Raw genomic sequence first — 115343 nt, forward strand, 5'->3', positions numbered from 1 at the left:
GGTGCGGGAGGGGGGATTCGAACCCCCACGTCCTTTCGGACACAGGTTCCTAAGACCTGCGCGGCTGCCCTTACGCCACTCCCGCGAGCCTAGGAGAGTCTAGAACGTCGCGCTGCGGCAGTGTTAAGCCCGGCGGCACGAAGTATGGCCGAGACCTTGCCGTAGTCGAGGTCAACCTTTGTGTCCGTCGCCGCGCGCACCGAGGCGGCTAGCCGCCGTGCTCCCATCTCCGGATTCGCCAAGGCGTGTCGGATGACCAGGTCCGCCTCTGGGCGAGGGGACGTGCGCCGAGAGCCAGGTACGGCTGTACCGAATTCCTTGAGGCGGCGGACCAGACGGTAGAGGCTGTTTCGGTGACAACCGATCCGGCTGGCTGCTTGCGCCGGGCTCAGCGCGCCGGTGACGAAGAGACGGACCACCTCGTTTGTCTCTCGCTCGGTCAGCTCGTGTGGCCGGACCGGGGCAGCATTCGGGGGATCATTCGTGGTGTCTGACTCGACGCTGGCGATGCGGCGGTTGCGCCCAGCGAAGGTCGCCGTTTGGCTGTGACAGTTTGGGCAGAGAAGACGCAGGTTGGGCGGGCGGTTGTCGAGGATGTCACCGCTGATGTGATCAACGTGCAGGATCAGAGGCCGACCTTGCCAGGTCGGCCCTACGCCACACTCCTCACATTCTTCGGGCACTCCGATCGTGCCTAGGGCCCACTTGAGCCGCGTTCCAGGAGTGCGGCATGATCCTTCAGGCAAGCGGACCAGGAGTTGTGCCGAGGTGACGCGTCGGGCGCCTCTCCGTCCGCGTGAATGTGCGCTGCCGGTGAAGTGTGAGGTGTCGATGCCGAAGCGCTTGAGCTGCCGGCTGATGTGGGCGTGTGAACCGCCGGCCACCCGCACTCCGAGCAGACGCATCACATCTGTGACGCTGAGCGCGACAGATGCCGCCTGCGCGAGCGCGTCGGGCGTGTACCGGTAGCGAACCATACGGCGACGCTACGAGCGGGGTATGACAGCGTCAGTCCAGGCCGAGATCGCGGCGGAGCTTGGCGACGTGGCCGGTGGCCTTCACGTTGTAGAGCGCCCGCTCGATCTTGCCGTTCTCGTCGATCACGAACGTCGAGCGGATCACCCCGGTCACCGTGCGCCCGTAGGACTGCTTCTCGCCGTACGCGCCGTACGCGGTCAGCACCGACTTGTCGGTGTCGGCGACCAGCGGGAAGGTGATCGCGTCGCGCTCACGGAACGTGGCCAGCTTCTCCGGCTTGTCCGGCGAGATGCCGATCACCTCGTAGCCGGCGGCCTGGAGGGACGCGAGCGAGTCGCGGAAGTCGCAGGCCTGCTTGGTGCAGCCGGGGGTCATCGCGGCCGGGTAGGCGTACAGGATGACCTTGCGGCCGCGCAGGTCGGCCAGGGTGAGCTGCCCTCCGGCGTCGGTGGGGAGGGTGAACTCGGGCGCCGGGTCACCGGCGGCGAGACGAGCGGGTGCGGTCATGGCACGACCCTACCGCCGCCCCGGGCCGTCCCGGTCGGCACGCCGCACCCGTGATCGCACTCCTGCCAGGTATTGGCAACAGCCTATGACGAGAAATACGCTCACTCCTGCCGGCGAGCGCGGGCCCGCCGTCACGTGGGAGGTCACGTGGAAACCCTGGCCATGCACATCTCCAACGGAATCATCAACGGTCCGGTCGCGGCGCTCTTCGGGGTGGTGGCGCTGGCGGCGATGGCGTTCTGCGTCCGGCGTGGACGACAGGACCTGGACGACCGGCTCGCACCGATGGCCGGTCTGGTCGCGGCGTTCATCTTCGCCGTGCAGATGCTCAACTTCCCGATCTTCGTCGGGGGAGTCAGCGGTCACCTGCTCGGCGGCGCGCTCGCCGCCATGCTGGTCGGCCCCTGGGTCGGCGCGCTCTGCGTGGCGGTGGTGCTGGCGGTGCAGGCGCTGGTCTTCGGCGACGGCGGGGTGGCGATGCTCGGGCTCAACGTCACCAACATGGCGGTCATCGGCATCGCGGTGGCGTACCTGACGATCGCGCTGCTGCTGCGGGTGCTGCCGCGTACGCCGACCGGGCTGGCGGTGGCGGCCTTCGTCGCCTCGGTGGTCAGTGTGGTGGTCGCGGCGATGGGCTTCGTGCTGCAGTACCAGCTCGGCGGCACCACCGACCTCGGCGGCAACCTGGCCGGCCTGGCCGGCACGATGGCCGTGTCCCACCTGCTCATCGGCGTCGGCGAGGGCCTGATCACGGCGACCACGGTGGTCACCGTGGCGAAGGTCCGACCCGACCTGGTGTACGCGCTGCGGGCCCTGTCGCCGGCCGCGTCGACGTCCGTCCCGGCCGCCGGAGGTGTCCGTTGAGCACGAGATCCCGGAGTTTCGTCGTCGTCGGCCTGCTCGTCGCACTGCTGCTGGCCGGGCTGGTGAGCAACGTCGCCTCGGCCCACCCGGACGGGTTGGACTCGTCGCTGCGGGAGGGCTGCGTCTTCGACGCCGACGACGAGATCGTCGGCGGGGACTGCCCGGCGCGGCAGGAGAAGGAGCACGAGATCGGTGGGCCGCTGGCCGACTACGGCATCGCCGGGCTGGACAACGACCTCGTCTCCACCGGCCTGGCCGGTGTGCTCGGCGTACTGCTCACCTTCGCCGTGGCCGGTGGCGCGTTCTGGCTGGTCCGCCGTCGTGGCCCCGGCCCGGACGGCGAGGCGGACCGGACCGGCGCCACCGCGTCGGGTCGCGGGTAGCGACGGGGATGGCCGCCGCGCACGTGCTGTACCGGGAGTCCGCCTCACCGGTGCACCGGCTGCCGCCGGAGGCCAAGATCGCGGCGATGGTGGCGTTCACCGTCGCCGTCGTCTCCACGCCGCGCGTGGCGCTCTGGGCCTTCGGCGTGTACGCCCTGCTGGTCGCCGCCGTCGCCGCGCTCGCCCGGGTGCCGGCCGGGTGGCTGCTCCTGCGCTCGACGATCGAGCTGCCGTTCGTGCTGTTCGCGGTCGCGCTGCCGTTCCTCGGCACCGGGGACCGGGTCGACGTGCTGGGGCTGGCCCTGTCGGTCGACGGGCTGTACGGCGCGGGGAACATCCTCGCCAAGGGGACCCTGGGCGTGTGGGCGTCGCTGCTGCTGGCCGCGACCACCACCACCCGCGACCTGATCGTCGGGTTGGACCGGTTGCGCTGCCCGCAGATCCTCACCCAGATCGCCACCTTCATGCTGCGGTACCTGGAGGTGCTGGTGGGTGAGGCCCGACGGATGCGGATCGCCCGGATCTCCCGGGGTGACGACCCGCGTTTCCTCTGGCAGGTACGCGGGTTCGCGGTCGGGATCGGTGCGTTGTTCCTGCGCGCTTTCGAGCGGGGGGAGCGGGTGTACCTGGCGATGCGCTCGCGCGGGTACACCGGTCGGATGCCGGTGCTGTGGTCGGGTACGGGTGCGGCGACGACCGGTCAGTGGCTGCTCGCGGCCACCGTCCCGGTGCTGGCGGGCACCGTTGCGGCCACCGCCACCGTGCTCACGTGAACGCCGGTGGGCCGCCGCCCAGCCTGCACGTGCACGGCGTCCGGTACGCCTACCCGGACGGGCACGTCGCGCTGCGCGGTGTCGACCTGACCGTGGCCCGGGGCGAACGGGTGGCCCTGCTCGGCCCGAACGGCGCCGGCAAGACCACGCTCGTGCTGCACCTCAACGGGATCCTGGTGCCCACCGAGGGCAGTGTCACCGTGGGCGGCCTGGCGGTCGGCCCGGACCGGGCCACGCTGGCGGAGATCCGCCGCCGGGTCGGCATCGTCTTCCAGGACCCGGACGACCAGCTCTTCCTGCCCACCGTCGCCGAGGACGTGGCCTTCGGGCCGGCGAACCTCGGGCTGCGCGGCGCGGAACTCTCCGCCCGGGTGGACGAGGCGCTGACCGCCGTCGGCATGTCCGCGCACCGGGAGCGCGCCCCGCACCATCTCTCGTTCGGGCAGCGCCGTCGGGTGGCGGTGGCCACCGTGCTGGCCATGCACCCGGAGATCCTGGTGCTCGACGAACCCTCGTCCAACCTGGATCCGGCGGCTCGGCGGGAACTGGCCGGGATCCTGCGATCCTTGCCGGTGACGGTGCTGATGGTCACCCACGACCTGCCGTACGCCTACGAACTCTGCGACCGGTCGATGATCCTGGACGACGGCCGGATCGTCGCCGACGGCCCGACCTCGGCGCTCCTGGCCGACCCGGACCTGCTGGCCCGGCACCGGCTCGAACTGCCCTACCCGTTCCGCCCCGTCCCGCACCCGGTCACCGAGTGACCGGCTCGGTCGACTCGGCTGGCTTGGTCGGCTCGGCGGGCTCGGTCGACCCAGTCGGCCCGGCTGGCTCGGTCGGTGCGGCGGCTCGGCCGGTGGCGTGCAGGCGCAACACGGCGGCGGCGAGTGCCCCGGCACCGGCGACGAGGACCACCACGACCAGGATCCGGGTGGCGGTGGCCGACCAGGGCACCGGTGGGACGGCACGGGACAGCACGGCGGCGTTGGACACCCCGGCGAACAGCGCCAGGCACGCCCCGGCGAGCGCCATCACGAAGTCCACGCCGTCGCGCCGGGTCACCGCCCAGCCACCGGCGACGATCGCGCCGAGCCCGGTCACCAGGGCCCAGACCGGGCCGGTCAGCAGCCCGGTCAGCACCGCGCCGACTCCCTCGGCCCCGGCGTCGAGCACCCGTCCGACGGCGAGCACGACCGCCGCCACCCCGCCGACCGTCAGCAGCGCACCGAGACCGGTCCGGGCCCGCCCGCCGGGCGACGAGGCGGCCGGCAGCAGCCCGGCCGCGCCCACCGCGAGCGCGCCGAGCGTGATCGCCACCCACCACGGGTACGCGTCCGGCGGCGGCACCCAGTCCAGGGTGCCCCGGATCTCGGTGCGCCCGTCCGCGTCGCGCAGCGGTACGGCCCAGTCGCGTACCCGGTGCTCGCGGTCGGGTGCGGCGCGGACCTGGGCGGGCGGACCCGCCTCGCGCCACAGCGCCCGCTGGTCGTGCCAGCGGGCGGTGGTGCCGGTGTCGATCCGTCGCCACTGCGGGGCGGCGGCCGGATCGACCTCGTCCGGCAGCGGCGTGTCGGCGAGGATGGTGCGGTTCAGGTAGGTCGCCGGTGAGCGGGTGTTCTCGAACACCCCGTCCGGCCCCACCCGCAGGTAGGGCTCGCCCGAGTAGCCGATCACCTCGACCGGCCGGTCACCGGTGTTGGTCAGTTCCAGGCGCGCGCCCGCCTCGACCACGCGGACCCGCAGGTCCGGGCGGGACGCGACCGCGCCGACCGCCACCCGGTAGTCGGTGCCGTCGGGCGCGTCCGCGCCGTGCGCGGCGGCGGGGGCGGCGGTCGCCAGCAGCGCGACGACCACGCCGGTGAGCAACAGCCCGGTGCGGGCAGCCAGGGTCAGCAGCCCGTTTCGGGCCGACAAGGGCAGCAGCCCGTTTCGGGCCCATAAGGCACGGATCACTTTCCGGCCGCCTCCACGGCGGCGGTGATGTTCTCCGGCGTCCACTGTTGCACCGGTTCGCCGTCGACCAGGACGGTCGGGGTGCCGGTGACGTTCGCGCGGTTGGCCTGCTCGGTGACGTGCGCGGTCCACGACGTGTACCTGCCGTCCCGGACGCAGGTGCCGAAGGCGTCCCGGTCCAGCCCGACCTCGGCGCCGATGTCGACGAGCTGGTCGTTGCTGAGGCCGGCGCCACCCTCGGGCGGCTGGCGCTCGAACAACGCCGCGCCGAACTCGGTGAACTTGCCGCCCTCGGCGGCGCACCCGGAGGCGGCGGACGCCCGCGTCGAGTACTGGGTGCTGGAGAAGCGGTTCAGGTAGGCCACCGGGTGGTACACCACCCGTACCTTGCCCTCGTCGACGAGCTGTTTGAGGGTGGCGCCGCTGGTCTGCTCGAACTGCTTGCAGGCCGGGCAGATGTAGTCCTCGTACACGTCGACGGTGACCGGCCCGGAGCCGACCACCACGCCGGTGCCGGCGTCGTTGGCGCCCGGCGGCGGGGTGAAGTCGCCGGACCGCTGGCTCGACCAGACGCTCCATCCGACCAGGCCGGCGATCACCAGCACCACCACCGCGCCGAGCGAGATCCACAGGGTCTGTTTGCGGCGCCGCTCCCGGGCGATCTGTTCCCGGACGACCCGGGCCGCGTCCTTGCGTCCCTTGCGACTACTCATCCTCGTCCTCCACCGGTACGCCCGTCAGGACGCCGTCCAGTGAGACGGCGGTCCGGGGCCAGATCAGCAGCAACCCGGCCATCGCCAGGAAGGCCACGTCCCGGAGGATCTCCGGGAGGTAGCTGGGGCGCTGCCCGGCCGGCAGTTCGCCGCCGGTCCCGAAGCAGCCGCAGTCGATCGCCAGGCCACGGGCCCACGCCGAGGCGATGCCCGCGACGAAGAGCAGCAGCAGGACCACCGAGACCCCGGCGGTCAGCCGGGTGGCCAACCCGAGCAGCAGGAGTACGCCCAACGCCAGCTCGACGAAGGGCAGCACCGCGCCGATCACCACCGCCAGGTCGTATGGCATCGCCTGGTACGCGTGCACACTGCGGCCGGAGGCGGCCAGGTCGCCGACCTTGGAGGCGCCGGCGTAGAGCCAGACGGCGGCCAGCCCGAGCCGGACGGCGAGCCCGAGCCAGGGCCGCCACCGCGTCCACCTCGACGTCGCGCCCCGCCCGTTCACCCGGCCAGCGCCTCACCGACCGCGTCCACGAGTTCGGCGCGGGCCCGGGCGACCCGGGACCGGATGGTGCCCACCGGCACGCCCTCCACGGTCGCCGCCTCGGCGTACGACAGGCCGAGCAACTGGGTCAGCACGAACGCGCCGCGCCGCTCGGCGGACAGGCGGCTGACCAGGTCGGCCGTGCCGAGTTGCCCGGCCGGGTCGGGGTGCGCCAGGTCGGTGTGCGCGTGGGCGGTGAGTCGCTGGTCGAGGCGTCGCCGCCGGACCACCGTGCGGAGGTGGTCGGCGCAGGCCCGCCGGGCGATGCCGAGCAGCCAGGTGCGGGCGCTGGACCGGCCCTCGAAGGCGGGCAGCGCCCGGAACGCGCGCAGGTAGGTCTCCTGAGTGAGATCGTCCGCGCTGTCCGGGTCCAGCAGCGCCGCCGTGAACCGCCACACCTCGGCCTGAGTGGCCCGGACGAAGGCGGCCTGGGCGACCGGGTCGCCGTCGCGGGCGGCGAGCGCCCAGCCGGTGGCCGGGTCCGGCCCGGCGTACGCGTCGACACCGCCGGTGTCGGCGGCGGCGCGGGTGTCGCGCGGGGCGGGGATCACGACAACCCAGGTTACGCGGCCCCACCGGTAGCAGCAGGGTCCTTCGGCCCTTCATGGGCTGCGCCACGCCGGGAACTTTCTGCGGGTCCCGGCCGACTACCCGCTCATGACCTCCGCCCGGCGCCCGCGCGTCCGCGTGCGATCGCGGATGACAGCCGTCAATCGACGGTCGCGACTCGCCGGAAAGGGGTCCGGTCAGAGACGATGTGGGTCATGACTGCCGTCCCTCGCCGCCGATCCGTCCGATGGGCCGCCGCCGCCGGCCTGCTGGTCACCGTCGTCGCCCTGCTGCTGGTCCCCGCCGGACCGGCCGCCGCCCACGCCGTGCTGTCCAGCAGCAGCCCGGCCGCGTCGGCCGTGGTGCCCGCGGCGCCGGCCGAGGTGGTGCTCACCTTCAGCGAGCCGGTCCGTCGGGTGCCGGACCGGATCCGGGTCATCGCACCGGACGGGTCCCGCGTCGACCGGGGCGACCCGACCTTCACCGACAGCGTGGTCAACATCGCGGTCGACACCTCCGGCGGCAACGGCACCTACCTGGTGACCTACCGGGTGATCTCGGCGGACAGCCACCCGGTCTCCGGTGCGTTCACCTACTCCGTCGGCGCGCCCTCGGAGCCGCCGGTGGACAGCGGCGACGACGGGCGGGCCGATCCGCTGGTCACCAACGCGATCAAGGCCGCGAAGTTCGTCGGGTACGTCGGTCTGCTGCTGCTCGTCGGTCCTGCACTGGTGCTCGCGCTGCTCTGGCCACGCAGACTGTCCCGGCAGGGACCGGCCCGCCTGGCCTGGACCGGCCTGGGGCTGGTGGCGGTGGCCACCGTCGCGGTCGCGTTGTTGCAGGTGCCGTACACCAGCGGAGGCGGGCCGTTCGACATCAGCGGCGAGGGGCTGAGCCTGGTGCTCGGCAGCACGTTCGGCGCCGCTCACCTGATCCGGCTGGGACTGCTCGCGGCGGCGGCGTTCCTGCTGCGGCCACTGCTGGCCGGGCCGGTCGGCCGGGCCGACCTGATCATCCTCGGCCTGCTCGCCGGTGCGGCGCTGCTCACCTGGCCGCTGTCCGGGCACCCGGCGGCCTCGCCCGCCCCGGCCGTGTCGGTGATCGTCGACGCGGTCCACCTGGGCAGCATGGCGGTCTGGCTGGGCGGCCTGGTGATGCTCGCCGCCTTCCTGCTGCCCCGCGCGGACGAACGGGAGCTGGGCGCGATCCTGCCGATCTGGTCGCGCTGGGCCGCCCTGTCGGTCTCCGCGCTGCTGCTCGCCGGCATCGTCCAGGCGCTGATCGAGGTGGCCACCCCGGCAGCGCTGGTCAACACCACGTACGGCCGTCTGGTGCTCGCCAAGGTCGGGCTGTTCGCCGTGGTGATCGTGCTGGCCGCGTACTCGCGGAACCTGATCCGCAAACGGGTCGCCGCCAGCCGCCCCGCACCGGTACGCCGGGCGGTCTGGGCGGAGTTGGCGGTCACCGCGGTCGTGCTCGGTGTCACCGCCGTCCTGGTGCAGACCACCCCGGCGCGGACCGCCTCTTCGGACGTCACCGCCGTCGACGCCGGTTACTTCACCACCCGGGTGGAGAGCACGCTCTACTCGCTGCAGATCGAGATGTCCCCCGCCCGACGGGGCAACAACTCGGTGCACTTCTACGCGTACACGCCGGACAACCGGCCGCAGCCGGTCGTGGAGTGGAAGGCCACCATCGCGCTGCCGTCGGCCGGGATCGAGGCGATCGACATCCCGCTGCTGCCGCTGACCGACAACCACGCGACCGGCGAGATCACGCTGCCGACTCCGGGTGAGTGGGAGCTGCGGGTCACCGCCCGGACCACCGAGATCGACCAGGCCACGGTGACCGCCACCGTGCCCGTTGCCTAGAGAGGTTCCATACCGATGATCCGTCACCGGCGTACCGTGGGTGCCGCCGCGGCCCTGGCGCTCGGCGCCGTCGCCACCGCCGTCTTCGGCTTCGCGGCGCCCGCGTCGGCCCACGTCTCGATCAGCCCGAGCGAGGCCGAGCAGGGCGACTACGGCCGGTTCGCGTTCCGGGTGCCGAACGAGAGCGACACGGCGTCGACCACCAAGCTGGAGATCTTCCTGCCGGAGAACGCCGCGATCGGCTCGGTGTCCACCGCGCCGGTGCCGGGTTGGACGGTGGAGGTGGAGAACCGCCGGGTCGACCCGCCGATCCTGGTGCACGGTGCGGAGATCTCGGACGTGGTCGCCAAGGTCACCTGGACGGCGAGCGGCGACGCCGGGATCGCCCCGGGCACGTTCCAGGAGTTCCCGGTCATGCTGGGCCCGCTGCCCGAGGTGGACCAAATGGTCTTCAAGGCGCTGCAGACCTACTCCGACGGCGGGGTGGTGCGCTGGATCGACGAGCCGCAGCCGGGCGGTGAGGAGCCGGCCGCCCCCGCGCCGGTGTTGACCCTCACCGCCGCCGGAACTCCGACCGAGGGACCGGCCGGGGCGCCCGCGCCCGAGGCGGTGGCCGACGACGGCGGGGACGGCACCGGGCTGGCCGTCGGGCTGGGCGTCGCCGGGCTGGTCGCCGGGGTCGGTGGCCTGGTGCTGGGCGGACTCGCGTTCTCGCGTACCCGCCGGGACGCCGACCCGACCGACGGCGGCGAGGCGACCACGACCTCCTGACCGCTCCCGCGTCACGGGCCCGCCGGGTGTTCCCGGCGGGCCCGTCCGCTTTCGAACCCGGTGCCGTGGATATCCGCAGATCAGCCGTTCGGCGTAGGTAAGGTCTGCCGGGTATCTCGCTACGGAGGGGGACAAGGCGGATGCGTTTCGTGTGGGCGTTGGCCGGCATGGTGCTGCTGATCACCGGCACCACCGCGCTGCTCGGTGCCGCCGGGCTCGGCCTGTTGACCAGTCACGCGGACCCGGGCGGGGGGTTCACCGCCCGGGTCGAGACCGTGCGGACACCCGGGCACGCGGTGGTGGTGACCGACCTGGACGCGCTGCTGCGACAGGAGGTGCCGTTCAGTCGGTTCGGGCAGGCGCGGCTGCGGCTGGACGCCCGTACCCCGGACGGTCCGGCGTTCGTCGGCCTGGCCCCGGCCGACGAGGCACGTCGCTGGCTGGCCGGTGCGCCGCACGCCGTGGTGCAGCGCACGGCACTGGCCCGGGGACCGCTGCCGGTCCGGCTGGAGCACCGCACCCCGGAGGTCGGTACGCCGCCGACCGTGCCGGCCGCCCCGGCCGCACAGACCTTCTGGGTACGCGCGGGTGCCGGTGCCCTCGAATGGAGTCCCGGGGAACTGGCCGGCCAACGACTGAGTCTGGTGCTGATGCATCCCGACGGTCGGGCCGACCTGGCCCTGGACCTGCGCGCCGAACTGCGGGCCGGATGGGTCGCCCCGGCCACCTGGGGCTCGCTGACCGGGGGCATCCTGCTGGTGGTCCTCGCGGCGCTGGTGCTGCTGCGTCCGGTCCGCCCGCGCGAGGTGGTCTTCGTGGTCGAACCCGACCAGGTGCCGGTGCTCGCCGGCCGGCTGGGCGTGAGTTCGCTCAGCGGCCTGGGCACGCCGCCGTCGCCGCGCCCGACGCCCGAGCGGCAGTTGGTGTCGGTGGCCGCCGCGCCCCGGGCCGCGATCGCCCCGGTGCCGCGCCCGGAGACCCTGGCCGACCTGCCCGCCCCGCACCACCCGCTGCGCCCGCCCGCCCCGCCGTCCTGACCGCCCGCAGGCGGGCGCCGCAGCGGTGGTCCGTCGGGCGAGCACCGGAGCCGGAACGGGTGGGGCGGCCCTCCGCGCTGCCGACGCGGAGGGCCGCCCATCACCGGGGGATATCGGTGCCCATCGGAGGATGATGCCTCTAAGGGCAGATTACCGGTGAATGGTCGTCTCGGGAAGAGTGTCCGCTTCGCACGACTCGGTCAGCGGTCGGTCCGCCCGTGGGCGCACCGGCAGCACGACCAGCAGCAGCAGACAGAGCAGCACGTACGCGTTGCGGAGCACGAACTCCCAGGGCGTCTGGGTAGGCGTCGGAGTGACGCCCCAGTCGTAGAACGACACCACGCCGTACACGATGATCATCGAGGTGCCGAGCGCGAGTCCGGCCAACCGGCGTCGCCGCCGCGCTCCCTCGGGCGTCCGGGGATCGGTGCGCAAGGTCGCGTCGACCAGGATGATCACCGCCGGGACGAACCAGTAGATGTGGTGCGTCCAGGTGATCGGGCTGATCAGGGCGGCGACCAGGCCGGTCAGGGTCAGGGCGGTGAGTACGTCGCCGGCCTGGGTGGCGCGTACCGCCCGCCAGAGGCCGTACGCGACGACGGCCGCGACCAAGGGCAGCCAGATCAGCCGGCTCGGCTCCTCCGGCGCGGTCAGCCGACTCAGCAGCCCGAACAGCGACTGGTTGCCGGTGTAGTCGGTGCGCCCGACCCGGTCGGTGGCCCACAGCTCGTGCGTCCAGAAGCGCCACGAGTCGCCGGGTGCCACCGCCGCGGCGAGCAGGGTGGCTCCGGCGGCGGCGGCGCTCGCCACCACGGCCGCCCGCCAGCGCCGGGTGACCAGCAGATAGACGATGAAGATGCCCGGGAAGAGCTTGAGCGCGGTGGCCAGTCCGATGCCCACCCCGGCCCACCGGCTGCCCCGGGGTACGGCGAACAGCAGGTCGGCGAGGATCAACACCACCAGCAGCATGTTGATCTGTCCGAAGGTGATCGTCTCCCGGGTGCTCTCCACGCCGAGGACCAGCAGCGCGCCCACGGCCAGGGTGAACGCGTACGGCAGACGGTGCCGGCGGATCACCGGGTCGAGCAGCCACTTCGTGGTGACCACCACGCCGAGCACGGTCAGCCCGGTGAAGATCGCCACCGTGGCGCCCAGCTTCAGCAGGGAGAACGGCAGCAGCAGCAACGCGGCGAACGGGGGATAGGTGAAGAACAGCTCACCCTGCACCCGATCCGGCTGGGCGTAGTCGTAGAGCGGATTGCCGGCGGCCCACCAGTCCATCGCCGCCATATAGATCTTGAGATCGAAGAAGTCGTGCACGGTGCCCGGCAGGTAGAGCACCGGCAACACCGAGGCGAGCGCCAGCGCCCCGACGATCCGCCGTGCACTGCGGCCACCAGGGTCTTCGAGGTCGACGCTGGACGGTGTGGCGGGTTCGGCGGGCACGGGAAAGACCCTAGCGGTCGGTCGGGTCGGCGGCGCGCAGCCACGGTGCGTGGGCTGCGCGTAGGCTGTGCCGATGGCTGATCTTCTCGTCTGGATCGACTGTGAGATGACCGGGCTCGACCTCGGCGGCGACAAGCTGATCGAGGTGGCGGCGCTGGTCACCGACCCGGATCTGCGCGTGCTCGGCGACGGCGTGGACGTGGTGATCCACGCCGACGACGCGGCGCTCGACGCCATGCCGGAGATCGTCCGCACGATGCACGGCAAGTCGGGGCTGACCGAGGAGGTCCGCCGCTCCACGGTCAGCCTTGCCGAGGCTGAGGACCGGGTGCTCGACTACATCACCAGCCACGTCAAGGACCCACGGACGGCGCCGCTCTGCGGCAACTCGATCGCCACCGACCGGGGCTTCATCGCCCGGGACATGCCCCGCCTCGACGCGCACCTGCACTACCGCATGATCGACGTCTCCTCGATCAAGGAACTGTGCCGCCGGTGGTACCCCCGGGTGTACTTCGGCCAGCCGCAGAAGGGCCTCGCCCACCGGGCGCTGGCGGACATCCGGGAGAGCATCCGCGAACTGGAGTACTACCGCCGCACCGTCTTCGTACCCCTGCCCGGGCCGGACGTGGAGAGCGCGAAGGCCATCGCCGCCGACCTCTGAGGCACCCCGGCAACCCGCTGGACGCGGTCGGCCGTGGTGGGGGTATGATTTCCCCGCACCCGCACGGGCGATGAGTTCGGGCGCGGCGGCATGGTGGCTGTAGCTCAGTTGGCAGAGCACCGGGTTGTGGTCCCGGTTGTCGTGGGTTCAATTCCCATCAGTCACCCCACACCAGCGAGGCCCGAACCCTTCGGTTCGGGCCTCGTTCTCGTTCCGGCGGTACCTCCTCTCGGCCCACCATGCGACCTGACCTTCCCCTGCCTTGCCCTCTACAGATATTTGAACGATAGTTCTACTTGTACTGTCGTTCAAATATCTGGGAGTCGTCGTGTCGGAGGTCGCCATCCGCCGGGCGGGCGGGCGCGAGTGGGCGGGCCTGGGGCTGTTGGCGTTGCCGACGCTGCTGCTGGGCCTGGACGTCACCGTGCTGTACCTCGTGCTGCCGAGCATGGCCGAGGCGCTCGACCCGTCGGCCACGCAGACCCTCTGGATCATGGACGCCTACGGGTTCCTCATCGCCGGATTCCTCATCACCATGGGCACCCTGGGCGATCGCATCGGTCGGCGACGTCTGCTCCGGATCGGGATGACCGCGTTCGCGCTCGTGTCGGTGCTCGCGGCCTTCGCACCCAGCGCGGAACTGCTGATCGCCGCCCGTGCGCTGCTCGGGATCGCGGGCGCGACGTTGATGCCCTCGACGCTGTCGCTGATCTCCAACATGTTCGTCGACGTCCGGCAGCGCGCGATGGCGATCGGGGCCTGGGCGACCATGTTCGCCCTGGGCATGGCGGCCGGTCCCGTCGTCGGCGGCGCCCTGGTCGACACCTTCTGGTGGGGTGCGGCCTTCCTGCTCGCCGTTCCCGTCGCGATCGCCGTCCTGGCCGGCGCGAGGTCACTGCTGCCCGAGTACGCCGACCCGCAGGCCGGACGGTTGGACATGATCAGCGTCGCGCTGTCTCTGGCCGCGATCCTGCCGGTCGTCTACGCCGTCAAGCACGCCGCCTCACACGGTGCCGGTGCGCGCACACCGGTCCTCCTCGTCGTCGGCGCGATCGCCGGGATGGCGTTCGTCCGCCGGCAACGGCACCTGGCCGCGCCGCTGCTGGACGTCACCCTCTTCGCCGACCGGGCCTTCTCCGCGGCACTGGCCGTCCTGCTGATCGGGCTCGTCGGTGTCGGCGGCACCATGTACATGGTCACGCAGTACCTCCAGTTCGTGGAGGGACTCACCCCGTTCACCGCGGGACTGTGGATGGGGCCACCGGCGCTGGCCATGTTCGCCGCCGCCGTCGGTGCGCCCCTGGTCGCCCGGCGGGTCCGACCGGGCCTGGTCATGGCCGCCACGCTCGGGTCGTCGGTGCTCGGCTACGCGCTGCTGGCCACCGCCGGTCCCGGCGACACGGTGATGGTGGTGGCCGGGTTCGCCGCCGTCTACCTCGGTCTCGGGGCGATCGCCGCGCTCGGCACCGACATGGTCGTCGGCGCCGCACCGGCCACCAAGTCCGGATCGGCCGCCGCCATGTCCGAGACCGTCCAGGAGCTCGGCATCGCCGTCGGCGTCGCGCTGCTCGGAAGCCTCAGCACCGCCCTCTACACCGCGCGGATGGTCGCACCGGCCGGCACCGCACCGGAGGTCGCCGACCGGCTCACCGGCAGCCTCGCGGGCGCGCTCGCCGTCGCCGACCAGGTGCCGACCGAGGCCGTACGGGCAGCGCGGGACGCCTTCACCACCGGGGTGAACGTCGCCTCCGCCGTGGCCGGCGTCGCCATCGTCGTGGCGAGCCTGCTGTGCCTGGTGGCCCTGCGGCACGTCCCTCCCCTCGGTGGGGATCAGGACGCCGACGGTCACTGAGCCGGCTCGACTACCCTGGGCGCCAGGGGAGGGAGCATGAGCGAGGAACCCGTCGACGGTCGACGCGCCAGGGGAGCGAAGCGCCGAGCCGAGATCATCGAGGCGACCCTCGCCGTCGTCCTCCGTGAGGGCGCAGCCGGCGTCACCCACCGCGCGGTCGCCACGCAGGCCGGCGTCGCCACCAGCCTGAGCATCTACTACTTCGCCACCCTCGACGACCTCCTCGTGGCCGCCCTGTCCAGCGTCGCCGACAGCTACACGGCCCGGATCCGCCAGATCATCGACGGCCCGGGGGACAAGCTACGCGGCCTCGCCGAGCTGATCGTCGAGTCCGCCGGACCGGGACGCGACAAGGCGCTTGCCGAACGCGAACTGTCCACGCTCGCCGCCCGCAGACCCGCCCTCGCCCCGATCGCCCGGCACTGGCGCGAGAACGTCGCCGCGCTCGCCGCCACCCTCACCGACGACCCCCGGGCCGTGGACGCGCTGGTCGCCGCCTCCGACGGCCTCTGCACCGCCATCCTCATCGAGAACGTCCCCGCCGACACCGAGCGCGTGCACCGGGTCCTGGCACACGCGCTCGGCACCGACCGCTAGCGGACCGGCCGCCGACTCACTCGGTGGTGTCGGCGTCCGGTGCGGACTCCTCGCCCGCCGGCTCGTACGGCAGGGCGCTGCCCTTCACGTACTCGTCCCAGCTCAGGTTCCAGTCCGTCCAGCCGTTGCCGTTCTGGAGCTTGCGCTCGGTGCCCTTGACCACGATCGGGTCGCCGACCTTCGTGTTCTCGAACAGCCAGGCGCCGTTGACCATCGACACGTTCACGCAGCCGTGCGAGACGTTGGTGGTGCCCTGCTGCCCCTCGGACCAGGGTGCGGCGTGGATGAACTCGCCACCCCAGGTCAGCCGCTGGGCGTAGTCGATCTTCGTCCGGTATCCCTCGTCGGGGCCCAACTCCTCGAACGTGTCGAAGACCGTCTTGCGCAGCTTCTCCATCACCACCATCGTGCCGCTGGAGGAGGGCGTGGTCTTCTTACCGAGGCTCACCGGGATCGTCTTGATCGTCTCGCCGTCCCGGGTGACGACCATGCGCTTGGTCCGGTTGTCCACCGTCATGACCAGCTTCGGGCCCACCGTGATGTCCACGGTCAGGTCGGCCCGGCCGTACCAGCCGTCGCCCAGCGGCAGCCCGCCCGCCTGCACCCGGTAGGAGACCTTGCTGCCGGTCTTCCAGAACTCCTTCGGCCGGTAACGGACCTCGGTCGGGCTGACCCAGTGCCAGACGCCCTCCTGGGCGGGCGTGGACGTGACCGTCATCCGTCGCTGGAGGTCGGCGCGGTACTTCTCCGGGATCTCCCGGCCGAACTTCACGATCAGCGGCATGGCGACCCCGACGGTCTGGTCGTCGCCGAGGAAACTGGTGATCCGGACCTGGTTGCTCGGCTGCTTCATCACGGTGAACGCGCTGGTCGCGGTCACCGGGACACCGTCGTCGCCGGTCGCGGTGACGGTCGCGGTGTACGACTCGCCGTACCCCAACGCCTTCGCCGGCAGCCAGCTCCTACCGTCCGCGGCCAGCGTGCCCTTGACCGGCTCCCCGCCGGCGTCGGCCAGCTCGACGGTGGTCTCCTCGGACTGCTCGGCGGCGAACGTGATCGCCGTCGAGGCGGGAACGTCCTTCGCGTCGGCGGCCGGCTCGCTGATGCTCACCGACGCCTTCGGTGCCGGCTGGTCGGCACCGTCCTGCCAGCCCGGCCCGTTGTCGCCGCCCTTGCCGCCGGTGCAGGCAGAGGTCAGCACCATCGCCACGGCGAGCATCCCCGCAGCGAGCACCCCCCGCCGGCGGTTGCGCTGGTCCCGAACTCGCATGGTGTCCTCACAGTCGTGGTCCGCTGCCCGTCCACATCACAGACGCACCGGAACACGTACCCGTTGCGGAAGGTGAACCGAAACACGTGGAGCGGGATGTCCGGATGGTGACATATCTGGCACGGTCACAAGGCCGCGCCCGCACCACCGTCCGGAACCGGCAGCGCGCTGCCCTTGACGAACTCCGACCAGCTCAGATCCCACGCCGTCCAACCGTTGCCGGCGGCCAGCTTCCGCTCGGTGCCCTTGATGGTGATCGGATCACCGACCTTGGTCCGTTCGAAGAGCCAGCGGGCGTTCGCCAGGGACACGTTCACGCAACCGTGTGACACATTCTGCCGTCCCTGGACGTGTTCCGACCAGGGTGCCGCGTGGATGTACTCGCCACCCCAGGTGAGCCGCTGGGCGAACTGGATGTCGGTGACGTAGCGGTTCTCCGGATCAGGATCGTCCATCGTGTCGAAGACCGTCGCCTCCTTCTTCTCCATCACCACCAGCGTGCCGCTGGACGACGGGGTCTTCTTCTTGCCCAGACTCACCGGCAGGGTCTTGATCAGGTTGCCGTCCTCGTACACCCGCATCTGCTTGTCGGCGTTGTCCACCTTCATCTCGAAGGCCGAACCGATCTTCGCGGTGGCGTTCCGGTCGACGTTGCCGAACCGGCCGTTGCTCAGCGGAATGCCGGCCAACGCGATCCGTACGGACAGCTTCGTGCCGGCCTTCCAGTACTCCGGTGCCCGGTAGAACGCCTGAGTGCCGTTGCTCACCCAGTGCCAGGCACCCGGCTGCGGCGGGTCGGTCTGCACGAACATTCGCTTCTGCACGGCGGCCCGGTCCTTCTTCGGGATGCCCGGGTGGAACTCCGCCACCACCGGCATGGCCACCCCGTACGTCCGGTCGTCGAACAGGTAGAGCCCCGAGGTGATCATCGAGCCGGGCTTGGCCATCGTGGTGAACGTGCTGGTCCCCTCGCTGACCGAGCCGTCCGGCCGGTTCGCGGTGACCGTGGCCGTGTACTCGGTGGACCACTTCAACGGTGCCGACGGCACCCAGGACGAGCCATCCGTACGCAGCTTGCCCTTGACCTCCTTGCCGTTGGCCGTGGTCAGGCTGACCTTCGACACCGTCGCGCCGTCCGGCAGCTCGGCGCCGATCTCCACGCTCACCGGCCGCTTCTTCGCCCCGTCGGCCGGGCTCACCGCCAACGGCGGCCCACTCGACGGCGGTGTGTCCGGTGTCACCGCTTCACTGGTCGACGGCCCGGGAACGAACTCGGCCGCCGAGCCCTCCTCGCGACAACCCGACAATGCCAGCGACGCCACCAGACCCAGGGTGCCCACCAACGCCCCGGCCCGCGCGAACCTGCCCATCCCCACCCCTGTCCTAGCGCACCTGGCGCACATCGTGCCCCATCCCACCCGCCCAACATGAACCCGTCCCACGCCTTGTGCGTGCTTGTTGCCAAATGTCCGGAAAGCTCGACCGAAGGGAGGACCCGGGTATCGGATTGGAACCCGCCTCAGGGTGCGTGCTAGGGTTTCCCCCGTTGCCACCGAGCGCCGCTAGCTCAACTGGCAGAGCAGCGGACTCTTAATCCGCGGGTTCGGGGTTCGAGTCCCTGGCGGCGCACCACCGAGTAAGGCCCTGACCTGGTAGAACTCTGCCAGTCGGGGCCTTCTTCGCGTACGCCGTGGTGGCTGGTCGCTCGCCGGGTGCTCGGGAGCCGTTGGACCGGGGCGGCGGTGCGGGGACCGGCTGTTTCCGGTGGGACGCGGCGTGGAGGGGAGGCGATCACCGTTGGGCGATCATGGCAAGGTCGATCTCGTCATCTTCGACTGTGACGGGGTGCTGGTGGACAGCGAACCGATCGTGAGCCGGGTGCTCGCCGACCGGATGCGGCACCTGGGTATCCAGATCACCGACCAGGAGTGCGCCAGGGCGTTCGCCGGTGTCGATCAAGCAGCGGCGGCCCGGCTGATCGCCGATCGCCTTGGCGGTGCCGTGCCCACCGGTTGGTTCGACGCACTGACGGTCGCGGTGGATACCGCGCTGCGTGCCGAGGTGGCCCCGGTGCCCGGCGTCGTGTCAGTGCTGCAGCAGCTTCGTGTGCCTTTCTGCGTGGCGTCGAACGGGCGCCCCGAGAAGGTCGCGTTGACCCTGGGCGTCTGTGGCCTGGCGCCGTACTTCGAGGGCCGGATCTTCACGGCTGCCGAGGTCGCGCATGGCAAACCTGCTCCTGATCTCTTCCTGCTGGCGGCGTCCAGGATGGGCGTACCGCCTGCCCGCTGCGTCGTCGTCGAGGACAGCGAGTCGGGAGTGGTGGCTGCACTCAGCGCAGGAATGCGCGTCCTGCGGTACGCGCCCGATGGCTCCACGTCGGGGTCGGTCCGAACCTTCGGGGACATGGCGGAGTTGCCGTCGCTGCTCGGCCTTGCCGATACCAACAACAGCGTTTCGGTACGCGTCGACAGCCGATGAGGACGGAAGATCGAAGGCGGCTCACGGTAATGTCGTGCCCATGGGTTCGACGGCGCGAAGGGTATCGCTGACCGGCATCAAGCCGACCGGTGAGCCGCATCTGGGTAACTACATCGGCGCGATCCTGCCGGCTCTGCGTTTGGCCGACAGTTACGAGTCGCTGTATTTCATCGCTGACTATCACGCGCTGACGACTATCCGCGACCGTGAGCTGATGCAGCACTACACCCGCTCCGTGGCAGCCACCTGGCTGACGGCCGGACTCGACCCGGATCGCACCACGTTCTACCGCCAGTCGGACGTCCCGGAGATCTTCGAGCTGAACTGGATCCTGGCGTGTATGGCTGGCAAGGGCCTGATGAACCGGGCACACGCCTACAAGGCTGCGCGTGACCGCAACCGGGAAGCCGGCAAGGAGGATCTTGACGCCGGTGTGAACATGGGCCTGTTCAACTACCCGGTGCTGATGGCGGTCGACATCCTCATCATGGACGCCGACGTGGTGCCCGTCGGTCGCGACCAGGTCCAGCACGTCGAGTACGCCGCAGACATCGCTGGCAGTTTCAACGCCGTCTACGGAGACCGGTTCAAGTTCAAGATCCCCACTGCTGTCATCCCGGACGAGGGGTCGGCGCACACCCTGCCCGGCACCGATGGTCGCAAGATGAGCAAGTCGTACGGCAACACGATCCCCCTGTTCGCGCCAGAGCCCGGCCTGCGAAAACTGGTGCGGCGTATCCCGACTGACAGCGTGCCGGTGGAGGAACCGAAGGACCCGGATTCGGCTGCGGTGTTCAAGTTGCTTGAGCGGTTCGGTGCGGTGGATGTGGTCGCCGACACGCGGGCGCGGCTGTCGGCCGGCGGGATGGGCTGGGGAGAGGTGAAGGCGCAGCTTGCTGACGCGCTCGTCGCCGAGTTCGCGCCGCTTCGGGAGCGTTACGAGGCGCTGATGGCGCAGGGGAGCGAGCTGGACGACCTTCTCGCCCACGGTGCGGACAAGGCCCGGAAGCAGACCAGGCCGTTGCTGGAGCGGGTGAGAGACGCCATCGGCATCGGATAGCTCGCGCCCCGTCTGTCAGGCGAGTGCGTCGACCACCTGGTCGGCGCAGTGCCAGGCGGTGGTCCATTTGCCGGGCAGCGCGACGAGCAGGTTCCCAGTTGGAGTCCACCCATCCGGAGGTCGCCGGAGGTCCACGACAAGGCTGGATGGGTCAGCCAGCAAACTGGTTGGCTCGCACACGGTCCCCCAGATCAGGCTGAGGTCCGAGCGGGACTGGTGGAGACGGTGTCGATCGAGCGCTTCCAGTAGTCGGGCACGCTCTTCCGCCGTTGTGCCGTATCCACCCTTCACGCTGGGCAAGCCCACGCGGATGCCGCTACGATCCGGACTGATGGCGAGCAGATCGCCGTCCAGCCAGTAGGTCACACCCTCTGCCGCAAGCCCGGGCTGTCGGCCCCAGGCAATTCGACGGTTGTGCAGGGTGTGCTGGATTCCGGCGTTGGACAGCAAGGTCGGTGTGCCGCCGCCGGCGGCCAGCACCACCATCCGCGACGGCGGCGCTGGAGGCGCGATCGAGACGAGGCCGCTCTCCGGATCGCGACGCAGGACGGCGGTATACCGCTGCACATCCGGTACGCCGCTGGTCCGTGCCAGATCGACGAGGCCGGCGTTGAGGACCGACATGTCGACGCTGTAGTCCGGGATGCGAAAGGCGGCTGCCGGCGACGGGAACCTTCCCGCGCCGCGCGGGTCCACCTCCAAGGCGTCGATACCGATCCGCCTCCAGGCGTCCAGGTAGCGCTGCGCGGCATCTGCGGAGTGAAACAGCGCCAGTCCGTGAGCCTTCCCGAAGCGTGCGGGCCTGGCCAGGTCGTGCCAGCGGTCCCGCTGCTCCCAACAGGCTGTGCTGAGTGCGGGGAGCACCGGGGCGTAGACGGCGCCGGAGTGCAACTGGCCGAAGTTGGCCAGCGAGGCCCCGGGGCGTCCGTCGCTGAGGCAGCGAACGCGCAGCCCGTGCCGCGCGGCGGTGACGGCGATGGTGAGGCCACACAGCCCCGACCCGATGACAAGGACATCGACGCTGTCGTCAATCATGACTCCCCCAGGGGATAGGACCGCAGCCGGACCGCTCATCGACGACGGCAAGGTGGTATCGCTTGGCGAATCGGCGTACCAGTTCCGCCGGTGCGTGGTGATGATCGAAGCGGAGCCGCAGTCGCTCGGGAGTCCAGCCCAGCCGGCCCCGGGCTGCTGCTCGATGGGCGAGCATGGAGTCGCGGTCGAGAACAAGACTGTGGAGATGGGCCAGGAGTGTGCTGTCGTTGATAGCCACGTGGCTGCTCCTGACGTCGGCGGCGAGGGCGGGCACACGCACTGTGAAGCCGTGGTGCGGTGCGGCCGACACGGCGCTGACCAATGCTTGAGCGGCCTGCTCGAAGGACCAGGTCGGTTGAGGTTTCGATGCGGTGCCCGTTTCCGGGCCGAGTTGGGGGAGCAGTAGCGCCGCGCCCGCGACGCCGGAGCGGGCATAGGTGACGACCTGCCTGCGCTTCGCGAGCCCGTACGGCGTCTGATACAGCCCGGGAGCGAGCACAGCGGTCGTACTCGCGGCGATGAGCGTCGTTTCCCGGCCAGCGGCGCGAAACTCGGTTCGTAGCTGCAGCACGCCTTCGGTCGCGCCTCGGATGCTGCGGCGCATGGCGTCTACCCCGCTACGGTCGAGAACGACGTCCACGACGTAGATAGGACCGGATGAGGCGGTCCGGTTTGTAACGGCGGCGGCAACTCGGGCGCGGTCCCGGACGACCGTCAAGTCTGCGCCAACCCACTGAGTGCTGCCCGATCTCGGGGCAGCCGGCGGCGTCCGTGCGACCGCAACGACGTGGAATCCGGCGGCGACGGCCAGCGGCTGGACGGCACGGCCCAGGCGCCCCGACGCACCGAGGAGGACGAGGACCGGGCTCACCGAGCGCATCGCTGCCACAACACCGCGAATTGGGCGAATGAGCGGCAGAACTCTCGTCGAGCCTGGCGCCAACTGTCCGGACGCAGGACGCGGTCTGCGAACGCCTCGCGGGCGCGGGCGACATCCACGGCGTCCCAGCCGCTGCTGAGTTCGATCGCCGACAGCAATGCGGCCTGCGACGACTCCTCGTCGTCCATCACCCGGTCGGTGATCTCGGCCTGGGTCATGTTGAGGTGAATGCTCGACGCGGGGATGCTCTTGGACATCTTGGGGTAGCCGGCAAGCCCTTCGAGGACCCGGAAGTACAGGCCGCCGATCCGACCGCTCCAGCCGAGGCTCAGCTCACCGGCGTCCGCTTGTCGTTGTAGCACCAGGCGGGCAAGGTCCGTGAAGTACGCCTCCTCCATACCCGACACCATGAGGACGTTGCTGGCGCCGTTGTCGAAGGGGCCGAGCACGTCAGCGACCGTGTACAGCGAGTCGACCACCACGCCGGTCTCGCTGCCGAGCAAGCCGTGCTCGGCGTAAAGCTCCAGAAGGCTCTCACGGTGCTCCTGGAAGTCAGCCCGGGACAGATAACGGGCGATCCGACCGGCACGCACGAGGTTGTCGTGCTCAAGGTGGGACCGCAGCTCGGCTTTGTGCGGACCCAGGCCGAGCTCGACAAGGAACGCCAGCATCTGGTCGCGAACCCGCACCAGAGCCGACCATGAAACGTTGCGGGAGTTCCACGCCCCGAGGTCGGAGATGACGACCGTCATCGGCACACCGAGGTGTCGCTGCAACTCGACCGCGCCGAGCATGACCGACAAGGTGCCGGCGGTCGGTGCATTCGTCGGGCCGAAGCCCGTCACGATCGCCAACGACTCGCGTCGGTCGGGGTGCAAGACCCACAGTGCGTCGTCGGTGTGGGTGAACCGGACAGCGGTCGGTCCAAGCCGTTCGGTCAGGATTGCTGCTGATTCGGCGTCGATAGACATGGCGGGCATGGCGGCTCCTTCGATCAGGTGAGCGTGCTCAGCAGGCGGATGGCGTGCCCAGCTTGGCGAGCATGGCGGACCAGGTCGACCGCCTCGTCGATGTCTGTCCCGCTCGCTGCGACGACGAGGGCGGCGTTCAGCTCGACCAGTGCGGTGACGGGCGTGTCGTCTCCGGGCTTTAGCGCGGAGACCACGAGTGCGGCGTTACCACGGTGAGTGGGCCGGTGGGCAACCGCGTGACGCCAGGATTGGGCCGGATCTTGTCCCTGGCGGATTCCGCAGGTGATGAGTCCGTCGGCGAGACGCGCCAGCCTTCTGGTACCGACGTCACCGTCCTCGTCAATCATTTCGCCGGGGGACAGCTCCGTGGACGCGACGACGCCTGTGGTGAGATCCGGCCTGATCCTCAGGAGAGCTGCTGCGGCGAGGGTGACGTCTCGGTGCGCCAGGCCCAACACGTACCCCCTGGCGTGCACGCAGATGGTGGCGATCGGCATGAAGAAGCTCGCCGGATTCAAGGCACCGAAGACGCCGTCGTATCGAGCCGCGTAGCGCGGGCAGAACAGGGGGTACGAGACGAAGGCGATCCCGAATCGAGCCAGCATCTCGGGAATGGCTTCCGGCCGGTCGACGGCACGGATGTCCAGCACATCCAGGATGTCGGCGGCTCCAGAAACCGCTGACACCGATCGCGAGATCCCTTTGACCACAGACGTGCCGCTGGCGGCGGCGAGGACCGCGGCGGCGGTGCTGACGTTGAAGGTCTTGAACTGCTCCTTGCCGCTGCCCGCCACGACGACGGAGCCTTCGGGCACGTCCAGCGGCTGCTCGGCGTAGCCACCCAGCACCTCGTCGAACTCGGTGATCACCTTCCACCACTCGGACAGCTCCGCCGGACCGAGGCGATCCGCGAGGAGCAGGTCAGCGCACCAGCGTCGCCATCGCTCATCTGCCGACGGTGAGGCGTCCCGTAGGAGCGTGTGCAGAACGTCCGGGGACCATGGGCCGGTCGGGGCGGCGACCTGTCGGGCTCTCACGCCGACCACCACGAGGCCGACATACCGTTCCGGCGAGCACCGCACAGCTCGGGCCGGGACTCGCCGCGGGTGCGGCGTGGCAGCCGTACGCCCGGCCGGGCGGCGAGGTGCAAGCCGATGAATCCGGCGGCACCGGTGACAAGGGCCCGAGACATCATCGTTGCTCTTCCTTTCGCATGGTCTGCTCGAAAAGTCGCTGCCAGACGTGGTTGAACAGGGGCGGGTCGATGCGAGGGAGGTCGAGTCGCTCGGCCGTGAGCACGGGTTCAGAACGGACCGGTCGGGTGGAGTTGTTGGCAGTCGTTGCCGTGGCATGGCGGGAGATGTAAAGAGTCATCGCCGCTGTGCCCCCACGTGCGCCGTACCGTGCTCGGGCTGGTGTGGCCGGCGGTCGGGCGTGCGACGTCGGCTGCCGGTGTGGCGGGCCCGCCGGGAGCCTGGCGGGCCCGCAACCGGGAGGCGGCGAGTGGGAAAATCTCGCCGGTCACTCGCCTGCGCAGCCTCGTTGGCAGTACGCGGGCGCGGAGTCAACCTCACGGCACCGAAGCCGACCGCCGTCGTGGCAATCGGGTCCGGTCGGGGCGACGCGTTGTCGGGTCGGTGCGACATGTCCACCATGAACCTCATGCCTTTGACGGGACTGGTCGGCGACCACCGAGGCCAGCCCGGAGCAGGCGGCTTCGATGTTCGGCAATAGCGAACCGTCCACGGCAGCAGACCGGTACCGTCCACTACCCGTCCAATCGCAACCACGTGGTGACGACGGGTAGCCGGACTGGCTAGCGTGATCGATGTCGACAGGCGATGCCCGGAGGTGCGCGATGGCGGGACGGCGCTACCCCTCGAACCGACGGCTAGCGTGGGAAAGACTCCAACGCGGCTGGTCCTACGAGGAGGTGACCGAACGCATTCGCACCGAGATGAGCCGCGCTGGAGAGACCGACACCGGACTCAACGCCAACACCGTCCGGCGGTGGGAGATCGGCGAGCGGTGGCCAGACCCCCGGTACCGCAAACACCTGGTCGCGATCTTCGGGAAGCCGGCCAGCGACCTCGGCCTACTCACTTCCGACGAGCTGGCCGTACGCCCGGACACCGAAAATCTGCACGAGTTCAGGAGGTTATGGGACATGCTCACTGCAGACGACAACGGTAACGGTTGGGACCGTGCGTCGGTGCTCCGCGCACTCGTCGGTGCCAGCATGCTGCCCCTGGTCGCACCCCTGCTGTCCCTCGACCCGAAAGCCGCACACGCCGACGGCAAGACCATCGACCCCGACTCGTACCAGCAGATCGTGCGGTGCCAGCGGGAGCTGTACTGGACCAGTCCGGCCCGGCCGCTCTACGAGGCTGCCTACGCCCACACCCAGCTCGGCGTCGGGCTTCTGCGCGCTGCGACCGGTAGCAGCCGAACCAGCCTCGCCTCCGCCCTCGCGGAGTCCGCGCTGCTCACCGCTCGGCTCGCCTTCTTCGATCTCAGCCAACCCGCCGTCGCCGAACGTTGCTTTGACGTCGCCCTCGCTGCGACCCGCGAGGCCGGTGACCACGCCCTGGCCGCTGCTGTTCTCGGCCACATGGCCTTCGTTCCCGCCTTCGGCCACCGGCCGGCCAACGCCCGGCCGCTGATCGACGCTGCCCTCCAGCACACCTGGCACGGCGTCAGCCCCATGGTCCGGTCATGGCTGCATTGCGTCGCCTCGGAGGTCGAGGCGCGTGCCGGAGGCGCCGCCGCGAGCCGCCGCCACATCGACCTCGCCGCAGGCGCGGTCGACGGTGACGACACCCCGCCCGAATGGCTCGACTTCTACGACAACGGCCGTCTGCACTCGTTCGCGGGATACGCAGCCCTCGCTGGCGGCGACCACAGCGAAGCCGCCGGCCAGCTCAACCAGGCACTTGCCGCGCTCACGGCCACTGGCGCCAAGCAGCGCAGTGTCGTACTCGCCGACCTCGCCACCGCCCAAGGCCAAGACGGCGACAAGGCCGCCGACTACCTCAACCAGGCCGTCGACGCCCTGCACAACGACTGGTACGGCGTCGGTCTCGACCGGGTCCGAGCCGTCCGTCCCCTGCTTGGTGACAGCCAACACGGCACCCTGCTGGACGAACGCGTCGCCGCCCTCACCGCCGGCCGCGCCGCGCTGCCGGGCAGTTAGCGCGCCGAGTCGTTGTGCTTGCGGACGAGGTCAGGCAGCTCGGCCAGCGAGTCGAGCTGGAACAGGCACCGATCGCTGACCGCCTTGTCACCAAGGATCCAACCCCACGGTCCGCGACTGATCAGGGCGGTCGCGATACCCGCCTCCTGCGCCGGCCGGATGTCGTTGTCCAGCCGGTCCCCGACGTAGAGCACCTGATCAGCCGGGCATCCCGCCTCGGCGACCACGCGGTCGAAGAACGCGGCGGAGGGCTTCTCCACACCCCAGCCGTCCGAGGTGCCGATCACGTCGACCGGTAGGTCCAGGGCCCGCAGGATCGTCTCCGCCCGCGCCGTCTGGTTGCCGGCCAGCCCGACCTGTAGCCCCGACTCGCGTAGCGCGGCCAGGCACGGCCGAGCATCCGGATAGAGGTCCTCCTCGGTGAACGACTCCGGCTGTCCCGCCGCCGTCCGACGCTTCCGCTCCTCAGTCAGGTCGAAGCCGGGCCGGAAGACCTGGAACGTCTCCCGGTAGTCCAGGCCGCGAGCGATGATCGCCCCGAAGACGGCCGAGAAGGTGTGGCGCGGCACCCCGAGCCAGTCCGCCCAGGTGCCGTACTCCCGGGACTCGTCGACGATGGTCTCGCCTACATCGAAGAACACGCTCGCGATCACCCGGCGATTGTGCCTGGTGCTCCCATCAGGATCAACGTGTACCGCGAGCCGAGCCGCCCGGCGGGCCAGTGCCGAGCTGTCGGCCACACCGAGTACAGCCCGATGCATGGAAGCCATGCGGGTCCACTTCGCCGCTGGTGCCCTCGGCGACCTTTACCCTGGCCCGCTCGGTTAGCGGGAGTGCTGTCTCACAAAGTGAGACATATTTGCAGGTGGGCCAAGATTTTTCTGCCATTTTTGCCGGGGAGTCCGTCCAGTTGGAGATTAGTACGGCTTGGCGGGTGCCAGCGCGTCCGGCTGGGTCCGGAAACGTCGTGATCGATTGCCGGGGATGCTGGTTGACAGGGTGCTGCCGGCGGAGGCGTACTGGTATGAACGCGACCGCGTGGCGGTTTGCCCGCCGGGTTCGATCGGCCGTTTTGGTGGCGCTCCTTCCGGGTGCGTCGCCGGTCGTTCGAGGCTCGGGAGTGGCGGGCCGTCGATGGGTTCGAGTGGCAGGGGGTTCGCGATGAAGGATTTTTCTCCGGCGGGTTGAGTCGACGCCCCCGCCGGGCCGTCGTGATGTCGACGGCTCGCGGAGCACCTTTCGCAGGCTGAGGCGAGCCCGCTGCCGGCGCGGCACTGTGCCGCCCTGCCCTCCGTAACTGCTACCGCTGTTCCCTGCCGCGACCGCCTCACTGGTGGTCGTGTCGGTCGTTGCTGCCCTGATCCGTCTTCGGGTCGGCCGGTGCGCCGGTCGGCGTGTTCATTGACAACTCCACAGTGCGCCTTGCCGCAGTCTCCCGCGCCCGCCGGTGGCTGCGGTGCACACCTACGGCGTCGCGACGTCGACGCCACCATTCTTTTTCGATCAAGGAGCTTTTGTGTTCTCTGTACATCCCATCTCACCGTGTTCCGGTTTTCTGCCGGTGGCGGTGACAGATCCCGTGTTGATGCCCGTTCCGGGGTCCGGGTTGACGTCCCCGTTGGGGTCAGTCTTCAACCGGACGCCCGAACGGACCCCCTTTTCCCGCTCACACCGCAGGTCCGCCCGTCTGTCAGGACTGGCTGGTTGTGCTGCGACAGACCCGTCCTGGTCTCGGGTCTCCCCCTGGGGAGGCCATACGTATCGGAGAGGAGGTGATGGTGGATGGATGATCCGGTTCTGCGTGTCCAGTCGCAGCTGACCGACCGAGACCGGGTCCTGCTGGGCTGGCTGTACGACCACGGGGTGCTGACGTCGCTCCAGATCGCCGAGGCGTTGTTCCCGTCGCTGGACTTCTGCCAGCGCCGGTTGCGGACTCTGTACCGGTTGCGGTTGGTGGCCCGGTTCCGGCCGCAGCGCGCTGACGGCGGCTCGTATCCGTACCACTACGTCATCGACCAGCTGGGTGCCGAGGTCGTCGCGGCGAGCCGGGACGAGCGCCCACCGCGGCGTGACCACGCCCGCGTGGAACGGCGACGCTGGACATCGAGTCGGAGCCTGGCGCATCGGCTCGGGGTGAACGGCTTCTTCACCGACCTTGCCCGCTACACCCGCACACACCCCGGCGCCGAGCTGGTCCAGTGGCTGCCGGAAGCGGCTTGCCAGCGCGTTGGCACGTTCACCCGTCGTGGGGATCCGGTCCTGGTGCAGGCTTACCAGCTGCGGGTGCGTCCGGACGGCTACGGCCTGTGGGTCGAGGACAGCGTCGCGGTTCCGTTCTTCGTTGAGTACGACACCGGGACGGAGCCGTTGTCGGTTCTGGTCGGCAAGCTCGCCGGCTATGGGGAATTGTTCGCCACGCTCGATCGGGTGTGGCCGGTGCTGTTCTGGCTGCATTCCGCCGCCCGAGTGGCCAATCTGCGCCGCCTGCTCGCCGACACGCCGCTGCGGGCGCTGGCCGCGACCGGCGCCCGCGACCATGCCGCCATGGCGGGCCTGTGTCCCGCTGAGGCGGTCTGGGCCGTCCCGGGCGGGGGAGGGCAGCGGCAGCGGTTGGTCGACCTCGCCTCCTACGTCGTCGACGCTGGACGGGCGGGTGAGGCGGCGTGATGCCTGGCAGCGCCAAGACGGCCGCGGACAGTACCTCGCGTCTGCGGGAGACAGCAAGACCTGGTCACTGTCACCGGTCTGTCAGCGCCCGCTCCGCTGGACCTGACAGACCGGGAAGAGCGGCGATCCCTTCCGACAGCGACAGGCCAGAGGTATGGTCGCGCGCTCACCACGGACGGTCCGGCGGCTTCCTCTCCGGGATCACGGTCCCGGACGACGCCGCCTGGACCGTCCGCGTAAGTGTCCAGTTCTACCTGGCTGGCGGACGAGCCTTCGCCTCAGTCCGGTCCGGGGAGGTGGTCCGTCACGAACGCACCGACGTCTGACCCGGACGGTGGTCCGCGCAGCAGCCGCGTCGAGGGCGCCGTCCAGATCGTGATCATGCTGGCGATCGGCGGGGCCGCTGGTGCGGCCAGCTTCACCCACGTCCACAACGTCGCCGCCGCCCACGGCCAACCCGGATGGCTGGCCTGGGCCGACGCGATCGTCCTGGAGCTGATGTCCATCGCCTCCGGCCTGGAGCTACGCCGCCGCAAACGCGCCCACACCTCGACAGTGTTCCCCGCGAGTGTGCTGGCCTGCGCGGTCACCCTTTCGCTGGCCGCGCAGGTCGTGGAGGCCGAACCGTCACCGATCGGCTGGACCGCCGCAGCCGTGCCCGCGCTCGGCTTCCTCGTCATGGTCAAGATCGCCCTCGGCTACGCCGGCACCACGACCCCAACCAACGCCGCCCGGACCGCGGACCACCTGCCGGACCAGCCCACGCACACCACGCCCCCGAGCGGACCGGCCGAGCCGACGCGGTCCGGCGGGACGGCAGGGCGGCGGTCCGCCACGCGGACGAGCGGCCTGGCAGAGGTCGCTCATCAACCTCACGGACGGAACCGCCGTCACCGCAACGCCGGCAGGGGACGGTCCGCGCAGCCTGGTGACGTGGCCAAGTTGCTGCCGGCGGCGCGCCGCGTCCGCGACCACCTCGCCGCGGACGGGCAGGCCCTGACCCGGGCGGCGCTCGCCGAAGCCCTCCGTGGAATAGGCCACACCGTGTCCAACACCCGGGTATCCGAACTCCTCAAGACCCTCAAAGCTGAGGCAACCTCGCCGCCCGCGCCGCAGGACTCAACTCCACCGGTGAGCCTGTCACCACGACCGCCATCAAGTCGGCAGCAAGCGACTCACGCGATCGCGTACGGCGGCACGAGGCTGCCCCCACCAGCAAGCCATCTCGAACCCACGCATCCCAGACATCCATTGAACGGGCAGGAGAACCCCGAATCATGAGCACCAACGTGAACCCCACCGAGCACGACACCACGACAGACATCACGCCCACCGCAGCCACGCCCGCCAGCGAAGTATGGACCGTCGACCGCGTCCGCACCCTCGGCGTGACCACCACCCTCGCCACCGCCGCATCGGTCCTCGGGATCAGCCGATCCCAGGCCTACCGGCTCGCCGCCACCGATACCTTCCCCGCGCCGCTGATCCGCGCTGGCAGCCGCATCATCGTCCCGGTCGCCGGACTCCTCCACCTCCTGCTACTCCACGACGACCCCGCCCCGGCGGGCGGTGGCCGGCGACTTGAACCCGACCCGAAGGTGAGCGTGGATGCGACGACCCCGCCACCAGCGGATTCCACCCATCACCGCTGGCGGCACCATACGAAGCATCCAGGAGACTACGAGTGAAGGGATCCACCTTCAAACGCTGCGGCTGCCGCGACAGCGTCACGGGCCGGCGACTGGGACGCTCCTGTCCCCAGCTTCGCCGGCCCGGCGGCGGCTGGTCCCGCACCCACGGCCACTGGCACTGGCAGATCGAAATCCCCGCCCGCGCCGACGGCACCCGCCGCCCACTCCGCCACGGCCCGTACGCCACCCAGGCCGACGCCGACGCGGTCCTGGATCGTATCCGGGCTGCGCTGGCCGTCCCCGATCCCACCGATCCGCACACCACCGTCACCACCGGCGACCTCATCGAAACCGCCGTCAAGACCGGCGCGCCCGTCCCCACCCCCGATCAGATCCGGCGGGCGCTGCACCTGGACATCACCCCGACCGAGCTGCCCACGATGGAGGCGTACCTCACCGACTGGCTTGCCGGACGCAAGAACATCAAGGCAGGCACCGTGCGCTCCTACGAAGGGCACATCCGGCTATACCTGATCCCGCACCTCGGCCACCTGCGCATCGACCGGCTCCGCCCCGGCCACATCGACGCCATGTACGACGCCATCGCCGAACGCAACACCACCATCACCACCCTGCGCGCCAGCCGCGACCCCGCGAAGCGCGACCAGGTCAAGAACCAGCGGATCGTCGGCAACCGGACCCTGCACCTGATCCACGCCACCCTCCGCAAGGCCCTCAACGACGCGATGCGCCGCCACCGCTACATCGACACCAACCAAGCCCTCATGGTCGAACTACCCACAGCCCGACCACCCAAGCCCACCGTATGGACCGACCAACGCATCCGCACCTGGCGCGACACCGGCAAGACCCCCAGCCCCGTCATGATCTGGACCCCCGAACACACCGGCAGATTCCTCGACCACACCCACGACGCAAACGACCGGCTCTACGCCCTCTACCACCTCATCACCTTCACCGGCCTCCGACGAGGCGAAGCATGCGGCCTGCACTGGGACGACCTCGACCTCGACAACCAGACCCTCACCGTCCGCTGGCAACTCGTCCAACACGGCTGGGCTACCGCCATCGACACCCCGAAGACCAGCGACAGCGAGGCCGCAGTCGCCCTCGACGCCGAAACTGTCACCGTCCTGCGCGCCCACCGCACCCGGCAACACCGCGAACGCCTCGCCGCCGGAACCGCCTGGACCAAGACCGGGCTCGTCTTCACCACGCCCACCGGTGGACGGCTCCACCCCGCCGACGTCACCGACCACTTCCACCACCTCACCGCCCAAGCCGGACTACCACCCATCCGGCTTCACGACCTCCGCCACGGCGCCGCCACCATGGGCCTCGCCGCCGGCGTCCAGATGAAAGTCATTTCCAACCGACTCCGCCACTCCAGCCCACACTTCACCGCCAAGTTCTACGGCGACGTCCTCCCGGAGTTGTCCCACGCCGCCGCCGAGGTAACAGCGGCTGTGGTACCCCGACGGCGGGGCAGCGGAGCGCAATCGGCATAGGCCGCCGGGCCCAGCGGCAGATGCTCGCGGTCGTGGCCTCCCTCGCCCAGAGAGGGCCAGGGAGGCCACGGCCCCTACTCGTCCCCGAGAACCTCTTGCGAACCGAGGTCAGTGATCTTGGTTGGCAGAAGGTACTCCTCGATCTGCTCTGCGAGATGAAGCGGCCATGGCAGAACGGTGGTGCCCCGGACGTACGGTGCTGCATCCCGCAGCTCGTGCGCCAGCGCCGCCCAGTGCTCGGGCTGGTCGCCATCCTGAAGTCCCGCCACAAGTAGCTCGATGAACTGCGGGTTCCACACCTGGGCCTTTGGCTTCGGGGCAGTGAGCTTGCCGTTGTGCTCGCCGGGGACCAGTTTCGACATGCCCTTCAACGCCCCGGAGTGCGTGCTGGGTTTGCCCGTAGTGCTGCCGTACACCCGAGGGACCAGGAAGCGCCACAGACCCTTGGGCTGGCCTGTGCCATCATCGGTCACGCCGTAGCACTCCGGCGTCTCGCCACCTTCGGCAGTGCGAACGCGCACATGGCGCAGGCCGGACAGCTTGCTGATCGGCTGAGGTTCAGCGGCGCCGAAGCCGAGGCTGTCGAGCTGGATACGGCCATTGGTGAGGGTGTTCCAGACGCCGCGCAGGTTCTGCGCATGGGTGAGCAGCAGGGTGTCGGGGAAAGCGCTGGTGGCCTCATCAATGACGTCCTTGGCGAACCGGACCACGTCGTCGGGGCCGCACTTGAGGTCCACGTTGACGTACTGCTTACCGATGTCCACGAGCCCGGTATGCAGAGGCTGCCAGGGCACCTTGGGCGCACGGACTTGCACATGCTGACCGGTGGGGTTGACGAGCACAGCGACCGGGACCTGTCGCGCGAGCCCCCAGACGCGTCCCTTGTTCTGGCGAATCATCCAGATGGCCAGGAGGGCAGGCTGCCGGAGCAGGGTATTCCGCGCCGGCCCAGGCAGCGGTTCGGGGCGTACGCCGAGCTGCCGGAACAGATCATCGACGGCGGCGGCGAACCGCTCTCGGTTCGGGTCAGAGGGCTCCCTGCCCTCATGGGCACGAGGGGGACGCTTCGGCTCGGCAACCGGGGTGACGAACTGGCTGAGCCGTCCCGTCCGCAGCAGGCCATGCCGGATGGCGAACTTGGGATCGTCGCCGCGTTGCCGGCCCTGATACGCGTCGGGGTGGGCGATCTCGACCAGGGCGATTGTCGGGTTTGCCGCCTGGCCGAGCGTGTCGGCGATGTGCGCGATGCGGGCCTCCACCGCGGCCTGGGGCCGGCGTCCGACCCGGTCAAGGTCGGCGCGGATCGTGGGTGCTGCCAGCCGCCGAATCCCGATGGTTACCGCGCCAAGGTCGACGTGAGATCCGGCCTCGTCAAGCTGCTCGGCACGGGGCATCGGGACACCGAGACGGGTGGCGAGCCGGTCGAGGGCGTATTGTGTGGCGCGGTCGGTGTCGGTGAGCAACTCGATGTCCAGGCGCGGCCCGACGATCTCATTGAGATAGGTGGCCGAAACCCGACTTCCGCTGATGCCGCCAAGCCCTTTGTACACAGTGCACTTTTCGCGGGGGAGCGCCGTGGCCGGACGGAGGTGTGGGGTGAGCTCGTTGATGACCCAGTCCATCAGCGGCTGGCGATCGGCGACCGACAGCCCGGCGCTGACCTTCTCAGCCGACAGCATGCCAGTGCTGTAGACCAGCGCAGCTGCGTCGCCGTGGCGCTGCAGGTAGTCCAGTGGCTTGTCGACCAGCTGCTGCGGGTCGGGCAGGCGATTGAGACAACCGGCTTTCTTCAGTACCCTCGCGAGGGCGTCGTCCCAGCGTGGCCCATAGCTGCTTGAGCCGTCCCTCTCAGTCACCTTGACCTGCTTGATCCGCGCCGTGCCGAAGTGACGAGAGTTCTCCAGGCCGGCCAGATACGGCACGGTCGGCGCCAGGTACACCGAGTGGCCGTGGTCGAAGGCGAGCTTGCCCCGCACGGGCATCCAGCGCCGCACCCCGTACGACAGATAGACCAGCAGCTCATCACTGGTGGGCAGGGTCTGCACGCTGACGCCGATCTTGACCGAGAACGGGGTCTGGTCCTCGATCCGCTCCGGCGGCCAGGACATGATCTCCGCGCCGTCGGCGCTCGGACAACGCAGGAACCGCAACTCGTTATGCGGGCAAGTCGCGCCCGGGCGAGACAACGTCGCCGCGATCTCCATCGGAAGCAGGCGCATGGCGCGCTGTCGATCTTCCGGCCCGGTCAGGTTGAGGTGAACCGGCGACCAGGTGAGGTGGCTTGCGTGCAGCTGGGACAGGGTCAGGGAGATCTGCTCCGGGGTGCCCTTCTGCGCGCGTACCCACGCCGCGACCAGGTTGAAGATGGCCGCCGGGTTCACCGCGCGGTATGCGAGCAGCCACTCCTGGTCGTCGTCGCCACGTCCGGCGTACGGAAGCGTGACGACGCAGTCGGGGACGAGGGCGGTGATCGCGTCGTTGAGTGAGGCGATCGGGATGCTGGCGACGTCGCCGCCGCGCTGCGCCTGGGCGAGCCGGCGCAACGGCTCCTTCCAGCGGCCTGGGAACCGCATGAGGTGGTAGGTGCGCTGGATCGGGGCTTCGGGATCGAGACGCAGGACGGTGACAGCGAGGTCGTCGTAGCGGGGTGCCATTCAGTGGTCTCCCATGTTGGTGAGTGCGCGGTACAGAGGTTGGTAGAGCGCCTGGACCAGGTGCCGATCGGTGTTGGCGCCGGTGGGTTCGAAGTACGGGGTGAGCACCTCGCGCATGCCGTGCAGCAGGCTGGTGCTGGCGTCGTCGAGGTCGGTGTCGGTGTCGCTTCTGCGTGCGGTGACCGGTGCGAAGGCGGCGTCGCAGAAGTAGACCTTCGCGGCTTGGCCGCCGCGTAGAAGCCTGCCGACGACCTGCCAGATGGTTACGAGTTGGGTCCAGGCCACGCGTTGGCGTTCGTCCGTGCCGAGCTGGCTGTAGGCGACCAGGGCGTGCAGCAGCCGCCGCCACTGGCGCTGCGCGGCTCGGCGTCGCTGGCTGCCGGCACCTGCGAGGCGTTCGTGTGCCGGGCAGTCGTCGTCGAGCGGGTGCGGGCGTAGTTGTTCGAGGGCGTATTGGTTGATCCGCTGGGTGACGTAGCTGAGATCCTTCGGCCGTGGGTGGGGACGTACCAGGAAGAACGCGGCGCCGATGGCGGCCACGCCGTCGTTGTTGAGGATGTTGTGCCCGCGCTCGACGGCCAGGATGGGGGCGACCAGCAGCCACGCGTTGTCGGTGCCGAAGTCCGCGACGTCACCGCGGCGCAGCAAGTGGCCGTCGTCCCAGCCAGTTTCCAACTCGTCGTCGCCGATGAGGCAGCGCACCTGCCCCTCCCAGGAGGCCTTGCGCCGAAGTAGCTCGTTGGTGACGGTGCGGGCCTCGGCGTAACTGCCGACCAGCAGCATGACCTTCTGCCGGCCGGGCGGCAGGGCGGCTCGTTCCCGCTCCAGGCGGTTCGGTCGCCCGGGACCCGCGCCGGGCTGGGTTAGGGCTGCGACCATCTGCCGCAGGGCGCTCGTGCGTTCCTCCCCGTAGCGGCCGGACACCCAGATCGGTGTACTCCGTTCGCCTTGGTGCTGGATGTCCAGGGCGAATGTGGTCTCGGAGATGGCGGCGAGTTTTTGCGGTGACGGGCGCAGGATCGCTTCGACCGGCACATCAATGTGGTAGCGAGGCGAGGTTCCGGCCCAGCTGGTCCCGGACAACAGCAGTACGTTCGGGCCCGGCCCGTCGGCGGGAAATAGGTCGGGCAGGCCAACCAACAGGGCCCGCCCTACGCCCGTGTAGCGGAAAAACCGGAACTCGCCCAGCTGGCCATCACGGCGGTCGGTCTCGTCCTCGACGTACTGGAAGCCCAGTACGTTGCCCATCGGGGACTCGGGTACCGCGACGGCGAGGTCGCTGGGCGGGCGGCGTACCTCCGCCGGAAGCGTGTCGAACATGTCCAGCTCGGCCGCGACTTCCGGCCAGATAGCGAGCATGAGGTTGAGCCGGTGAGCCATCACCGCTACGGCGACCGCCAGCTCCAGCCGCCACACGTTGCGGTCGAGCTCCGCTGGTGCGATCTTCCTACCTTCGACCAGCTCTCGATCGCTCAGCTCGGTCAGCCACTGCCGGACGGCGTCTTCCCGCGTCTCCTCTTCGGTGTCGGACAGTTGCGCCTCGGCCAAGGTGGCTAGACCCCCGGCGACCTCGCCGGATGCTCTGGTCGGGTCGTCGATGAAGGCGTTGAACTGCTCGCGCAGCAGCTTGTAGAGCTCATCGTTGTCCCAGCCGGGGTCCGGCCTGCGGCCCTTTGCCGCGGCGTAGCCGGCCCAGTCCTGAGCAAGGCTATTGAACAGGGTCCATGCGGTGAAGTAGTCGGGGTCGAGCCAGTTCAATACCGGCTTGCCGGCGCGAACCCGGTCTCGTTGCAGCAGTTGGTAGATGATGTCTGCTGCGGATCGAGCCTGGTTCAGTGCCGTGGTGAACCGCCGGATCTGCCGGGAACTGACCGGTGCGCGGCCGGTTGCACGCAACTTTTCCGCCACCCGCGCCCCGATCTCGTCGATCCACGCTTCCTGGCTGGGGCCAAGCAGTACCTGGGCGCTGGCGAACATCTCATCGAGGTTTGCCTGCACCTGGTCTGCCTCGTCGACCAGGATCAGGTCGCTGCGCCGCCACGCCGCCTCCAGGTACCGCAGCTGCTCGTGGCTCAACGGTCCGGGCACAGGGGTGTGCACAAGACTCCACGGCGTCGCGATCCACACGTTCGCCGTGACCAGCCGGCGCGCGGCCTCATGCCGCTGGCATCGATGCCACAGGGGACAGGTGCGCCGTGCCCCGTCCCGCCAGCCATCCACCGGCGCGTCCGGATCCGTCTCGATCAGGTGCTGGCAGGGCGCCTCGCGTACCTCAAGTGGGGTGGCCTTGTCTCGGACCGCATCGAGCGGGCAGGCCGTGCTGACCAGGTCGAACCCGTACGGCTCGAGGGGTAGAAGCCGGCCGGGGGCCGGCGGCTGGAGCCGATGCAGCCGTTCCGCATGCCGAGTGCGGTTCTGCCCCATGACCGGCGCCGCCACCACGCCGTCGTACCAGGACAGCTCGTGCGCCATGCGTAGGGCTGCCGAGTTGTCGCCGACCACGATCGTCACCCGGAGGCCGTGCTGCGCTGCCCAGGTCGCCAGGATCGCCACGAGGGTGCTCTTGCCGACGCTGACCATGCCGACCATGTGCAGGACCCGGTCGATGCAAAGGGTCGTGGCGTCGCCGAAGGTGTCGTCGGCCAGCCGGACCTGCAGCGTGATGTCCTGCAGGCGTTCCTCCCACCGGTGAGAGGAACGTCCGGCCTGCAGATCGGCGGCGTCCATACCTCGGGCGGTCTCCACCAACTCCTGCCACGTGACCTCGATCGGTGCACGCGTCCGGACGGCCAGGTCATGCAGAGCCGGAGTCGGCGCGGGTGGGAGGTTGTCCGGCACGGTCAGGCCGTGACCACGCGCCGTGGAGCTCATGCGGTATCGGCCGGGTGCGGCGAACCGGACGCCGGTGGTGGCGAAGGGCAAGGGCTCGGTGAGTAGCTGCTCGTACCAGTCCCACCGGTTGGTCGCCACGCTGCACTGCCGGCGTACCGGTCGGCCGAGCGAGTCCAGGTGGTAACCCCGCACTGTCTCAGGGGCAGACCGGTAAGCCCGCAGCAACTCGTCCCACCCGTAGGGGCGTTGGCTGCGCCACAGCAGGGCTCGCGCGTTGGCGAGCCGGACCGCCGCGTCGGCTGGTGGGCGCGGAACCGAGTCCCACAGCGCCCGGTAGCCGTCGAGCAACGCGGGTACTCCGCTGGCGGCCTGGTCGGCGGCGACTGTTTCCAGCAGATACAGGCACAGTTCGGTGTCCATCAGCCGGGAGGGTGAAGGCTGGTCGCCGGTCGGGGTGTAGTGGCCGCGCAGTGCGCGGGTGAAGCGGTTGCGGATGGTGTTGATATGCCTCATGCCTCGGCCTCCACCCGCCGCTTCACGGCACCGATGAACTCCGCCTCGGAGACCGCCACGATTCGCTGGCCCGGCCGCACCTGGGGGCACGCCTTCCGCAGCCGTGCCACGTACCGCGGATGTGCCTTGACCTGCTCCTGGCCGATGACGACATAGGCCCTCTCCGCCTCGGGCGACACGGTGAACAGCCGCTCCCGCAGCCGTCGGGCCAGCCGTACCGGGTTGCGCCAGGCCTTGATGTCGGCGACCCACGGTCGTTCCGCGAAGACCGCGATGTCGCACGCGTCGAAGTCCGGCCACAACGCCACCGATACGCCGAGCTTCCCGATCGCGTCGGCGATGCGCAGCTCTGCACGACCCGGTGCGGTGATGAAGGTGCGGAGCTCACGCCGCAACCACCACACGCCCTCGCTGGCGGGGTGGTCCGTCCCGGTCGTACCGGGTGCCGGGCAGGTCTCGTCCTCGCAGACCCAGGTCCGGTCGTCATCCAGTGGCAATCGAAGACCGCTGCACCCGCCGCAGGTCCGGATCACGCCATCCGCCATCGCCTCCGGTGGTGCCTCCACGTACGCCTGCCGCACCTCATCCGCCAGCAGCGCCAAGTCAGGATCGGCCAGCCGTGCGTCGAGCTCCATCGCCGCGATCGCCGGCTGTCGGATCAGGAGCTCGCGGAACGCGATGTAGGACTGCGGTGCGTTGTGGGCCCGGGACTTGTCCATCACCGCCCGCAACAGCGCGTTCTCGCGGATCTCGCCTTCGACATCCCCACGGAGGCTGCCGAGTTCCTCGCAGGCCGCCGTCGGGCGGCCGTAGATGAGCAGCGCCTCGTCAGGGTCGACGTCGGTGCCGGTGAGGTCGATCTTCCAGTCGCTGAACGGCTCCTGTGCAAGCTGAAGCAGCTCCACCACGCTGGCCGGCGCGGGCGCGCCCTGATGCCAGGCGAGCAGGGTCAGCCGGTCCAGCGCGAGCTGCAGGTTTGCCGGGTACGGCAGCCGGAACGCGTCACCCGATGCGGTCTGCTGGGCGTACTCGAGGATCCCGCTTGCGAGCTGCGCAACAGCAACCCGCGGGATGGGCAGCCATGACGGGTCTGAAGGTGCATCGATCATATGTGCACTCCGCGTGAGTGAGACGTAGGCAAGGCGGGGTGACTTCCATTGGACCGCATCGGTATGACAACCAGACAGCCCGATACATATGCGAAGCGTATCCGTATTAGGCGGCCGATGTGGGCCCGCGTGCTCACGTATGCAATTGGAGTCCTCAACCCATCCGAAAGGTCAACTCCGTCTTGATCTTCGAACTGGCATTTGTGCTGCCTGCCCAGAGGGAGCTTGAACCGCGATCGGAATTCTGACTTGAGAAGGCCGACTGCGTCTCGAAGCAATGCAAATTTCTGTCGGTAGCCCGACCGAAGTCCCCGCTTGTCATCCGTGGCTGTTGGGATAGCCGATTTGCCGAGCCGGGTTCGCGGTGTCCGGTCGGCAGCCAGGTCCCCCGAGGACTGGGCCGGGTCGTTCACGTCGCGGATCGTTCCGAAGCACGTCTGCAGTTAGACGGATGCCACGAGGCGATCCTTGTAGGACGCCGACGTGTCTCGAGCCGGGCGCTTGCGGTTCATCGGCGATGCGTACGTCCTGTTTGTCTTCTTCCCGACACAACTTCGGTCCTGCAGCCCCTCCCCGCGAACCGTGCAGTCTCGTTACAGTACGCACTCATCGTGATCGGCAGCGCATCAGTCGCTGTAGATGTCACCTCACCAGCAAGATCTCCAACGGTGGCTGCTCGTACTAAGTGCCCTGCAGGAGTTGAGCGGCCACGGTGGCAGTCGCATGCAGGGTTGATAGGACGAATCGGAACGTGCGATAGACGAGCAGGTGTCAACGCCGCACGCCGGGGCGGTGTGCCGAACGGACGGAAGGAACGGCACAACGGACGGAGCAGGGAGCCGCGAGGAGCAACTCGCGCGGCTCATCTCGGACGTCGGACCCTGTAACGGCGGCCAGGTTCTCGAGGCCGCGCGGCAGCGCTGGCCGGCGATGACGCAGGCGCGACTTCAGAGGATCACCGCTTCGGCACTCAGTGCTGGGCTCATTCACGAAGACAACGGCATCCTCAGGGCAGCCGATGCGCCCGCAACCCCACACCCGTCCGGGCATCGATCGGCGGGGACTGCGCAGGTTCCCCGGGCTGTCGTCGTCGACGTCGAAGCTGTTGTGCGTCCCACTGCGGATCACCCCGACGGGGACCGGCGTATCTACCAGATCGGTGCGGTGCGGTTGTCGTCGGAACGGCGCTGGGTCGAGGAGTCACCACGCTTCACCGCCTGGGTGCGGCTGCCGGACGTTGACTGGGAAGAGCAGCTGCGGTCCGCGGCCGTCCGCGACCAGTACGCCGCACACGCGATCCCTGTCGAGCAGGCGCTGCACGATCTGCGGGACTACTTGACGGACGCGGACGTCCTCGTGGCCTACAACGGCATCAGCGCCGACTTTCCGATGCTCGACGATGCGGCCACCCGCGCTGAGCAGCCACCGATCGGCGCGCTGCGCCGAGCCGACGCGTTGTACCTCGCCCACGCGGTCTGGCCGACCGCCCGTTCCCATCGCTTGGCGGAGCTCGCCGACGAGGTAGGTGTCGGCCGGTCCGGGCTGAGCTGGCACGACGCCGCAGACGATGCCGACCTGACAGCCCGGCTGCTGCGGCACGCCGCGAACACCGTCTCAGGCTGGGACGGGCCGTTGCGGGATCTGCTGCTCGCCGCCGGTGCCGGGTCACCTGCTTGGGACCTGCTCGCGTCGCTGCTATCCGCACCATCTGGTCGGCCGGCCGCGGACGACGGCTCGGTCGCCCAGGTGCTCGCGGACGTGCTCGGCAGTGGCGACCTGCGGCAACCAACCCGGCGTGGCCGACCCGTACCGGAGAACCTGACGGTGCCGGAGCGACTGTTCGACCGCACCGGTCACGTGGACCCGCACGCACTCGCCCTGGCGGCCGCGCACGGTTCGGTCGAACGCCGGCCGGCGCAGCAGCACATGGCCGAACTCCTGGCCCGCCAGGTCGACGCTGGCCGGGATGCGCTGTGTGAAGCACCGACGGGAACTGGTAAGAGCCTCGCGGTTCTCGCCACCGCCCTCGACTGGCTCGCCAGCAACTCCCGCCGACGGGTGGTCCTGGCGACGTTCACCAAACAGCTGCAGACCCAGCTAGCCGCCGACATCACCCGGCTCGCCATGGTCGTGCCCGGCCTCGACGACGTCGCCGACCTGGTGAAAGGTAAACGCAACCGGCTTTCACTGCGGGCACTCGTCGCCGCGCTCACCGACGCGGTCGCCGTGGCCGCCGGAGCAAGCCGCCGGGATCGCCGGAACCGGTTCGCCGCCCACCCGGGCTACCGGGAGCTGCTGGTGTACCTGGTCCAGCGGCTGGCCACCGCGACATCGGCGCAGCAGGCGTGGGTGGCACGAAGTGTCGACACCGCCGACATTCCGATCTTCCTCGCCGAGTACATCTCGACGACAGCCGGCCCGCTGCTGGGGTTGTGGCTGGGCAGTGTGAGCCAGGAGTCCGACGACTACGGGCCCGGCTCCGCGTCGCCGCTTGCCCATATGACCGACACCGTCGGCGAAGCGCTGGCCAACAATCGCCTCGTCGTCGCCAACCATGCGCTGCTGCTGAGCAACCCGGACGCGTTCGCCGACGACACCCTGCTCGTCGTCGACGAGTCGCACTCCCTCGAACACGCCGCGACAGGAGCCGCCAGCGCCGAGGTGGACTATCGGGCGGTGGAGAACCTCGTTGCCGAGCTGCGTCGCTGGTTTGCCAGCCAGCGCGGGGAACCGGCAGCGCTGGGGGAGCAGATCGCCGACCTGGAGGCGATGCTCGACACTGAGGTGATGCCACGGGCCGCGCAGGCGGTGTTCGACGCCGCCGGCGGAGAGCCGGGCAATCGCGCGGCGACCCTGGCGAGCCCGTTCGGTGGGCTCGGCGGCAGCGCCTCGGCGCGGCAGCTGCTCGCCCGGGTGGAACGCCTTGCCGTCGTCGCCGGGCTCGTCTACCGGCAACTGTCCGGTCACCTCGGATCGGAGCAGATGCAGGCGGCGTCGTGGTGGGAACGGGAACGGGCGACGTCGCTTGCCAGCAGGGTGTGCACCCTGGCCGAAGCAGCCGACCAGATCGTCACCGATGCCCATGCCATCCTCGACCCTCCCCGCCCCGACGCAGGGAACGCTGCTGGGCAGCCGGGCACGCCAGCCGACCAAGCTGCCGGCAGCGGTGGGGACGACGCTCCGGGCGCCGACGACCATGAGTCGGGGGAGACCGAAGCGCCGATGGACCCGCTCGAGGAGCGCCTCGGCGAGGTCGGCGCTGACGATGCTGGGCCGGACCTCACGCCGGACGACTCCGCATTGGCGCCGGTGGTGTCGAACCGGGTCGTGTTCGCCACCGAACTGGAGCTGGAAGGCCTGAGTGTCTCCGCCCGCCGGTACGCGTTCACCGTGACGTCCGCGCCGATCGAACTGGCCCACGACCCGCAGTGGAGGCTCGCCCGGTCGAGGTTCGACCGGATCTTCTACGTGTCGGCGACGCTGCAGGTGTCCGGCCGATGGGACTACATCCGCAGTCGGCTCGGACTGGGATCCGACGTCGACGCCCACTACCTGCCCGGCCCGTTCGACCTCGCCTCCCAGGCGAGGCTGGTGTGTCTGACCGACTTCCCCAGCTGGGCGGAGCAGGCCGACGGTGCGGTCCGCACCGTCGCCCACCACCTCACCGGCTACGCCCGAGAGGTCACCCGCCCGGAAACCGCCGGTGATTACGGCAGCGCGGCCACCGGTGCGTTCACCGGTGGTGCGCTGGTGCTGACCACGTCGACACGGGCGGCGTCGGCGATCTCCGAACGGCTGCTCGCCGAACTGCCCGCGGTCGCGCCGGACGTCCCGGTCGCGGTCGCCCCGATCCTCGGCAACGCGCGGGCGGCGCGGGCGTTCACCGAAACCGGAGGGTTCTGCGTCGCGACCCGCGGGATGTGGCAGGGGGTCGACTTTCCCGCCGAGCGGCTGTCGCTGGTGTGGATCAACAAGCTGCCATTCGCGCCGTTCGCCGATCCGGTCGTCGCCGCCCGCCGCGCCGCGGTCGCCCGCCGGGCCGCTGACACCGGCCATCCGGACCCGGACCGGGTCGCGACCGAGTCGTACTACCTGCCCTTAGCGGCGATGGATCTGCGGCAGGCCGTCGGCCGGCTGATCCGGTCAGCCCACCACCGCGGTGTCGTGATCATCAGCGACCGCAAACTCGCCGGCCAGACCGCGCTTCGGCGAAGCTACCGGCGGGTGTTCCTCGAGTCGCTCGACCCCGGGCTGCTGGTCGCCGACCCCGACACGGGGGAGGCCGCCGGTGGGAACCTGACGACGATGGCTGACGGCTGGGAGCGGATCTGGCGGTTCCTCGCCGACTGCGGAAAGATCACTGCCGCGCGGGCCGACGAGCTGTGCACCGCTGATGCGCTAGCTGAACACACCCTGCTGCCGGCCACCCGAAAGATTCTCGCCGCCCGCATCGACGACGACACCGAAACCACTGCCCGTGCCGAAGGCAAACTGGGTGACCTGCTCGTCGAACGCTGCTCCCAGATCGCCGGGTACCTGCGGTTCTCCGACGTCCCACTGCAGCTGCGCGACCAGCAGGAGCAGGTGATCCGCGCGGTCGCCGACAACGCTGACGTGCTCGCGCTGCTGCCGACCGGTTTCGGCAAGTCCTACACGTTCCAGCTGCCCGCGCTCGCGTTGACCGGCGTCACCGTCGTCGTGTCACCGCTCGTGGCGTTGATGGCCGACCAGGCCCTCGAACTCAACGCCAGCGTCGGCGGCGCCGTCCGTGCCCTCGTCGGGCCGATGGCCGAATCCAACAGCCGCCGCGGCAAGACGGAGGTCGCTGAACAGCTCACCAGTGTCCACGACCACGGCATCAAGTTGGTCTACATCTCCCCGGAACGGCTGGGCAACCGGCGGTTCCAGCAGCTGCTGCGCACCGGGGCAGCCAACGGGCAGCTGCGGCGGGTCGCCGTTGATGAGGCTCACACGTTCGTGCAGTGGGGCGACGACTTCCGCCCCAGCTTCCGCCGCGCCGCCGGTCTGCTGACTGAGCTGCGCGACCGGCACGGCGTCCGGGTCACCGCGGTCACCGCCACCGCCAACCGTGGGGTGCGCGCCGGGCTGCGCAGCGGCCTGTTCGGTCTGCCCGAGACCCCGTCCGCCGGTGAACGTCTTGTCACCGTCACCGCGGACCCGCTACGGCCCGAACTTGCGATCTACCGGCGGGCGTTCCGGGCCGCCGGTCCGAACGTCGTCGCTGGGCTCGCCGAAACGGTCACCTCCGCCTGCGACGACCATGCGATCTTCTACTGCCTAACCGTCCGGGAGGTCGACACGCTGTACGCGCACCTGCGCGAGTTCGTGGGGGAGGGCGAAACCCGGCGGGTGCGCCGCTTCCACGGCCGGCTGTCGGAGGCGGAGAAAGCGGCGGCCCTCACCGAGTTCCGCGACGCGCCCAAGAAGGGGGAGGAGGGGTACGTTCCGCTGCTGATCGTGGCGACCAGCGCGTTCGGTCTCGGGGTCAACCGTGGCGACATCCGCTGCGTGTTCGTGGTCTCCCCACCCACCGACCTCGCCGGGCTGTACCAGCAACTCGGCCGCGCCGGCCGTGACCAGGCTGGCTGTGACCCCGCGGAGATCACCGCACCGTCGTACGGGCTCGCCCTAGGCACCGGCCGTGGTTTCCGGACCGTCGCGTGGATGATCTCGCAAGGTCTGGCGAACCCGACCTTGCAGCGCATCGGGAACGCGGTCGTGGCCGCCGCCCGGGGCAGCGGAGTGCTCAATCCCGACCACGTCGCCGACATCGTTATCGGCGAGGAGGTCGACGCCGGGTGGATGTCGCTCGACGACGCCCGCAAACCGGCGACGATGACGATGTACCGCACCACGGTGATCCGGGCGCTCGCCGCTCTCGACGCGGCCGGAACGGTCGACGACGGCGGCGACTTCCCGGCGACGGTCACGCTGACCCCGCTCGACGATCCGATCCGCTGCGACGACACCCTCGCCGACGCGGCCGCGGTCTTGCAGCAGCTCGCCGCGACCCGGCCGGGACGTCACCAGCTCACCGACGTCCACCAACAGCTCGCCGCAGCCGTGACCGGCTACGACGGCCTCGCCGACGACGTCGCCGGCACTTGGGCGCTGCTGGCGACCCTGCACGACCTCGGCGTCGTCGACGTCTCCCAGGCCGGCAACGCCCAGACCCTGGTCTCGGTGCGAATGCTCGACCGGACCGGCCGGCTGCCCGCTGACTTCGCCACCCGGATGAACGCCCACCGGGCCCGGTTGAACACCGAACTCACCGCGCTGCGGGACTGGTACGCCGAGCAGGCCCGGTGCGCCAACGTCGGCTTCGCCGAGTACTTCGGTCAGCCTGGGCGGTCGGTACCCGACGGCACCTGCAGCACCGCCGCGTGCCGCTGCTCCACCTGCTGGTCGTCGAGCGCCGACACCACACCGACACCGGCGCTGCTGAACGCGTTGAACACCCCGCGGCCGCGGCCGGCCGCCGACCGTGACGGCGCGCCATACCAGGCGGCGGTCGACCGGTACCTGCGGGCGCTGCTGTGGGACAACTTCCACGGGCTGACCGCCGGGATGCTGCACCGGGTCCTGCGCGGCGACGAAGCCTACCGCGACAGCCGCTCCGGTCGACTGCGACCGCTGTGGCCGCAGCTGCTCTACCACCGGCTGCGCGGCGTCGACCCCGGCATGAAGCTCACCCACGTCACCGACGCGCTCGCCCGGCTCGAAGCCACCGGCGAGGCGGTCCTGACCGACGGCGGCCGGGTCTGGCGGCTTCGCCGGCACGTCGACCGTGACAACGCCCGCGCCGCGGCGCGGCAGGCAGGAGCCGCCCGATGACGATGACCGCGACACCGACATGGCGACCGTTCGACGACGAACCGCTGTTCACCGACGACCTGCTACGCGAGGTCGACGACATCCCCGACGCGGTACGCGCGGCCGTCATCGCCTACCTCGAGCAGGTCGCCCACGTTCGCCGGGCGCCGCTACACACCACCACCGCGTTCAACGCGCTGCACTTCGGCTTCGACCCCCAGGCCCGTGGTTACCAGGCCGCCGTCCTCGACCCCGAAATGTTCGTGCGGCTGACCACCGATGCCGCGACGCCGCCGGCGCTGCCCGTCGGCACGTTCGTGCGCATCGAACGGGGTCAGCAGTCGCTGTGGGCAGAGGTCGTCGCCCGGTTCGGCACCGCCGACGGCGTCCACCCGGACGGGTGGGTCCCTGCACGCCTGTCCGGAGCACCGGCGGTCCTCGACGACACCGGCTGCCGGTCGGAACGGGTGATCGTCGACCCGGAAGCGTTCGGCGCACCACTCACACCCCGGGAACGCACCGAACTTCACCGGCTGCGCCAGCGCGGTGTGCTCCTCGACGAGCGCGGACACCTGACAGGACAGGTCTGCTACCCCGGTCCTCGTCTGGCCGGCCTCGACGACGTCGCCCTGTATGCCCACCATCTGCTCACCGCCGGCAAACCACTACTGGTCGGTGGCCCGCTCGGCGGTCTGCTGATCAACCCGCACGACGACGACACCCTCGCCGTAGCGTTGCAGACGGCGCTGCACACGATCGACAAACTGCTGGACGTCGCACCGCACCTGCGTCGATGGGGCGGCTACGCCACCCCGGTCGACCGGTACCACCAGCGGCGGGAAGACCCTGGCCTGCTGGGCGGGGAAGACCTCGACGACCTGGTCCACACCATCGCACGGTCGGGGACCGGACCACGGTTCACCGGTGTGTGGCCGTTGCTGGCCGGCAGAGTCGACGAGGTGTTCGCCACCGACCCGGGAGACGTCGACGTCGACCCGTTCGAGCTTACCGCGGCCGCCGAAGCGGTCGTGCACGCCAACCTCGCCGTCGCCGATCACGCCACGGCAGCCGTCGACGGGTTGCAGCCGAACGGAGTCCACCTGCGCGTCGACGACCCGTGGCAGGTGGGCGGTGTGTGGCTGGCGCAACCGTCCCCGGTCCCAGCGGACCTGCGCGACGTCGACCCGCTACGACCCCTCGGGCTCGGCTACCACCAGTCACAGCCGCCGTCCCAGAGCACCGATGACGGTACCGGCGCGACCGATCCGGCCGATATCCAGCAGCCGACTGACGACACCGAAGCGATCACCGGCACCCGCACAGATCAGCGGGAACCCGGTCCGGACCCCGACACGACCCACCCGGAACCGGACGACACCGAGACAGAAGAACCCGCCGGAGACGAGGTCGTTGTCGAACACCTCGACGACAACATCGCCGTGTACACCGTCGCGCTGCGACCAATCCACCTCGACAACGACACCCTGCCGGTACCTGACCGGATCGCCGCCATGCTCGCCGACGGCGCCCTCGTCATCGAACTGCACCACGACGGCGACGACCTCGCCGACGACGAGAGGATCCACACGGTCGAACACGGCGACGGGGCGCTGACCGGCGTCGCTTGGCCGCTGTCGTTCTACCCGGGGATCAAGGTCATGGTCTCGCTCGCCCGCGGCGCCCGCAGACTGGCCGCTACGACGACGTTGCTCGAACGGCCGCTGCCCTACGGTGACGAGTTCCGCTGGGACTCCGACCATCGACTGCTTGCCACCGCCCTTGGAATCGACCTCGACCCCGACCCGGCACCCGAGTTGACTGACGGCACCAAGCCGGACGCAGACGACGAACCGGCACCGCCGACGGTGCCGGCGAAATACCAGGGGATCGACCCGCTGCGGCGGCTGATCCTCGCCGCGTTTCGCCGTCACGGCATCGAGGGCACGTTCGGCTCCCGCAGGCTGACCGGCAAACAATTGCTCGGCGTCCTGTTCGGCGCAGACTTCGACAACCCGCCGCTGATGTGGCAGGTGATCTACACCTGTGAACGTCTTGTCGACGCCGGCAAGCTCACCTGTGAACCGAACCCGGGACGTGCCGACAAGCCGGGAAGCGGTGGACCGGACACGTTCGTGTGGTGGCCCAGCCAGTCGGCCCGCCAGCACGCCGACTACGCCGCGGCGCAACAGCGACACGCGGCGCTGCGGGAGCGCACCCGCGAGCATTGGGTGCCGCCCAACTGCCGGGCGCTTCCGCACGGGTACCGCGCCAGCGACCAGGCGAAGGAGAACTATGCCCGGCACGTCCGCAAGGTTTGGGGCCCGAACGCCGACACGAGGCTTCCCGAAGGGTTCACCTTCGTCAATGGGCACCAACGGGGGAGTGATCCCGGTCCATTTTGGTTACCGATGACGTGACACCGACAACGTGACCGTGTCGACGTCATCGATGTCATACCCGGCCGTTCTACTGCCCTTTTCGCCGTCGGCGGCCGCCGACGACCAGCACCGTTTCCAGCGCACAGCCATCCGCGAATAGGAGTCACACCCAAGTGAGTGGTCGTCTGCGGCACCGCCACCGGCAAGCACCGGTGCTGATCTGCACATCGGAAGGGTTCGCCGAGCTGGCCGCAGAGGCCACCGACGAGGCAGAGCGGCAGGGATACACCGCTAAGGCGGAACTCGCCGCCCAGCTCGAACGCCTCAACGATGCGCTGGAGGCGGCGTTCAAAGTCTTGACCCCGGAAGAATTCGCCGACCTCGTTTGGCGGATCCCCAACCCGGAACGCACCGACTTCCTGAGTCACCTGCGCGTGCCGTCGGCGAAGAAACCCGTGCCGATCGCGGCGGCGAACGGGCTGGCGAGGCTGCGCACGTGGACCACTGAGGATCGCCGGCGGGCGGCCCGAACCATCACCCGGCCGGTGTTGCGGCGGCTGATGGAGCCACTCAGTGCGTGGCTCATCGACGGGGATGACGCCGCTCTGCGTAAGGCGCTGGTCGACGATGTCAGCCAGGCGAATGCGGTCCGGTTGATGGTGCTCGTCTGGTGGTACGACTTTCCACAGGTCGTCGCCGCGCTGCGGATCGCACTCACCAGCGGGCTGGCGCTGCCGACCTGGCCTGCGGACGTCGTCGACGACATCGCCGCCGCCTGCGGCCGCCTTGAGGTGCTGCGCGATGAACCCGTCGGCAGCGGCGAATCAGGCGCCGATGCCGAAGACGGAGGGGACGTGCCCGACGTCGGCGATGCCACCGCTGACGTGGTCGACGGCCACCACGGTCCTGTTGAAACCAACCCTCCCGGACCAGACGCCACCACCAATACGGCGCCGGACAGCGTCGACCCGGACCTGACGGGAGCTACGACGGCCGCCGAGCTCGCCGCCCGGGTGCGTGCCGCCGTCGACAGCGCCCACAACGCAGCCCAGCAGATATTCGACGCTCTCGCCGCGTCAAAGTTGCCCGATCCGCACCTGCTCGCCCGGATTGCCGAGCTGGGCACGGTTGTCACGCATGCCCGGGCCGTCCTCGCCGATTTCGGTGTGGACACCGACTTCGGTGACGACTGCGACGCCCTCGCCGCCGCGCTCGACCGCGCCTCAGCCGAGCAGGACAACGAGAACACCGCCCGCGAGCAGCTGACACGACTGACTCATCTGTCTGGGCCGGCAACGAGCGCCGATGTGCTGGGAGGCGTCCGCCAACTCGCCGAGCAGCTGCTCGACAAGGACTGCTGGGACGACAACCAGCGAAACCATGTCGTCGCGCTGACCACCCTGGTGCAGATCATCGACGCCGCCGAAGCCGACGACACCGCCACGGCGATGCACCTGTACGCCACCGCCCAGCATCGCCTGCCCACGGAACTGGGACCGGTCCTGGTTGTCGCGCTCATGGGCAAACTGACCACCGGAATCGACAACACCCCGGCGCCGGTCGGCGACCTCAGCCAGGACGATGCCGTCGAGCATGTGGCCGGGCCGGCGCCCGAAGACCGGGTCCCCACCGAGGCCGTAGACGCTGTCGGTGCGCCACCGTCTGGTCCGATCATGGCCACCGAGAGTATCTCCGTCGACGCGCCGCCGGCCGCGACGGACATCACCTCCGACAGCGCCCAGTCGCCGGTACCTGTATCGGACACCGCTCCCGGTCACGTCGATCCAGGAAACACAACGGACAACGGTACGGAGGCGGCTGCAGCATCTGAGGGGGTAGCTGCCGCAACGGGCGACACCGACGACGTCAGCGCGCCCCGCCGCACCACAGATCAGCCCAGCGACGGGGCCGATCTGATCAATCTGCAGCCGACGGCGCCGTCTGAGCAGCATCAGCCAGCTGTCTCGCCGCGAAAACCCGATGACGCCGCGGGCGACAGCCTCATCGCGTCGCTACTACGCAAACGGCGCTACTGCCTGGCGTTTCATGCCGAGACCGTGCGGGGGAGCGCCGCCCGGGCACAGTCGCTGCGTATGCTCGCGCTGTCCGAAGCGGTCCGCAGTGAAAGCGGCGCCACGTCGGCTGCGCTGCGCGCCGACCTCGACGCGCTGCACGTTCATCACTTCGACGGTGACCGCGCCGCCCAACTGGCGCTGCTCGCCGCCGCCGTTCGGGCGGCGCTGGTGACCGCCGATCCTAACGCCGGAACGATCCTGCAGGCTTTGGTCGGTTCTCTGCATGAACTGCCGCACCTGGCCCGGGTCGCCGGCGCGATCGGCACGGCCTCCGCTCGCGGGCTTTTGTCCAGCAGCGCGACACTCGCCGCGCTTGCCCCGATCGCGGGCGCTGACCAGAGCATCGCCACCGCCGTCGAAGCCGCCGTCCAGGCACGGGACCGGCTTCGGACCGTGCGGTTCGCCCGCGCGCAGCAGATCGCCGACCAGTGGTGGTCCGCCGACGGGTTCATCGGCCAGGTGCTCGACATCGCCGCCCACGACCGTCGGGTTGACATTGACGTCGCCGTCGAGCGGCTGCGCAAGTTCTCCCGCCGGGAGGCAATCGTCGAGGAACTGATGCGGGAAGACGCCCAGATCCGGGCGAAGAACACCCGGCCGCTGGAAGGCGCGGTCCGCCGGCGCCTCACCGATCACGCACGCGAATGTCTCGACGCCGTCGGCAACTGGGTCGACGCGGTCCGGGCGAACCCGGACGCGGCCCGCGACAGCCTTCAGGTGCCCCCGCAGCTGGCGGAGCTGCGTAACGAGGTCCGCGCGGGATGGATCGACGCCGACATCGAACTGCACGACACGGCGTCGACCGGCGACGACGGCCTGCTTGCAGCGGCCGCGGCGGTCTGCCGCGAGAGTGTCGCCCGTAGTGTCGAGCTGTTGGACGGGACAAGGCTGGGCGGAGCCGAACCGGACCCGAACACCGTCCTCAACCGGGAGGTGCTGCGCAGCCGGGCCCTGCCGGTCGACGCGAAACTGAACTTCGCCAGGCCGGTGACGATCACCGATATCGAGTCGGCGGTGGCGACATCGTGGGCGGCCGCGTTCGACGCCCGGCTTGCCATCGAGGACTACGGCGCGGCGCGGATCATCATCGACGCGGTCGCAGACGAAGACCCTCGACGGGCCGAGGAAATGGTGGACCGCATCGAGGGCAGCATCGCCCGGTCGCAGAACGAGGTGCGGGCGTTGCGGGCGGATGTCGCCACGCAGGTGGAGAAAGCAGCCCGGCTGGGACAGCTCAGCCATGCCAATAACTCCCGCGTCCTCGCCGAACTGGAGGCGGCCCGCCTCGACCGGCCCGATTTGGGCGCGGTCCGACGTCAACTCGAAGACATCGTCAGCCGCCTGCCCGAATACGCCGAACAGGCCCGGGATGCGATGCGCAGCCGTGTCACGATCGAACTTAACGAGGCCGCCAGCCGGGCGGCCAACACCAACGGACCCAAGGTCGCCGAGAACGCCGCGGAGCTCATCAACGCCCGCATCGACACCGGAGACCTCGCCACCGCCGAGGAGTACCTGCTCAACGCCCTCGCGGGAGAGGATCCACCCAGCACCACCCGGCCTACCGACCTGGAGAAGTTCCTCGCTGCCCTCGGCGTTGCCACCGACGGTGTCACCCCGGCGCTGATCCGGGCCGCCCGGGACGGCGGCGCCCACAACGGCCTTGACTTCAGCCGGCTCAACGATTTTGAACGGACCAATGCCGTCGAGGGCCTCGAGCAGTGGCACCGGCTGACCACGGAACGGCAGTCGTTGCGCCACCAACGGACGAAGTCGGTGCTCGGGTATGCGCTGCGGCTGGCCGGTGTCGAGTTCACCAGCGAAAGGACCCCGTACAAGCTCGGTAACGCCCCGACCCGGAAATGGGTCGAGCTCACCAGCGTCAAGCTGACCGGTGGGGCACGGGTTCCGGCGTTCGGGTCCCGCGCCGGTGACCTGCTGAAGGTGATGCTGTGCTGGGGCGTGCAGGACGCCGCCACGCTGCTGACCTGGGTGGAGCAGGACGAGAGCAACGACCCGATCCTCGTGTTGCTGTTCGGCAGCATGTCGGCTGAACAGCGTAAGGTCCTAGCCAAAGAGTGTGCGGCCCGCGCCGACCGGCCGGTCATGGTCGTCGACGACGCCGCGATTGCGTTCCTCGCCGCCCGCGGAGGCGGGCTGTTCGCTACGACCGAACGGATCCTGCTGCCGTACGCGGCGACCAACCCGTACCACCCGAGCGGACACGACGCGCTGCCCAGGGAGATCTTCTTCGGCCGCGTCGACGAACGCAAGAGCATTCTCGACCCGTACGGCGCGAACCTGCTCTACGGCGGCCGGCAGCTGGGCAAGTCGGCGCTGCTGCAGGCCGCCGCTCGCCAGTTCGAGCTCTACCAGGACCGGGTCGCGGTGTACCTGCCGCTGTCAGGCGGATTCGGCGCCACGGTCAAGATCGACGACCTGTGGAACATGATCGCCGAACGGCTCGCCCAGCGGGGTATCACCTCGCCGCGCAAACGGGCCCGCGACGCCGCCCAGTACGTCGAGACGACGATCACCACGTGGCTGGGCAGCAACAACCAGCGCAGACTGCTGCTGCTTCTCGACGAATGCGACGGGTTCTTCGACGCCGACGCCCGGACAGGGTTCGAGCACACCACCCGCCTGCGTAACCTGATGATGACCACAAACCGTAACTTCAAGCCAGTGTTCGCCGGCCTGCACCAGGTCCAGCGGTTCGCACACTTGCCCAACCAGCCGCTCGCCAGCGCGCACTTCGGCGACCCGATCGCCATCGGCCCGTTGACACCAGCCGCGGCCCACGATTTGATGTTCACCCCGATGGACACCCTCGGGATCTCCTTTGACTCCGACGAGCTCATCCATCGGGTCCTCGCCTACTGCAACTACCAGCCGAAGCTGCTGCAGATGGTCGGCGAGGAGCTCGTGCGGGAAGCGTTGAGCCGACGGGGCCTGGAAGGGCCGCGGTACCGCATCCGCGACGAGGACCTGGAACGCGTGATCGGCTCCAACGCCGTCCGGCAGAAGATCCGTGAGACGGTGCACCTGACCCTCAACCTCGACTCGCGGTACAAGCTGATCGCTCTCGTCGTCGCCCTCTCCGCGCTGGAGAAGGGTGCCGACCATGCCATCCCCACGCACGTGCTGCGGGACGAGTGCCTGGCGTGGTGGCCGGAAGGGTTCGTCGACCAGGGAGCTGACGAGTTCCGGTCGTTGCTGTCGGAGATGAGCGGCCTCGGGGTCCTGTCGGAAACTAGCGGCCGGTGGCGGCTACGGTCCAGCAACGTGCTGCGTCTTCTCGGCACCGCGGAGACCATCGAGGAAGAGTTGTGCGCCCTGGAATGGCGTAACGTCGTCACCACCCTGTCGGCCGAGCAGGCCCGTCGTACGCTGACGGACGGCCGCATTTCGCCGGTGACCGAGAAGCAGCTGGCCACCTTGACCGAACGGGGCAACCACCTGTGGGTGGTCGTCGGCACCCAGGCGACCGGGATCGACCGGGTCGCGACGCGGCTGACTGAGGAAGCAGACATGATCGGGGCGCGGTTCACCCTGCACGTGACCCGGGGACCAGCAGGCTACCGGCGGGAACTGCGCGGTGGGGCGCCCGGTGACCGGCACCGGGTCGTGCTCAGCGACCTGTCAACAACGAGGCTCGACAATGCGCTCAACGAACTGCTTCAGGTCGACACCCTGCTGCCGGCAGCAGGGGTGACCCGCTCCGTGGTCGCGGTCGTCGACGCCAGCGTTAGCGAACTGTTCACCAAGGACGACGCTCCGCCGCTAGGGGAGGTCACCGACCGGGTGATCGTGCTGCGTCGGCTGTCGCCGGGCGGCCTGCGGTCGTGGGTCGTCGACAACGAGATCTCGTGTTTCGGTGACGCGGCCAGCCAGAAGACGCTGCTGGAAGCCACCGGCGGATGGACGGTGCTGCTCGACGACGCCGCCCGGCTCGCGGCCACCGAACGCACCGCTCGACGCGTGTGCGATGCGATCACCGCAGCAAGGCTCAACAGCGCCGAAGTCGCCGGTGTGTTCGTCGACCAGGTCGGACTGGCGAACAACCCGACGCTGGCGGCCGCGTTCGACTCGCTGCTCGACTACAACGCTCCGATGAGCAGCGAAGACCTGGCCACCTGGCTCGAGGTAACCGAATGTGGCGGCGCCCGGTCGGTGGAGGCGTTGCGGTACTTCGACGTGCTTGTCGAGCGACCCGACGACGGGCTGTGGGAACCGGAGCCGGTGTTCGCGGCGGCGTGGAGGAAAGCGCGACAGCGGTAACCGGCTGGTCCGGCGGCGGGTTTGTGACTGCCGCCGGACCAACTTGGTGAACCATTGGCCCGAAGCATTGGGCTCCGTCTTGGGCGGCGGTTATCGCCTTTCGGCGTACGCCCCGGCTCAACGTACATACGGGTGCTCGGCAGGTGCTCGGTCGCCGTGGACAGCGACACGAAGGTTCTCAATGATCATCCGATCACGGGATGTTGACCTCGCCTGCCAGAATGGACGACGGCTCTGCCGACGGGGTGAAGGGGTGGCGATGCGGTTATTGATTGACGTGCGTGGTGGCGAGAGTGACGAGAACCGCCGCGTCGTGTCGGTGCTGACCGCTGATCCCCGAACCCGACAGGCGCGGGTCAGGACAATTTTTCCGCCGCCCCGCCCGGAGACGCTCGGTGCGGCCGAGGTGATCGAGTTCATCGGGCAGAACATCCTGCTCCCGCTCACCGTGCAGGCCCTCTACGACTATCTGAAGAGTCGGTTAGGTGGCCGGGCCGCCCAGCAGCTCTCCGTGACGATTACCCGGACCGATCTGCCCGATGGCGCCCGCCACGAGACGGTGAGCATCAGTGGAGACGTCGACGCCGTGGTGGCGGCGCTCAGGTCGGCCGAGTAGAGGGGGCGGCGGTCGACGATAGGAGGTTCCGATGGGCAGTAGGTCGGATCGGGTAGATCCCTCGCAGTCGTCGGCGGTGCTGTTCGGCGTCGAGACCTATCCGAACACGTCGCTGGAGCCGGTGCCGGCCGCGCCACGGAACACCGGTGCCCTGCGCTGCTCGTTCGCCGACCCGGAACTGTGGGGGCTACGCGGCAACCACCGGCTCGTCGTCGAGGCTGACCCGTCCAAGGCCGACATGCTCGACGCGGTCGCCAACGCGGCCCGGATCCCGGATGACGACGGAATTCTGCTCATCTATTTCGTCGGTCACGCCCTCTACGGCGGTGGCACGCTCTATCTGGCCGGTTCAGACGCCAACCTGAGCCAGACGAGCACACTGTTGACCATTCCCGAGCTGACCGAAGCCGCCGCGTCATCGGCGGCTGCTCGGAAACTGCTCATCCTCGACTGCTGCTATTCCGGGGCCGCCGCCGGCAGTCTCAAAGCCGAGACTCAGGCGGCGAATGAGGCGGCCGGCTGGCTGCTGATCGCGGCCACCGACGTGGTGCCGGCCCAGAACGCGCGGTTGGACGAGGAGTTCACCCCGTTCACCGCCGCGCTCCTCGCCAGCTTCGAAGGCTCGCCCGGGGTGGGGCGGAGCCTGTCGCCGAGGACGGTGCTGGCGCACGCCGCGACCTTGCTCGAGGGGGAGCCGAGAACCAACCACGCGGCCTGGGAGGACGACCCGTGGCTGCGGAACCGCCGGTACCGACCACCGCCCGTCACCAGAAACCTCCTGGCCAACAGGCCACCCGCCAGTCCGTTCAGCGGACACCGAGGGCTGCCCGGGCTGCTGGCCTGGCCGGAGCGGGATGCCCGGTTCGTCGGGCGGAAGCGCGAACTCCAACTCGGGGCCAAGCGAGTCGTCGCGGGTGGCGTGCTGACCGTCACCGGTCCGCTCAAGGCGGGTAAGGACCACTTCGCCGACCAGTTGATCGCCGAGGTCCGGTCCCGCGGGACGTTCGACGAGAAGGATGTCCTGCTCGGGCTGGAGATCCCCATCGCCACCGCGGAAGAACCGGTGTTGGAGAGCCTGTCCCGGGCGTTGGGCGAACATCTCGACGAACGGGACGCGATCGAGCCGGCGGCGATGGCCAGCCTGGACGGGCGCCGCCGACGGCTGGTGACCAGCCTGATGCAGCAGGTGGGCGACCGGAAACTGCTCATCCACATCGACTGCACACGGCTCGGGCCCGACCCGGCAGCCGTGCGGGCGGAACTGGACACCCTGCTGGAGGACCCCTATTTCCGGCGGGCCGTGACGGTGGTCAAGGCCCGCACCAAACTGGACCTGACCGGCGATGGGCAACTACGAGACCTGCCACCGATCCCGCTCGGTGAGCTCTCCGACGACGAGGCGGGCGAGCTGCTCGGCAACCTGCTCGACGCGGAGCAGATCGAGCTCGACGGCCTCGACCTCAAGGCCGAGGTCCTGCGACGGCTGAATGATCCGCTGGTTCGGCTGCCCGGGGTGTTGGTGAACGGGGTGGACGGGTTCATCGCCGACCACCAGCTGACCGACACCGGCGAACTCGTCGCCGGCAGCCTGGTCGACGCACTGCTGAACCGCTCCGTGCCGACGGTGCTCCGGGCCCTGCGCGACGCCGGTGGCCTGCAACTGCGGCAACCGTCGCCGACCGGGCACCGGCACGGGCCCCTCGCGGTGCTGATCTGTTGGGCGCTGACCGAGGGGCTGCCGGTCAGTCATCAGGTCCTGCAATCTGCGGACGTGGGTTTCCGGGCCCAGATCGAGCAGCTCACGGATGCCCGAGTCCTGCGGATCGAGGCCGGGGACGGCGCGCCGTCCTATGGGATCGGCCCGGCCAGCCGGAACACCCTGCGCCTGCTCCTGCTCGTCCTGCTCGGTGTCGACGAGAGCGCCGAGGGCGTGGACTCGGCGGGCATGGCGACGATCCGACGGACCATCAGCACGCTACCCGGCCCCGAGCGCGAGGCGTCTCCGGACGAGCTGGACGAGGCGCTGGCCAGGGCTGGCACGGCGCTTCAGACCACGATCAGCCAGCTAAGCCCGGACCGCGTCCCGGAACTCGTCCAGGCGGTCCGGTGGGCGGTCGGGTGGATCGACGAGGACGCCGCCGGCCGGCTACCGCGGCTGCGTGACGCGCTTTCCGTGATCAATGCGTACGACGGTGACGCGGTGTACCTCAGCGTCGTCCCAGAGCGCTCGGCGTCGCCGGTGACCGTCGACGCCGTTGAATCGGCTCTCTCGCCGGACACCGCCGACCTGGAGCGTCTCCTCGCGGCGGCGGCACGCCTGACCGTGGCCGCACGGCAGCAGGGCACGGCCGCCGGCATACTCGACGGACTCGTGCGGGCCGCGTCCGAGGTCGCCGACGCGATCGTGGCGTGCCCTGCCGACCTGGTGTCCTATCACCTGCTCAAGTCCGTGGACGCGACCCTGTTCCTGGCCGGCCGGCGGCTCCGGTCGACGACGAGCCTGCTCGCCGCGCGGGAGCGGGCGGCCGACGCCCTCTACCAGGGAGCCGTCACCGCCGGCGCCAGCCGGACGGACCGCGTGCTGGTGGTGCTCTCCTGGCTGCTCAACACCGCGGAGGCCCAAGTCGACGCCGGCCGGCGGGACCAGGCCCGGGGCACCTGGGGGAAGGCCGAGGAAATATTCACGCTGCTCCCGGAGGCGCGGGACACCCGGCAGCAGATGACCCGGCTGCAGATGGAGCACCGCCTGGGTCGCCTGCAGGCGCGGTGCGCCGACAGCCACGCCGACCGGATCAGCGGCCTGCGCCGGGCGTTCGCGCGCACGAAGACCGGGCTCGGCCTCTCCAAACGCGCCGACGAACTCGCGCTCTGGTGTTCCCGGCACATCGACACCGCCTCCGTGCTGGCGCTGGAGCTCCGGGCGGCCGACGACCAGGAGGCGTTCGTCACCGGGGTGCTTGACCAGCTCACGACGGTGTGGCAGCCGCACGCTCCGTGGCCGGTCGCCGTTCGCGTCGCGGTCTGGCGGTTCATGCATGGGACCTTCCGTGGTCTGGTCGAGACGGACCGGCGGCTGACCGCCGCGCGCCGATCCCTGTCGCTGCTGTTGCAGGGCGACGCCGAGGAGCGGGAGGGGCAGCAGGCCCTGCTGATCGCGCAGGTCGAGGCGCACCTGTTCCTGGCCCGTACCCTGCGGGTCAACGACCAGCTCCAGGAGGCGCTCACGGAGGCGCGCCGAGCGCTGAGCCTCGCCGAGACCTGCCGTGATCTGAGCGTCTCCACCGCCGGCGGCGAGACCGCTGCCCGTGCCTATCTGCTCTGGCTCCAGGCACTCCGGACGGTCATCCTGTGGAGCCCGCCACGGGATGCGCCGGGCGGCACCCGGACGCAGCTGAAGCGGGAAGCCGGAATCGCTCAGGAATGGCTGCGTAACCAGGACGGCCCGATGACGTGGGCCCATGCCGTGCTCGACCTGTGGTGCATGCGCACGCTGTGGTCCGAGGAGGGCAACCTGACCGTCGCGTCGGCCCGGGAGGGAGAGGATTTCAGCCGGCTGCCCCGGGGGATTAAGGAGCAGCGGCTAGAGGAGGCGCACCGCAAGCGCCGGAGGTCGTTGCTGGGGCACGAGCGGGTGTACGGACCGTCGATCGAACTCTGCCGGATGCAGGTGCACCTCGAACGGCAGTACCAGCGGTGGCAGTCGGTGATCTGGCGGAGGAATGTCGACAACAGCGCGGTCTGGGAGCTGCTTCGGCGAGCCGAAGATCGGTGGCCACACAATCCGGCCCTGGTGGCGTCCATCGCCGATTTCCACCGCTACATCTGGGAGCACGGCGAGGCGATTGCCGAATACCAGAAGCTTGTGACGATGGCGACTAACCTCAGCCCTTCGTTAAGGGTTGTCCAAGGAGTGGACCGAGAACGAAGAAGTGCCTTCTGATCAGGGAAAATAGGGCTTGTCGAAGGTCCCATAGTCCCGTCACGGAAGGCACTTGCAGGGTGAAGGCTACCGCAACACGTCCGAAGATCATCGTGACTGGAGACGGGCGGGGCGTGGTCGGTCATGCCGGTGCCCGGCTGCTCGCTGATCTCGCTGATGCCACCGGGTTGACCAGCGCGTTCAGTGAGGCTATGGCGGGTCTGCGGCAGCGTCGCAGCGGTCATGATCCGGGCCGGATCGCTGTCGATCTGGCGGTGATGATCGCCGATGGCGGTGAGGCCATCGCTGACTTGGCCGTGCTGCGTGACCAAGCGGCTCTGTTCGGGCCGGTCGCCTCCGCCCCCACGGCCTGGCGACTGTTGTCACGACTCGACGAGACGCTGTTGGCGCAACTGCGTGTGGCGCGGGCCCGAGCTCGGGAGGTCGTCTGGGCCCAGTACGCCGAGGTCCGCGGTCACCTGCCGCAGCCTGCGGTCGCCGGCCAGCTGGTCGACGGCCTGGTCCTGGACATCGACGCGACCATCGTGATCTGCCACTCGGAGAAGGAAGCGGCGACCCGCACCTGGAAGAAGAGCTTCGGCTACCACCCATTGCTGTGTTTCCTGGACAACACCGGCGAAGCTCTCGCCGGGCTGCTGCGCGAGGGCAGCGCCGGTTCCAACACCACCGCCGACCACATCACCGTCCTCGACCACGCCCTCGCCCAGATCCCCGACGCCTACCGGCACGGCACGCCGATCCTGCTCCGCGCCGACGCTGCCGGGTCCAGTCACGAGTTCCTCGCCCACATCCGCAGCCTGCGGGACCAGCACCTCGATATCCGGTTCTCGGTCGGCGCCGCGATCACCGAACCCGTACGCGAGGCGATCCGGGCCGCAACTGGTTGGATCCCCGCCGTCGACACCGACGGTGAACTGCGCGAACACGCCGAAGTTTGCGAGATCAGCGGCCTGTTCGACGCCGGCGGCTGGCCTGAGGGCACCCGCTTCCTGGTCCGCCGGGAACGCCCGCACCCCGGTGCCCAGCTGTCGCTGTTCGACACCGTCGAGGGTTGGCGGCACCAAATCGTCGCCACCGACACCCCGCCCGGCACCGGCAGCATCCAGTTCCTGGAAGCCCGCCACCGGGCTCACGCCCGGATCGAAGACCGCATCCGCACCGGGAAAGACACCGGCTTCGGCCGGTTCCCGTCCCGACTGTTCGCGATCAACCATGCCTGGCTCCAACTCGCGCTGACCGGCATCGACCTGCTCGCCTGGACACAGAATCTGCTGCTCGACAGTGACCTCGCCACCGCTGAGCCCAAGAAACTGCGCTACCGGCTGCTACACGTCGCAGCCCGGATCACCCGCACCGCCCGCCGAACCCGGCTCGCTATCGCCAACGACTGGCCCTGGACCGACGCATTGACCAGCGCATTCACCGCTCTCGCCGCGTTACCCCGGCCCACCGGCTGACCCCGCAGCCCCACACCACTACCAGCCGACGCGGAGGAACCCGGCCCCACGCCGGGCCCTCAACATGCCGCCAAAACGCCAGCAACCACCTAAATCAGACTCATAGAGAACCAGCTATGCAACCACACTCAAATGAAAGACCGAGGCTAACGCGCACGACCGGCTCCGAGCGGTCTACGGCGCGGTGGAGAGCGCGGTGACCCAGGCCCAGTATGACAACCGCCTTCCGGGGTCGAAGCGCCAACAGATGCTCACGGACGCCCGGCAGTTGCTCGACGACGAGATCCAGGAGCGCTCGCTTCCCGCCGATTTCGCGCTGCTTCGCCACCGGGTCGCGCTGGAACTGGACGAGGAGGTCGACTGGGATCGGGTCGACCGGGTCTTCGACGAGATCATCGGGGACGACTACTCCCGTAACATCGGCCGGTACCTCACCATCCGACGGTACGGTTCGGTCTTCCACAGATCGGTCGCCGACCAGCTCAGCTCGGAGGTGAGAACCCAGCTACGGCAACTGTCCCACGGCGGCCCGGTCGCGGAGCCGGCGGACGGCGACGGCGTGGAGCAGCAGGACGCCATGGTGGTGGAGGACGAGAGTTCCTCGATGCTCGGCGAGTTGCTGTTGGAGAACTTCACCGACGTGGATCTCCTGCAGGCGCTCGGTTCGATCTACCTGAGGCGGGCCGACCTCACCGAGGGGCAGCACGACGCCACCGCGGTGGCCGAACGCACCCGCCGGGCCTTCGACTGTTTCGATGCCTGTCGCATCCTCCAGCAGGACCGCACCGGCAAGACCCCGCTCGTCACCAAGTTCCTCAGCGGCCGGGCGATCCTGCTCGCGGCCCAGGCCAGCGATGATCCCGACCCGTTCGACTGGGAGGCCCCGTCACCGCACCGAAACTGGATCGAGTACGCGACGTCCCTGTTGCAGGTCTGCAAGTCCTCCGCGGTGGGCGGTTTCGGACGGGTGTGCAATTGGCGTTTCAAGGAGGCGAACGACGTGCTGACGCGACTCAACCGCGGGGAGTGGCCGCTCCGCTGACGTCCCCGACGACTGTCAGGCGGTTCACTCCAAGACTCCTGGGGCTGACCTGGTGATCCTGTGCGGACGTTAGTGTTGAAGCTGCTCGTCCAGTGGGGCTTCGCCCCGCTGCATGCTGTGAAGTCCGCTGGTCAAGGAAGCCGGCTGGTTTGGTCTGTCACTGAGGCAGTCTTTCGGGGGCCGGTCGTAGGTTCAGGATTTCGGTCGTGTTGGTCCTGTCGGTGGTGTGACGTCGGAGCAGGTTGAGGAGGTCTTCCTGCCGTGGTTGGCCGAACGCCAGCCGGTACATCGCCAGGTCGGATTTGAGCCGGTCGAGTTTCGCTTGGTCGCGGCTGAGGGGGTACGGCAGGACGTGCCGTTCGATCTTTGCCCGGCCGGGGAACACCCAGTACGGGGCGAAGTCGCCGAGCTCTCCGGATTCTGCTCGTGCCGCGTCGTACAGGGCCTTCCACACGTCTGGCTCGGGGGAGCGCAGGGCAGCGGCGCGGTGTGCGGCGGCGATGTTGCGGCGTACGGCGTGTCCGCCGAAGCGGTGCACTCGGCCCTCGCGTTGTTCGAAGTCGACGGGGTTGGCGGGGGTGTTCCAGTGCACGACGGCCGAGCACCATTGGTGGAAGTCGATGCCTTCCTGGCCGGCGCTGGTCGTGGCGACAACGAACGGCCAGAACGGGCTGTTGAAGGCCCGACGTACGACTGCTTTGCGGTCGGCCTGGGATTGTTCTTCGCCGCGGCCGCCGTAGCGCAGCGCGAACCGGCCGGGCAGTTTGATCCGCTCGTCGGGATGACGCGGGTCGAAGGCTTCGTACGTCGATGGTCGGCTGGCGATTGCTTGCCGTGCCTCGTCGGCCAGCCGGCAGAGTTCCTCGTCGTCGAGGCAGATGTCGGCGGCCCCGCTGCGCAGGGTGTGCAGGTGCTCGTCGAGGACGGCTTGCAGATCGCCGGCGGCGCAGTAGCGCAGTACCGCCTGCCAGTAGACCGGGCCCATCGACAGGCTGTCGAGCAGTTGGGCGGATTCCGGCCGGTTGAACAGGGACCGCAGTCCGTTGGCCAGTACCGCCGCGGCGCGCCAGTGCCCTGCGGAGGTGACCGCGTCGTCGGGGTGGATCAGTCGGGACAGGGCCCGCCAGGCGATGTTGCCCGGCCCGTGCATGCCGATCTCCGCGACGCTGCCGAGCAGACCGTGGAGATGGTCTGCTGCCGGGTAGCGGGCGTTGCTGGCCAGCTCACGAGCTCGCTCCACGTGCCGATCTAGGCCGGTGGCCGTTGTCCGCTCGTCGGCGGAGGTACCCAGGGCGGCAGCGGCGTCGTCCGGGCCGGGGTCGGCGCCTGGCCACCGGAAGATCAGTTCCCACGGCTCAGCCGGGCTCGCTTCGGCGACCGCCGTATCGGTGGAGGCGTGAGCGAGTAGCCGTTCCCGCACCTCGCGTTCGAACACGGCCAGCGGCGCGGTCTCGTCCGGCCGCCGCCGGGCCAGGGCCAGCGGATCGCACAGCGCGGCCAGAGCGGGATGGGGCCAGAAGAGTGCCAGGACGCTCATTGCCGCTGGGCGGTTGTTCTCGGTGCGGTAGTCGAGGTGCCGGTGTCCCTCCCCGTGGCCGCCGAGCCGGCGTTCGGCTTCGTAGCTGAGTAGTCCGGCCACCGCGGTGGGGGTGGCGTTCCAGGAGGAGAACAACAGTCGCTTGGTGATGCCTTCGGCCGCCGCGGTGGCGAACGGTTCGTCGAGAGTGTGGTACAGCAGGGACGGGGGCAGCCACAGCAGTCGCCACCAGCCCCGGTCGACGGTGTCCGCGGCGAGTCGCCGTAGCCGGCCGTTGCCGAGATCGACGGGTTCTCGTCGGTTGATCGTGTCGGCGTCGAGTAGTTGCGCGGTGGCCAGCAGCGCGGCCACGTCGGGGTCCGGTTTGCCGTCGAGCGCTTTTCGGACCTTGTCGCCGAGTTGGTAGCCGTCGAGGAAGTTCAGGAAGTAGGGGGCGGACTTCCAGTACTCGACCGACATCCGTGCGTCGACGGCGTCGGCGACCCGGCGCATCGCCACGTAGCCGCGCACGTCACGGGGGTCGAGGTCGTCGGCGAGGTCGAGGTGTTCGCTCAGCATCCCGTCCTGGCCCAGCGCGGGCCGTTCGGTGCGGCACATGACCCGCAACAACAGGGCGCGCAGCCGGTCGCGTAGGTCGCCGCAGGGTTCGCCGCGGACCAGGGCGTCCCGGTACGCCTCGAAGGTCTTCGTCACGTCGGCGTGCCAGCACTCGTCGTTGGTGAGGAAGCGCAGGACCTGCCGGAAGTCGCGGTAGTGGTTCTCGCCGGCACCAGCCTCCTCAGCGAAGGTGAACGGTTTGTACGGGGTGGCCGACAGCAGCAGCACTCGGGCGGCTCGATGGTCAAACAGGTGCCGGGCGAGTTCCGCGCTATCGCCACCGTCCGGGTCGAGGAGCTCCCGGAAGCGCTGGAACTCGTCGAGGATGACCAGGTCCGGGTCGAGGACCTCGACCCCGGCGGTGGCCAGCGCCGTTCGCAAAGCACCGGTGAGTGTGCGGGCCTTCTCCCGCAGCGCATCGGGCAGGGCGGTGCGTCGACCGATGCCGTCGAGTAGCGCGTCGAATTCGTCGAGCAGGCCGCCGTGGCGGGCACGACGCAGGAACCCCTCGGCGATCGTCGGTTCGATCTCTCCTTCGAGCTGCTCCCAGAGCTTGTCGCACTGTTCCTCGAAGCGTTCAGGGGTGGCGACGGTCGCCTGCAACGCGCGCAGCGCGGCTCGGGTTCGCCAGCCGCCCCACGAGTGGGCCTGTTCGAGGAGCAGGAAGATCAGCGCCCGCTCCTCCACGGCACCGGTCCGCCAGCCCTGGTCGAAGGAGGTGCCCGGGGTGAACGCGATCAGATTGATCGGCTTGCCGGTGGTGGCGGTCGCCGCGTTGAGCCGATGTGCGTGCTTGGCGAGCAGGGTGAGCCGGCTGGACAGGGTGACGGTCTTGTCGGCGGTGACCCGCAGCCGGTCGATGTTCTGCCGGGCGACGTCCTGGTTGGAGCAGACGTAGATGACGTCGACCCGTTCCACGCTGTCGTCGTCCTGCAGCCGTTGCAGGGTCTGGGCGATGACGCCCCGGGCGACGACGCTCTTGCCGAGTCCGGTCTCGTCGGCGACCAGGAACCGGCGGGTCGGGTCGGCACCGAAGTACCGGTCGACGACATGCGCGACGGTGGCGCGCTGGAAGTCCTTCAGGCCGGCCATGACCGGCCCCGCGTCGTACCGCCTCACTGGCCCACCGCCTCTGGGTCCGCGTCCCGTGCCTGGTCGATGACCCGCCACAGCTCGGTGAATCCGGGCGGCAGCAGCCGCCTGCTGTCGCCGTCGGCTTCGATACGGGCGACCAACCGGGCCAGGTCGTCGAGCTGCTCCGGGCGGTCCACGAGAGCATTGAGTAGCAGTTCGAGGATGCCGGTGCCGCCGGTACGCCAGACGCCCTGCCCGCCAGCGTCTCCGCTCACGGCGGCGGCAGCCTCGGTGCCGAGGCCGAGCATCAACAACAGGAACCGCAGGAACTTCTCCGGCGTGTCGATCTGCTGGGCGAGGACGTGGTCAAGCCGATGGGCCGGGTCACCGATCAGGGTGGCGAGAACGACGGTCTGCTCCCGGCCCGTACGGTCTTCGGCGACCACCAGGACGAACGGGGTGATATCGGCCAGCGCCAGCCCGACGAATACCGCGGACACCGGCTGCCCCGGAACCAGCGACACCGCTTCACCACGGCGCGTGTGCAACTGCACGGTGATCCGTACACCCGTCACCTCAGGAACGGCTTCCTGCGAGTCGAGCCGGATTTCGTACCCGACGGCTGAGGTCGTGACGGTGGCTGACATGGGTAATGCGGCGATGTCACGGATGAGGTCGCGTAGCAAACCGGTGTCGGGTTCCGGCTCGGTGACGTCCTGGCGTTCGTGCCGTTCGAGGATCTCCCGGAAACCCGCGTCGGGACCGAGGAGGGCGTTGATCCCCCACCGGCTCCGGCTGCCAGCCAACTCCACCAGCAACTCGACGTTGCCGCCGAACGCCGCGTCGGTGGCGTTCGCCGAGCCGAGCAGGACCCGCGCCTGGTGGCCCTTCTCCACCACGTACACCTTCGCGTGCAGCCCGTGCAGCACCTCCTGACCCTGCGGCGCCTCCTCGGCGGGCAGACCGGCCAAGGCGCTTACCACGAACGCCTCGGAACCGGCCAGGCTCTCCCCGGGCAGGCGGTCGAGCGCCTCCTGCCGGCTCACTATCGACAGCGCCCCGCTGGGTGCGGACCGGTTCAGGCCACCCGGCGTGCAGAACGGCGAGATGACCAGGTGACGCGTCCCCGCGAAGTCCGGCGGGCGGCTACCAGGCACCCCGAGGGCGTGGAAGACCATGCTTCGGGAGTCTTCAGGTAATTCCCAATCGGCGCGCCGCAGGTCCTCGCACAGCGCCTCGATCGCCGTTTGCCGGGCGGCCGGTAGCGGCGTGACCGCCAGCCGCACCGCATGCCGCAGAAGGTCAGCCAGAGGCCGGTTGTCCGCCCTCGGGCGGGTGCCGGGCACGCCATCCAACCGAAGGCACACGTCCCAGCCGCGATCCTTGGTCAGATTGCGGCTGAGCACCAGCAGCCGCAGCGACACCTCTCCCGTCGTATCGTCGATGAACCGCAGCGCCCACAGCTTCGGATGGAACAGGTGACCCGGCTTGGGCCGGTGCACCTGGTGCACCATCGGCTCGACGAACGCCAACAGCGCCGACGCCCCTGACGGCACCACGATCTGCCCCGCCTGACAGAACACATCGATGCGGTCCGCGCAGCGCCGTACACCCTCCATGACCGCGATCGGGTCCGCCGACTCCCGCAGGCCATGCGCGGCGAACGCCAACGGTGCGACCAGCAGACTCTCCAGATCCAGGGTGAACGTCAACGCCGCCGCCCGGCACAACCGCGCCCCCGGCGGCGGGCGCAACGAGTCGAGCAACAGCGCGCGGGAGTCAGGCGCGAGCACCGGCAGCCTCCGAAGGACCAGCAGCGCAACCGTCGTGGATGTCGGTGAGGATCCGGCGGACCTGCGGCCAACGGAACACCAGCCGTCGACTGCCCGACGCGCCACTCCACGTACGCAACAACTTGTCGTTGACCAACCGCGACTGGCCCTTCTTCACCGACCGCTCCCGCTCACCGACGAGATCCCGCAGGGCCGGGTCGCTGATCGCCTCGCCGGCAGCCCCACTGGTCACCGCGTCGAGCCACCGCTCGATGAACTGCCGGGCCCTGACGTTCGTGCTGATCCGGGGATTTTTCCCGATCAGCAGCGTCCACATCCCCGACCGATCCCAGCCTTTCAGGTCCGGCTCCGCCGACACCCGACCGCTCCATGCCGACAGCCTGTCGCGGTAGCGAGCCGCCGGCTCCTCAAGCTCGGACAGGCCCGCCCGCTCGTACCGCTCGGCGACGAGCAGGTTGTACAACAACGCCGCACCATGCATCGCCAGCGAGAAGCGCTGCGCGTCCCGAACCAGGGAACCGATCGGCTCCGGCGCGGCCAGCGCCACCGGCTCGTCCCACGGCGCATCACCCTCCGACCCAGGGCGATGCGCGGGCTCGAGCAAGTACGCCAGCAGAGTGCCGGGAACCGCAGCGATGATCCGCTCGCGCAGCCAACGGGCCTCGTCCGGGTGTAACCTCAGCCCACCCTCGACCTCCTGCGGAAAGTTCGCCGGCGCCCCGGGCAGGGTCGGATGCCAGCTACCGCGCGACCGCTCGGTCAGCTCATCAGCCTCGGCCAGCCGGGATACCAGCCGTCGGTCCGGTGCCGTATCATCCGCACCGCTGCGGATGCCGTACTCCTGAAGAGCCACGGCGTAGATGTTCGAGGGCAGGGTGCGAACCCCGACTCCGGAACGCCTGCCGATCATGCCCTCCGTGTCGCTGCCGCGCAGCAGAGCGACGATCACCTTCCGCTCGTTGCGGTCGACCCGCGCGGCGAGACGGTCACCACGTAGCCCACGCTTCTGCGCCTCCTGGTAGCACCAGGGCACGATCAACAGGTACCGTGCGCGGTCCTGCAGGACCGACGTGCCGGGAAACAGCAGGTCGCTGAACGCGTCGCGGACCTGGCCGATGCCCAGCTCGTCCCGGCTCTCCGTGTCGCTGAAGAGCTTGAGCAACTCACGCATGCGTTGCTGATCCTCGCGAGACGTGTCCAGCCAACTCAGCCCCGAGGCCATGAGCGCCTCCCGCCGGCTTCGGTGCCGTCGACAAGGTCGCTGAGCAGCCCCGTGGGCAGGGCGATCCAGCCCTCGACCCCTGCGACCTGCCGCTGCTCGTCGTCGGGTCGGGTCGCCCTGCCTATGGCGGCGGCACGCGCATTGAGGGCCGCGACGACCGCGTCGAGGGCGTCGTGGCTGCGGCGACACAGCGCCTCGGAAGCGCCCAGTTCCAGCCAGGGTGCGGCCGCGCAGAGCGCGGTCACGAGGTCGGCATGCTGCGTCTTCTGGCCCCGTCCCTTGTAACCGCGGTACGTCAGCCCCCAGCGGCACAGTGCCGCGGCCGGGTACACCTCGACGATTCTGCCGTCGCCGCACCGGTCGACGTCTTGGCCGGCGGCGGCCAGCATCGCCAACAGCCCGGCACATCGGAAAGCGGCATGGGCGATGCGGTCCGCGGCGACGCTGAGCGGAATGATGCCGGTCGTCTCGCGTACCACCTCGTCGGTCAACCGGTAGGCCAGACGACGCCGCCACTGTGCGGCATCGCCGTCGGCGACGGTGACGTGGCCGGACCGGTGGGCCGTGACGAGCGCGGCGAAGGGTTCGGGCCAGCCGAGTGGGCAGTCCAGCCCGACCTTGTCCGCGTCCTGGCTGGCCTTGACGATCTGGGCGTCGCCGACGTCCATGACGAGGTTTCGAACCACTGCACGGTCCGACAGCCATTCGATGGTCGCCATCGCCGTACGTTTGTCCGCCGCTGCGAGGTCGACGCCGAGGGTCAGCACCGCAACACTCTAGGTGCCGACCTTGCGTTGGGACATGGCTCGACCGACCGTCGTTGTAGGACGTTCAGGCACGCGTGGCCCCCGGATCGGTGAGTGAGAGTGGGTCCGGTCCGTGTGAGTGATTCTGCGCGAGCATGGCCCAGGGCCTACCGTGATCCTTTGCCAGCTGGTTGTCATGATCCATGTGGTGTCTCCGTGGGTGCTCGGGCGCGATGGGACGGGGCCAGCGCGCGACGGACTGGGCCGGACGCCGTCCCGTTAAGCTGGGGCCTGACCGCGAACAGATGGACCCATGTGACCCCGTTGGACCAGACGACTCGACCAAGATCAACCTCTTAATCCGCGGGTTCGGGGTTCGAGTCCCTGGCGGCGCACCAAGCAGCAAGGCCCTGATCTGGTAGAACTCTGCCGGTCGGGGCCTTTTTCGTGTTTGTAGTGATGGATGGTCGCTCGCTGGGTGCTCGGGAGCCGTTGGACCGGGTCGGCGTCGGTGGGACGCGGTGTGACGCCAGCGGTCAGGCCCGAAGATCAAATGGCTGTGCTGCCGCGAGGGCATTTCGTCGGGTGTGGATAGGGGCGGTCGTGCGCCGGATCGTGCGTAGGTCGGTGCGGGCCATTCTGCTGGACGGGGACGACCGCCTCGTGCTGATCAAGCGGATCAAGCCCGGCCAGGCGCCGTACTGGACGACGCCGGGCGGTGGCGTGGAGCCGACGGATGTCTCCCTGGAGGCGGCACTTCGTCGGGAGCTGCATGAAGAGCTCGGCGCCGAGGCCGACCGGTTCGTCCAGGTGTTCCTGTCTACGGCCCCGGCTGGTGAGGGCGTTTCCGTGCAGCACTTCTTCGTCTGCCGGCTAGTCGAGCTGCGGGAGACTGCTCGGACTGGGCCGGAGTTCGATGATCCATCGCGTGGTGACTATCAGCTTGATCGAATAACGATCGACAGGCTGCGCGCAGTGGATCTCAAGCCGGAGGGGCTGACCGAGTTCATCACCTCCCACCAGGAGGCCCTGCTCTCGGCGCAGGGCAGCTAGGCCAGAGCATCCTTGCGTGGAGTCGGCGTCGCCCCGTCGCCTCACAACCCCTACGCTGGCGGCATGAGGGAACCCAGTGCGGACCGGACCTACGCCACGCCGGACGACCTCCCGATCTCGGCTTTGCTGCCTGAGCTGCTGCAGAGTGTTCGTGGGGGGCAGGTCGTCTACCTCAGCGAGCAGGATGAACCGGTCGCCGCTGTCGTGCCGCTGGAGGTAGCGAGGGCGGGCCTGGCGGCACTGGGCCGATCCGACGAGGGGCTGTGGTGACGGTCCGGCCTGGTACCTGTTGATGAGTCAGCGCCCGGCGGCGCCTGCCGATTCGATCCCCGACGAGATCCGTGTCGATGTGGAGACGCTGTGGCGCTACCACGACATGGGCCACGAGCTGAGGCCGTGTGACGTGGGGATCGGGCTGGGCAGCCATGACCTTGGTGTCGCGGTGATCGCGACGCGCCTGTTCCACCAGGGGCTGTTTCCCTGGATCGTGTTCACCGGGGCGAACGCGCCGACGACGGTGGAGCGGTTCCCTCGCGGCGAGGCTGTGCACTACCGCGAATACGCGATGGAGCAGGGCGTGCCAGCGGATTCGATTCTCGTGGAGCCACGGGCGACGAACACCGCTCAGAACCTGGAGTACACCCGGAAACTGCTGGCCGAACGGCGTATCCCGGTGCAGTCAGTGCTGATCATGTCGCGGCCGTACCAGCAGCGTCGGGCGTACGCCACGTGCGGGCTGATGTGGCCGGAGGTTGACGTGGTCTGCGCGTCGAACCCGTTGGCACTCGACGACTACGTACACAGCATCGGCGACCCGCGGCGAGTGGTGGAGATGCTGGTCGGCGACACCCAGAGGATCGAGGTGTACGCCGAGCGCGGGTTCGCGATCCCACAGGAGATGCCGGACGAAGTCCGGGCCGCCTTTGAGCGACTGGTGGCGGCCGGTTACACGAGCCGGCTGGTCTGACGACGGCTACCAGCGTGGTCCACCCGATCGGACACCCATCCGTTCGCTGAGTTCGACGGCCAGTCGAGGCGGCCGGGGGCGGACGAGGATGTCTCGGACAAGGTCGCGGGAGAGTCGGTGGTAGCGCACCTGGTCTGGGCCGATGACCTCCGCGTCCAACAGTGCGCCGAGGGCATCGTCGATGCGGTTCCAGCGCGCCAGTGCTCGCGCGGTCTCGATGGCGTGGCGGACCTGCCGCTCGACGGGCAGGACACCGGTATCGAGTGGGGCACCTATGGCGATGGCGCGTTGCACGTCGCCGAGTTCCATCGCCACGGTCGTCTTGTGGATCGACACGTTGGTGGGCCCGAAGGCGGTCCACACGTGGTTGGCGTCGGTGCCGAGCTGAGTCGCTGCGGCGTCGGCTTCGGCGATGTGGGTGTCTGCGGAGGCGCGGTCGTCGTCACGGGCGGCGGCCAGCGCGCATACGAGGTGCAGGCTGCCGTAGACCGACAGTAGTTCTGGTGTGGGCTTGGTCAGCCGTGGTTCGAGGAACTGTGCTGCGGTGGCGGCGAGACCTCGGGCCTGCGCGTATTCGCCGATTGAGACCAGGGAGTGCGCGGCGGAGCGGCTGAGCGAGCCGATGACGACGTGGTCGTGGCTGGCGTTGGCGGCAGCCAGTCCTCGGCTGGCCGCGGTCCAGGCGAGGTCGCCTTCGCCGAGCTTGGTGAGGAACAGCGCGGCGAGCTGGTGGGCGTAGGCGGTCATCGCGTGTGCGCGCTGGCCGCCGTCGCCGTCGTAGGCCTCAGCGGCAGTCAGGCAGTCGTGGATGAGGTACGGAAGCCGGCGGGCGAGGGTGCCGTATCGCGAATGTTGGTAAGCGGTCCAGATCTCGGCCACGTCGTTCTCGACCTCACACAGGGCTGGCGCATCGGCAGCAGCGGGTTGGCAGTCGCCTCCTTATGGGGCACATCGGTTGCTGAAGCAGATCAACGGTCGGGGTTCCCACCGTTCGTGCCCCGGATTGCTGTGTTGAGCGCCGTGGTCCATGGGAAGGCTCGCTGTAGGTCATTGCCGGTGCCTGGCGGGTGCGGTTCCCAGCAGTCCTGAGGACCGAGCAGGACTCGTACTCCTTCGTCGCGGAGGCTGTCCACGGCGCGGTAGAAGGGAGCGCGGGCGGCGAGTGCGGCGTTGACGAAGGGGACGATGACGGTCGGTACCTGCCGTCCGATCAGTTCGGCGACCGAAGTCATGGCGTAGTTGTCAGCAATACCCAGGGCGATCTTGTTGATCGAGTTGTACGTCGCGGGCGCGATGACCAGGCTGTCGGCGGCGGGTAGCGAGCGGCGGCCGCTGGAGGACGCCTGGTAGCTGGATCGCACCGCAGCGCCGGTCAGCTTCTCGATCGCAGGTACGTCGATGAAGTCGATGCCGTTGGGTGTGGCGGTGACGGCGGTCGTCCAGGAGTGCTTCTGCGCGGCGCTGATCAGTTGGGTCACGTCGGCGGCGGGGCCGGCAGCACAGACGACGATCTGGAGGTGGCCGCCGGTCATAGCGGGATCCCGGCCCCTCGTGCAAAGTCGACGACGGCGGTGCGGGCCGAGCCCTTGGCAAGGAGCGCCAGATCGGTGGCGATGCGCTGAACGGCCGGGCGGCAGCGAACTTCCTCGGGTGCCACCTCGTATGCGGTGCGCAGCGCGCTCAGGCTGTGCTCGTGACGTCCCCACTGGGTGTAGGCGCGGGCGACATCGACGTACAGCGAGGCTTTGCGTTCGGCGAGCGTCACCTTGTCCAGAGGTACCGTGCGCGCGATGCCGATGGCTGTGCCGGCATCGCCGAGGGTCAGGGCGACATTGACCCGGTGAAGCAGCACGTTGGCGGCACCGAACCCGGTCCACCGGTCGTTGCCGTCGTAGCCGAGTCGGGCGGCGGCGCGGCTCGCTTCATCGAGCATCGCTTGCGCGGTGTCACGGTCGTCGCTGCGGGCGGCGGCGACGGCACCTCGGAGGACGAGGGCGCCATAAACGGCTACCGCGTCAGTCGACGTGAGGCGCGTGTCCCGGTCGAGCACACCGGCGGCGTTGCCCGCGAGGGTCACTGCCTGCTTGTCGTGGCCGTTGCTCATCAGGGCGTGAGTCATGATCCGGGCACTCGCGGCGAGCGCGACCGGCTCTGCACTCGTCGCAGCGGCTCGGGTGCTGCGCTCGGCCGCAACCAGGGCCATGCCTCGGTCACCGACCTTGAGCAGGACGCTGCCGACGACGTGGTAGAGGTCCGCTGCCAGGACTTCGATGTGCCTTCTCTGTTCGCCCTGCGCGCTGGCCCTGGCGGGTTCGAGTGCGGGCAGCAGCGTTACGAGCTGGTCAAGAGCGCGTTCGTACCGGCAGGCTTGGTAGTCGATCTTCACTGCGGCCACGGCGCGGGAGAACTGTTGAGCGGAAAGCGTCACCGCGTTCGGAGGGCGTGGCGAGACGAGCGCGTCGAGTAGTGGCGCCACGCCGGGCGCAGCGGCGACGCCGATCGTCGCCCCTCGTAGCAGATCTCTTCGTCGCACGTCACCATCCGAGCCCGAGTCACCGTGTCCGTCATCGCCAGTATCCGTATCCATGCCGGCGATCGGCAGCGTGGTGCTCACGGTTGCACCGCTGGTGCGCGTCACCAACAGGGCCTCGAAGCGTTCCCGTGCGTCGGGCGTGGCTCGGGCCAGCACGGTGTCCAGCGCAGCTTGCATGTCGGCGCGTGGGAGGACGTTGTCCCCCTGGCTACTCCACTTGGCCACCGTTCGTCGGGCCGCGCCCAAGTGCTCGGCGAAGGCGGTCACGCTCATCCGCAGCGCGTTGCGCAGTGCGTTCGCTTCTCGGCCGGTCCAGGTCGTCACCGGAGCCATCGCACGTCCTTCCGCAACGGACAGTCCTCGGCCCGGTGATCGTACCGGCACGTGGGGTGACGGCAGGTGCACCGCTAGTGCACCGATCGGACATTCCGTCTACCCGCCTCCCCGTACCAGGCTGGACGTGCCGGCGCGCCGCTTCCCCCAGCGCTCCGGCAGGTCAGCGGCAACTCACCTCAGGGAGAGCCAGATGGGCGTGCCTTACGGCGGCAGGTCGGAATGCGACCCGAGGCACCGGCAAGTGCTCGCGCCGGGCACTCCGTCGACCGTACGGGTGACTCCTCGTTCGCGTACCGCCATCGGGGCTGCGTGGGCGGGTGACCGGCGGTCTGTTCCCCGCCGTTGGCCGACGGCGGTGGGCTTGCCGGTAGGTCGGCAAGCCCACCGCGTACAAGCAGCGGGTCCGAGTGGGGGCCGGTGATGAGTGTGTACATCTCGCGTAACGCGATGATGGGCGATCTGCCGCGAGAGCGGTCGCCATCGGCTCCACCGATACAGCCGGGACCGGCCGACCCGCCGCTGCTGACGCACGTTTGGCGGATCGTGTTCGAGCGGCAGGCACGGAAGCGCGATTCCCGATGAACAGCGACGAAGGCCGCCCCGTGGACGCTGAACCGCCCGCGCCATCGGAGCAACCGCCGTTACGGCCGATGGCTTCACCAGGACGGCCGGTCGAGGCAGTCCGCGCCGAACCATCCCGGCCGCATCTGCCCATGCGGCCGCTGTGGCTGTGCCGGCGGTGCGGCCATCCGTGGCCGTGCGGCGCGGCAAAGGTCGTCCTCCTAGCGGAGTACCGGGACAGCCCGGTCAGCCTCTTTCTCTACCTGGCCAGCTGCCTGCACGACGCGATCGACGATCTGCACCAGGTGCACCCCCACAACACCGGTAACACCGCCGATGTCTTCGACCGATTCCTCGGCTGGCCCACCCAGCACCGGAGACGCCGCCCGCCTACGACCGAACCGCAGGCACCGCAGGAGACATGAGCGTGCAAGCTGATGCTGGGACGGCAGGTCATGACGTTCGCCGGCAACCGAATCAGTTTCCGGGCCGGCTCGGCGATGCGGCGCCCAACATGCGATACGACGGAGAGTTGCTGGTCCAAGTAGCGCCCGGTGTCGATGCGACGGCCGTGGAGGGCATGATGAAGGGCTTTTGGGGCAATCGCTCCGATGCGCGGCTGGCCGCCTACCAGAACATGTGGGTGGCGTTCCGGTCTTCGGACGGAAGGCCGCTCGGCTTGTGGATGCCGGGCGCGCGCGGCATGGGCGTGCCGGGCTGAACGGGGGGAACGACCTGTGGGGATAGACGCCAGCTTGTTCTGCCTCTGCCGACGAGTCCGTCTCTTTCTCGGCAGGCCCGTACGAAACTCGTGGGACGACATCATCTACTTCGCCTACGCGCACCCGAGTACGCCCAACCACAGCCAGTCGCGGGAGATGTCGGGGGCGTTGTGGAGGATCTTCGCTGAGCATGTCGGCCACCAGTTGCAGGTGATCTACGACTCTCAGCTGGAGTACGACGAGATGTGGGAGCCGCCCGGGCCGCCGGCCAAGATCGGCGGTGACGAGCCGGATGGTATCGAGTTCAGCGACTATCTGGCTGGCTGGCCAGAGGACTCTTTCGCCGACTACTCGAGTAGCGGGTGGGATGTGTCGAAGACCGGTTACCTGGCCTGTTTTCGCTGTCGGGAACGGCTCTGCCTGGGGCAGGCGGTACGCGACGTCGGCGGTCGGGTGCTGTTCTTCCACCGTGGTGGTCCGGAGGCACCGGCCAACTCCCGGCAGCCGGTGCTCAACCGGGCGGCCTGGCGGTTTCTGGCCCGCCACGCCACGCACGAGATGCCGATCCTGGTCGGCCCACCGTACGACCGGAACATCGACGGTTACGTCGAGATCGGCGGGCAGCGGCCTGACGACGTCCCGTTTGTCGACTACCTGGCCAACTGGCCCGGGTAGGCCGGGCGCATTCACTCGGCACGTCGCGCCGCATCGGCGGACAACGCTACGCCGACAGCGCACCCGAGGCGCGTCACGGTGATGCTCCCTGGGTGCTCGGCCGCCATGGACCGGATCGCTCGGAGTGGATTCGGGGATACATCGGTTGGCGCAATCGGGCAAAGCCAGGCAGCGCGTGGACCGGCGAGACCTGAAGGAACGGGAGCGCACCGATCAACGCCGCCTCTCAATCCGCCGGTTCGGGGTTCGAGTCCCTGGCGGCGCACCAGCAGCAAGGCCCTGAGTCGGCAGATCGCTGCCGGTCGGGGCCTCTTTCATGTCTCACCACCCGGCCGGGGACGTCAGCGTCGATCATGGAGCTGTGGCTGCCGTTACGCCGGGTTAGGAGTGTTTTGTGACGACCAAGGGTCCATGATCGGTGTTGCTGGGGGCGGGAGCCCGACGCCGTCCTCCAGGTAGACGCCGCCGTGTCCGATGGCGGCGATCGCTGCGGTGACCCGTCGGGCCAGCCGGGGGATGAGCACCTCGCCGATTCGCTCCGGCTCGACGAACTCGATGCGGCTGACCTCGTCGGGGCACAAGCGGATCGCCGCGATCTGATCCGTGGTGAGTGTCCCGCCGTCGAAGACGAACATGAGGCCGCCGTCCCACGGCGGGTTCGGCGGCACCCAGTCGACGCAGAGCAGCTCTCCGGTGGCGATCGAGAGACCCAGTTCCTCCCTGACCTCGCGGGCGCACGCCTCCGCCGGGGACTCGTCCGGTTCCACCGCCCCGCCGGGGATCTCCCGCGCGTCCTGGTACGTCGGGCAGACCACCAACACCCGACCGGCCTCGTCCCGCAGGACGATGCCGGCAGCGGCGCGTACGCGTGTGAGGCCGGCGAGGTAGGAGGGGTCGGGCCCGCTCGGTGTCTCGGCCATGCACCGACCCTATGGCCTCGTCCGCGAATGAGGCTCCGGTGTGGTTCCTATGCTTGGGCGACGGATTCCGCCCATCTCTGGAGGAACGATGCGGCAACGTGAACTGTCCGGTGGCTCGGGAATTCAGGTCAGCCAAATGTGTCTCGGTGCGATGTCCTTCGGGACCGTGATCGACGAGGCGACCTCGTTCGCGATCCTGGACCGGTTCGTCGAGGCCGGAGGCACCACCATCGACACCGCGAACTGCTACTCGTTCTGGGCACCCGGTGGGTCCGGTGGCGAGAGCGAGGCGGTGCTGGGGCGCTGGCTGGCCAGCCGGGGCAACCGGGACGACCTGGTCCTGGCGTCGAAAGTCGGCTCCGGGTTGGCGGCCGGCGGAGGGGCCGAGGGACTCGGCGCGTCGGTGATCCGGGAGCAGCTCGCCGGCTCGCTGAAGCGGCTCGGCGTCGACCATCTCGACGTCTACTACTCCCACCGGGAGGACCGCGAGACCTCCGACGAGGAGACCCTGGCCACGTTCCACGAGGCGGTGACCGAGGGCAGGGTACGGGCGCTGGGCGCCAGCAACCACGCCGCGTGGCGGCTGGCCGAGACGCGGGCGTTGGCCTCGGCGCGGGGCTGGACGCCGTACACGGTCGTCCAGCAGCGCTACTCGTACCTGCTGCCGCGTCCGGCGACCGTGCTGCCCGAGGGCGGGCACGTGCACGCCAGTGACGAGCTGCTGGACCTGGTACGCAGTCGCGATCTGACCATGTTCGCGTACAGCACGCTGTTGTGGGGCACCTACACCCGGGCGGACAAGCCGTTGCCGGAGCACTACGCACACCCGGGCACCGAGCGTCGGCTGCGGGTGCTGGGGGAGGTGGCGGCCGAGGTGGACGCCACCCCGAACCAGGTGGTGTTGAGCTGGCTGATGGGCGGAGAGCCGGCGATCGTGCCGATCGTCGGGGTCAGCTCGGTGGCGCAGCTCGACGAGTGTCTCGCGGCGGCCGACCTGACGTTGCCGACCGAGCTGCGTCGACGCCTGGACGGGGCCGCCTGAGCAGGCAGCGCGTGGACGGTGCCGCCCGAGCTGCGCCAGCGCCTCGACGAGGCCGCCGGAGCAGGAGACGGACCGTGACGGGCAGGGGACTCGGGATGTGCATGGGCCGCCCCCTGCCCGGCTCAGCCGACGGCGCGGGCGCGGGCCTCGTCCCAGAGGGACATGTCGCCGGGGTCCTCGCCCGCCTCCGCCGCGTTCCACCACCCGGTGTCCTCGACGTAGTGGGTGAGCCAGGCGTGCAGGCTCGGCGAGTCGACGTACCAGGCGGCGTCGGGGTCGCCCGGGTTGGGTTCGAAGAGCAGCACGGTGCCGTCGACGGATCGACAGTCCACACAGGCGTACATGCCGCAGCCCCAGTCGAGGATGGGCAGGACGCCTTCGGGCCAAGCCCATTCCGTACCGGCGTCGTCGGTGCGGGCGGTGAGGTAGACGTCGACGGCCTGGTCGCCGTCGGCTCCGTCGACCAGGCCGAGTAGTTGGTAGTCGGGGCCGAAGCCACCGTTGGCCAGTTCGCCGTAGAGCTGTGCGAGCAGCGGGTGCAGGCGGAAGCCGAGCCGCTGCTCGGCGCGGGCGATGGCGTCCTGAGACAGGGGTGCCGGCAGGTCGTCGGCGATGTCGTCCGCACGGATGCGAGCGGTGATCCGGGCCAGCAGGGCGTGGTGGTCGGGCACGGACGGAACCCTGCCACAGCCCACCGACGCCGACCGCGCTTGACGGGACGGCGGTACGCGGGAAGCCTTGTCACGCCTGCGATGCCGGTCGTCGGCGGCGGGCCGGAGGGGTGACGGATGAGGCGCTGGACGTACGACGATGTTCCCGACCAGCGGGGTCGTACCGCGATCGTCACCGGCGCCAACACCGGTCTCGGGCTGGAGACCGCCCGACTGCTGGTGGGCCGGGGTGCGCGGGTGGTGCTGGCCTGCCGTGACCAGGGTAAGGGCGGGGCGGCCGTGGCGCGGATTCGTGCGCAGTTCCCGGCGGCCGAGGTGCGGTGTCTCCGGCTGGACCTGGCGGATCTCGACTCGGTCGCCGAGTTCGCCGCCGCGTACCGGGCCGAGCACGACCGGCTGGACCTGCTGGTCAACAACGCGGGTGTGATGTATCCGCCGCTGCGGCGTACCCGGCAGGGCTTCGAGTCCCAGTTCGGGGTGAACCACCTCGGGCACTTCGCGCTGACCGGTCGGTTGCTCCCGGTGCTGCTCGCGACCGAGGGGTCCCGGGTCGTCGCGGTGGCCAGCAACGCGTACCGCACCGGGCGGATCGACGTCGACGACCTGAACTGGGAGCGGCGGCGCTACGGGCGGTTCGCCGCGTACGCGCAGAGCAAACTCGCCGTGTTGCTGTTCGCGCTGGAGCTGGACCGCCGGCTGACCGCAGCGGGTGCGCCGGTGCGGGTGACCGCGGCCCATCCGGGGTGGACGTACACCGGCCATTCTCAGGGCCGGGACCGGTTCGTCGACGTGGTCAACGCCGTCGGGCGGTACGTGGCGATGAAGCTCGACGACGGGGTGCTGCCGACGTTGCGGGCCGCGACCGACCCGGAGGCGGAGAGCGGCAGCTACTGGGGGCCGGCACACCGGATGGAGAACTCCGGTCCGCCGGTGCGGGCCGGCCGCAGCGCGCGGGCGCTGGACGGCGCGGTGGCGGCGCGGCTGTGGACGGAGAGCGAGCGGCTGACCGGCGTGCCGATCACCGTCGACCCGATTGGTCGTACCGGGCCCTGAGGGGCGTGCGGCCGGGCCGGGGAAACGCGCTGCGACCCAGGTGGTTATCCGTGGAAGTTTCATCTTTGCCGGGGCTCGCGCGGCAATCATCGACGACAGATGTCGAATTGCCGCATCGGGTGGATAAGGGGCGGAGTAAACGGGGTGGCGCGGTCGGCATAGACCGGAGTAAGGTCTGCGCCTACCCCGCTACGTCTCCTGACTGAATCATGGCCCGGCGGCCTCCCGAGGAAACAATTCTCCGATGGGTGCCGGGTCGCCCTTTGCCCTGTTCAGCCTCGTGGAGGAGTTTCCGTGCAGCAGCACGATCCCGATGCGGCGCAGCCTTACGGCGATCAGCAGAATCAGATTGCCGACACTTCTTCCCCTTCGGCGTCACCGCCACTGCCACCGCCGTCTCCACTGTCACCGCCGTCTCCACTGCGCGCGTCCGTCGGCGAGGGGACTCGGTCCGACCCTGGCGGGGGCCGGCTGGCCAACCGTCCGCCCGGCTATCCGAACGCCGTCGTCTGGCTACGGGTCGGCATCCTGCGGGACTGGCGCGGCGTCCTGGGCGCCTTTCTCGCGGCCTGGTTCTACGTGCCGGTGGCGTTGTTCACCGCAGTGGTGAGCGCAACGGTCGCCGCACTCACGCTCGCGTTCACCGGCGGCGGGATGGTCGCCGACCAGGTGCCGCACGCGGTACGCGACGCCCCGATCATCGGTGGCCTGATCGATTCCTTCCTCCAGCAGTCCGGCGGCCCGATCGGTGCTTTCGTCGGCGCGGCCATCGCATTCCTGATCGGTCTGCTGATCGTTCCGGTCCTCCGGTTCAACGAGGTGGACGGTCTCGTCTCCCTGCTGGCCCAACTGGTCGGAATGGTGGGCGCGGCCATTGTGCTGGGCCTCCTCTACACGCTCTACCGGGTTTTGCTGGAGCACCGATTGTTGCGGGTGTCGGGTGCCCGCGACCTCAGTCGGCGGGAACGCGATCTGATTCTCCCGATCCTGCACGAATGCGCGCAGCGGCTCGGTCTGCCGAATGTGCCGCGACTGCTGGTCGAAGACGATCTCGTCACCACGAACGCGCGCGCGTACGCCCGGCACGTCGTGGTCACCACCGGTCTGCTCACCGACTCGCCCGAGGAGATCGCCGCGCTGCTCAGCCACGAGTTGGTGCACTGGCGCACCGGTGACGAGATCACCTCGGCCTTCGTCCGGGGTGTCGGGTTGCCCCTGGTCCTGGTGCACGCGGTGCCCACCTGGCTGATGCGCAGGTTCCCGCACCCGGCCACGAATCTGTTCGTCTTCCTCTTCTTCTGGCCGGTCCTGCTGACCATGAAGTACCTGGTGCAGCCGCTGCACCGCGCCGACGTGCGGGCGGCGGAGTACCGGGCGGACCTCGGCGCCGTGGCAGCGGGGTATGCCGACGGGCTGCGGGCCGTCCTGGAGCGTCGGCGGTCGTTCGAGAGCGGGCGCAGTGGCTGGGACGAGGCCGTCTGCGCCGAGCACCCGCCGAACGAGCTGCGCCTGGACCGACTGGAGCAGGTCCAGGCCGCAGGCGACATCCCGGACACCGGGACGCCACCGAGGCGGGTGGTCGCGCCGGCAGAACTCTTCGGTGGCGACGACCCGGTCAGCGTCCGGCGACCGGCCCTCATCGGTGCCGCCGTCCTGTTGTCGCTCTGCCTGGTCTCCAGCCTGCTCGGGGTCGTGCAGTGGGGCTTCTTCCGGCCGGTGACCGCCGTCGACGGATACTTCTCGGCGCTCGCGGACCGGGACGTGGACGACCTGGCCGGATGGCTGAGCCCGGAGGTCGAGGCGGCGGTGCGCGGCGACGACCTGCTCGGCAGGATGATCGAGTCGGCCGACTACCAGCCGCCCTCCGCCGTCGACGTCACGGCGATCGAGCGGGAGGAGGACGACGCGACCGCAACGGTCTCGTTCCGGCTCGGCGAGGAGCGCATGGAGGCCGAGCTGACGCTGCGTCGGGACGACGGGTCGACGGCGGGCATCTTCCGGGGCTGGCACGTCGTCGGCGGGGTGTCCAGCCTGGACGCGGTCGCCGGTCAGCCGGGCCTCCTGGTCAACGGGGTGGCGGTCCCGGAGGGCCCGGAGGGGCAGTCGGTGCTCTCCGTGCCGGGCGTGTACGTCGTCACCGCTGCCGCCAGCCCGCTGAGCGAGACACCGGCACAGCGGATCACCGTGCTGCCCGGTGCCGGCTCCGCGACGCCGATCCAGGTCGTGCCCGAGTTGACGCCCGCCGCCCGGTCGACGGTCGACGCGCAGGTGAAGGAGTACCTCGACGGCTGTGCGCGGCAGACCGTCGCCGCACCGCAGGACTGCCCGTTCCGGCTGAGCGGCTACCAGGGCGCCAAGGGGATCAAGTGGACGATCACCAGTTACCCCACGCCGCAGATCGACCTGCTCGGCCCGGCGGCGGCGCAGGTCAGCACGCCGTACGAGGAACGGGGCGAGGTGCGGGTGACCGGGACCTACGAGTCCTACTTCGGAGAAGAGGAGTTCATCGACACCTACACGCTCGCGGTCACCGGTATGGTCACCGCCGCTGGCGAGGAGCTCACCTTCCAACCGGAGGTGGACGAGTGAACACCGGCGGGTCCGCAGCGGGACGGCAACCCGTCCGGCTTCAGCTGATCACCACGCTCAGGCAGCCGGCCCAGGTTCCGCTCGTCGACTGGATCCACCGGCGGCCGGAGTTCCGGGCCGGGGTACGGGACCGCAGCGGGCGTACCGGCGGGCGGGCCGGCTTCAGCGAGGCCGTCATCATCGCGGTGGTGGCGCAGAGCCTGTTGCCCGGGTTGTTCGCCCTGCTGCAGACGTGGCTCAGCCAGCAGCCCAGCGGTGCCACGGTCCGGATGCGGATCGGCGAGTCGGAGGTGGAGGTGCAGGTGACCGGGCGGACCGATCCGCGACAGTTGCTGGACCAGGTCACCCGGGCCCTCCAGGAGAACCGCGAGCCGCCCCGCCCCGGCCCGGAGTCCGCCACCTGAGGCCCGCCACCTGAGGCCGGCCAGTTCTCATGAAACATGCCGTTGGCCGGCGAGTGTCGATATCGTGTGACCTCGTGCGCGGCGGGACCCTCCTAGGCGGTGCGGTATGACGATCACTGCGGACCACGCCGAGTTGGTCGTCGCCGCCCAGGCGGGGGACCGGTCGGCGCGCGACCAACTCGTCTCGGCGCACCTTCCGCTGCTCTACAACCTCGTCGGCCGGGCGTTGAGCGGGCATCCGGACGTGGACGACGTGGTGCAGGAGACGCTGCTGCGGGTGGTCCGTGACCTGCCGACCCTGCGGGCACCGGAGAGCTTCCGCTCCTGGCTGGTGGCGATCGCGCTACGTCAGATCGCCAGTCACCGGCACCGGGTCCGGGCCGCTGTCGACCGGGTCACCGTGGTCGACGCGGTGGACCGGATGCCGGGCGACGGTGATGTGGAGAGCGAGGCGCTTCTGCGCCTGCACGTGTCGGACCAGCGTCGCCAGGTGGTCGAGGCGACCCGCTGGCTGGATTCGGCGTACCGGCCGATGGTGGCGCTCTGGTGGCAGGAGTGCGTCGGCCGGCTGACCCGGGGTGAGGTAGCCGCCGCCACCGGCACGACGGTCGCGCACGTCGGCGTGCGCCTGCACCGGATGCGGGAGCAACTGGACCTGGGCCGGACCATCGTCGCGGCGCTGGCGGCCCGTCCGCGCTGCCCGGACCTCGCGGCGACGGTGGGTGGCTGGGACGGACATCCCACACCGGTGTGGCGCAAGCGGATCGCCCGGCACGTCCGCGACTGTCCGTACTGCGGGGCGGGCGCGGTCGACCGGGTGCCCGCCGAACGGTTGTTGCTGGGCATCGCGTCGCTTGCGGTACCGGCCGGCCTGACCGCCACGCTGGTCGCCAAGGGCCTGCTGACCGGTACCGGCGTCGGCGTTCCGGTGTTGGCGGCGCAGACCGTCACCGGAGGAGCGGTGTTCACGGGCACGGCAGCGGCCACCGGCGGTGGCGCGGTCGCGCAGAGCGGCGGCTCGTTGTTGGGCAAGCTGACCCAGGCGGTGGCGGCACATCCGGTGGCGAGCGCCGCCGCCGGCGCGGTGCTGATCGCCGGCACCACCGCCGGCGTCATGCTGCGGCCGGATCCGGCGCCCGCCCCGCCGTCACCGGTGGCGGCGGCACCTGCGCCGCCGCCCGCCGATCCGCCCAGCCCCACGCCGACCCCGGCGGCCACCACCCCGGCTGCGTCACCCTCGGCGGTCCGACCGGTGGTCCCGGCCGGCACCATTCCGCTGGGCACCTGGTCGTTGGAGTCGGTACGCGTACCGGGCCGGTATCTGACCGTCGACGGTGATCTCGCCGCGCTCGGCGAGGTGACCGGAGCCAGTGGAGCGCAGACCCGACGGCGGGCCACCTTCACGGTCAGTCGAGGGCTGGCCGACCGGAACTGTGTGACCCTGCGCGGCGCTGACGGGCGTTACCTGCGGCACTCGGGCCTGCGTCTGCGGCTGAGCCCGGACGAGGGCAGCCAGTTGTTCCGGCAGGACGCCACCTTCTGCCCCGAACGTGGCGGTACGACGGGGTCGGTGACCCTGCGCGCGCACAACTACCCGCACCTGGTGGTGCACGACCGTGCCGACGGGTTCTGGATCGACCTTCCGGACGGCACCCGGGCGTTCGCCCGGGAGAGCTCGTTCCGGGTCCGTTCCCCCTGGGCCTGATCGCGGGCCTGTCGACGACTTTCCGACCGTTGGCGAATTTTCCGTAATGCGGCTCGGGGCGCACCGGCCTCCTACTGCGTGCGGCATCGGCGGTCCACGGCCGAGGGCATGCCGTACGCCGATCGTCCGAGCCCTGGAGTCCGTATGCAGTTGAGGCCATTCGCGCAGTTTCTCGTGCCTGCGCTGGCGGTGTGCGCCGTCGTCTTCGGGGCGGGATCGACCGCCTGGGCGGCCGGGAGCTGTGAGACACCGTCGCCGGTCACCCCGCCCGCCGCGCGCGTCGTGGTGGGCACCGGCGCCGCCGCGAGCTGCACCGAGGCGGCTCTGCGCTCGGCGGTTAGCCGGGGCGGGCACGTCACCTTCCGGTGCGGCGACGAGGTCACCATCCCGGTGACCCGCGAGATCCCGGTGACGAGGACCACGGTGGTGGACGGCGGCGGGAAGGTCACCCTCGACGGACGGGGACGTAACCGCATCCTGGTCGCGCAGGACCGCACCACGCTGTCGGTGCGCAACCTGACCTTCGTCAACGGTTCGGCGGAGAAGTCGGACTCGCGCAAGAACGGCACCGGTGGCGCGGTCGCAGGGCTGTACCAGACCCGCGTCGAGGTCATCGGCAGCACGTTTCGGAACAACAGCGCCGGCATCGGCGGCGGTGCGGTGGCGGTGCACACCGACAGCTCGCTGTCGATCGTCCGCAGCATCTTCACCGGCAACTCGTCCTGGTACGGCGGGGCCGTCTACAGCCTGTTGTCGCCGCTCACGGTGGCGAACTCCACCTTCACCGACAACCGCACCACGACCAGTGGTGGTCTCGGCGACGGCGGAGCGATCGGCACCGACGGCGCGAAGCCGATCGGCGAGTCGGGTGGAGTGATCCGGATCTGCGGCTCGACCATCAGGAACAACACCGGGCACGGCAATGGTGGCGGCGCCTACCTCTGGGCGTACGCGCCTGACAAGATCATCATCGAACGGACCACCTTCGAGGGCAACCGGGTCAGATCCAACGGGCGGGGCGGCAACGGTGCCGGCGGGGCGGCCCGGCTCAGCGTGGGCCCGCAGCCCGGGCGCAGCGGCTCGGTCATCGTCCGACAGTCGAGCATCCGGGCGAACACCAGTGACGGCAACGGCGGAGCCTTCTATCTCGACTGCTCGCCGACCTGCGCCATCAGCAACAGCACTATCCACGGGAACACCGCCAAGGACTACGGCGGCGCGATCTTCGGCGACGGCCACCGCAGCAACAACGTCACGTACGCGAGGAACAGCGCGGGCGGCCACGGCGGCGCCCTCTTCGGCGGCAAGTTCGTCCTGCACAACACCGTGTTCGTCGGCAACGCCGCCCGGAACCCCTGGGGCCAGTCGATGACCTGTAGTTCGACGGGCACCGGCGGGCACGTGGTGCAGTGGCTCACCTCAGGTCGGGACACCTCGAATCCGTGCGTCCGTGGGGTGACTGCGGCGAATCCCCGGCTCGCCGCACCGGCCGCCAACGGCGGCTCCACCTGGAACATGATGCCGGCGAAGAACAGTCCGCTGGTGGACGCCGGTCGCGCGTGCGAGAGCCGGGACCAGCGGGGCGAGCAGCGGAGCACCGCCCGGTGCGACGTGGGCGCGGTGCAGCGGACCTCGGTCACGCCGACCGACCCCAGCCCGTCGCCGAGCGTGGCCTCGCCGTCGCCGTCCATCACCGGCACTCCGGAGGTTTCACCACTGTCGGCGTTGCCGCCGGTCGAGGCCGTCGCCGACCAGGTGCCAGGACCCGCGCCGGTACGCCCGGTGTGGCCGATCGTCCTGGTCGGCACCGGCGTCGTCGCGGTGGTGGCGACCCTGTTCACACTCTGGTCGGTACGGCGGTCCCGCAGCGGGGTGCACCGGTCGGGCGTGCAGGGCAAGCGGGCCGTCCGGGACTGACCATGACCGAAGACCTTCCGCCGCCGACTCCGCACCAGGTCGTGGCCGAGCAGGCCGAACACCCGCCGATGCGCCCGCTGTGGCTGTGCCGCCACTGTGGTCAACCCTGGCCGTGTACGCGGGGCAAGCTCGCTCTGTTGGCCGACTACGAGGGTGCCCCGGTCAACCTCTTCATGTATCTGGCCGGTTGTCTGCACGAGGCGATCAATGACCTGCATCGACTCGACCCCTGTCTGACCGGCAGCGCCGCCGACATGTTCGACAGGTTCCTGGGCTGGCCGACTCGGCTCAACCGGTGCTACCGCGTGACGCGGATGAGTGAACGTGGCGCTCGACCGCCGACCGGGAACCGGCCTGCGATGCCTGGTCGGGCGGAACAGGGGGACGAGGGCGGTCGGCGGGACCGGGACCGACTCGGGTAGCCCGCGAAGCCGGTGATCGAGCCGGGTTCGGGGGACGGCCGGTGCCTCGGCCGTCCCCCGAACCGCCCTGACGGGCGTGTTGGCTACTTGGTCATCAGTTTCAGCATCTGCTGGATCCCGCCCTGCCGGGAGGCGCGTACCCGGTCGCCGAAGGCCTTGGTCTCGGCGTTCTCGCCGCCGGTGCGGACCAGGTTGGCCAGCTCCATCGCGTTGTGCTGGTGGGCCAGGAAGAGGCTCAGGAACGCCGAGTCGAACTCGGTGTCCTTCACCGTCGTCAACGCCTCGATCTCGGCCGGTCCGGTGCCGGGCAGTCCACCGTGGTGGGCGTGCAGGTTGGGCGCGGTGTCGACCTCGGTGGACTTGCCCCAGCTCTTGAGCCAGCCCTCGATCATCTTCAGCTCGTCGGATTCGGTGACCTGCACCGCCTGGGCCAGGGTCTTCAGCTCCGGGTCCTGGGCCCGCTTCACCGCGGTGGCGGTCATCTGCAGGGCCTGCCGCTGATGGTGGACGAACATCTGCAGGAACATCACGTCGGTGTCGTTGTACTCGTCGCCGGCCGTGATCTCGGCGACCGTCGTGTCACTCGTCGACACGGGCGGCGGCTGTGCGGCGGGCGAGCTGCACGCGCCGAGCAGGAACGGGACGACCAGGGCGGCGGCGACCAGTCGGCGCCTCACAGCGGCAGCCACAGCGCGAGGGTGTAGATCGAGGGCTCCCAGCTGTTGATCGCGGTGTGGCCCTGCCGGCACTCGTACCGCTTGCCCTCGAACGTCACCACGTCACCGGTGCGGTAGCTGACGCCGGCTGCCCAGGCGTCACCGCCGGCTGCCGGCGGCGGGGCCGCGCTGGTCGGTGCGGCGGTGGTCGGCGCGGTGCCCGGCCGGGTCGGCGCGGTGGTGGTCGGTGCGGTGGTGGGCGCGGCCGTGGTCGGTGCGGCGGTGGGTGCGGCCGTGGTCGGACGCGGGGCGGGCGCGGCACCGCCGCCGCCGACGATCAGGTCGACGCAGTTGTAGAAGGCCATCGGGGTGTCGCCGATGTTCCAGACCGCGAGCAGCCGCTGCCGGCCCGGGAAGTTGCTCAGGTCGATGGTGTGCGACACGGTCGCGTCCGGCTGGGCGTTGCCCTCGTCGATCCGGGCGACCCGGTTGCCGTCGATGAAGTACTCCCAGTCGGCGGTGCGGTGCCGGGCGGTCAGTACCCAGGTGAGCGTCACCGAACTACCCACGTTGCGGGCCGGCCAGTCGCGGGACTCGTCGGAGAGGACGGACCACTGGGCCACTCCGCCGTCGCACCGCTGGGACCCCTTGGGCGCCTCGACGCTCTGCGGCTCGAACTGGATCGGGCCGCAGTCGGTGACCGTCCCGGCCGCGCAGAGTGCCTGTCGGCTCGGCGGGTTGGACACGTATCCGTGGGCCTGGGCGGGCGAGGAGACCGCCAGGGTCGAGGCGACCATGCCGAGGGCCACCAGTGGGTAGGTGATCTTCCTGCGCATCTGAACTCCATACGGCTCGCTGCGGCTGTGACGGCGAGGACGCTAATGCGCGGTTCCATAAAGGAGCCTTAACGGCTCCGGAAAGGATCATGAAAGCCGGTGACTGCTCCCGAGTCGCTCCGGAGCGTGGTCGACCGGCCTGAGCAGGATCCCGACCCGGGCACCGCCGAGCGGACTACGGGTGACCACCAGGTGACCACCCGAGGTCTCGGCGGCCCGCCGCACGATGTCGAGACCGAGGCCGGTCGACCCGGCGGCGCTCACGCCCCGCTGCACCGCCCGGGTCGGGTCGGCGATGCCCGGCCCGGCGTCGTCCACCACCACCCCGTCGGGGGACACGCTGACCCGGAAGGCGGTGCCGTCCGGCGTGTGCGCGAAGACGTTGCCGAGCATCGCGTCCACCACCAGGATCAGCTCGCTGCGCGGCATCGGCAGGACCACCGGCACGTCGCCGCCGTTCACCTCCCACGGGCGCTCCTGGTCCTCGGCCAGCACCGACCAGAACGCCAACCGGTCGGCGAGCACCTCCACCAGGTCGGCGCTCTGCCCGTCCCGCCCGTCGGTGCCGCGCCGCACCCCGCGGATGATCGAGTCGAGTTCCTCGTCGAGCAGGTCGCAGGCCTGCCGCATCCGCTCGCCGATCGGGCCCGGCGGCATCGCCTCGGCGTCGAGACGCAGTGCGGTCAACGGCGTACGCAGCCGGTGGGAGAGGTCGGCGGCCAGCTCGCGTTCCCGGTTCATCAGCAGCCGCAGGTCGTCGGCCATCGTGTTGAACGAGCGGGCCGCGTCCTGGAGTTCCCGGGGGCCGTTCGGCTCGGCCCGGGCGGTCAGGTCACCGCCGCCGAGCCGCCGCGCCGACGCGGACAGGTCCCGGGTGGCGCGCACCAGCCGGCCGCCGAGCCGGTCGGCGAGCAGCGTCGAGCCGGCCACCAGGACGATCGCCAGGCCACCGAGGACGAACCAGGCGGTCCGTACGCCCCGGCGCAGCTCGGCGTCGGGCACGTACACCTCGACGATCACGGTCCGGCCGTCGGCGAGCACGGTGGGTTGCAGGTACGCGACACCGTCGCCGGCCGGGGCCAGCACCGAACGGCGGTCCCCGGCGGCGTCGCGTACCTGCGCGTCGGTGACGTGGGTGACGCCGATCGGCGCGCTGTCCGGCAGGTGCACGGCGAGCCTCCCGGCGCTGCCCGCCGTGGTGCTGGCCACGGCGTTGGTGAGCAGCGTCGGGTCGGCGTCCATGCCCAGCACGGTGACCAGCGCGGTGGCCTGCTGTCGGGCCTCGCTGACCGCCCGGTCCCGGGCGATCTGCCCGGTGGCGATGGCCAGCGGCACCAGGAAGGCCAGCGCCACCATCGAGGTGATGGCGATGGCCAGCCGGTTCAGCGCCCACCTCATCGTGGGTCGACCATCATCACGCCCACGCCGCGCACGGTGCGCAGGAAGCGCGGTCGGGCGGCCGTCTCCCCGAGCTTGCGCCGCAGCCAGGAGATGTGCACGTCGATGGTCTGTTCCTCACCGATCTGCGCCTGGTGCCAGACCTCGTTCATCAGCTCCCGACGGCTGACCACCTGACCGACCCGCTCGGCCAGGTACGCCAGCACGTCGAACTCGCGCCGCGTCAGTTGCAGCGGTTGCCCACCCAGCTCGGCCAGGCGTTGCCGGGGTCGGATGGTCAGCTCGCCCACGCTGATCGACGGTGGGGTCTCGTTCGCGGTGGGTCGCGCCCGGCGCAGCACCGCGTCGATGCGGGCCAGGATGTGTCCACCGGAGAACGGCTTGGTCACGTAGTCGTCGGCACCGGCGCCGAGCAGGCTGATGATGTCGGTCTCGGAGCGGCGCGCGGTCGCCACGATCACCGGTACGTCGGACACCGAACGGATCATCCGCAGCGCGTCGGCACCGTCGATGTCGGGCAGTCCGAGATCGAGGATGACCAGGTTCGGTCGCTCGGTGGTGACGATTCTCAACGCCTCGGCGGCGTGCCCGGCGGGCCGTACCACGTGACCGGCGTCGGTCAGTGCACGGGTGAGGGCGGCCGCGATGTTGCGGTCGTCCTCGACCAGCAGGATCATCGCCATGGCGTACACCATATGGGTAGATGAGACGATGTCTTCGTGCGATCTTCCTGGTGGGCACCGATCGCGGGGTGGTGCGTCGCCACCGCGTCGAGCATCGTGCTCGCGTCCGTGGCGATTCTGCCCGTGTTGCGGGAGCCGGTCGCCCAGGACCGGGCGCTGAGCCCACCGCCTGCGGTGGAGACGCCCGGACCGCCGACGCCACTGCCCTCGTCGGCACCGCCGCCGACGACGTCGGCGTCACCGCGACCCAGCGTGAGCCCGACCTCCACCCCGAGCGCCACGCCGGAGCCGGTGGAGAGCCGCCGCCCGACGACCAGACCGAGCCGGACCACCGCACCGACCGTGACCACCGAGGACGGTTGGACGGTGACGGTGGGCGACGACGGCGTACGCAGCTACGTCCGCTCGTTCCGCGTGGAGGGCGGCCAGGCGGTCGTCCGGATGACCTCGGCGGGCGTGGTCGAGCTGGTCACGGCGACCCCGGCGGACGGGTACGCGGTGCAGAAGGTGCAGAACTCGCCGGACAACATGGCGGTCTACTTCAACGCGCCGGGCCGCAGCTTCATCATCCACGCGATCTGGTGGGACGACCGCCCGTTCGTGCAGGTCAGCAAGGTCGGCTCGTAGCACGGGCCGCCGACCGGCGGGTCAGAACAGGGTGGTGGGCTCCACCGGGATCGGCTCGGGCAGCGGCGCCAGCTCGGGCACGCGGGCACGGACCTCGTCGTGGAAGCGGCGGGCGAGCACCGGCGCGTCGGCGTTGTCGGGGGTGTGCACGAACATGGTGGGGGAGCGGCCCTCGCGCAGCCAGTCCACGGTGACGTCGACCCAGCGCTGCCAGCCCTCGACCGTCCGGTCGGTGTCGTCACGGCCGAGGTAGCGCACGATGGGCCGGTCGGTCAGCGCGCGGGTGCGTAGCGGCATCCGTGGCTTCTTGGTCCAGGCGTCGCGTTCGGCGTCACTGGTCGGCGGGTCGGCGAAGAAGGCGGTGGTGTCGAACGGGACCCATTCGGCGTCCGCCTCGTCGAGCGCGGTCTCCAGCAGCCGCGTGGCGCGCGGCTCGGTGAAGAAGGCGGGATGGCGTACCTCCACCGCGGCCCGGTGGGTGGCGGGCAGCCGGCGCAGGAAGCGGGCCAGCGTGGGTACGTCGTCCGGGCCGAACGAGCCGGGAAGCTGCACCCAGAGGGCGTGGGCACGCGGGCCGAGCGGCGCCATCGCGTCCAGGAAGACCCGCATCGGCTCGGTGACGTCGGTGAGCCGACGTTCGTGCGTCACCACCTTGGGCAGTTTGACCACGAACCGGAAGTCCGGACAAGTCTGCTGCGCCCAGGTGACCACCGTGTCCCGGGCCGGGGTGGCGTAGAACGTCGTGTTGCCCTCGACCGCGTCGCACCACCCGGCGTAGTGCCGCAGCCGTTCCTGCGTCGGTAGCGGGTGGGCCAGCCACCGGCCCTGCCAGGACTTGTGCGTCCACATCGCACACCCGACGTGCAGGCGCATAACCGCCGACTCCTTCCGTCACCGGTCCCGCGACAGTACGGGTACCCGGCCGGGATCGGCTCGCGGCCCGGTGCGGCGCGACCCCGGCTCGACGTACCGTAGCCGGGCCTCCGCCTCTCCGCTGCGGCCGGCCGGGTCAGCGGGCCGGGCCGGTGGAGTCGCCCGGGGCGAGGGACGCGATGAAGTCGAGAATGCGCTGGTTGACCAGCTCGGGGCGTTCCAGCGGCAGCCCGTGACCGGCACCGGCCACGATCTCGGTGCGGACCGAGGGAATCAGCTCCGCCGCCCGGGCCGCCGCCCGACGGGGATCCAGCAACGAACTGCGCCCGGCCACCAGCAGCTGCACCGGCACGCGGATCGCGCGCAACTCGTCGTCGTCGAACCGGCGGGCCGCGACCGGGCGGCCCGACCGCCAGTGCCGGGCGGCGATCATGATCGGGGCCAGTTGCTCGGCGGACTCGACCAGGGCATGGTTGGCCAGCCGCTGGGCGAACCAGGGCCGGGTGCGCCGGGGGGCCAGCGTCGCCAGCGCTCCGGCCAGCATGTTGGCGTAGAACCTGAGTGGCACCTTCTCCAGACCACCGGGATCGAGCAGGGTGACCGAGGCCAGCCGGTCGGGCCGGTGCAGGGCCTGGGCGAGCGCCAGGAAGCCGCCGTACGACAGGCCGACCAGGTGGACGCCGTCCAGCCCGAGTGCGGTGAGCGTCTCGTCGAGCCAGGCGGCGTTGTCGGTCGTACTCGGCACCGGTCGGCGTTGCATGCTGCGCCCTGGGTCGTCGACGGTGTCCACCGCGTAGACCGGGTGGTGGACACCGAGCGGGCCCACCTGCGGATACCAGTTGCTGGAGTTGCCCTGAGCACCGTGCAACAACACGATCGGCTCACCCGTGGCGATGCCATGGTGGTGCACGTGGACGGTGCCGAACCGCGTCTCGACGTCGAACTCCTGCCGAGGGTGCGGCCACGCGTCCATCGCCGCCTCGTAGGCGGTGAGGAACCTGCTCCGTGCCTGGTCGCTGGTGAATCGTCCGATGCCCGGCGTGGCGCCCACATCGACCTCCCCGTTTGGTGGTACGACCGTACTACGCCGCGAGCATGCGTACGGTGGCCGCGCAGGCGGACGGCTCGGTCGGCTAGCCGTCGCCGTCGGTGCGGTCGACGGTGAGGCTGGAGACGCCGGAGGTGGCGTCGATGTCGTAGCGGTCGGTGGCCGACTCCCACTCCGGCGGCGTCAGCACCGTGCCGCCGGCCACACCGGACTGGGTGGACCCGTCGACGGTGACCGATCCGGCGCCGCCGCCGGCGCGTACCCGCACCGGGGCGTCACCGGCCAGGCGGACGACGACCTGGTTCGCACCGCCACTGAGGACGGTCCGCTGGGTGCCAGCGGCGGGCGGCAGGGTCAGCTCGATCCGGCTCGCCCCGGCGGTGAACTCGACGTCGCCGAGCTGGGTGCCACGGAGGTCGAGGTGCTGTTCCTTGGCGCCGCCGCCGAGGCGCAGGTGCCAGCGTACGGAGTGGTGCAGCACCACCTCGACGATGGCCGGCCCGTCCTGACCGGTGCCGCGCAGGCTGGTGAGCACGTTGCCGTCGGTGAGGGAGACCGCGGGACGCACGCCCGCGTCGCGGGGCGTCGACACCCGGTACGCGTCCCCGCCGAGGTCGTCGGTGCGCAGCCGGACCACGTCGGCGCCGTCGAGCAGGACGAAGGTGGCCTCCCGCAGGTCGTCGGCGCTGCCGGTGACGACGTGCCCGGCCCGGCCGTCGCCGCGCACCGTGACCCAGGTCCAGGCGGAGACCAGCACCACCACCAGGACCAGCAGTGCTCCGCCGAGCCACCACCAGAACCGTCGCCCGTCGGTCGCTTGAGCGTTCTCCACGTCGCCTCCCGTACCTCGGTGACCGCAGTGGGCTACTACCCGCCGGGCCCGTCACCGACTCTTACGGCTGGGAAGGCGCGTGGGCTCACCGCCGACGGCGGTGAGCCCACAGGTACCGCTTGCGGTCAGGCGCGGGACCACTTCTGGTTGGCTGTGCCGGCGCAGTCCCAGAGTTGCAGGCGGCCGCCGTTGTTCGCGTTGTTCTCCCGGACGTCGACGCACCGGTTCGCGCTGAGGTTCACCAGGTCACCGGCGGGGCTCAGGGTGAACCGTTGGGCCGGGTTGCCGTTGCAGGTGACCAGGTTGACCTCGGTGCCGTTGGCGGTGCCGGCCCAGGCCGGGTCCATGCACTTGCCCATCGCGCGCACGGTGCCGTCGGCGGCGAAGGTCCACGCCTGGGCGGCGGTGGTGTTGCAGTCCCAGATCTGCAACGGCGCCCCGTCGTACGGGTTGGCGCTGGGGATGTCGATGCACCGTCCACTCTGCTGGCCCCGGATCCGGGTGGTGCCGGTGTTGCCGTCCGGGACGTAGCCGTAGACCCGCACGTAGTCGACGAGCATCTGCTGCGGGAACTGGGTGCTGCCGTCCGGGTAGCCGGGCCAGTTGCCGCCCACCGCGACGTTGAGGATCATGAAGAACGGGTGGTCGAACACCCAGCGGTTGCCGCCGAGCCGGCTCGGGTCGACGCGGAAGAACTCCTGGCCGTCGAGGTACCAGCGGATGCTGTTCGGTTCCCAGTCGACCCGGTAGGTGTGGAAGGCGTCGGCCAGCGGCTGCCCGATGACGCGGCTGCCGGTGATCCCGCCACCGCCGGAGTAACCCGGCCCGTGGATGGTGCCGTGCACGGTGTTCGGCTCGCGACCGATGTTCTCCATGATGTCGATCTCGCCGGAGGCCGGCCAGCCGACGTTGCCGAAGTCGTTGCCGAGCATCCAGAAGGCCGGCCAGATGCCCTGACCACGAGGGATCTTGATGCGGGCCTCGAACCGGCCGTACGCCTGGCTGAAGGTGGCGGCGGTGAGCAGTCGGGCCGAGGTGTACTCGCACCGACCGTAGTGGCACTGGTAGTTGGCCGGGTTGTCCCGGCGCGCGGTGATGACCAGGTTGCCCTGCCCGTCGTGCACCGCGTTGCTGGTGCTGTTGGTGTAGTACTGCCGCTCGTTGTTGCCCCAGCCGTGGCCGCCGATGTCGAAGCGCCACTTGGACTGGTCGACCGGCGTACCGGCCGAGGCGTTGAACTCGTCCTGCCAGGTGAGTCCGCCGATGGCGGCGGCGGCCGGTGCGGCGGTCACGGGAACGACGAGCAGGCTGGCGACGACCGCCGCGGCGAGGACGGCGGCGCTCCTTCGGAGTCTGCGGGAGATGGTGGACACGATGGTCTCCTTGGGGGTGGGCGGATGAGGCTGGCGCCCCGGCGAGGAGGGGAGAGCGCTCTCCACATCGCAGTCTGTCGATTTCAACAGTTTTAGTCAAGGTTGTTAACAGCGATCATGAGGTGCGTTGACGCTCGGTGATCGTCAACTGATGGTTGACGATTGCGATGCGTCAACCTATGGTTGACGCATGACGAATCCCGTGCAGGCGAACAATCCCGTCCGGCTCGACGACCTGATCCAGGCCATCAAGCAGGCCCACCCCGACGCGCTCGACCAACTCACCGGCGCGGTCATCGTCGCCGACCACATCGGTGACGTCGCCGACCACCTCATCGGTCACTTCGTGGACCAGGCCCGCCGCTCCGGCGCCTCCTGGACCGACATCGGCCGCAGCATGGGGGTGAGCAAGCAGGCCGCGCAGAAGCGCTTCGTGGCCAAGGGCGACGCCGGGCCGATCGACCCGCAGCAGGGGTTCAACCGCTTCACCCCGCGCGCCCGCAACGTGGTGATGGCCTCGCAGAACGAGGCCCGCGCCGCCGGCAACGCCGAGATCGGCCCGGCGCACCTGGTGCTCGGGTTGCTCGCCGAGCCGGAGGGGCTGGCCGTGAAGGTGCTGGTCGCCGGGGGCGTCACGGTCGAGGCGGTACGCGAGGCGGCCACCGCCGCGCTGCCGCCGTCCGTGGGCGAGGTGCCGGATCTGATCCCGTACGACGCGGCCGGCAAGAAGGCGCTGGAGCTGACCTTCCGTGAGGCGTTGCGCCTCGGGCACAACTACATCGGCACCGAGCACATCCTGCTGGCGCTGCTGGAGCAGGAGGACGGCGAGGGTGTGCTGACCGGCCTCGGCGTGGACAAGGCCGCCGTGGAGGCGGGCACCGCGGCGGCCCTGGCCAAGGTCCGGGTGTTCGAGTAGCGGATCAGGATGCGGTGGGGAAGCCGTACCGGTCGGCGTGCGCCGGGTCCTCCGGCTCGATCTGGCGCAGCCCGGCGTCGGCGAGGCGCTTGTTGACCTCGTCCAGATGCTCGCGCACCAGCCGGGCCTCCTCCTCGGTGACCCGCCCCCGGTGCGGCTTTCCGGCGTGCTCGATGGTGCTGTAGTCGATCTTCTCGGTGGCGCGCCGCGCCTTCGGTGGGCGTACCCGCTCGGCGGTCTTGAGCAGTTGGGCCATCGGCATGTCGGTGGCCATCGCGTCGAACTCGCTCGCGGTCAGCACCACCCGACGCGGCTCACCGTTGCCGTGCCGGTCGTGGATCTCGACCACCGCCACGTCCAGCGCGGCGTCGTCGAGGCTCTCCACCTCCACCGGCGTCGCGTCCAGCTGCACGGGCCCGGCCACCAGGTCAGGATGCTCGACGACGACGACGCGGACCGCCTCGTCGTCGGGGCCCAGCACCGTGCCGCTGAAGTCGGAGACGCGAATCGTCTTCTTGCCCATGTGCGCAGTTGCTCCCGTCGTGACCTGTCGGAGGACCAGCAGACGTTACCCGACAGGTGTGCGAAAGGACGCGCTGGCTCGCCGGGCCGCCCCGGGTGCGGGTGGCCTCAGAGGGTGTGGAGAGGGCTGCGGGAGGAGTGGCCCGCCGGCAGCTCGTTCAGATCGTGCCAGGAGAGTGTGCCGAGGTCGGCGCGGTGGCCGCGGTACGAGGGCTGGCCCGGGAAGCGTTCGGCGCACCCCAGTGCCCGTCGGGTGTCCTGCGCGGAGCGGTCATTCGGCTGAATCGGCATGTCCCCCACCGTTCCAAAGAAAGTTGTCCATGTATGGAAATGGATATGACGGTTGGTCGATGGCTCGGGTTCCCGGACGAGGCGTTGGTCACCCGATCGGTACCGCCGCGCGGAGCGCCCGTCGTACCGTGATCGGCGGAGGCCGAAGCGACGCTGCGGAGGTGGACCATGCTCGACCGGCGGCTCCACCTGCACCTGGCGACCTGGCTCGGGCAGTGGCCGGCGGGTCCCGGGCTGCACGTGGTGTGCTCCACCCGGCGCGCCCGCCCGGCCTGGGACGGCCGGTTGCGGCCGGCCGTCGCGATCACCGCCGGTGCGAGCACCGTGCTCTCGGTGGCCCCGGACCGGGTCGCGGCGGTCCGCGAACTGGCCCGGCGGCCGGAGTCGCTGCCGGACGCCTTGCCGGCGGCGGTCGGCCATCCGAGCTGGGTGGTGCACGACGACGTGTTCCGCTGGAGCGTCGCCCCCGCGCCCCTGCCCGACGTCGGTGAGTGGGTGCCGTCCGGCGCTGCCGGCCTGCCGTCCTGGTTACGCCTGTTCGACCGGCCGGTCCTGGTGGTGCGGGACGACCGGGGCCGCTACCTGGCCGGCGTCGGCGTCAAGCGGCACGACCGGCACGGGCACGAGTTGGCGGTGGGCACGGTGCCGGCCGCCCGGGGGCGCGGGCTGGCCCGGCGGCTGGTGGCCCAGGCCGCGCGTCGGGTGCTCGCGGACGGCGCGGTGCCGACCTATCTGCACGCCCGGGACAACGCCGCCTCGGCCCGGGTGGCGGAGGCGGCGGGCTTCCCCGGCCGGGGCTGGCGGTCGTACGGCGTCTATCCCGGCTGATCGTCGACCTGACGGCAGGGCGCGGACCGTGAATCCCGGGCCGGATCCACGGTCCGCAGCCTCCCCCCAGGCCCACGTGCGGCTCGATGCGATCACGCTACGTATCCGGCTGGTGGTCGGCAAGTAGCCACCGCGTGGTCCGTGGTGTCGAAAAGTGGACTTGACCTGGCCGGACGGCTCGACGCGGATCGGCTGCGGGGTGACTCAGCGTATGGCTTGGGTCTGTCCGGTCAGACCCAGCGCCTCGGCGGCGGCCCGCCCGTTGGCGTGGCTGGCGCCGAAGGTGGTGACGAAGGCCCGGACGCCGGCCGGTCGCCAGGCGGCCGGCCACCCCATCTCGACCACCGCCACCGGGTGCGTGGCGGCCAGCGTGGCGGCCAGTTCCGGGCCGCCGGGCAGGCGGTGCAGGTGGCGGCCGACCAGCACGATCGGTCGGGTGCCGGCCCGGCGACGCAACGCCTCCGGGTCGGCCTCGGCCGCCACCACCCGGATCTCCTCGGTGCCGTCGAGGTGCGGGCCGAGCCCCCACGGCACCCGCCCCTCGGCGATGGTCGAGCGGGCGTGCAACTGCACCACCAGTGGCTGGTCGAGCCCGGCCAGGATGCCCTCGACCCGTACCGCCCGGCGCGCGGCGGCGTACCCCAGACCGTCCGGGACGGTGATCTCCGGGCGCGCGGTCCGGGTCCAGGCGGCGAGGGCGGTGACGCGGTCGGCGGCCTGCTCCACCCGGGCGCGGTCGAGCCGGCCGTCGCCGAGCGCGGCGACGATCTCGGCGGCGACGGTCTCGACCAGGTCCGCGTCAACCGCGGCGCCGATGCAGAGCAGGTCGGCTCCGGCGGCCAGCGCCCGCACCGCACCCGGTGCGATGCCGCCGGCGGCCAGGGTGGCGCCCCGCATCTCCAGCGCGTCGGTGACCACGACGCCGTCGAAGCCGTACCGGTCGCGCAGCAGGTCGGTCAGGACGGCGCGGCTGAAGGTGGCCGGCAGGTCGCCGGTGAGCGCGGGGACCCGGATGTGTGCGGTCATCACCGCCTTCGCCCCGGCGGCGATCACCGCGGCGAACGGTGGCAGGTCGCGTTGGCGCAGGAGATCGGGCGACGCGTCCACGGTGGGCAGCTCGTGGTGGGAGTCGGCGATCGTCGCGCCGTGGCCGGGGAAGTGCTTGGCGCAGGCGGCCACCCCGGCGGCCTGGAGCCCGGTGGTCGCCGCCGCCGAGTGGGCGGCGACCCGGACCGGGTCGGCCCCGAACGAGCGGGTGCCGATGACCGGGTTGTCGTCGGCGCTGTTGACGTCGACGGTGGGTGCCAGGTTGACGGTGATGCCCAGGTCGGCCAGCTCCGCGCCGATGGCGTGATAGACCCGGCGGGTGAGGGCCACGTCGCCGATCGCCCCGAGCGCCGCGTTGCCCGGGTACGGGCTGCCGGTGGCGTGCGCCAGCCGGGTGACGTCGCCGCCCTCCTCGTCGATGGCGATCAGCACGTCGGACCGTCCGCCCCGCAGCGCGGCGGTGGCGGCCGCCACCTGCTCGGGCCGGTGGATGTTGGTGCCGAACAGGGTGTGTCCGGCCAGCCCTTCGGCGACCAACTCGACCGCCCAGTCGGGCGGGACCGGCCCCGGGTACGCGGCCAGCAGGGTGCCCAGCGCCAACCGGCGGAGTCCTGGATCGATCCCCACGGGGGTGTCTCCTCTCGGTGCCGGCCGGTGCGGATCTCGTACCGGGTCGGCCGAGAGCCCTGCTTCCACCCGGCCGATACGCTACGGCTACCCGTTCCAAGGTCGGTTTACTGTTACCAATGCTAGACAGTTAGCAAAGTTTACTAATACATGAGGACATGGCATGAGTGCGACCCGGTTGCCCGGCACCCCACGTCTGTTGCGCGCCCTCAACGACCGTGCGGCGCTGGAACTGCTGCTGGAACAGGGACCGCTGACCCGGGCTCGGATAGGCGAGCTGACCGGCCTGTCCAAGGTCACCGCCTCCCAGCTCGTGGAGCGGTTGGAGGAGCGTGGCCTGGTCGCCCGGGTGGGTGAGCAGGCCGGCGGGCGGGGGCCGAACGCCCAGCTCTATGCGGTGCGACCGGGCAGCGCGCACGTGGTCGGCGTGGACGTCGGCCCGGAGCGGGTGGTGGCCGCCTGTGCCGACATCACCGGGGCGGTGATCGGGCGGGTCGAACAGTCCACCCAGGACACCGACGACCCGGTCGGCGTGGTGCACAACGCGGTGGTGCAGGTGGCGGGCAGCGCCGGTGCGCACCTGTCGAGCGTGCGGCGGATCGTGCTCGGCACCCCCGGCCTGGTCGACCCGGGCACCGGCGACATCACCTTCGCGTTCAATCTGCCGCGCTGGCACCGGGGCCTGCTCGCCGCGCTCCGCGACGACCTGGACACCCCGGTGGTCTTCGAGAACGACGTGAACCTGGCCGCGGTGGCCGAGGCGCAGTCCGGCGCGGCCCAGGGCGTATCGGACTTCGTGCTGGTCTGGGTCGGTGCCGGCGTCGGTCTGGCGATCATGCTGGGCGGCCGGCTGCACCACGGCAGCAGCGGCGCGGCCGGTGAGATCGGCTACCTGCCGGTGCCCGGCGCGCCCATCCCGCGCGACGTCTCCCGGCGGGCCAAGCCGGCGTTCCAGCAGGTGGCCGGTGCCGACGCGGTCCGCGCGCTGGCCCGCGAGCACGGCTACCCGGACACCGAGGCGGCCGACGCGGTCCGCGCCGCGATCGCCGACGGCACCGCCGGGGGACCGATGCTCGACGAGGTGGCCCGTCGGCTGGCCCTGGGCGTGGCGAGCACCTGCGTGGTGCTGGACCCGCCGCTGGTGGTGCTCGCCGGTGAGGTGGGTCAGGCCGGTGGGGCGGCGCTGGCCGAGCGGGTGCAGCACGAGGTGGCCGCCATCACGCTGGTCCGCCCCCGGGTGGTCTCCACCGGGCTGACCGAGGAACCGATCCTGCACGGCGCGTTGCGCACCGCGCTGGACGCCGTCCGGGACGAGGTCTTCGGCTCCACGGTCGGCTGAGAGCGACCGGCAGTAGGACTGGCGGGGCTGCGGCGCGTCCTGGCGCTTCGGCTGGCGGCGTTGTCGTCGTCGGCCATGCAACACCGGCATGGCCTCCTCCTCCGCCTTGCCATCCTCGGCCAGGACCCGCCTCGCCTCCACCGCCCTATTGCCGGGTGCTCTAACCGCCGCCCATACGAAGGAATTCTTCAGCACCGGACCGGAGGTGGCAAGGAGTCGCCGCCTCCGGTCCCCGGTGCTCAGGTCAGGTCGCGACGCCGGAACAGCGCGAAAGCGGCCACGGTGAGCCCGACGGTGAGCGACAGCAGCACGGCCAGGGCCGGTCGCCAGGTCAGCGTGTAGAGACCGTCGCAGTAGCCGGCGAGCAGGTTGGTGCAGGCGCTGTCGTCCCAGAGCTCGACCTGCCCGGTGAGCCACGCCCAGACGTAGCTGGTCAGCATGAGCTGGTCGGGTCGGGCCACCTCCACGATCTCCAGCACGATCCGGCCGCCCAGCTCCCACACCACCAGGTACCCGGCCACCGCCCCGAGCGCCGCCGAGGTGTGCCGGCCCATCGTGGCGACCGCGAAGCCGATCGCCGTGGCCAGCAGCACCAGCACCAGACCCCGACCCCAGATCGCGCCCAACCCGCTCCAGAAGGCCGGGTTCGTCGGGCCGGGATGACCGGCCAGTTGGGCGATCACCCAGAAGGTGACCAGATAGGCCGCCGAGGCGAGCAGGGACAGCGCCAGCACCGCACCGAGCAGCGTGCCGAGCTTGGTGCCCAGCACCGTCATCCGGCGCGGCCGCCACAGCAGCAGGTTCACCACCCCGCCGGAGTTCAGGTCGGCGCCGATCGCCGAGGCCCCCACCAGGAAACCGAACAGCACCAGGAACGCCACGAGGAAGAACAGCAGCGGCTCGGCCTGCCGGGTGAAGGTGAACACGCCGCTGAGGTAGTCGGCGGCCACCGGCAACCGGTCCATCCGTGCCGGATCGACCTCGCTGCAGTCGGACGGCAGGTAGTCGTCGTTGTCCCGGGGGTGCTCGCCCCGCTGCCGGGCCAGACACCGGTCGTACTCCAACTCCAGGCTGCGCCGGTCGTCGGCGGCCTGCTGCTGGGCCGTGGCCAACTCGGTCGGGCTGGGACTGTGCGAACCGGCGATGGTGGTGCCGGCGGTGACCACGAAGGCCAGCGCCAGCAACGCCACCATGAGCTGGACGAAACGGCGGGCGGCCAGCCGCTCCGCCTCGGCACGGATCAGGTTCACGCGCCCACCTCCCGGATCCCGAGGTCGATCTCCCGACCGTCAGTGGGGTCGTCCGCCGTGCCGTCCACCTGTCGGGGCACCCCCGCAGGCCCCGGTGCGCCGGTCAGATCCAGGAAGACGCTCTCCAGATCCGGGCGCAGCGGAGTCAGCTCGCGTACCCAGACGCCCTGCTCGCCCAGCGTCCGGTTGACCACCGCCGGATCCGGCACCCCGCCCACCACCAGGTGGTCGGCGTGCCCGGTGACCGCCAGTCCGGCCGCCGTCAGCAACTCCTCGGCCCGAGCCAGGTCGTCGGCGCGGACCAGGCACTCGTGCCGGTCGTGGCCGGCGAGCACCTCCGCCACCGGTCCGCTGGCGGCCCGCCGACCTCGCGAGATGATCGTGACGTGGTCACAGATCACCTGGATCTCGGCCAGGATGTGGCTGGACACCAGCACGGTCACCCCGCGTTCGGCCAGCGCCCGCATCAGATCGCGCATCTCCCGGATGCCCGCCGGGTCCAGCCCGTTCGCCGGCTCGTCGAGGATCAGCAGTTCCGGTCGTTTGAGCAGCGCCGAGGCCACCGCCAGACGCTGCTTCATGCCCAGCGAGTAGCCCTTGACCCGCTCGTGCGCCCGGTCGAGCAGGCCGACCTGCGCCAGCACGTCGTCGACCCGGGCGATCGGCACGTCACCGGCCAGCGCGAGCAACCGCAGCGTGCGGTACGCGGTGAAGTTGCCGAAGAACTGCGGACTCTCCACGATCGCGCCCACCCGGCCCGCCACCTGGGGCAACTGCTCCGGCGCGGAGGCACCCAGCACCCGCATCCGGCCCTGGTCGGCACGGACCAGCCCGAGCAGCGCCCGCAACGTGGTCGTCTTGCCCGACCCGTTCGGACCGAGGAACCCGTGCACCTGACCGGCCTCGACCAGCAGGTCGAAGCCGTCGACCGCGACGCGGCTGCCCCGCCGCAGGCTACGGAAGGTCTTCCGTAGACCCTCGATCTCGATGACCGCTCTCGTCATGAGCCGCCCTTCGGGTGAGGAATGACACGGCGCCTCACCCTACGGCCGGCGCGTACGCCCATGGGGGCAGCCCGCTGCTGCGTGGTTGGATGGGCGGGTGACTGGTGACCTGATCCCTGGCGCCGGTGGCGCCGCCCCCGCCCCCTCACCCGTGGACGCGGATCTGGTGGTCAGCCTCGACGGCGTCGCCGTACGCCGGTCCGGCACCGCCCTGCTGCACGATGTGGACTGGCGGGTCGAACTGGACGAACGCTGGGTGGTGCTGGGCCCCAACGGCGCCGGCAAGACCACGTTGCTCAACCTCGCCGCCGGGCGGCTGCACCCGACCACCGGCACGGCGCACGTGCTGGGCGAGCGGATCGGCCGCACCGACGTGACTGAGCTGCGTACCCGCATCGGGCTCACCACCGCCGCGCTCGCCGAGCGTCTGCCCGCGGACGAGCGGGCCGTCGACGTGGTGATGACGGCGGCCTGGTCGGTGGTGGGCCGCTGGCGGGAGAGCTACGACCCGGCCGACGAGTCCCGCGCCCGGGCGCTGCTCGACCAGCTCGGTGTCGGCGCGCTGACCGACCGGACGTACGGCACGCTCTCCGATGGCGAGCGCAAGCGGGTGCAGATCGCCCGAGCGCTGATGACCGACCCGGAGCTGCTGCTGCTGGACGAGCCGGCGGCCGGGCTCGACCTCGGTGGCCGGGAGGACCTGGTGGGCCGTCTCGCCGAGCTGGCCCAGGACCCGGACGCCCCGGCGTTGGTGCTCGTCACGCACCACGTGGAGGAGATCCCGCCCGGCTTCACCCACGCGCTGCTGCTGCGCGACGGCGCCGTTATGGCCCAGGGGCTGCTGGAGCACACCCTCACCGCCGACAACCTGACCAAGACCTTCGGCCTGCCGCTGCTGGTCGAACGCCACGGCGAGCGCTACACCGCTCGCGCCGCGTGAAAGGAGGGGTCCCCTGCTAACGCCTGCGGTATAGCAGGGGACCCCTCCTTACACACACGAGCCAGCCGCAGGAGGCTTCCGTGCGCCAGACCCGGGTCGTCGTGGTGGGTAGCGCGAACATGGACCTGGTCGCCACCGCACCGGCCCTGCCCCGGCCGGGGGAGACCACGCTCGGCACCGACTTCGTCACGGTGCCCGGCGGCAAGGGCGCGAACCAGGCCATCGCCGCCGCCCGCGCCGGTGCCGTCTGCACCTTCCTCGGCGCGATCGGGTCCGACTCGTTCGGGGTGACCCTGCGGGCCCGGATCACCGCCGCCGGGGTCGACGCGAGTCACCTCCGCACCAGTTACGGCGCGTCCGGGGTGGCCCTGGTCATGGTCAACGCCGAGGGTGAGAACGCCATCCTGGTGACGCCGGGCGCGAACGGCTCGATGACCGCGCTCACCGAGGCCGAACTGGCCGCCGTACGCGACGCGGACGTGCTGGTGGCCCAGTTGGAGATCCCGGTCGAGACGGTGACCGAGGCGGCGGTGGCCGCCAAGGACGCGGGCACCCGGGTGGTGCTGAACGCCGCGCCGGCCGTCCCGTTGCCGCCGGAACTCACGGCCGCCGTGGACCTGCTGGTGGTCAACGAGAACGAGGCGCAGACGTACACCGGGCGGGGCCGGGACGAGCCGCAGGCACTGCTCGACCTGGTGCCCCGGGCGGTGCTCACCCTCGGCGGGCAGGGCGCCTGGTACGGCGACCGGGAGGGCATTGCCGTGCACGTGCCGGCCGTGCCGGTGGACACGGTGGACTCGACGGCCGCCGGGGACGCGTTCACCGCCGCGCTCGCGGTGGCCTGGGGCGAGGGCCGGGACCTGGTCGACGCGGTCCGCTGGGCGGCGGCGGCCGGTGCGGCCTGTGTCCGTCGGCTCGGCGCGAGCGTGTCGCTGCCGCACCGGGCCGAGATCGACCAGCTCTACGTCCCGGCACCCTGACCGGGCGGGCCGGTGCGGCGTCCGCCGCCGGGGCCGGTCGCGCGCCTAGGCGGTGTCGCCGTCGGTACGGAACGCCCGGCGGTACGCCGACGGCGAGGTCCGCATCGCCCGGGCGAAGTGGTGGCGGTAGGTGACCGAGGTGTCGAAGCCGACCGCGGCGGCGATCTCGGTGACCGGGGCGTCGCTCGTCTCCAGCAGCGCCAGGCTGGACCGGATCCGCTGGTCGATCAGCCACCGGATCGGGCTGGTGCCGGTGGCCCGGGCGAAGTGCCGCAGATAGGTGCGCGGTGACATGTGCGCCTGCCGGGCCAGCGTCGCCACCGTCAGCGGCTCGCTCAGGTGCGTCAACGCCCAGGCGAGGCTGCCGGCGATCCGGTCGTCGTCCGGGCCGGTGCTCACCGGGGCCTCGATGAACTGCGCCTGACCGCCGTCGCGGTGCGGCGGGATCACCAGCCGTCGGGCCACCGCGTTGGCCACCGCCACCCCGTGGTCGCGCCGGACCAGGTGCACGCAGAGGTCCAGGCCGGCGGCGCTGCCCGCGCTGGTGGCCACGTCCCCGTCGTCCAGGTACAGGACGTCGGGGTCCACCGTCACCTGCGGGTGGCGGCGGGCCAGCAGGTCGGCGTACCGCCAGTGGGTGGTGGCCCGACGCCCGTCCAGCAGGCCGGCGCCGGCCAGCGCGAACGCGCCGGAGCAGAGGGAGACGACCCGGGCGCCGCCCCGGTGCGCCCGGCGCAGGGCGGCGACCAGCTCGGGCGACGGGGTGCCGTGCACGTCGGGCACCCCGGGCACGATCACCGTCCCGGCGGCGGCCAGGTCGTCCAGGCCGTACGGGCTGTGCAGGGCGGCACCGCCGATCAGCGGCACCGGGCCGGGACGCTCGGCGCAGAGCCGCAGGTCGTACCAGGGCACGCCGAGCTCGGGCCGGGGCAGCCCGAAGACCTCGGTGACGATCCCGGTCTCGAAGACCGACATCCCCGGGTACGCGAGCACGGCGACGGTGCGGTCCGCCGGAGTCATGGCGGGATGTTAGCGCAGTATGGCGTCACCGCCACTCGTCGTCGACGCCGTACCGGTCGAGGATCGGTGCCATGACCCGTGCCTTCGCCGTACCGGCCGCCGCGCCGGACGCCGCCGTCACCCACTTCCTCGCCCGGCTTCGGTACGAGACCGACGTCTCCGACGTGCACGCCGACCTGACCGCCGGGGTGCCCGATCTGGTGGTGGTCGACTCCCGCAGTGACGACGCCTGGGAACAGGGCCACCTGCCCGAGGCCCTGCACCTGCCCACCGCCCGGATCGCCGAGCGGGCGGCGGCGACGGTGCCGCCCGGAGCACGGGTGGTGACGTACTGCTGGGGTCCCGGCTGCGACGGCGCCACCCGGGCGGCGCTGGAGTTCGCCCGGCTCGGCTACGCGGTCAAGGAGATGCGCGGCGGCTACGAGTACTGGGTCCGGGAGGGCCTGCCGGTGGTCACCGGGACCGGGGTCACACGGCGGCCGGTGGACGAGCTGACCGCGCCCCGCCGCGCCGCCTGCGGCTGCTGAGCACAGCCCAGCTCGGGCGGGGTCACTCGGCGTCGTCGCTCAGCTTCTCGCCGCGCCGACGCAGCATGCCCAGGCCGGGAATGCCGGCCACGGCGAGCTTGAGGTCCCGGGTGACGTCGAGCAGGTCGTGCAGGTCCGGACCGACCCGGTCCAGGGTGGCCAGGATCGGCAGGACGTCCGAGGTGAGGTGCTCCCGCAGCCTCGGCAGCTCGTCGACCAGGCGGACGGCGGCGGTGACCTCCTCCTCGCTGAGCTGCTCGACGAAGTGGTTGGCCATCGGGGCGGCCCGGCGCAGCGCCGGCTCGTACGCGGCCAGCAGCTCGGCCGCGGTCGCCGCCGCCTCGGCCGCCGCACCCACCGTGCCGGCGGCCCGCCCGGCCACCGACGTCGCGGTGTCGACAGCGCCCTCGGCCGCGCGGGCCACCCGGTCGGCGTTGGCCACCACCGTGGCGGCGGCCGTCGACACCCGCTCGGCGTTGGCCACCACCGTCGCGGCGGCGGCCGACACCCGCTCGGCCTCGCCGATCACCCCGGCCGCCGTGGCGGTCAGCTCGGTGGCCTGCTGCACCGCGGTGGTGGCCGCCGCGCTGATCACCGCCACCTCGCGGACGGCCACGTCGGCGTCGGTGAGCATCTGGTCGGTGCGCTCCAGGGTCTGCTCGACCCGGTCCACCACGCCCTCGATCCGGTCCACCACGCCGTTGATCCGGTTCAGCAGCTCCTCCACGCCGTCCAGCACCGCGAACGCGCGGGTCGGGACCGCCGCGAACGACGCGGCCTGGTCGAGGGCGGAACGGGTGAGACCGACGACCGAGGTCGGCCGGGGAAGAGGGATCGCCATGGCGTCAAGTGTGCGCCGTCCCGGCCAGTGGCACCGCGCGGCCGGTCACCAGTGGTCGCCCTGCTGCTCGACGGCGCGCTGCACGGCCCGGTAGATCTGCCCGAACCGCAGCGCGTCGGGGGTCCGCAGCACCATCACCTCCTGGCCCCGGTACTGCACCCACAGCTCGTTGACCCGGTTGCCGCGTTCGTACGAGCGGTCCAGCCAGCCGAGCGGGATCTCCAGGAACGGCGCCAGCGCCAGCGCGATGACCACGCAGGCGGCGAAGACGATCAGGGCGGGCATCCACTCGCCCCGGTCCGAGGCGGACCAGGCCAGCGAGATCACGCAGACCAGCCCGACCAGTGGGGGCAGGGAGAGCAGCAGGACCAGGACGCCCCGGCCGAGCACCCGCCCCCGTACGGCGAGGGTGGTCTGCCCCTTGGCGTGCCAGACGTAGGTCACTTCGGCCATCGGGATGACGTGTCCTGCGGCCCGGATCGACTCCGACGTCACCTGCACCGTGTCGTCCCGGTAATAGAGCGCCATCACTAAGCCTAACCACCTCCGGGCGTTCCGTGTCTGTCACGCGGAGGTCAGCATCGCCTCACACGGAGGTCAGCATCGCCTCACACGGAGGTCGACTCGGTCAGTGACGGCGGGGCGGCCGGGCCGGTTCGTTCGCCTCCATGGCCCGTTGCACGGCGCGGTAGATCTGCCCGAAGCGCAGCGCGTCCGGGGTCTGGAGCAGCCGGACCGGGTGTCCGCGCCAGCGGATCCAGACCTCCCGTTGGCGACTGCCCCGGGCGTACGAGCGGTCGAAGTACTCGAAGAGCTGGTCGGCGATGGGCCCGGCGGCCAGGCCGATCAGCACGGAGGTGCCGATGACGGCGACGGTGACGGTCGGGGACTTGTCGAGCCAGATGCCGATGACGATGCCGATGACGGCGAAGACCAGCGGGACGACCATCGCCGCGCCGAGGGCACCGCGTCCGGCCAGCACCCGCCAGGACAGGGTGCCCCGGTGGTGCCAGACCTCGCTGATCTCGGTCAGCGGGTACGAGTCGCCGTCGACGGTGACGGCACGGGAGGTGACCTGAACGGACCTGTCGTCGTAGTACGTGACCATCGCGGGAACTCCGGGTGGTGGGACTGGCGGCCAGACTACGTGCCCGACCAGGTGCGCCGTAAGGTTGGCACGGACTTCAACGAGGAAGTGAGGGTCAGCGTGGGTGAGTTCGTGCGGCTGGAGACCAGGGACGGCATCGGCACCATCCGGTTGGACCGGCCACCGATGAACGCGCTCAACACCCAGGTGCAGGAGGAGTTGCGGGCCGCCGCGTCGGCCGCCACCACCGATCCCGAGGTCCGCGCGGTCATCGTGTACGGCGGCGAGAAGGTCTTCGCGGCCGGCGCGGACATCAAGGAGATGGCCGACATGTCCTACGTGGACATGTCCGACCGGGCGGCCGACCTGTCCAGCGCGCTCGGCGCGATCGCCCGGATCCCCAAGCCGGTGGTGGCCGCGATCACCGGGTACGCCCTCGGTGGCGGCTGCGAGCTGGCGCTGGCCTGTGACTGGCGGGTGGTGGCGGAGGACGCCAAGCTCGGCCAGCCCGAGATCAAGCTCGGCATCATCCCCGGTGCCGGCGGCACCCAGCGGCTGGCCCGGCTGATCGGGCCGGCACGTGCCAAGGACCTGATCATGTCCGGCCGGATGGTGGACGCGCAGGAGGCGCTGCGGATCGGTCTGGCCGACCGGGTCGCGCCGGCCGGTGAGGTCTACGACGCGGCGGTGGCGCTGGTGCAGCCGTACCTGCGCGGCCCGGTGCAGGCGCTGAGGGCGGCGAAGCTCGCCGTGGACGGCGGCCTGGACATGGACCTGAACTCCGCCCTGGCCTGGGAGAGTCAGCTCTTCGCGGGGCTGTTCGCCACCGACGACCGGCGGGAGGGGATGGCGGCGTTCGTGGCGAAGCGGAAGCCGGACTTCACCGGCCGGTGAAGATGGTTCACATTCCAGCTACCGGCCAGTAGCGTGTGACTCCGGTCGGCCGACGAGAAGGAGCGGGAATGACGGAGCGGATCGAGGGGCACGGCGGGGAACTCGCACTCGCGGCGCTGCGCGCGTACGGGGTGCGGGAGATGTTCACCCTCTCCGGCGGGCACGTGTTCCCGCTCTACGACGCCGCGTACAAGGCCGACTTCCCGATCTACGACGTGCGGCACGAGCAGTCCGCGGTCTTCGCCGCCGAGGCGGTGGCGAAGCTCCAGCGTCGCCCCGGCCTGGCCGTACTCACCGCCGGGCCGGGCGTGACCAACGGTGTGTCCGGCCTGACCAGCGCGTACTTCAACGCCTCGCCGGTGCTGGTGCTGGGTGGCCGGGCCCCGCAGTTCCGCTGGGGCTCGGGCAGCCTCCAGGAGATGGACCACCTGCCGCTGGTGGCCCCGGTCACCAAGCACGCCGAGACAGTCTTCACCGCCGACGACATCCCTCGGGCCGTCGCCGCCGCGCTGCGCACCGCGCTCACCCCGCACCGGGGGCCGGTCTTCCTCGACTTCCCGCTGGAGGCGATCTTCTCGGTGGGCGACGCCGAGCTGCCGACGGCGACGGGCGTCGAGCCGGTCGAGGCCGACCCCGACGAGGTGGCCGCCGCCGCGCGGCTGATCGCCGGTGCGGCCCGCCCGGTCATCGTCGCCGGTTCCGACGTGTACGCCGGTGACGCGGTGGACGCCCTGCGCGCCGCCGCCGAGGCGCTCACCGTGCCGGTCTTCACCAACGGCATGGGCCGGGGCGCGCTGCCGCCGGAGCACCCGCTGGCCTTCGCCAAGGCCCGCCGGGTCGCCCTCTCCGGCGCCGACGTGGTCGTCGTGATCGGCACCCCGCTGGACTTCCGGCTCTCCTTCGGCGACTTCGGCGACGCCACGGTGGTGCACGTGGTGGACGCGCCGAGTCAGCGCGCCTCGCACGTCGAGCCGGCCGCCGCCCCCGCCGGTGACCTGCGGGCCGTGCTCACCGCGTTCGCCGAGTACACCGGCGAGCGGACCGACCACGGCGACTGGGTGGCGCAGTTGCGCACCGCCGAGGACGCCGCCAAGGCCCGCGACGCCGAGGAGATGGCCGCCGAGACGGACCCGATCCGGCCCGCCCGCGTCTACGGGGAGCTGCGCAAGGTCCTGGCCCGTGACGCGGTCACCATCGGCGACGGCGGCGACTTCGTCTCGTACGCCGGGCGCTACCTGGAGCCGGCCCAGCCCGGCACCTGGCTCGACCCGGGCCCGTACGGCTGCCTGGGCACCGGCATGGGCTACGCGATGGGCGCCCGGATCACCCACCCGGACCGCCAGGTCTGCGTGCTGATGGGCGACGGAGCGGCCGGGTTCTCGCTGATGGACGTCGAGTCCCTGGTCCGGCAGAAGCTGCCGGTGGTGATGGTGGTCGGCAACAACGGCATCTGGGGTCTGGAGAAGCACCCGATGCGGGCCATGTACGGCTACGACGTCGCCGCCGACCTCCAGCCCGAGCTGCGGTACGACCACGTGGTGAGCGCGCTCGGCGGTGCGGGGGAGACGGTCGCCAAGGCGGCCGACCTGGGACCCGCCCTGGCGCGGGCGTTCGACGCGGGAGTGCCGTACCTGGTCAACGTGCTCACCGACCCGGCCGACGCGTACCCCCGCTCCTCGAACCTGGCCTGAGCGCGGACCTCGCCCCGGCGGTCACACCTCGGGGCGGGGTTCCTCGCGCGGCGGGTCGCCCTCGCGTCGGCGCAGGTCGTCCTCGCGTCGACGCAGGTCCTCCTCCCAGCGCTGGAAGAGCTCCTGGTCCTCCTTGCGGGACCGCTCCTGGATCGAGCGCAGGAACTCGGGGTCGTCGTCCGGGGCGAGCGGCCGCTGGGGCCCCCGCTCGGCCGGTCGCGCGCCCGTCGACCACATGCCGCCACCGTCGGCCTTGCGCTTGCGCCCGGCGACGAACCAGGCGATCGAGCCGATCAGCGGGGCGAAGAGGATCATCAGCACCCAGGCGATCCGGGGTAGGTGACGGATGTCGTCTTCCTCGGCGGACAGGCAGCTGATCAGGGCGCAGACGGCGAGGACGACCTGCACCACGAAGAGGAGGATGTACAGCCGGGCCATGTACCCATCATGTCCTACCCGACGAGATGGTCACACCCCGCGCAGCACCAGCAGCACGCCGAGCAGGGCGAATCCGGCCGCACCCAGCCCGACCAGGGCGAGCGTGCGACCCCCGCCGGCGACCGCGCCGACGGTGATGCTCCGCCGCCAACAGAGCGTGACCACCGCCACCCACCCCAGCACGGCCAGCGCGGCCGGCAGCGTCCCGACGGGGCCGCCGCCGAGGGCGAGCCGGACGGCCAGCAGCACCACCACGGTCATCGCCAGCGCGGTGCGCCGCCAGGCCAGCCGGGTCCGCTCGGGTTGCAGCCCGGGGTCGCGGGTCGCGCTCATCGGCCCACCGCGCCCACCAGCACCGCCACCGTGAGCAGCAGCGCGCCGAGCGCGACGACCAGGGCGAGCACGGCCGGGAACCGGGACGCGGGCAGCTCCCTGCCGAGCCGGATGGCGCGTTCGCTGCGCGCCCAGTGGTCCACCGCCCGCAGCGCGACCACCCCGCCGAGCAGCAGCAGCGCCACCGAGATCACCTCGCGCAGGTAGGACGCCGGCATCTCCGGCAGGAACTGCGCGGCGGCGAGCCCGCCGGCGATCAGTGCCAGCCCGGTACGCAACCAGGCCAGGAAGGTCCGCTCGTTGGCCAGCGAGAAGCGGTAGTCGGGGGTACGCCCCACCGACCGCATCTCCTGCGGGTCGAACCAATTCTTGATCAACTGCCACACGCAGGTGATTATCCGGTTCCGGTCGGGCATAACTGGAAACATGACGGATCTTGACGCGATCACGTTGCGCACGGCGTACGACACCCACCTGCGGCCGGGACTGCCCGATCCGGTGCCGGACGGGGTCCTGGTCCAGCGGGACGGTCCGTTGTTCCGGGTGCTCGGGCTGGACGGCCGGGGCCTGGTGACCTATCGCGATCTCGGCGGTCTGAGCGGCACCGAGCTGGACGAACTGATCGCCCGGCAGGTGGCGGTCGCCGTCGAGCGCGGCGAGCCGGTGGAGTGGAAGCTGCACGGTCACGACGACCCGGCCGACCTGCCGCAGCGGCTGCGCGCCGCCGGGTTCACGCCGGAGGCGGAGGAGTCCGTCATGGTCGGGCCGGTCGCGCCGCTGGCCTCCGCGCTGCCGGTGGTGCCGGAGGGCGTACGCCTGCGCGAGGTGACCGGCCGTGCGGATCTGGAGCGGATCGCGGAGCTGGAGACGCAGCTCTGGGGCGAGGACCTGGCCGGCCTGGCCGACGGGCTGGCCCGCGAGATCGACGCCGACCCCCAGGCGATCACCGTGGTGGTGGCCGAGGCGGACTCGACGGTGGTCAGTGCGGGCTGGGTGCGGTATCCGGCGGAGACCACCTTCGCCACGCTCTGGGGCGGTTCGACCCGGCCCGAGTGGCGGCGGCAGGGGATCTATCGGGCGCTGGTCACCTACCGGGCCCGGTCGGCCGGTCAGCGGGACCGGACGCTGTTGCAGGTCGACGCCGGTGCGGAGAGTCGTCCGCTGTTGGAGCGGCTCGGCCTCGTCGCGGTCACCAGCACCACGCCCTACGTCTACACTCCGTGATCATGACGCAGCGGCTGACCGACGAGGAGAAGCTGACCCTCAAAACGGGTGCCTTCGGCGCGGTCCTCATGGTCTCGAACGCCGAGCCCGGCCTGCTGGCGGTCTTCCGGGAGAGCTTCGCCGCCTCCGGGGCGATCTCCGACGCCAGCGGGGTGGTGAAGGAGGCGCTGACCAGCGGCCCGCTGCCGAAGCTGCCGCGTGACTCGGCGCTGGAGATCGAGTCGGTGGTGCTGCCGGCGCTGCGCCGGGCGGTCGGCATCCTCACCGAGAAGGCGCCGCAGGACGTCGGCGTCTACCGCGAGGTGGTGCTGGCCGCCGCCGACCGGACCGCGCGCGCCCACCAGGGGGTCAGCCCGGCCGAGGCCGAGGCGATCGGTCGGATCAAGGACGTACTGGGCGACTCGTCCTGACCGACGGCCACTCCCGGTGAGCTGCGTCACGTCGGCCGCGCACGGAAGCCTATGCTACCGACAGGTAACATCGCGTCGTGGGCAACTGCACAGCAGCCCACGGTTGACCTGACGGCAACAGACACGCAAGGCTGCGCCCCAGACCAGGGGCGATTGAGCACACCACCACAGCAGGAGGGTCGTCGAAGCGCGATGAACATCGTCGTACTCGTCAAGCAGGTGCCCGATTCGGGCGCGGACCGCAACCTGCGTACTGACGACAACACTGTCGACCGCGGTTCGGCGAACAACGTCATCAACGAGATGGACGAATACGCCATCGAAGAGGCGTTGAAGATCAAGGAGGCGCACGGCGGCGAGGTGACGATCCTGACCATGGGTCCGGATCGGGCGACCGAGTCGATCCGCAAGGCGCTGTCGATGGGTCCGGACAAGGCGGTGCACGTGGTGGACGACGCCCTGCACGGTTCCTGCGCGGTGGCCACCTCGAAGGTGCTGGCTGCGGCGCTGGGTCAGCTCGGCGCGGACCTGGTGCTCTGCGGTGCCGAGTCGACCGACGGCCGGGTGCAGGTGCTGCCGCACATGCTGGCCGAGCGGCTGGGCGTGGCGGCGCTGACCGGCGCCCGCAAGCTCACCGTCGACGGGAGCACGTTGACCGTGGAGCGGCAGACCGAGGAGGGCTACGAGGTGGTCACCGCCTCGACGCCGGCCGTGGTCTCCGTCTGGGACACCATCAACGAGCCGCGGTACCCGTCGTTCAAGGGGATCATGGCGGCCAAGAAGAAGCCGGTGCAGACCCTGGGCCTGGCCGACCTGGGTGTGGCCGCCGACGAGGTGGGCCTCGCCGGGGCGACCAGCACGGTGCTGGAGCACAGCAAGCGCCCGCCGCGTTCCGGTGGGGTCAAGGTCACCGACGACGGCTCCGGTGGCGCCCAGTTGGTCGAGTTCCTCGCCACCGAGAAGTTCGTGTGAGGGGTGTGGGACATGTCTGAGGTTCTCGTCGTCGTCGAAGCCACTCGGGAGTTCGGCGTCAAGAAGGTCACCCTGGAGATGCTCACTCTCGCGCGCGAGCTGGGCACTCCGGCGGCGGTGGTGCTCGGCGGCGCCGGTGCCGCCGACGCGCTCGCCGGCAAGCTGGGCGAGTACGGCGCGGAGAAGATCTATGCCGCCGAGGGTGAGGAGATCGACGGCTACCTGGTGGCGCCCAAGGCCACCGTGGTCGCCGACCTGGTCAGGCGGGTGCAGCCGGCCGCCGTCCTGCTCGCCTCCTCGCAGGAGGGTAAGGAGATCGCCGCCCGGCTGGCGGTCAAGCTGGACAACGGCATCCTGGCCGACGTGGTGACCCTGGCCGCCGACGGCACCGCCACCCAGGTGGCCTTCGCCGGCTCGACCGTGGTCACCTCCAAGGTGACCCGTGGCCTGCCGCTGGTCACCGTCCGGCCGAACTCGGTCACCCCGGCCCCGGCCGCCGCCACCCCGGCGGTGGAGCAGCTCACGGTCACCGTCGGCGACACCGACAAGCTGGCCAGGGTCGTGGACCGGGTGGCCGAGCAGAAGGGCTCGCGCCCCGAGCTCACCGAGGCCGGTGTGGTGGTCTCCGGCGGTCGTGGGGTCGGCAACGCCGACAACTTCACGCTGGTCGAGGAGCTGGCCGACCTGCTCGGCGGCGCGGTCGGCGCCTCCCGGGCCGCCGTCGACTCCGGGTACTACCCGCACCAGTTCCAGATCGGTCAGACCGGTAAGACCGTCGCGCCGCAGCTCTATGTGGCGCTCGGCATCTCCGGCGCGATCCAGCACCGGGCCGGCATGCAGACCTCGAAGACGATCGTCGCGGTCAACAAGGACGGCGAGGCGCCCATCTTCGAGCTGGCCGACTTCGGCGTGGTCGGCGACCTGTTCAAGATCGTCCCGCAGGCCGCCGAGGAGATCCGCAAGCGCAAGTGAGGCGTGATCGCGAAGCCGCCGCCCGGAACACCGGGCGGCGGCTTCGTCGTCTGCGCCGAGGGAGCTGATCGGCGGGCCGGGGAGCTGAACCGGCCCGCCGATCAGCCCGTCAAGGAGCCCCTCAACAGGCTGTCCCCGGAGTGGGCGGTGTCGTTGTCGTACTGCTCGGCGGAGACGTCGACAACAGAGTACTGCCCGAGGTCGACGTTGGGCGGGAGCGGCAGCAGCACCTCGCTGCCGGTGCCGAGCACGCCGATCGAGAACATCTCCATGGTGTTCGGGTTGATGAGCCAGACCTCGTAGTACCCCGGCACGGCCGGGAGATTCGCGACATGCAGATGAAGCTCGCCGCTGTCGAGCACCCGCGCGTCCCCC

Annotated in this window: 97 protein-coding genes, 3 tRNA genes and 1 pseudogene (1 of these 101 only partly in view); 53 read left to right on the plus strand and 48 right to left on the minus strand. The window is 70.5% G+C overall.

Going from position 1 to position 115343, the window contains the following annotated elements; all coding sequences use genetic code 11:
* Positions 1–2: 2 nt before the first annotated feature.
* Both ACWDVW_RS12825 and bcp read right to left on the minus strand, forming a co-directional pair.
* Positions 3–85 (minus strand) — tRNA-Leu (locus tag ACWDVW_RS12825).
* Positions 86–1008: 923 nt separating this feature from the next.
* Positions 1009–1485, minus strand: a complete 477-nt coding sequence (bcp, locus tag ACWDVW_RS12830) for a thioredoxin-dependent thiol peroxidase (protein WP_350693403.1) — start codon at positions 1483–1485, stop codon at positions 1009–1011.
* 147 nt (positions 1486–1632) lie between these two features.
* On the opposite strand from bcp, the gene ACWDVW_RS12835 reads away from it, so the two are divergent.
* From ACWDVW_RS12835 to ACWDVW_RS12850, 4 genes are read left to right on the plus strand one after another with little or no spacing between them, the layout of a single operon-like run.
* Positions 1633–2349: an energy-coupling factor ABC transporter permease gene (locus ACWDVW_RS12835; RefSeq protein ID WP_449947559.1), complete on the plus strand. Its 717-nt coding sequence runs from the start codon at positions 1633–1635 to the stop codon at positions 2347–2349.
* Positions 2346–2732, plus strand: coding sequence for a PDGLE domain-containing protein (locus tag ACWDVW_RS12840; RefSeq protein ID WP_449947562.1), 387 nt, complete (start codon positions 2346–2348; stop codon positions 2730–2732). Before ACWDVW_RS12835 ends, ACWDVW_RS12840 begins: the two co-directional genes overlap by 4 nt.
* An 8-nt stretch (positions 2733–2740) precedes the next feature.
* Positions 2741–3505, plus strand: coding sequence for a cobalt ECF transporter T component CbiQ (cbiQ, locus tag ACWDVW_RS12845; protein ID WP_449947565.1), 765 nt, complete (start codon positions 2741–2743; stop codon positions 3503–3505).
* A complete protein-coding gene (locus tag ACWDVW_RS12850; protein WP_449947568.1) occupies positions 3502–4272 on the plus strand; it encodes an energy-coupling factor ABC transporter ATP-binding protein in 771 nt (256 codons plus the stop codon). The genes cbiQ and ACWDVW_RS12850 overlap by 4 nt, the downstream gene beginning before the upstream one ends.
* Here ACWDVW_RS12850 and ACWDVW_RS12855 read toward each other — a convergent pair.
* Genes ACWDVW_RS12855 through ACWDVW_RS12870 form a run of 4 tightly spaced genes read right to left on the minus strand, consistent with a single transcriptional unit; the run spans position 4262 to position 7269 of the window.
* Positions 4262–5461, minus strand: coding sequence for a hypothetical protein (locus tag ACWDVW_RS12855; protein WP_449947571.1), 1200 nt, complete (start codon positions 5459–5461; stop codon positions 4262–4264). The genes ACWDVW_RS12850 and ACWDVW_RS12855 overlap by 11 nt on opposite strands.
* On the minus strand, positions 5458–6174 hold the full coding sequence (locus ACWDVW_RS12860) for a DsbA family protein (protein ID WP_449947574.1): 717 nt from the start codon (positions 6172–6174) through the stop codon (positions 5458–5460). Before ACWDVW_RS12860 ends, ACWDVW_RS12855 begins: the two co-directional genes overlap by 4 nt.
* Positions 6167–6679 (minus strand): MauE/DoxX family redox-associated membrane protein, encoded by a 513-nt coding sequence (locus ACWDVW_RS12865; protein WP_449947577.1) that lies wholly within the window; start codon positions 6677–6679, stop codon positions 6167–6169. The genes ACWDVW_RS12860 and ACWDVW_RS12865 overlap by 8 nt, the downstream gene beginning before the upstream one ends.
* Entirely contained in the window at positions 6676–7269 is a 594-nt protein-coding gene (locus ACWDVW_RS12870) for a sigma-70 family RNA polymerase sigma factor (protein ID WP_449947580.1), read from the minus strand. The genes ACWDVW_RS12865 and ACWDVW_RS12870 overlap by 4 nt, the downstream gene beginning before the upstream one ends.
* Before the next feature lie 213 nt (positions 7270–7482).
* On the opposite strand from ACWDVW_RS12870, the gene ACWDVW_RS12875 reads away from it, so the two are divergent.
* From ACWDVW_RS12875 to ACWDVW_RS12885, 3 genes are all read left to right on the plus strand, one after another.
* A complete protein-coding gene (locus ACWDVW_RS12875; protein WP_449947583.1) occupies positions 7483–9138 on the plus strand; it encodes a copper resistance CopC/CopD family protein in 1656 nt (551 codons plus the stop codon).
* Positions 9139–9153: 15 nt separating this feature from the next.
* On the plus strand, positions 9154–9909 hold the full coding sequence (locus ACWDVW_RS12880; RefSeq protein ID WP_449947585.1) for a YcnI family copper-binding membrane protein: 756 nt from the start codon (positions 9154–9156) through the stop codon (positions 9907–9909).
* 140 nt (positions 9910–10049) lie between these two features.
* Complete coding sequence (locus tag ACWDVW_RS12885; RefSeq protein ID WP_449947588.1) at positions 10050–10946, plus strand: hypothetical protein; 897 nt, start codon at positions 10050–10052, stop codon at positions 10944–10946.
* Positions 10947–11096: 150 nt separating this feature from the next.
* On the opposite strand, the gene ACWDVW_RS12890 is transcribed toward ACWDVW_RS12885, so the two are convergent.
* Positions 11097–12392 carry a glycosyltransferase family 87 protein gene (locus tag ACWDVW_RS12890; RefSeq protein WP_449947591.1) on the minus strand — a complete coding sequence of 432 codons (1296 nt, stop codon included), beginning with the start codon at positions 12390–12392 and terminating at the stop codon, positions 11097–11099.
* A gap of 67 nt (positions 12393–12459) precedes the next feature.
* On the opposite strand from ACWDVW_RS12890, the gene orn reads away from it, so the two are divergent.
* The 4 genes from orn (at position 12460) to ACWDVW_RS12910 (ending at position 15505) form a co-directional block, all read left to right on the plus strand.
* The gene (gene orn / locus ACWDVW_RS12895; protein WP_350693415.1) at positions 12460–13056 is read left to right on the plus strand and encodes an oligoribonuclease; all 597 of its coding nucleotides are present in this window, start codon (positions 12460–12462) and stop codon (positions 13054–13056) included.
* A gap of 93 nt (positions 13057–13149) precedes the next feature.
* Positions 13150–13225: transfer RNA gene (locus ACWDVW_RS12900), tRNA-His, on the plus strand.
* A 159-nt stretch (positions 13226–13384) separates the two neighbouring features.
* Positions 13385–14908 (plus strand): MFS transporter, encoded by a 1524-nt coding sequence (locus tag ACWDVW_RS12905; RefSeq protein ID WP_449947594.1) that lies wholly within the window; start codon positions 13385–13387, stop codon positions 14906–14908.
* Between the two features lie 36 nt (positions 14909–14944).
* Positions 14945–15505 carry a TetR/AcrR family transcriptional regulator gene (locus ACWDVW_RS12910; RefSeq protein ID WP_396740125.1) on the plus strand — a complete coding sequence of 187 codons (561 nt, stop codon included), beginning with the start codon at positions 14945–14947 and terminating at the stop codon, positions 15503–15505.
* Positions 15506–15521: 16 nt separating this feature from the next.
* On the opposite strand, the gene ACWDVW_RS12915 is transcribed toward ACWDVW_RS12910, so the two are convergent.
* Positions 15522–16775, minus strand: a complete 1254-nt coding sequence (locus tag ACWDVW_RS12915) for an Ig-like domain-containing protein (protein ID WP_449947597.1) — start codon at positions 16773–16775, stop codon at positions 15522–15524.
* A 125-nt stretch (positions 16776–16900) separates the two neighbouring features.
* Complete coding sequence (locus ACWDVW_RS12920) at positions 16901–18145, minus strand: Ig-like domain-containing protein (RefSeq protein WP_449947600.1); 1245 nt, start codon at positions 18143–18145, stop codon at positions 16901–16903.
* A 186-nt stretch (positions 18146–18331) separates the two neighbouring features.
* Between ACWDVW_RS12920 and ACWDVW_RS12925 the strand changes: the two genes are divergently transcribed.
* The 3 genes from ACWDVW_RS12925 (at position 18332) to ACWDVW_RS12935 (ending at position 20313) form a co-directional block, all read left to right on the plus strand.
* Positions 18332–18407: transfer RNA gene (locus ACWDVW_RS12925), tRNA-Lys, on the plus strand.
* 165 nt (positions 18408–18572) lie between these two features.
* Complete coding sequence (locus ACWDVW_RS12930) at positions 18573–19253, plus strand: HAD family hydrolase (RefSeq protein WP_449947603.1); 681 nt, start codon at positions 18573–18575, stop codon at positions 19251–19253.
* 40 nt (positions 19254–19293) lie between these two features.
* On the plus strand, positions 19294–20313 hold the full coding sequence (locus ACWDVW_RS12935; RefSeq protein ID WP_449947605.1) for a tryptophan--tRNA ligase: 1020 nt from the start codon (positions 19294–19296) through the stop codon (positions 20311–20313).
* A gap of 15 nt (positions 20314–20328) precedes the next feature.
* Here the strand turns inward: ACWDVW_RS12935 and ACWDVW_RS12940 are convergent, their stop codons facing one another.
* The 5 genes from ACWDVW_RS12940 to amcA (ACWDVW_RS12960) all read right to left on the minus strand — a co-directional run bounded on the left by ACWDVW_RS12940 (position 20329) and on the right by amcA (ACWDVW_RS12960) (position 24573).
* Positions 20329–21348 carry an NAD(P)/FAD-dependent oxidoreductase gene (locus tag ACWDVW_RS12940; RefSeq protein ID WP_117231320.1) on the minus strand — a complete coding sequence of 340 codons (1020 nt, stop codon included), beginning with the start codon at positions 21346–21348 and terminating at the stop codon, positions 20329–20331.
* The gene (locus ACWDVW_RS12945; protein ID WP_147333646.1) at positions 21341–21988 is read right to left on the minus strand and encodes a hypothetical protein; all 648 of its coding nucleotides are present in this window, start codon (positions 21986–21988) and stop codon (positions 21341–21343) included. Before ACWDVW_RS12945 ends, ACWDVW_RS12940 begins: the two co-directional genes overlap by 8 nt.
* Positions 21989–22215: 227 nt before the next feature.
* The gene (locus ACWDVW_RS12950) at positions 22216–23208 is read right to left on the minus strand and encodes a nucleotidyl transferase family protein (RefSeq protein WP_147333647.1); all 993 of its coding nucleotides are present in this window, start codon (positions 23206–23208) and stop codon (positions 22216–22218) included.
* Positions 23209–23222: 14 nt separating this feature from the next.
* The gene (locus ACWDVW_RS12955) at positions 23223–24068 is read right to left on the minus strand and encodes a hypothetical protein (protein ID WP_158573886.1); all 846 of its coding nucleotides are present in this window, start codon (positions 24066–24068) and stop codon (positions 23223–23225) included.
* Positions 24069–24390: 322 nt separating this feature from the next.
* The gene (gene amcA / locus ACWDVW_RS12960) at positions 24391–24573 is read right to left on the minus strand and encodes a multiple cyclophane-containing RiPP AmcA (RefSeq protein WP_396888481.1); all 183 of its coding nucleotides are present in this window, start codon (positions 24571–24573) and stop codon (positions 24391–24393) included.
* A 559-nt stretch (positions 24574–25132) separates the two neighbouring features.
* On the opposite strand from amcA (ACWDVW_RS12960), the gene ACWDVW_RS12965 reads away from it, so the two are divergent.
* Positions 25133–26392 carry a helix-turn-helix domain-containing protein gene (locus tag ACWDVW_RS12965; protein ID WP_449947610.1) on the plus strand — a complete coding sequence of 420 codons (1260 nt, stop codon included), beginning with the start codon at positions 25133–25135 and terminating at the stop codon, positions 26390–26392.
* Here the strand turns inward: ACWDVW_RS12965 and ACWDVW_RS12970 are convergent.
* Positions 26389–27045 (minus strand): HAD family hydrolase, encoded by a 657-nt coding sequence (locus tag ACWDVW_RS12970; protein WP_117230548.1) that lies wholly within the window; start codon positions 27043–27045, stop codon positions 26389–26391. The two genes, ACWDVW_RS12965 and ACWDVW_RS12970, sit on opposite strands and share 4 nt — an antisense overlap.
* Before the next feature lie 1129 nt (positions 27046–28174).
* Between ACWDVW_RS12970 and ACWDVW_RS12975 the strand changes: the two genes are divergently transcribed.
* From ACWDVW_RS12975 to ACWDVW_RS12990, 4 genes are all read left to right on the plus strand, one after another.
* The gene (locus tag ACWDVW_RS12975; RefSeq protein ID WP_117230549.1) at positions 28175–29059 is read left to right on the plus strand and encodes a replication-relaxation family protein; all 885 of its coding nucleotides are present in this window, start codon (positions 28175–28177) and stop codon (positions 29057–29059) included.
* 381 nt (positions 29060–29440) lie between these two features.
* Positions 29441–30340 (plus strand): DUF2637 domain-containing protein, encoded by a 900-nt coding sequence (locus ACWDVW_RS12980; protein WP_449947612.1) that lies wholly within the window; start codon positions 29441–29443, stop codon positions 30338–30340.
* Positions 30337–30747 (plus strand): helix-turn-helix transcriptional regulator, encoded by a 411-nt coding sequence (locus ACWDVW_RS12985; RefSeq protein WP_223884450.1) that lies wholly within the window; start codon positions 30337–30339, stop codon positions 30745–30747. The genes ACWDVW_RS12980 and ACWDVW_RS12985 overlap by 4 nt, the downstream gene beginning before the upstream one ends.
* A complete protein-coding gene (locus ACWDVW_RS12990; protein WP_449947614.1) occupies positions 30744–32219 on the plus strand; it encodes a tyrosine-type recombinase/integrase in 1476 nt (491 codons plus the stop codon). Before ACWDVW_RS12985 ends, ACWDVW_RS12990 begins: the two co-directional genes overlap by 4 nt.
* 74 nt (positions 32220–32293) lie before the next feature.
* On the opposite strand, the gene ACWDVW_RS12995 is transcribed toward ACWDVW_RS12990, so the two are convergent.
* From ACWDVW_RS12995 to ACWDVW_RS13005, 3 genes are read right to left on the minus strand one after another with little or no spacing between them, the layout of a single operon-like run.
* The gene (locus tag ACWDVW_RS12995; RefSeq protein ID WP_449947617.1) at positions 32294–34873 is read right to left on the minus strand and encodes a pPIWI_RE module domain-containing protein; all 2580 of its coding nucleotides are present in this window, start codon (positions 34871–34873) and stop codon (positions 32294–32296) included.
* Positions 34874–38218: a pPIWI_RE_Z domain-containing protein gene (locus ACWDVW_RS13000; protein WP_449947619.1), complete on the minus strand. Its 3345-nt coding sequence runs from the start codon at positions 38216–38218 to the stop codon at positions 34874–34876.
* Complete coding sequence (locus ACWDVW_RS13005) at positions 38215–39327, minus strand: pPIWI_RE_Y domain-containing protein (protein ID WP_117230554.1); 1113 nt, start codon at positions 39325–39327, stop codon at positions 38215–38217. The genes ACWDVW_RS13000 and ACWDVW_RS13005 overlap by 4 nt, the downstream gene beginning before the upstream one ends.
* A gap of 930 nt (positions 39328–40257) precedes the next feature.
* Here ACWDVW_RS13005 and ACWDVW_RS13010 point away from each other — a divergent pair.
* From ACWDVW_RS13010 to ACWDVW_RS13040, 7 genes are all read left to right on the plus strand, one after another.
* Complete coding sequence (locus tag ACWDVW_RS13010) at positions 40258–46182, plus strand: DEAD/DEAH box helicase (RefSeq protein WP_449947622.1); 5925 nt, start codon at positions 40258–40260, stop codon at positions 46180–46182.
* Positions 46179–48578 carry a hypothetical protein gene (locus ACWDVW_RS13015; RefSeq protein ID WP_117230556.1) on the plus strand — a complete coding sequence of 800 codons (2400 nt, stop codon included), beginning with the start codon at positions 46179–46181 and terminating at the stop codon, positions 48576–48578. Before ACWDVW_RS13010 ends, ACWDVW_RS13015 begins: the two co-directional genes overlap by 4 nt.
* 134 nt (positions 48579–48712) lie before the next feature.
* On the plus strand, positions 48713–54895 hold the full coding sequence (locus tag ACWDVW_RS13020; protein ID WP_449947624.1) for a hypothetical protein: 6183 nt from the start codon (positions 48713–48715) through the stop codon (positions 54893–54895).
* 181 nt (positions 54896–55076) lie between these two features.
* On the plus strand, positions 55077–55511 hold the full coding sequence (locus ACWDVW_RS13025; RefSeq protein ID WP_449947627.1) for an effector-associated constant component EACC1: 435 nt from the start codon (positions 55077–55079) through the stop codon (positions 55509–55511).
* A gap of 31 nt (positions 55512–55542) precedes the next feature.
* Positions 55543–59451, plus strand: a complete 3909-nt coding sequence (locus ACWDVW_RS13030) for a hypothetical protein (RefSeq protein ID WP_449947630.1) — start codon at positions 55543–55545, stop codon at positions 59449–59451.
* A gap of 59 nt (positions 59452–59510) precedes the next feature.
* Positions 59511–60908, plus strand: coding sequence for an IS1380 family transposase (locus tag ACWDVW_RS13035; RefSeq protein ID WP_449947633.1), 1398 nt, complete (start codon positions 59511–59513; stop codon positions 60906–60908).
* A 196-nt stretch (positions 60909–61104) separates the two neighbouring features.
* Complete coding sequence (locus ACWDVW_RS13040; RefSeq protein WP_449947635.1) at positions 61105–61950, plus strand: hypothetical protein; 846 nt, start codon at positions 61105–61107, stop codon at positions 61948–61950.
* A gap of 157 nt (positions 61951–62107) precedes the next feature.
* On the opposite strand, the gene ACWDVW_RS13045 is transcribed toward ACWDVW_RS13040, so the two are convergent.
* From ACWDVW_RS13045 to ACWDVW_RS13060, 4 genes are all read right to left on the minus strand, one after another.
* A complete protein-coding gene (locus tag ACWDVW_RS13045) occupies positions 62108–65203 on the minus strand; it encodes a C-terminal helicase domain-containing protein (protein WP_449947637.1) in 3096 nt (1031 codons plus the stop codon).
* Complete coding sequence (locus tag ACWDVW_RS13050) at positions 65200–66828, minus strand: phospholipase D family protein (protein ID WP_449947640.1); 1629 nt, start codon at positions 66826–66828, stop codon at positions 65200–65202. The genes ACWDVW_RS13045 and ACWDVW_RS13050 overlap by 4 nt, the downstream gene beginning before the upstream one ends.
* Positions 66829–66937: 109 nt before the next feature.
* Complete coding sequence (locus ACWDVW_RS13055) at positions 66938–68122, minus strand: DUF6361 family protein (protein ID WP_449947643.1); 1185 nt, start codon at positions 68120–68122, stop codon at positions 66938–66940.
* Between the two features lie 35 nt (positions 68123–68157).
* Entirely contained in the window at positions 68158–68940 is a 783-nt protein-coding gene (locus ACWDVW_RS13060; protein WP_449947646.1) for a DUF429 domain-containing protein, read from the minus strand.
* A 582-nt stretch (positions 68941–69522) separates the two neighbouring features.
* On the opposite strand from ACWDVW_RS13060, the gene ACWDVW_RS13065 reads away from it, so the two are divergent.
* The 3 genes from ACWDVW_RS13065 to ACWDVW_RS13075 all read left to right on the plus strand — a co-directional run bounded on the left by ACWDVW_RS13065 (position 69523) and on the right by ACWDVW_RS13075 (position 70939).
* Complete coding sequence (locus ACWDVW_RS13065; RefSeq protein WP_449947649.1) at positions 69523–69972, plus strand: NUDIX hydrolase; 450 nt, start codon at positions 69523–69525, stop codon at positions 69970–69972.
* Between the two features lie 63 nt (positions 69973–70035).
* Positions 70036–70242: a hypothetical protein gene (locus ACWDVW_RS13070; RefSeq protein WP_449947652.1), complete on the plus strand. Its 207-nt coding sequence runs from the start codon at positions 70036–70038 to the stop codon at positions 70240–70242.
* Between the two features lie 22 nt (positions 70243–70264).
* Entirely contained in the window at positions 70265–70939 is a 675-nt protein-coding gene (locus ACWDVW_RS13075) for a YdcF family protein (RefSeq protein WP_449947654.1), read from the plus strand.
* 6 nt (positions 70940–70945) lie between these two features.
* On the opposite strand, the gene ACWDVW_RS13080 is transcribed toward ACWDVW_RS13075, so the two are convergent.
* The 3 genes from ACWDVW_RS13080 to ACWDVW_RS13090 form a co-directional block, all read right to left on the minus strand.
* The gene (locus ACWDVW_RS13080; protein ID WP_449947657.1) at positions 70946–71818 is read right to left on the minus strand and encodes an XRE family transcriptional regulator; all 873 of its coding nucleotides are present in this window, start codon (positions 71816–71818) and stop codon (positions 70946–70948) included.
* A gap of 89 nt (positions 71819–71907) precedes the next feature.
* Positions 71908–72471 carry a flavoprotein gene (locus ACWDVW_RS13085; RefSeq protein ID WP_449947660.1) on the minus strand — a complete coding sequence of 188 codons (564 nt, stop codon included), beginning with the start codon at positions 72469–72471 and terminating at the stop codon, positions 71908–71910.
* On the minus strand, positions 72468–73805 hold the full coding sequence (locus tag ACWDVW_RS13090) for a hypothetical protein (protein ID WP_449947663.1): 1338 nt from the start codon (positions 73803–73805) through the stop codon (positions 72468–72470). Before ACWDVW_RS13090 ends, ACWDVW_RS13085 begins: the two co-directional genes overlap by 4 nt.
* Positions 73806–74228: 423 nt before the next feature.
* On the opposite strand from ACWDVW_RS13090, the gene amcA (ACWDVW_RS13095) reads away from it, so the two are divergent.
* The 4 genes from amcA (ACWDVW_RS13095) to ACWDVW_RS13110 all read left to right on the plus strand — a co-directional run bounded on the left by amcA (ACWDVW_RS13095) (position 74229) and on the right by ACWDVW_RS13110 (position 75766).
* Complete coding sequence (gene amcA / locus ACWDVW_RS13095; RefSeq protein ID WP_449947666.1) at positions 74229–74390, plus strand: multiple cyclophane-containing RiPP AmcA; 162 nt, start codon at positions 74229–74231, stop codon at positions 74388–74390.
* A gap of 68 nt (positions 74391–74458) precedes the next feature.
* Positions 74459–74794: a hypothetical protein gene (locus ACWDVW_RS13100; RefSeq protein WP_449947781.1), complete on the plus strand. Its 336-nt coding sequence runs from the start codon at positions 74459–74461 to the stop codon at positions 74792–74794.
* Positions 74791–75090 (plus strand): hypothetical protein, encoded by a 300-nt coding sequence (locus tag ACWDVW_RS13105; RefSeq protein WP_449947669.1) that lies wholly within the window; start codon positions 74791–74793, stop codon positions 75088–75090. Before ACWDVW_RS13100 ends, ACWDVW_RS13105 begins: the two co-directional genes overlap by 4 nt.
* Before the next feature lie 211 nt (positions 75091–75301).
* Entirely contained in the window at positions 75302–75766 is a 465-nt protein-coding gene (locus tag ACWDVW_RS13110; RefSeq protein WP_449947672.1) for a hypothetical protein, read from the plus strand.
* 371 nt (positions 75767–76137) lie between these two features.
* Here ACWDVW_RS13110 and ACWDVW_RS13115 read toward each other — a convergent pair whose 3' ends face one another.
* Positions 76138–76686, minus strand: coding sequence for an NUDIX domain-containing protein (locus ACWDVW_RS13115; RefSeq protein WP_449947675.1), 549 nt, complete (start codon positions 76684–76686; stop codon positions 76138–76140).
* Positions 76687–76822: 136 nt separating this feature from the next.
* Between ACWDVW_RS13115 and ACWDVW_RS13120 the strand changes: the two genes are divergently transcribed.
* The gene (locus tag ACWDVW_RS13120; protein ID WP_449947784.1) at positions 76823–77728 is read left to right on the plus strand and encodes an aldo/keto reductase; all 906 of its coding nucleotides are present in this window, start codon (positions 76823–76825) and stop codon (positions 77726–77728) included.
* A gap of 122 nt (positions 77729–77850) precedes the next feature.
* Here ACWDVW_RS13120 and ACWDVW_RS13125 read toward each other — a convergent pair whose 3' ends face one another.
* Positions 77851–78399, minus strand: coding sequence for an SMI1/KNR4 family protein (locus tag ACWDVW_RS13125; protein WP_449947677.1), 549 nt, complete (start codon positions 78397–78399; stop codon positions 77851–77853).
* 117 nt (positions 78400–78516) lie between these two features.
* Here ACWDVW_RS13125 and ACWDVW_RS13130 point away from each other — a divergent pair, with 117 nt between their 5' ends.
* From ACWDVW_RS13130 to ACWDVW_RS13155, 6 genes and pseudogenes are all read left to right on the plus strand, one after another.
* Complete coding sequence (locus tag ACWDVW_RS13130) at positions 78517–79452, plus strand: oxidoreductase (protein ID WP_449947679.1); 936 nt, start codon at positions 78517–78519, stop codon at positions 79450–79452.
* Positions 79453–79746: 294 nt separating this feature from the next.
* Complete coding sequence (locus ACWDVW_RS13135; RefSeq protein WP_449947682.1) at positions 79747–82041, plus strand: M48 family metalloprotease; 2295 nt, start codon at positions 79747–79749, stop codon at positions 82039–82041.
* Positions 82038–82445 (plus strand): effector-associated constant component EACC1, encoded by a 408-nt coding sequence (locus ACWDVW_RS13140; protein WP_449947684.1) that lies wholly within the window; start codon positions 82038–82040, stop codon positions 82443–82445. Before ACWDVW_RS13135 ends, ACWDVW_RS13140 begins: the two co-directional genes overlap by 4 nt.
* A gap of 106 nt (positions 82446–82551) precedes the next feature.
* On the plus strand, positions 82552–84150 hold the full coding sequence (locus ACWDVW_RS13145; RefSeq protein WP_449947686.1) for a sigma-70 family RNA polymerase sigma factor: 1599 nt from the start codon (positions 82552–82554) through the stop codon (positions 84148–84150).
* Between the two features lie 144 nt (positions 84151–84294).
* Positions 84295–86067: a choice-of-anchor Q domain-containing protein gene (locus ACWDVW_RS13150; protein ID WP_449947689.1), complete on the plus strand. Its 1773-nt coding sequence runs from the start codon at positions 84295–84297 to the stop codon at positions 86065–86067.
* A 2-nt stretch (positions 86068–86069) separates the two neighbouring features.
* A pseudogene (locus ACWDVW_RS13155) lies at positions 86070–86378 on the plus strand (hypothetical protein); the annotation flags it as partial.
* A gap of 194 nt (positions 86379–86572) precedes the next feature.
* Here ACWDVW_RS13155 and ACWDVW_RS13160 read toward each other — a convergent pair.
* The 4 genes from ACWDVW_RS13160 to ACWDVW_RS13175 all read right to left on the minus strand — a co-directional run bounded on the left by ACWDVW_RS13160 (position 86573) and on the right by ACWDVW_RS13175 (position 90062).
* The gene (locus ACWDVW_RS13160; RefSeq protein ID WP_449947692.1) at positions 86573–87178 is read right to left on the minus strand and encodes a DUF305 domain-containing protein; all 606 of its coding nucleotides are present in this window, start codon (positions 87176–87178) and stop codon (positions 86573–86575) included.
* Positions 87163–87981 carry a lytic polysaccharide monooxygenase gene (locus ACWDVW_RS13165; protein WP_449947695.1) on the minus strand — a complete coding sequence of 273 codons (819 nt, stop codon included), beginning with the start codon at positions 87979–87981 and terminating at the stop codon, positions 87163–87165. Before ACWDVW_RS13165 ends, ACWDVW_RS13160 begins: the two co-directional genes overlap by 16 nt.
* A gap of 87 nt (positions 87982–88068) precedes the next feature.
* The gene (locus tag ACWDVW_RS13170) at positions 88069–89379 is read right to left on the minus strand and encodes a sensor histidine kinase (protein WP_449947698.1); all 1311 of its coding nucleotides are present in this window, start codon (positions 89377–89379) and stop codon (positions 88069–88071) included.
* Positions 89376–90062: a response regulator transcription factor gene (locus tag ACWDVW_RS13175; RefSeq protein ID WP_449947701.1), complete on the minus strand. Its 687-nt coding sequence runs from the start codon at positions 90060–90062 to the stop codon at positions 89376–89378. Before ACWDVW_RS13175 ends, ACWDVW_RS13170 begins: the two co-directional genes overlap by 4 nt.
* Positions 90063–90098: 36 nt before the next feature.
* On the opposite strand from ACWDVW_RS13175, the gene ACWDVW_RS13180 reads away from it, so the two are divergent.
* Entirely contained in the window at positions 90099–90689 is a 591-nt protein-coding gene (locus ACWDVW_RS13180) for a DNA mismatch repair protein MutL (protein WP_449947704.1), read from the plus strand.
* Between the two features lie 21 nt (positions 90690–90710).
* Here ACWDVW_RS13180 and ACWDVW_RS13185 read toward each other — a convergent pair whose 3' ends face one another.
* The 4 genes from ACWDVW_RS13185 to ACWDVW_RS13200 all read right to left on the minus strand — a co-directional run bounded on the left by ACWDVW_RS13185 (position 90711) and on the right by ACWDVW_RS13200 (position 94815).
* Entirely contained in the window at positions 90711–91538 is an 828-nt protein-coding gene (locus ACWDVW_RS13185; protein WP_449947787.1) for a DUF72 domain-containing protein, read from the minus strand.
* 160 nt (positions 91539–91698) lie between these two features.
* On the minus strand, positions 91699–92613 hold the full coding sequence (locus ACWDVW_RS13190; protein ID WP_449947707.1) for an alpha/beta fold hydrolase: 915 nt from the start codon (positions 92611–92613) through the stop codon (positions 91699–91701).
* Positions 92614–92695: 82 nt separating this feature from the next.
* A complete protein-coding gene (locus ACWDVW_RS13195; protein WP_449947710.1) occupies positions 92696–93442 on the minus strand; it encodes a hypothetical protein in 747 nt (248 codons plus the stop codon).
* A 125-nt stretch (positions 93443–93567) separates the two neighbouring features.
* Positions 93568–94815 (minus strand): family 16 glycosylhydrolase, encoded by a 1248-nt coding sequence (locus ACWDVW_RS13200; RefSeq protein ID WP_449947712.1) that lies wholly within the window; start codon positions 94813–94815, stop codon positions 93568–93570.
* 190 nt (positions 94816–95005) lie between these two features.
* Between ACWDVW_RS13200 and ACWDVW_RS13205 the strand changes: the two genes are divergently transcribed.
* Positions 95006–95731 (plus strand): Clp protease N-terminal domain-containing protein, encoded by a 726-nt coding sequence (locus tag ACWDVW_RS13205; RefSeq protein WP_449947715.1) that lies wholly within the window; start codon positions 95006–95008, stop codon positions 95729–95731.
* Between the two features lie 4 nt (positions 95732–95735).
* On the opposite strand, the gene ACWDVW_RS13210 is transcribed toward ACWDVW_RS13205, so the two are convergent.
* Complete coding sequence (locus ACWDVW_RS13210; RefSeq protein ID WP_449947717.1) at positions 95736–96254, minus strand: hypothetical protein; 519 nt, start codon at positions 96252–96254, stop codon at positions 95736–95738.
* A gap of 107 nt (positions 96255–96361) precedes the next feature.
* A complete protein-coding gene (locus ACWDVW_RS13215) occupies positions 96362–96544 on the minus strand; it encodes a DNA repair protein (protein WP_449947720.1) in 183 nt (60 codons plus the stop codon).
* Between the two features lie 168 nt (positions 96545–96712).
* Here ACWDVW_RS13215 and ACWDVW_RS13220 point away from each other — a divergent pair, with 168 nt between their 5' ends.
* On the plus strand, positions 96713–97372 hold the full coding sequence (locus ACWDVW_RS13220) for a GNAT family N-acetyltransferase (RefSeq protein ID WP_449947722.1): 660 nt from the start codon (positions 96713–96715) through the stop codon (positions 97370–97372).
* A gap of 204 nt (positions 97373–97576) precedes the next feature.
* Here ACWDVW_RS13220 and ACWDVW_RS13225 read toward each other — a convergent pair whose 3' ends face one another.
* The gene (locus tag ACWDVW_RS13225; protein WP_449947725.1) at positions 97577–99046 is read right to left on the minus strand and encodes a glycoside hydrolase family 3 protein; all 1470 of its coding nucleotides are present in this window, start codon (positions 99044–99046) and stop codon (positions 97577–97579) included.
* Between the two features lie 163 nt (positions 99047–99209).
* On the opposite strand from ACWDVW_RS13225, the gene ACWDVW_RS13230 reads away from it, so the two are divergent.
* Positions 99210–100385 (plus strand): ROK family transcriptional regulator, encoded by a 1176-nt coding sequence (locus ACWDVW_RS13230; protein WP_449947728.1) that lies wholly within the window; start codon positions 99210–99212, stop codon positions 100383–100385.
* Positions 100386–100624: 239 nt separating this feature from the next.
* On the opposite strand, the gene ACWDVW_RS13235 is transcribed toward ACWDVW_RS13230, so the two are convergent.
* Together ACWDVW_RS13235 and ACWDVW_RS13240 are read right to left on the minus strand one after the other, a co-directional pair.
* Positions 100625–101635: an ABC transporter permease subunit gene (locus ACWDVW_RS13235; protein ID WP_449947730.1), complete on the minus strand. Its 1011-nt coding sequence runs from the start codon at positions 101633–101635 to the stop codon at positions 100625–100627.
* Positions 101632–102639 (minus strand): ABC transporter ATP-binding protein, encoded by a 1008-nt coding sequence (locus ACWDVW_RS13240; protein WP_449947732.1) that lies wholly within the window; start codon positions 102637–102639, stop codon positions 101632–101634. Before ACWDVW_RS13240 ends, ACWDVW_RS13235 begins: the two co-directional genes overlap by 4 nt.
* A gap of 97 nt (positions 102640–102736) precedes the next feature.
* On the opposite strand from ACWDVW_RS13240, the gene ACWDVW_RS13245 reads away from it, so the two are divergent.
* Both ACWDVW_RS13245 and ACWDVW_RS13250 read left to right on the plus strand, forming a co-directional pair.
* A complete protein-coding gene (locus tag ACWDVW_RS13245) occupies positions 102737–103579 on the plus strand; it encodes an ABC transporter ATP-binding protein (protein WP_449947735.1) in 843 nt (280 codons plus the stop codon).
* A gap of 80 nt (positions 103580–103659) precedes the next feature.
* Positions 103660–104559, plus strand: coding sequence for a ribokinase (locus tag ACWDVW_RS13250; RefSeq protein WP_449947738.1), 900 nt, complete (start codon positions 103660–103662; stop codon positions 104557–104559).
* Between the two features lie 45 nt (positions 104560–104604).
* Here ACWDVW_RS13250 and ACWDVW_RS13255 read toward each other — a convergent pair whose 3' ends face one another.
* On the minus strand, positions 104605–105579 hold the full coding sequence (locus tag ACWDVW_RS13255; RefSeq protein ID WP_449947740.1) for a helix-turn-helix domain-containing protein: 975 nt from the start codon (positions 105577–105579) through the stop codon (positions 104605–104607).
* A 71-nt stretch (positions 105580–105650) separates the two neighbouring features.
* Here ACWDVW_RS13255 and ACWDVW_RS13260 point away from each other — a divergent pair, with 71 nt between their 5' ends.
* A complete protein-coding gene (locus ACWDVW_RS13260; protein WP_449947742.1) occupies positions 105651–106106 on the plus strand; it encodes a rhodanese-like domain-containing protein in 456 nt (151 codons plus the stop codon).
* A gap of 22 nt (positions 106107–106128) precedes the next feature.
* Here the strand turns inward: ACWDVW_RS13260 and ACWDVW_RS13265 are convergent, their stop codons facing one another.
* The 3 genes from ACWDVW_RS13265 to ACWDVW_RS13275 all read right to left on the minus strand — a co-directional run bounded on the left by ACWDVW_RS13265 (position 106129) and on the right by ACWDVW_RS13275 (position 108055).
* Positions 106129–106947: a hypothetical protein gene (locus ACWDVW_RS13265; RefSeq protein ID WP_449947744.1), complete on the minus strand. Its 819-nt coding sequence runs from the start codon at positions 106945–106947 to the stop codon at positions 106129–106131.
* Positions 106948–106992: 45 nt separating this feature from the next.
* Entirely contained in the window at positions 106993–107475 is a 483-nt protein-coding gene (locus ACWDVW_RS13270) for a DUF6232 family protein (RefSeq protein ID WP_449947746.1), read from the minus strand.
* 100 nt (positions 107476–107575) lie between these two features.
* Positions 107576–108055 carry a DUF6232 family protein gene (locus tag ACWDVW_RS13275; RefSeq protein WP_449947749.1) on the minus strand — a complete coding sequence of 160 codons (480 nt, stop codon included), beginning with the start codon at positions 108053–108055 and terminating at the stop codon, positions 107576–107578.
* A 99-nt stretch (positions 108056–108154) separates the two neighbouring features.
* On the opposite strand from ACWDVW_RS13275, the gene ACWDVW_RS13280 reads away from it, so the two are divergent.
* Positions 108155–108928, plus strand: a complete 774-nt coding sequence (locus tag ACWDVW_RS13280; protein ID WP_350693492.1) for an enoyl-CoA hydratase/isomerase family protein — start codon at positions 108155–108157, stop codon at positions 108926–108928.
* A 68-nt stretch (positions 108929–108996) separates the two neighbouring features.
* The gene (locus ACWDVW_RS13285; protein WP_396749333.1) at positions 108997–110619 is read left to right on the plus strand and encodes an acetolactate synthase; all 1623 of its coding nucleotides are present in this window, start codon (positions 108997–108999) and stop codon (positions 110617–110619) included.
* Positions 110620–110640: 21 nt separating this feature from the next.
* On the opposite strand, the gene ACWDVW_RS13290 is transcribed toward ACWDVW_RS13285, so the two are convergent.
* From ACWDVW_RS13290 to ACWDVW_RS13300, 3 genes are read right to left on the minus strand one after another with little or no spacing between them, the layout of a single operon-like run.
* Positions 110641–111057 carry a PLD nuclease N-terminal domain-containing protein gene (locus ACWDVW_RS13290; protein WP_449947752.1) on the minus strand — a complete coding sequence of 139 codons (417 nt, stop codon included), beginning with the start codon at positions 111055–111057 and terminating at the stop codon, positions 110641–110643.
* Between the two features lie 30 nt (positions 111058–111087).
* Positions 111088–111390 (minus strand): DUF202 domain-containing protein, encoded by a 303-nt coding sequence (locus tag ACWDVW_RS13295; RefSeq protein WP_449947754.1) that lies wholly within the window; start codon positions 111388–111390, stop codon positions 111088–111090.
* A complete protein-coding gene (locus ACWDVW_RS13300; protein WP_350693499.1) occupies positions 111387–111776 on the minus strand; it encodes a DUF202 domain-containing protein in 390 nt (129 codons plus the stop codon). The genes ACWDVW_RS13295 and ACWDVW_RS13300 overlap by 4 nt, the downstream gene beginning before the upstream one ends.
* 40 nt (positions 111777–111816) lie before the next feature.
* Between ACWDVW_RS13300 and ACWDVW_RS13305 the strand changes: the two genes are divergently transcribed.
* The 4 genes from ACWDVW_RS13305 to ACWDVW_RS13320 all read left to right on the plus strand — a co-directional run bounded on the left by ACWDVW_RS13305 (position 111817) and on the right by ACWDVW_RS13320 (position 114968).
* Positions 111817–112614 carry a GNAT family N-acetyltransferase gene (locus tag ACWDVW_RS13305; RefSeq protein WP_449947756.1) on the plus strand — a complete coding sequence of 266 codons (798 nt, stop codon included), beginning with the start codon at positions 111817–111819 and terminating at the stop codon, positions 112612–112614.
* Positions 112611–113024, plus strand: coding sequence for a hypothetical protein (locus ACWDVW_RS13310; protein ID WP_350693502.1), 414 nt, complete (start codon positions 112611–112613; stop codon positions 113022–113024). Before ACWDVW_RS13305 ends, ACWDVW_RS13310 begins: the two co-directional genes overlap by 4 nt.
* A 192-nt stretch (positions 113025–113216) precedes the next feature.
* On the plus strand, positions 113217–113996 hold the full coding sequence (locus ACWDVW_RS13315; RefSeq protein ID WP_350693504.1) for an electron transfer flavoprotein subunit beta/FixA family protein: 780 nt from the start codon (positions 113217–113219) through the stop codon (positions 113994–113996).
* Between the two features lie 12 nt (positions 113997–114008).
* Positions 114009–114968 (plus strand): electron transfer flavoprotein subunit alpha/FixB family protein, encoded by a 960-nt coding sequence (locus ACWDVW_RS13320; protein WP_449947759.1) that lies wholly within the window; start codon positions 114009–114011, stop codon positions 114966–114968.
* A gap of 101 nt (positions 114969–115069) precedes the next feature.
* Here ACWDVW_RS13320 and ACWDVW_RS13325 read toward each other — a convergent pair whose 3' ends face one another.
* Positions 115070–115343 carry the 3' end of an anti-sigma factor gene (locus ACWDVW_RS13325; RefSeq protein WP_449947762.1) on the minus strand. It continues 506 nt past the right edge of the window, so only the last 274 of its 780 coding nucleotides appear in the window; its start codon lies beyond the right edge, outside the window; it ends in the stop codon at positions 115070–115072.

Source organism: Micromonospora sp. NPDC003241, from assembly GCF_053589795.1.

Bases quoted from the DNA above. Each gene is read 5' to 3' on its own strand.
- bcp (WP_350693403.1), bottom strand. From the start codon at position 1,485: ATGACCGCACCCGCTCGTCTCGCCGCCGGTGACCCGGCGCCCGAGTTC.
- cbiQ (WP_449947565.1), top strand. From the start codon at position 2,741: ATGGCCGCCGCGCACGTGCTGTACCGGGAGTCCGCCTCACCGGTGCAC.
- ACWDVW_RS12860 (WP_449947574.1), bottom strand. From the start codon at position 6,174: ATGAGTAGTCGCAAGGGACGCAAGGACGCGGCCCGGGTCGTCCGGGAA.
- ACWDVW_RS12875 (WP_449947583.1), top strand. From the start codon at position 7,483: ATGACTGCCGTCCCTCGCCGCCGATCCGTCCGATGGGCCGCCGCCGCC.
- ACWDVW_RS12880 (WP_449947585.1), top strand. From the start codon at position 9,154: ATGATCCGTCACCGGCGTACCGTGGGTGCCGCCGCGGCCCTGGCGCTC.
- ACWDVW_RS12885 (WP_449947588.1), top strand. From the start codon at position 10,050: ATGCGTTTCGTGTGGGCGTTGGCCGGCATGGTGCTGCTGATCACCGGC.
- ACWDVW_RS12910 (WP_396740125.1), top strand. From the start codon at position 14,945: ATGAGCGAGGAACCCGTCGACGGTCGACGCGCCAGGGGAGCGAAGCGC.
- ACWDVW_RS12915 (WP_449947597.1), bottom strand. From the start codon at position 16,775: ATGCGAGTTCGGGACCAGCGCAACCGCCGGCGGGGGGTGCTCGCTGCG.
- ACWDVW_RS12920 (WP_449947600.1), bottom strand. From the start codon at position 18,145: ATGGGCAGGTTCGCGCGGGCCGGGGCGTTGGTGGGCACCCTGGGTCTG.
- ACWDVW_RS12935 (WP_449947605.1), top strand. From the start codon at position 19,294: ATGGGTTCGACGGCGCGAAGGGTATCGCTGACCGGCATCAAGCCGACC.
- ACWDVW_RS12940 (WP_117231320.1), bottom strand. From the start codon at position 21,348: ATGATTGACGACAGCGTCGATGTCCTTGTCATCGGGTCGGGGCTGTGT.
- ACWDVW_RS12950 (WP_147333647.1), bottom strand. From the start codon at position 23,208: ATGCCCGCCATGTCTATCGACGCCGAATCAGCAGCAATCCTGACCGAA.
- amcA (WP_396888481.1), bottom strand. From the start codon at position 24,573: ATGACTCTTTACATCTCCCGCCATGCCACGGCAACGACTGCCAACAAC.
- ACWDVW_RS12975 (WP_117230549.1), top strand. From the start codon at position 28,175: ATGGATGATCCGGTTCTGCGTGTCCAGTCGCAGCTGACCGACCGAGAC.
- ACWDVW_RS12980 (WP_449947612.1), top strand. From the start codon at position 29,441: ATGCTGGCGATCGGCGGGGCCGCTGGTGCGGCCAGCTTCACCCACGTC.
- ACWDVW_RS12985 (WP_223884450.1), top strand. From the start codon at position 30,337: ATGAGCACCAACGTGAACCCCACCGAGCACGACACCACGACAGACATC.
- ACWDVW_RS12995 (WP_449947617.1), bottom strand. From the start codon at position 34,873: ATGGCACCCCGCTACGACGACCTCGCTGTCACCGTCCTGCGTCTCGAT.
- ACWDVW_RS13000 (WP_449947619.1), bottom strand. From the start codon at position 38,218: ATGAGGCATATCAACACCATCCGCAACCGCTTCACCCGCGCACTGCGC.
- ACWDVW_RS13005 (WP_117230554.1), bottom strand. From the start codon at position 39,327: ATGATCGATGCACCTTCAGACCCGTCATGGCTGCCCATCCCGCGGGTT.
- ACWDVW_RS13010 (WP_449947622.1), top strand. From the start codon at position 40,258: ATGACGCAGGCGCGACTTCAGAGGATCACCGCTTCGGCACTCAGTGCT.
- ACWDVW_RS13015 (WP_117230556.1), top strand. From the start codon at position 46,179: ATGACGATGACCGCGACACCGACATGGCGACCGTTCGACGACGAACCG.
- ACWDVW_RS13025 (WP_449947627.1), top strand. From the start codon at position 55,077: ATGATCATCCGATCACGGGATGTTGACCTCGCCTGCCAGAATGGACGA.
- ACWDVW_RS13030 (WP_449947630.1), top strand. From the start codon at position 55,543: ATGGGCAGTAGGTCGGATCGGGTAGATCCCTCGCAGTCGTCGGCGGTG.
- ACWDVW_RS13055 (WP_449947643.1), bottom strand. From the start codon at position 68,122: ATGCGTGAGTTGCTCAAGCTCTTCAGCGACACGGAGAGCCGGGACGAG.
- ACWDVW_RS13070 (WP_449947652.1), top strand. From the start codon at position 70,036: ATGAGGGAACCCAGTGCGGACCGGACCTACGCCACGCCGGACGACCTC.
- ACWDVW_RS13075 (WP_449947654.1), top strand. From the start codon at position 70,265: ATGAGTCAGCGCCCGGCGGCGCCTGCCGATTCGATCCCCGACGAGATC.
- ACWDVW_RS13085 (WP_449947660.1), bottom strand. From the start codon at position 72,471: ATGACCGGCGGCCACCTCCAGATCGTCGTCTGTGCTGCCGGCCCCGCC.
- ACWDVW_RS13090 (WP_449947663.1), bottom strand. From the start codon at position 73,805: ATGGCTCCGGTGACGACCTGGACCGGCCGAGAAGCGAACGCACTGCGC.
- amcA (WP_449947666.1), top strand. From the start codon at position 74,229: ATGAGTGTGTACATCTCGCGTAACGCGATGATGGGCGATCTGCCGCGA.
- ACWDVW_RS13100 (WP_449947781.1), top strand. From the start codon at position 74,459: ATGGCTTCACCAGGACGGCCGGTCGAGGCAGTCCGCGCCGAACCATCC.
- ACWDVW_RS13105 (WP_449947669.1), top strand. From the start codon at position 74,791: ATGAGCGTGCAAGCTGATGCTGGGACGGCAGGTCATGACGTTCGCCGG.
- ACWDVW_RS13115 (WP_449947675.1), bottom strand. From the start codon at position 76,686: ATGGCCGAGACACCGAGCGGGCCCGACCCCTCCTACCTCGCCGGCCTC.
- ACWDVW_RS13120 (WP_449947784.1), top strand. From the start codon at position 76,823: ATGTGTCTCGGTGCGATGTCCTTCGGGACCGTGATCGACGAGGCGACC.
- ACWDVW_RS13130 (WP_449947679.1), top strand. From the start codon at position 78,517: ATGAGGCGCTGGACGTACGACGATGTTCCCGACCAGCGGGGTCGTACC.
- ACWDVW_RS13145 (WP_449947686.1), top strand. From the start codon at position 82,552: ATGACGATCACTGCGGACCACGCCGAGTTGGTCGTCGCCGCCCAGGCG.
- ACWDVW_RS13150 (WP_449947689.1), top strand. From the start codon at position 84,295: ATGCAGTTGAGGCCATTCGCGCAGTTTCTCGTGCCTGCGCTGGCGGTG.
- ACWDVW_RS13165 (WP_449947695.1), bottom strand. From the start codon at position 87,981: ATGCGCAGGAAGATCACCTACCCACTGGTGGCCCTCGGCATGGTCGCC.
- ACWDVW_RS13170 (WP_449947698.1), bottom strand. From the start codon at position 89,379: ATGAGGTGGGCGCTGAACCGGCTGGCCATCGCCATCACCTCGATGGTG.
- ACWDVW_RS13175 (WP_449947701.1), bottom strand. From the start codon at position 90,062: ATGGCGATGATCCTGCTGGTCGAGGACGACCGCAACATCGCGGCCGCC.
- ACWDVW_RS13185 (WP_449947787.1), bottom strand. From the start codon at position 91,538: ATGTGGACGCACAAGTCCTGGCAGGGCCGGTGGCTGGCCCACCCGCTA.
- ACWDVW_RS13205 (WP_449947715.1), top strand. From the start codon at position 95,006: ATGACGAATCCCGTGCAGGCGAACAATCCCGTCCGGCTCGACGACCTG.
- ACWDVW_RS13210 (WP_449947717.1), bottom strand. From the start codon at position 96,254: ATGGGCAAGAAGACGATTCGCGTCTCCGACTTCAGCGGCACGGTGCTG.
- ACWDVW_RS13215 (WP_449947720.1), bottom strand. From the start codon at position 96,544: ATGCCGATTCAGCCGAATGACCGCTCCGCGCAGGACACCCGACGGGCA.
- ACWDVW_RS13220 (WP_449947722.1), top strand. From the start codon at position 96,713: ATGCTCGACCGGCGGCTCCACCTGCACCTGGCGACCTGGCTCGGGCAG.
- ACWDVW_RS13230 (WP_449947728.1), top strand. From the start codon at position 99,210: ATGAGTGCGACCCGGTTGCCCGGCACCCCACGTCTGTTGCGCGCCCTC.
- ACWDVW_RS13240 (WP_449947732.1), bottom strand. From the start codon at position 102,639: ATGACGAGAGCGGTCATCGAGATCGAGGGTCTACGGAAGACCTTCCGT.
- ACWDVW_RS13255 (WP_449947740.1), bottom strand. From the start codon at position 105,579: ATGACTCCGGCGGACCGCACCGTCGCCGTGCTCGCGTACCCGGGGATG.
- ACWDVW_RS13260 (WP_449947742.1), top strand. From the start codon at position 105,651: ATGACCCGTGCCTTCGCCGTACCGGCCGCCGCGCCGGACGCCGCCGTC.
- ACWDVW_RS13265 (WP_449947744.1), bottom strand. From the start codon at position 106,947: ATGGCGATCCCTCTTCCCCGGCCGACCTCGGTCGTCGGTCTCACCCGT.
- ACWDVW_RS13270 (WP_449947746.1), bottom strand. From the start codon at position 107,475: ATGGCGCTCTATTACCGGGACGACACGGTGCAGGTGACGTCGGAGTCG.
- ACWDVW_RS13275 (WP_449947749.1), bottom strand. From the start codon at position 108,055: ATGGTCACGTACTACGACGACAGGTCCGTTCAGGTCACCTCCCGTGCC.
- ACWDVW_RS13285 (WP_396749333.1), top strand. From the start codon at position 108,997: ATGACGGAGCGGATCGAGGGGCACGGCGGGGAACTCGCACTCGCGGCG.
- ACWDVW_RS13290 (WP_449947752.1), bottom strand. From the start codon at position 111,057: ATGGCCCGGCTGTACATCCTCCTCTTCGTGGTGCAGGTCGTCCTCGCC.
- ACWDVW_RS13295 (WP_449947754.1), bottom strand. From the start codon at position 111,390: ATGAGCGCGACCCGCGACCCCGGGCTGCAACCCGAGCGGACCCGGCTG.
- ACWDVW_RS13305 (WP_449947756.1), top strand. From the start codon at position 111,817: ATGACGGATCTTGACGCGATCACGTTGCGCACGGCGTACGACACCCAC.
- ACWDVW_RS13315 (WP_350693504.1), top strand. From the start codon at position 113,217: ATGAACATCGTCGTACTCGTCAAGCAGGTGCCCGATTCGGGCGCGGAC.
- ACWDVW_RS13320 (WP_449947759.1), top strand. From the start codon at position 114,009: ATGTCTGAGGTTCTCGTCGTCGTCGAAGCCACTCGGGAGTTCGGCGTC.